Source organism: Paenibacillus sp. 2KB_22 (assembly GCF_052115745.1).
Classification (GTDB): Bacteria; Bacillota; Bacilli; order Paenibacillales; family Paenibacillaceae; genus Paenibacillus.
Genome location: NZ_JBFRHG010000002.1, coordinates 346,028 through 461,370, shown reverse-complemented (window position 1 = coordinate 461,370; position 115,343 = coordinate 346,028). Strand labels below are relative to the sequence as shown.

Here is a 115,343-nt window from a genome sequence, read left to right as displayed (position 1 = left end):
CACACTCAACACGGAAGAAACGCTGCTTTTCAATTTATTTAAGGGGAAATACACTGGGGGCACAATTGAGATTGCACAAAACACCAGTGTTCTGATTGACAACGCCAAAATAAAACATCAAGCTACTTGGAGTGAGCAGGGTCCAAAACTGTATACATTTATTAAACTGAATGTTTTCATTACGGAGAGTCCCGAAGGAAAATCAAATGCCACTATAGAGAAAGAACTGCAGGAGAAATTAGAAGAGCAATTTAATAAGACCGCTACAAAGATACAATCGTATGAATCAGATATTCTAAGCGTGGGCATGATTTATCGGCCTTACTTGTCAGAAAAACAGGTGAAAGGCTGGAAAACCACATGGTTCCCCAAACTGACACAACATATTAATGTTAAAGTTAATGTGTTGAATGAAATTTATTTTAAAGAGAATGTTACTGACAAGCATGAACAGGGGCACATGCTCAAGAAAGAAGCTTACTAGCAGAAGGAGTCAACGGATAGAAAAATCTAAATCTGTTGACTCAATTTTAGATGTACCAAAAGTAGAGACCCAGCGTATAAAAATCTACCTGTTACTTCACCTAAGTACCCGAGAGAAAGTTGAGACTGCAGGCACGCAACAATTAACCTAATGAAATACCGGCTAAAAGAAAGAATAGTGTGTATGCTGAATTTTTTTGCTTACATAGTGCTTAGTAGTGATCGAAGTACAAACACATTGGCACCCACAACCATTAGCTCCATTAGCAGAATACCTATAACAACTCCATACAGCGACATATAAGGGACTGAGATAGGCTCTATGGCAGCAGCAGATGCGGAAAGCGGCAGTAGCATCAAACAGCATGCATGCAGTAATAGCAAGACCTATCTTATTAATGTTTGTTATTACGCAATATCATTGTCACCTATCTTGTCACCTAATTAAGAGGAAGTTGAAGTCAATTCTCCTTCTAATAGAGGAGTAAACTATTATTGAAAATTGGAAGCAAAAATATTTAAATCAAGTTCCCTTAGAAATTCTGATAGTCACAGAATAGAAGTGAATACTAGCATTCACTCTATTAAAACGCCTAACAATTTTCAGATACTTTCAAATCAATGTTTCAATATTATGTTGATAGTTTCATATAGAAGAGGTATACTTTAATTGAATTTTGAACAATTTAATTTTAAATAATTAATTGGAGATGTTAATATGGATCAAGCAAAACAACTAGTGACAGAACAACGTACATTTTTTTATACAGGACAAACTAAAAATATCGAGTATCGGATTAATGCACTTCAACAGCTTAGAAAAGGAATTCAGAAGTATCAGCAACGGATACAAGATGCACTTCGTGCTGATCTGAACAAATCTGAGGCGGAAGCTTATGGTTCCGAGATTCGCATTGTTCTGGGCGAACTGGATTTTGCATTAGAACATCTGCAGGAATGGGCTGCACCAAAACAAGTCCCAACCAATTCAGCTATGCCGGATGGGGTGAGCACCATTTATCCTGAACCATACGGAGTGGCTCTTATTATTGCACCTTGGAATTATCCTTTCCAACTGGCCTTTGGTCCACTGATTGGAGCAATTGCAGCCGGTAACTGTGCAGTGATTAAGCCTTCTGAATTAACACCAGCCGTATCTCGTCTGACGTATGATCTGATTCAAGAGATCTTCCCTCAGGAGTATATTGCCGTTATGGAAGGGGAAGTCGAAGCCAGCACAGCATTGTTGAAAGAGAAGTTTGATTATATTTTCTTCACTGGTAGCACTGGTGTTGGTCGCATTGTGATGAAGGCAGCTGCGGAGCATCTGGCTCCTGTAACTCTTGAGTTGGGTGGTAAAAGCCCTGCTATTGTCCATAGTGATGCAGATTTGAAGCTGGCAGCACAACGTCTTGTACGTGGTAAGTTCCTGAATGCAGGGCAGACATGTGTTGCGCCGGATTACTTGCTTGTGCATGAACAAGTTCATGATGAATTGATTAATCTGATTGGCGCAGAGATCAAAGATAAATTTGGGGATGATGTGTTACAGAACGCTGATTTCCCGCATATTGTCAACGCCCGTAACTTTGATCGGTTGTCGAAATTTCTCACAGATGGCAAAACGCTGTTAGGTGGACGTTCTGTGCGTGAGCAGTTGCTGATTGAGCCGGCTGTACTTGGAGATGTGAACTGGGAATCACCTGTCATGCAAGAAGAGATCTTCGGTCCGATTCTTCCTGTATTTACGTACAGTGACTTGAACCCCATGCTGGATGAGATTGTTCGCCGACCAAAACCATTGGCGCTATATCTCTTCACACAGGATGAGCAACTGCAGGATCAGGTGCTGAATCAAGTATCCTTCGGTGGGGGATGTATTAATGACACACTTTCTCATATGACGTCGCATTATCTTCCGTTTGGTGGTGTAGGAGAGAGCGGTATGGGCTCATATCACGGACAACAGAGCTTTGATGTGTTCTCACACCACAAAAGTGTTTTGAAACGCAGTGAATAATTAGCCGATAAAACAATATAAAAATAAAAAGAGGTTGTCCTGTTCATCAGGGCAACCTCTTTTTGTATTTCAGTGCATTGCATCTAGTTTTGTTACTCAGGTTAGATATTAATGAATATCTCGGAAAAGGCCAATGACTTTACCCAAAATACTAACGTGTTTCAAACGTAAAGGTTCGAAGGTCGCATTCTCCGGTTGAAGGCGAATATGATCTTTCTCTTTATAGAACGTTTTCACTGTAGCTTCATCGTCTTCAGTCATTGCAACGACGATATCACCGTTATCAGCAGTTTGCTGTTGACGGACAATAACGTAATCTCCATTAACGATTCCAGCTTCCACCATACTATCTCCCACTACTGAAAGCATAAATACTTTCTGTTCGCCTACATAATGTGTAGGAAGAGGGAAGTAGTCTTCAATGTTCTCGGTTGCAGTGATTGGAACCCCAGCTGTAACCTTACCAACGACAGGAATACGTGCAACGCTATGAGCAAATTGATGAGAATGCTCAGATTCTTCCTGGCTCAGAAGCTCAATGGCTCTTGGCTTGGTAGGGTCGCGTCGGATCAAACCTTTTTTCTCCAAACGATCCAAATGTCCATGTACTGTTGAGCTGGAAGCCAGTCCAACCGCTTCACCAATTTCCCGTACGGAAGGAGGATACCCCTTCAACCGGACTTCATTTCGTATAAACTCCAGAATAGCCTGCTGCCTGCTGGATATCTTCGACATACCGTATCAACCCCATTTTAGTAACGTTTGGGAAAATTATAACATAGAACCTCCGTTCGTACAAACATAAGTTCTAAATAAAATAGCATTAAATCAGTGTTTTTTAACTTATAGAACAGAAATTGTCCAAAAGTCAGAGCATAATACTGCAAATGCTTTGCAAAAGAGCTTGAATTAAGATATTTCTCCTTCGAAAAACAAGCGAACAATTGTTCTAAAAATCTATTGAACAAAACAAGTGTTCGTGTTATATTGATTTCAACAGATAGGAACAAACGTTTGGAGGCGGGTATTTAATGAGATATTCAACTTATCAAAGTATTTATGAACCGATGAATTCGGAACTGGTGAAGTCTAACATAGGGAACTACAAGAAGGTTTTAGCGCGTTTCAAGATTTCTTCATGGATGTTAAAGATAGCCATTACCTCATTGATTATATTTATTGGATGCAGCACTGTTTTAACTGTATTTGCTGGCAATGAGAACGATGTTCTGCCTGGAGGAAAGATAGCTGTTTCACAAGGAGAAACATTATGGAGTATTTCTTTGGAACATAAACCGACGAATATGGATACACGTATATATATAGAAGCAATTAAGAAAGTGAATCAACTTCAAGCGACTTCCATCCAAGTGGGGCAAGTACTAACTCTACCGCAATTTGCAGAATAAAAGCACATCAATGAGTGTTAACGCGTGTCAGCTTGACAAGCTGCCTTTATCATGGCAAAGTTAATATGACTTTGTATTTTTGGAGGGGACAAGCTTGGATATAGATAGTCTGGTAGCACGCATTAACGAATTGGCTCGTAAGCAAAAGTCCACTGGATTGTCGGAGGAAGAACTTGCTGAACGTGCTGAGTTAAGAGAGATTTATTTGAGTAATATTCGTAGTAATTTCAGACAACAACTGGATACCATTGAGATTGTTGATGATGAGAATGACAAAGGCCACCAAGGCAAACTCAAACACTAACGAAACCTAATGATATCATTATGATATTTAGGTTTCTTCCTGTTATTTTGAGTGTGCAATTTATAGGGGGAAATGTTGGTTTACAGTTATGTAAGCCGATACAAAGACACATAAGGGGGATTCTCATGTCGCGTTCGTTCGAGAGAACGGTTAAGAAAAATTCCAAGCAGTTAAATCAGCAACGCAAAAAAAGTGGTCAACCAATCACAGGTACACCAGGTGAAGAAGTCTTTAAGGGACGCAGCCTTTTGTTCCCTATATTTTTGATCGGTCTCGCCTTTTTGTATCTGTTTATGAGCACGTTCCTTGTGCAAGCTCCGATGACAACCTGGGACTGGGTGACGATGTTGCTTTACGTATTTTTGGCAGTCATCTTCATGCTTCGTCGTCCATATATCAAGATTAGCAGTAATCGGATTATAACGACGAAGGGTAATCGTGAACGTTCAATCGGGGTTGAGGATATTGTCAAATTCAGAATTGAACCAGGCACAGTTGTTATCGAACATAAAAGTCGCGGGAAAAGATGGGTGTTCACCAAGTTATTGAACCGTTACGATACAGATGCGATTGCAGAACGTTTGCTGAAGTTTGCAAAAGCACACCAGATCACCGTGGAAACCGTCGAAAAGTAATTATTGCATAAAGGGGTAGATGATCGGAATGGCGTTAAAAGCGATTTTGTTCGACCTGGATGATACTTTATTGTGGGATGAGCGCAGTGTTCGAGAAGCATTTCATGAGACTTGTCTAATTGCAGCACAGGAGACTGGGGTCAAACCGGAAGATCTTGAAGAAGCTGTTCGTAACGAGGCACGTGCACTGTATGAATCTTATGAGACCTTTCCTTTTACCAAAATGATTGGAATCAATCCGTTTGAAGGCCTTTGGGCCAACTTTACTGGTGGGGACCAAGCTGAGTTCCGTCAGTTGGAACAACTAGCTCCAGTTTACCGTAAAGAATCCTGGCGTCGTGGCTTGTTGAAGTTGGGTATAGATCGGGAAGACCTTGCTGAACAACTGGCCGCGCAGTTTGGAGTAGAGCGGAGATCCAGACCTCATGTGTACGAAGAAACGATGGATACCTTGCGTCAGTTACAAGGGAAATACAAACTGTTGCTGTTAACGAACGGTTGTCCTGCTTTGCAACAAGAGAAGTTGGATGGTGTACCTGAATTGACTCCTTTCTTTGATGAGATTATTATCTCGGGTAACTTTGGAAAAGGAAAACCAGATCCCTCCATATTTGAGCATGCTTTGAGTAAACTGGGTGTTAAACCCGAAGAGAGCATGATGGTTGGGGACAAGTTGACTACTGATATTCGTGGTGCTCTTTCATCAGGCATCCAAGCCGTATGGATTAACCGTGAGCATAAGACCAACAATGAAACGTATGCGCCTGACCATGAAATAACGCATTTATCGGAATTAGATCAGCTTATTGCTAAGTTCTGAGCAGATCAGCTATAACATCTTTCCTCAGCACCCTGAAACATTGGAAGCTTCAATGAACGATGATATCGTTCTTGAAGTTACCAATGTTTTTTTATTTGAGCATATTGACTAAATAACCTTGTTAAATGAGATTTCCATATATTTTGCTAAAAGTTATTGAAATTAGGGGGAAGCTGGATTAGAATATAACTAACATACTAGTATGACTAGTATTTAGATTGTCCTAAGCAATTTCTTTTGACTTAATTCATTTGAATGGAAGCAGGAGTTGTTGCTAATTATTTTTGGTTTATTGTAAGCGCTTTATACACTTCGGAGACCTTCTTTCGATTTGGAGATCACACCAATTATCAAGTGCTAATTCATGAGGTGAAGCACCTTGGATTGTGTGGTTTTACATAACACATTAAAATGATATCGCTTACATTCAGCTGTTATCTATTTCGTAGTGGGGGTGAAGTTGAAGGATTGGTTGTCTTCTACAAAAAGAAGCGATGGGAATTGCCCATGAAACAGTCTATATCTATCAAGTTCTGGATTGGAGTGAAAACACATGGAGTCGGAAACCGCTAAAACAACGTTAACCATGACATCTTTACGTAAAGAAAGCAGATTACGAACGGCAGCAACCTTGTTCCGCAAAGACTGGCAGTTGTATTCACTATTAATCCTTCCCATCATCTATCTCCTTATTTTTAAATATGGGCCGATGATCGGTAATGTGATTGCGTTCAGACGCTTTGTTCCCGGGGGAAGTATATTTGGAGAAACGTGGGTTGGATTAAGATACTTCAAAATGTTCATTGAGGACCCTACCTTCTGGAGAGTATTCGGTAACACGCTGATGTTGGGCGGACTCGCGTTGCTCTTTACATTCCCGGTTCCAATCATTTTTGCCTTGATGCTTAACGAAGTGAAGAGTAAACGATTCAAAAAGTTTGTACAAACTGCGTCTTATCTGCCTCATTTTCTGTCCATCGTTATCGTAGCGGGTATGATCCTGCAGCTGACAGCAGTGAATGGTTCCATTAATGGACTTGTGGCATTCTTCACCGGAGACAATATTCCTTTTATGCAGCGGGCGGAGTGGTTCAGAACAATCTATATTACTTCCGAGGTATGGCAGGGTATGGGTTGGGGAGCGATTCTGTATCTGGCTGCACTCACTACTATTGATGATTCTTTGTATGAGGCTGCGCGTATTGATGGTGCCAATCGCTGGAAGCAAACGATTCATGTAACGATACCAGGGATCTTGCCAACGATTGTGACATTATTAATTTTGAACATGGGTAATTTCTTGGCTGTTGGATTTGAAAAGATCTTACTCTTGTACAACCCGCTGATCTATGAGACGTCTGATGTGATCTCCACTTACCTGTATCGGGTCGGACTGGAATCCAGTAACTTCAGTTATGCTACCGCAATTGGCTTGTTCGAATCGCTGATCGGTCTGATTCTGGTGTTCTCCGTTAATGCCATCTCACGCAGACTGACACAAAGAAGCTTATGGTAAAGGAGGAGCATCATGCAGGAATCCAGATCTTACAAGGTATTTAAAGTATTCAATGTTATCTTTCTGCTGTTCGTGGTATTTATAACGCTCTATCCATTCTTAAATGTCGTGGCACAATCCTTCAGTAGTGAGTCCTATATTAATTCGGGCAAGGTTAGTCTGTTCCCAAGAGGATTCAATGTGGAGACGTATAAGACCATCTCGCGTGACAGCATGTTCTGGACGAATTATAAAAATACGATTATCTACACCGTGGTAGGTACGTTAATCTCCATGTTCATGACGACTATTTTCGCATATGCCCTGTCCAAAAAGAGATTAATGGGTCGCAAGTTTCTGACAATGTTCGCCGTATTCACCATGTTCTTCAGTGGTGGATTGATTCCAAACTATGTGTTGATTAATTCCCTTGGGTTCAACAACACCATGTGGGCACTCGTTGTTCCTGGCGCAATTAGCATATACAACATGCTGATCATGAAATCATTTTTTGAAAATATGCCTGAAGAACTGGAGGAAGCTGCCTCCATTGATGGTTTGAACACCTACGGAATCTTGTTACGTATTATTTTGCCGCTGAGTAAAGCTGTTATGGCAACGATGGTACTGTTCTACGCAGTGGGCCATTGGAATTCCTGGTTCCCAGCCTTTCTGTATTTGGACAAAAAAGAACTGTTCCCGGTCACCATTTATCTGCGCAATATGATTGCAGGAGCGACAAGCGGGGCTACTGCCGGTGCAACCTCAGCTGATAACCTGACACAGATTGCTGCCAATATTAAGTCAGTAACGATGGTACTCACCATCTTGCCGATACTCACTATCTATCCATTTGTTCAAAGGTACTTTGTAACCGGTATCATGTTAGGGTCTGTTAAACAGTAATGCGCATCAGCTAGAGTGATTCACATGATTAACTTTTAGAGGTTGTTTAAAGTTTAAGGCAAGGTCAACCTAAACCAAATTCAGGGGGATAACCTAAATGAATCAAAAGCCACGTAAGTTTGTTGGTAAAATGGTGATGGCAACAATGATGAGCGTTGTTCTGGCAGCATGTAGCAGCGGTACTGGAGCTGGAGGTGACGTCACGGAAGTTCAAACCAAGGCAGCGATGGAGACGTACAATGTAGGTGACACATTCAAGGCAACTGAGCCGTTTAATCTATCCATACTATACAGTGATCATCCTATTTATCCTTATAAAAAAGACTGGTTACTTTTCGATAAAATTACCGAACTGACGGGTGTTACGCTTGAGCCAACGATTGTTCCCATGAGTGACTACTCTCAGAAGAGATCCCTTCTAATCAGTTCAGGCGATGCACCGCTGATTATTCCCAAAACCTATCCTGGTGAAGAATCTGCATTTGTATCTTCCGGTGCGGTCTTGCCCATTAGTGATTACATTGATTTGATGCCGAACTTCAAGGATAAAGTGGAAAAATGGGGTTTGGAAGATGAACTGGAAGGACTTCGGCAAGAAGATGGAAAGTACTATGTGCTCCCGGGTCTGCATGAAGAAGTATGGCCGGATTATACATTACTGGTAAGAACGGATGTTTTTGAAGAAAATAACATCGCCATCCCGACGACATGGGACGAATTGTATGATGCAGCCAAAAAGCTGAAAGAAATCTACCCGGATTCCATTCCATTTTCGGATGGATTTAAATTCAATAGTACATTGAACATCGCTGCTACCGGTTTTGGTACCAAGGCTGGATGGGGTTTTGGTAATGGATTGACGTATAAAGAAGATCAGGATGAATTCGTATACACGGCTACAACACCAGAATACAAAGAGCTGTTGACCTACTTTAACAAGTTGGTATCTGAAGGATTGCTGGACAAAGAAAGTTTTACACAGGATGACGATCAGGCAATACAGAAATTTGTATCCGGCAAATCTTTTATGATTAACGGCAATTCCCAAACGCTGGTGCTGCACCGAAATGATATGAACAAAACGTTGGGAGAGGGCAAATTCTCAGTTGAGAAGATTACAGTTCCTGGTGGACCAAAAGGCCAATTAATGTCAGGCTCCAGACTTGAAAACGGTGTCATGATATCCGGAAAAATTCAAAAAAGCGAAAACTTCAAAGCCATTATGCAATTTATTGATTGGTTATACTACAGTGATGAGGGTCAAGAGTTTGCCAAATGGGGTGTTGAAGGCGAAACATTTACCAAAGAGGGCGGAACACGTAAATTGGCAGAAGACGTGAACTACAATGGCTTGAATCCGAAAGGCACGAAGGATCTGCGTATTGACTTTGGCTTCTCAGGCGGTGTATTTGCCTACGGCGGTACCACAGATCTGCTGCAATCGATGTTTAGTGAAGAAGAGTTGAAATTCCAGCAAGACATGAAGGATATCAAGGAAGTGATCCCGGCAGAACCACCGATTCCTTACTCTTCAGAGGACCGTGAACGGGTGACTCTTCTGAGTACGCCATTGAAAGACTACTCTGATCAGAATACACTTAAATTTATCTTGGGTGAACGGAACTTGTCTGAATTCGATACTTTTGCCAAAGAACTTGACAGTCAGGGTCTATCCAATTATCTGAAGCTGGCAAATGACACGTACAAAGCGTACAAAGAAAATAAGCAATAACATAGTTAATGTTGGCCAGATTACCGTTTCACTCCGATATATAAGTGGAACGGTAATTTGTGCTAAGATAAATGAATACGGCTGATAGAAAGAGGTCTAGGCATGTCACTTAATCAAAAAATTAGAGGCTCGACCCGGGCATATTCATATAACCTGTTAAAAGAACGAATTCTCCATCTGGAACTTAAGCCAGGTACCAAGATTTCGGAGAAAGAGATTGCAGATGAACTGCAGGTGAGCAGAACCCCCGTGAGAGAAGCATTCATGAAGCTTGCTGAAGAAGAACTGCTGGACATTATTCCCCAGAGTGGAACGATCGTCTCTCATATTAATCTGGAGCATGTGGAAGAAGGCAGGTTTATGCGGGAGAAGATGGAGAAGGAAATCGTGACGTTGGCTTGTGTTTCTTTTCCTGAAGAGTTCAGATTTCGACTTGAAACCAACATTGCAATGCAGGAAGTTTGTATAGGAAAAAACAATTTCTATCGTCTTTTTGAGCTGGATGAAGAGTTTCATCAGATTTTGTTCCAGGGCACGGGTAAGCTGAGAACATGGAAAATGTTGCAACAACTGAATATTCCGTTTAATCGGTTGCGTTTGTTACGTCTAGCGGAGGACTCCAATCTGGAGGTCATTATCTCCCAACACAAAGATATATATCGGCTTATCACAGAGCGTAAAACGGAACAGGCTGTTCAGGTGATGGAAGCTCATCTTAGACTGGTTGTGATTGAACAGGAATCGATAAAAGCGAAATACCCGCATTATTTTATATAATGCACCGATGTTGTATAATACTCTCCATATGCATATGCGAAAACCCCTGTTCAATTGAACAGGGGTTTTGGTTAAGCAAGTTGTAACACGAGAGTGTTAGGCTTGTTTGATAAATGTAGGATCAGGGTACGGATCTGCAATCCAGCCATCTTTTTCGATGAACAGACGTACAGCGATAATTTGTTTGTTCTCCATTAAGGTGAAGAAGTGCGGTGTATTCTCAGGTACAGAGATGACGTCTCCAGGAGACAATTCTACATTAAAGTAACCTACATCATCCGTAGCTTTGATAACAAAGATTCCTTTACCAGCGACAATCGCACGGATCTCATCTTCAGCGTGGGTGTGGATCTCTTCGAACTTGGCCAGCTTTTCTTCGATATCTGGTGTTTGTTCGGACAACGTGATGACATCCCAGATTTGGTATCCGCGACGTGCAGCCAGATCTCTGATTTCATAATCGTATGTTTCCAAAACCTCGGTTTTCTGTTCATCTGTTAATCCAAAGTTATTTTGCAGATCAGTGTTCAGTTTGGAGGCGTCCCACTTCTCATATAATACTTCGTATTTGTTCAAAAAATTTCGAACATTTTCGTCACCAGTGATGCGTTCGTTCGTATTTCGGATAACAATTTCAGCCATGTTCTTTCCCTCTTTTCCACTTGGTTTAATTGAAGTATATCGGATTGCTCTGTTTTTGTCGATTCTCAAATTCCGTTCATATTCGTGCAAACCCGCCATCTTTCGGGAGCAAACCCGATCTTTCACATTAAGTTAGTTTCTGTTAAACTAAGATTTAACGTTTTGCGGGGGTGAAGATATTGGATAAGATTAGTCTACACGATGCATTAAAACAACGAATATTAATCCTCGACGGTGCAATGGGGACCATGATTCAACAAGTTGATCTGACTGGCGAAGATTTTGGCGGTGAAGATTTGGATGGATGTAATGAAATGTTAGTGCTTACTCGTCCAGAACTGATCCAGCGCATTCATGAAGAATATCTGGAGGCTGGCGCCGATTTAATTGAAACCAATACATTTGGTGCGACATCGGTCGTGCTTGCTGAATACGATATTCAGGATCGGGCACGCGAGATCAACCTGGAAGCAGCCAGAATTGCGAAAGCTGCGGTTGATCGTTTCTCTACACCGGAATCTCCACGTTATGTGGTAGGTGCGATGGGACCTACAACCAAAACACTGTCTGTAACTGGAGGAGTAACGTTCCAGGAACTTATCGACAGTTATTTGGAGCAAGCGCTTGCTTTAATAGAGGGAGGCGTTGATGCGCTACTGCTTGAAACCTCACAGGATACCCTCAATGTAAAAGCAGGCAGCATTGGAATTCAGCAGGCCTTCGAACAGAGTGGCGTTACACTGCCCCTGATGATATCAGGAACGATCGAACCGATGGGAACGACCCTTGCGGGTCAGAACATCGAATCCTTTTATATATCCTTAGAACACCTTAACCCAATTTCGGTAGGGCTAAACTGCGCTACGGGTCCGGAGTTCATGCGTGACCACATTCGTTCGCTTTCTGGAATGGCATCGGTTGCCGTTAGTTGTTACCCGAACGCGGGTCTTCCGGATGAGAACGGTAACTACCATGAGTCACCAGACTCGCTTGCTCAGAAAATTGGTGCTTTTGCCGAACAGGGCTGGTTGAATATTGCTGGTGGATGTTGCGGGACAACCCCTGCACATATTCGGGCTATGCGCGATACACTTGCCCAGTACCCCCCAAGAGAAATGAACGGAACACATCCACCAGCATTGTCAGGTATAGAACCGATTTACATCGAACAAGACAATCGCCCATATATGGTCGGAGAACGTACGAACGTGCTGGGATCACGGAAATTCAAACGACTCATTGTAGAAGGCAAATATGAAGAAGCTTCGGAAATTGCCCGTGCTCAAGTGAAAAATGGAGCCCACATTGTCGATGTGTGTGTACAAGACCCAGACCGTGAAGAGTCCGAAGACATGGTGAAGTTCCTTGAGCTGGTTGTAAAAAAAGTAAAGGTTCCGCTCATGATCGACACGACAGATGCTTCAGTAATCGATTTGGCTCTTCAGTACTCGCAAGGTAAAGCGATAATTAACTCCATTAACCTTGAGGATGGCGAAGAGAAATTTGAGCTGATCACGCCGTTGCTCCATAAATATGGTGGTGCGGTTGTTGTCGGAACGATTGATGAACGGGGGCAGGCGATTAGTCGGGAGGACAAGCTCGACGTAGCCAAGCGCTCTTATGATCTGCTGGTGAACAAATATGGACTCAAACCAGAAGACCTCATTTTCGATACGTTGGTGTTCCCGGTAGGTACAGGAGATGAACAGTACATCGGTTCAGCCAAAGAAACCATTGAAGGTATAAGAGTGATCAAGGAAGCGATGCCTGAATGTCATACGATACTCGGGATCAGTAACATTTCATTCGGACTGCCTGAAGCAGGCCGTGAAGTGCTGAACTCTGTATTCTTGTATGAATGTACCAAAGCAGGTCTCGATTATGCCATCGTGAACACAGAGAAACTGGAGCGTTATGCGTCCATTCCTGAAGAAGAACGCAGGCTCTCGGAAGAGCTTTTATATAACACGAACGATGATACACTGGCGGCATTCGTAGCGGCATTCCGTAACAAGAAGGTGGAGAAGAAGGAAAAAATCTCGAACCTTTCATTAGAAGAGCGTCTCGCTTCATATGTTGTCGAAGGAAGCAAAGAAGGATTACTGCCAGATCTCGAACAGGCACTGGCCAAATACACAGCACTTCAAGTGATTAACGGTCCACTTATGCGGGGGATGGAGGAAGTAGGTCGTCTCTTTAACAACAATGAGTTGATTGTAGCTGAGGTGTTGCAGAGTGCGGAGGTTATGAAGGCTTCTGTAGCATATCTGGAGCAATTCATGGAGAAGAATGAGACTTCGGTTAAAGGCAAGATCATTCTGGCTACAGTTAAGGGCGATGTGCATGACATCGGGAAGAACCTGGTAGAGATCATCCTGTCCAATAACGGTTACCGGATCATTAATTTGGGTATAAAAGTACCACCAGAACGTATCATTGAGGCTTACCGAGAAGAGAAAGTCGATGCAATCGGCCTCTCGGGGTTATTGGTAAAATCAGCCCAGCAGATGATTCTTACCGCTCAGGATTTACGAACAGCAGGTATTGATGTACCTATTATGGTTGGCGGAGCGGCGCTAACACGTAAATTCACCAAAAACCGTATCCGTCCTGAGTATAATGGAATGGTTGTATATGCCAAAGACGCGATGGATGGTCTGGATCTGGCGAACAAATTGATGAATCCCGTTACACGGGAAGCGATGCAACTGGAGATGGAAGCCGAGAAAGAAGCGGATGCTTCAGGTGCTGTAGCTGTTCAGGCACTTCCAGAGCTTACACGAGTGGAGCGTTCGGATATTGCTGTAGATAATCCGGTTCTTGTACCGCCGGATCTGGAGCGACATACGATGCGCAACTATCCGTTATCACATATTCTGCCATACGTGAACATGCAGATGCTGCTTGGACATCATTTAGGGTTGCGCGGTTCAGTTGAACAACTGCTTGCTTCAGGTGATAAAAAGGCTACCGACCTGAAAGCAGTCGTGGATGATATCATGCAAGAGGCTGTTCGTGACGGGATTATTCAGGCGCATGCCATGTATCGTTTCTTCCCGGCTCAGTCCAGTGGTAACAGCATCATTATTTATGATCCAAAGGACACGAGCAATATTTTGCATACATTTACGTTCCCACGTCAAAAAGTCGAGCCGTTCCTGTGCCTGTCCGACTTCCTGAAACCTGTTGAATCCGGTCAAATGGATTACGTTGGCTTTATGGTTGTTACTGCCGGACACGGTGTGCGTGAACTATCCACGGCGTGGAAAGATCAAGGGGATTATCTTCGCTCGCATGCTCTTCAATCCGTAGCGCTCGAAGTAGCAGAGGGATTAGCTGAGCGTGTGCATCATATGATGAGAGATATCTGGGGGTTCCCAGATTCTGCCCAGATGACCATGAAGCAGCGTCACGGTGCACGCTATCAAGGGATCAGGGTATCCTTTGGATATCCGGCTTGTCCGGATCTGGAAGACCAAGGACCGCTGTTCAAGTTGTTACAGCCTGAGGATATCGGTGTGGAATTGACGGAAGGTTTCATGATGGAACCTGAAGCATCCGTATCAGCGATGGTATTCAGCCATCCGCAAGCGAAGTATTTTAACGTAGAAAAGGCATAAATCAGTTGAGTGTCAGGCAAAGCCCTCCGCATTGTCGGAGGTTTTTTGCTGGCAACAGAAAGAGGTGCGATCCAGAATGGAACTATATTTCCTGGGAACTAATGCTGGTGTACCTACGCTTCAACGGAATGTAACTTCCATTGGGCTACGCATGTTGGATGAGCGCAGAGCTTTGTGGTTGTTTGACTGCGGGGAAGGAACGCAGCATCAGATTTTAAGTTCTCCGCTTAAACTAAGCAAATTGGAGAAAATATTCATTACTCACCTGCATGGTGATCATGTATTTGGACTTCCGGGACTGCTTTCGAGCAGAGCTTACCAAGGTGGCACAACACCATTAACGGTATATGGTCCTCCAGGTATGGAACGAATGATCAGTACAACCATGGAGCTTAGCCAATCACGGGTCAACTATGAGTTGAATATCGTGGAACATACGGGTGGCGTCCTGTTTGAAGATGACAGTTTTATCGTGGAAGCTGCTTTGCTTGAGCATCGGATTGACAGCTACGGATACCGGATTACGGAAAAAGATCGTCCAGGAAGCCTGGACCCAGCCAAACTGGCGGAATACGGTTTGAAACCAGGCCCATTGTTCGGGCGGCTGAAACGTGGAGAAACCATTACGCTGGATAACGGTGATTCGCTTCGTCCAGAAGATGTATTGGGCGCGCCAAAACGGGGCATGGTGATCACCATATTGGGTGATACACGTCCATGTGACAATGTACAGCCTCTTTCCATCAATGCAGATGTACTTGTGCATGAAGCTACATTCATGCATGATCTGGCCGATACAGCACATGAGTACTATCATAGTACTTCAAAACAAGCGGCAGAAGCGGCTAGAGCAGCCAATGTTGGGCAACTAATCATGACTCACTTTAGCTCACGTTACAAGGATGAGGATCAACTGCTGCCACTTTTGGAAGAGGCACAGTCCGTATTCCCGAATACTAGGCTTGCAAACGAACACCAGCTTATTCCTGTCGTGCATCGCAAGCAAGAATCTTAACCAGGAATGCGATTCAGTGCACGGCTAAACACGTCATATAAAGAACCGGGTAATTGCACGGGACTGAGGGAGAGGAACTCCCGCGGTCCCTTTTGCAATCTGGTCAGAAAGCGTGTAGGATGGGCAATATGAAGAGGGAAATGATTCAAATTATTTTCCGGGAAAGCGCAGGAAATGACAAGCTTGTACAGAAGACGCGCGAGTTAAACCGTCTGTGTTCGATTCGGTTCGACTTGTTACATGCACATGTCAGCAAGCCATTATTTTTTGCCTGAATACATAGGTTCGCGGTCAAGTTCAAGGTAAATGATTAAGGACATGAAACGTTAATGGAATAAAGAAAGGAAGTGCTGTGTGTGATTAAGGCCTATCTGATTGACTTGGATGGTACGCTCTATCATGGCAGACATCGTATCGAAGGAGCCGATCAGCTTATTCGAACACTGCAAGAGCTAGGAAAGCCGTATTTATTCGTAACCAATAATTCTTCTCGCACACCACAAGGTGTGGCAGATCATCTGAACGGGATGGGCATACCTGCCGATGCGTCTCAAGTGTGTACTTCTGCTGTGGCTGCTGCTGAATACGTTGCCGAAGAGTCCCCGGGTGCAAAAGTGGCATGTATTGGTGAAGCAGGACTGCTGCAAGCCATAGAAGAAGCTGGACTAAAGTTGACAGAAGATGCACCTGATTACGTGATACAGGGGATTGATCGTGAATTTTCCTATTCTAAACTGACCAAGGCGCTAAGGTGGATTAATGCGGGATCAAAATTCATCATGACCAACCCGGATCTGCAGCTTCCTTCCGATGATGGACTGACGCCTGGGGCGGGAACGATTGGAGCAGCAATTGAAGCCGCAACCGGAGTTCGTCCTACAGTTATAGGCAAGCCATCCAGTGTTATAATGAAGTCAGCTATTAGCCGGCTGAACCTGGCGTCTCATGAAGTGGCAGTGATCGGAGACAATATGCGAACCGATATTGCAGCTGGAGTTGCAGCAGGATGTGAGACGTTGCTGGTACTTACCGGTGTGACAACACGGGATAATATGGATGGACACATTCAAGCAGCCAAGGCTCGACCTGATCATGTGTTTGAAGATTTGCATAAATTGATGGAGTGGCTGTCGCAAGAGACAGACCAAACTTCCAAAAAGGGGTAATGTACGATGCCGGAACTGCCGGAAATGGAAAATTACCGGACCTTGTTGTCCGAGAAAATACTTGATCTACCGATTACAGGTGTTGTAATTAACCGCGATAAAACGATAAATACGGAGCCTGATGTGTTCTTCAATGAACTTACAGGCAATCGCATCATATTTGTTGAGCGCCGAGCGAAGCATTTGATTTTCCACCTGGCTAATGGCAAACGTCTGGTGCTGCACCTCATGTTGGGTGGTATGATTTTCTGGGGCACGGAAGAGGAACGCCCCGATCGTTCCACACAGGTGGAAATCCAGTTTGGAGATCACATTTTATTCTTTATTGGCCTGCGCTTGGGGTATTTACATCTACTTACTTCAAAAGAAACCGAAGCGGCAATGTCCGATCTAGGACCGGAACCTTTGGATCGACGGATGAACGTGGAACGTTTTGCTTCTCTGTTGAAAGGTCGTCGGGGTACACTCAAGACAACGTTGGTTAATCAGCATATCATAGCAGGGATTGGCAACTGTTATTCGGATGAGATTGCGTTTGCTGCGGGTCTGAGACCAAGCTCCAAAACGCAGAACATCGCAACTTCACCTGAACTGACGGAGCGCTTGTTCCATTCGATGCAGTCCGTGTTGCGCGAAGCAGCTTCTGAAGGTGGTTATATGGAAATGCCACTGATGCAAGGGGATACGAAGACCGGAAGCTTCGACGAGCAATGTCGAGTGTACGATCGGGAAGGCGAGACTTGTCCGCGCTGCGGGGGAACGATTGAACGAGTGGAAATTACGGGCAAGAAGGCATTCTTCTGTCCGAAATGTCAGCATGATGCCTAACACCGGAATCGGGGCACATGTCAGCACGAGAGGTGGATTTCTTCAGGCAGCCAAGAGAGCACATGCGATGGGGGCAACGGCGTTTCAGTATTTTCCGAAGAACCCGCGTAGTCTTGGTCTGAAGAGTCTGGATCTCAAGGATGCTGAACAGTGCAGGGATTGGTGTGAACAGCATGGACTGGCTTCGATTGCTCATTCACCCTATCCTACGAATCCGGCATTGGGCATGACCCGTGGAGAGGCGGGGTTTCATGCTGCAATAGCTTCTATTCGCAATGATCTTGAAATTTCGAATGCTTGCGGTTCTGTTGGGACGGTGGTCCATTTTGGACATATCAAAACAGACGATCCGCTGGAGGGTTATCAGAACCTCATTCATTGTCTGGATACCGCCTTGGAGAATTGGAGTGGTCATTCGAAGGTGCTGCTTGAGAATCAGGCAGGTGATCATGGCCCCATGGGCACGACAATGGAAGAAATGATACAGATTCGCAAATTGAGCCGATATCCGGAGCATATTGCATTTTGTTTTGACACATGCCATGCTTTTGCTTCAGGTATGTGGTCGTCAGGCAACGAATCAGAGATGCTCGATAAAGGCAGGGTGCTCGGATACTGGGATGATGTTGCTGCTGTACATTTTAATGATTCCAAATATGCGTCTGGTTCGTGTAAGGATAGACATGCGAGGATCGGACAGGGATATATCGGAAATGAATCACTGAAAACATTAATAAATGCGCCTGAATTCCAAAAGGCGGTTGTTGTGCTCGAGACAGAAACGGGCGAAGATGGAACGCACCGTGATGATATAGCGCTCATGCGTTCCTGGTTATAATGGGGAGAGGAGCGATTGTATGCATGTTTTTTTGGATGACTATCGGGCATGTCCGAAAGGATTTGTTCTGGCAACGAATGCAGAAGAGTGCCTGATGCTGCTAAGAGAAGGTGACGTGGACATTTTGTCTCTGGATTATGAGCTTGGTCCGGACTCGCCGAATGGCGGTGAGGTTGCGGCATCCATTGTTCGAGAAGGTTTATTTCCGCGTGAAATCTATTTGCATACGTCCAGTATGTTTGGGAAACGCCAGATGTACGAGATGTTATATAGCAATAAACCCGATTCGGTAACCATTCATAATGGTCCAATGACGGGCGAGGTTATGCTGCGTGTTGCTGCGGGAGAAGAAAGTTAATGAAGCCAATTACATCCAAAATGTTAATGCGCGGCGTATGGGAAGGCATGCCACAAGCTGTGTTTATATACACCCCTTTATGTGGGACATGTTCGGCTGCACGGCGTATGTTAGAGGTTGTTGAGCACATGCTGCCAGAAGGTATTTTATCCGAAATGAACATCCATGACATTCCTGAACTTGTACAACAATTTCAAATTTCAAGCGTACCAGCCGTGATGTTGTTTGACGGCCAGCAAGATGTTCCAAAGATGGTTTATCGGATGAGCTCTGTGGAGCATTTACTCTCGGAGATCCGGAAAGCGGTGCTTAAATGAGTATAATCTCAATGGAACATGTCTCACTTAGACGAGAAGAGAATCAAATTCTGGATAACGTGCATCTGCGCATTGAACAAAACGAACATTGGGTTATTCTGGGTCGGAATGGTTCTGGCAAAACAACGTTGCTGGAAATGATGAACGGATATATGTTTCCAAGCCAGGGACGCATTGAAGTACTCGGTAATCTGTATGGGCAATGTGACGTCAGGGAAGTACGTAAGGAAATCGGTTATATCAGCCAAACGTTGATTGAGAAACTCACACCCAGAGATCCGGTATGGGAAGTCGTGGCTACAGGAGCTTATGCTTTTTTGCGTTTTTATCAGACCATTCCTGATGAAGTAAAAGCAAAGGCAATGAGTTTGCTAGATGACATGGGCTTTGCCAACTTGGCCAACAACCCGCTTGGTACGTTATCCCAAGGGGAACGTAAAAAAGTCATGCTTGCTCGTTCATTAATGGCTGAACCAAAACTGCTGATTATGGATGAGCCTTGTGCCGGGCTAGACTTATATGAACGGGAGAAAATGCTGGCTGAGATTGATCGTCTGCGCCAGCGTAACATTACAGTGGTGTATGTAACACACCATGTTGAAGAGATCGTCCCTTTATTTACGCATGTGGCCTTGATCCGCGATGGACGCATTGCGGCGGCTGGCCCCAAGCATGAAGTTTTGACACAAGACACAATTAAGCATACGTACGATGTCCCGGTCGATATCCAGTGGGATGACGGTCGTCCGTGGATACGCGTACGTTCTGGAGGGTAACACAATTTGAGTACACAATCGTCTTGGGAAGAAGGCAACTTCTCCCGTTTTATCTGCACAGCCAATCATGGCTTTGCCCCTTATGCACAGGAAGAATTACGCCGTACGTTTGGTGCGGTTAAGAGCACAGTACTCGTACCGGGAGAAATTTTGCTTGCGGGTCTGCCTGTAGCGGAGGAAGAAGTTGCAGGTAAACTGCTGGAAGATTATCCAACGTTTTTACGTCATATCCAGCCTGTTCAGTTTCAGGAGAATACAGAAGATTCGGAGCAGTCTATTGAGAAATTGATTGCATTTGTGTTGAATCATAAAGAGCTGACGGGTGCTTCTGTCGTACTACAGGTGCGGAAGACAGAAGGGGCCTTTTGGCAAGAAAATGCAGCCTCATTGAAGCAATTGCTGACTGAAAAGCTGGATGAACTCGGATGTGAATGGGTTGTACGTGATGCTGAATATGTCATTTCCGTATTTGCTGCGAATGATATGTTGTATGCTGGCGTATCCAGACCTGAACAGAACCTGTCAGACTGGAGCGGGGGAGCCGTACGTTTCCAAAAAGAAGATGGACAGATTTCGCGTGCCAAGTTCAAATTGCTCGAAGCCGAGCAAACGTTTGGCATTGACTTTACTTCATTTCATAAAGCACTTGATATCGGTGCAGCACCAGGTGGATGGACCTCGTTCCTGCTTGAACGCGGGCTTGAAGTCACGGCAGTAGATCCGGCGAAGATGGATGCAACGCTGCTGGCATCACCAAAACTGACTTTCTTGAAGAAAAATGCTGGGGATGTACGCTTTCGCGAAGGAGAATTCGATCTGCTCGTATGTGATATGAGTTGGAGTCCCAAGCTGATGAGCCGACTTGTATCAGACCTTCTATATAGTCTTCAACCTGGGGGAACAGCGATTGTTACCGTGAAGTTATTGCATAAAAAACCGCTCGCACTCATTAAGGATGTTATCGATACGTTTGAGCGTTCACGGATGCAGATTCAACGTTCCAAGCAGTTGTTCCATAACCGTGAAGAGATTACACTCTATATGGTCAAATATTAAGAGATAAAATCAATTTCATAACTCACTAAAAATGGATTTATGTAACTAGATCTAGACATATTGAACCGTTTTGATCTAAATCTAGCCTTGATTAAGCAGCTAAAGGTATTATGAAATTGATTCGATTAAGCACATTAAATTTTGTGCTTTACAATCTATTCCTGCCTGTACTATAATGATACCAATATTAACCATAACAAACCTAAGGGAAAGCATCCCGAAGCGAACGAAACCGGATATCCGGTCTGTTCTTCTTCGGTGAAGTTTTCCCTTTTTTGTTGTGTATTGAAGGGGGAATTGGTATGAGACATCCGGCCAGGCTGGAACGCGGAAGCCTGCTGGGAGGTAGATATCGTATCGTATCCATTCTGGGAACAGGCGGAATGAGCCATGTATACGAGGCGGAGGATTTGAAGCTGCCGGGCAAGATATGGGCAATTAAAGAAAGCGTAACGGCTATGCCGTATGAAGGCAGCATGGAGACAGAGGCCGCTCTCCTGACATCACTCCGCCATCCAAGATTACCGCAAATTGTTGATTTTTTTGTCCCGGATGAAGATGGGTACACGTACTTGGTGATGGAATACATCGAAGGGTTAACGCTCAGTGAGTATTTCAAGCAGTGCCGCGGGAAAATTCCGATGGAGCAGTTAACGGAGCTGGTGCTTCAATTGCTGGATGTGTTGAGTTATCTGCATAGTCTGAATCCACCTGTCATCTATAGGGATCTGAAACCATCCAATATCATGATCACCCCCGAACATGAAGTAAGATTAATCGATTTTGGCATCGCCAGAAGTTACAAACCGCAAAGTGCCGAAGATACTGTCAAGTTGGGAACAGCTGGTTTCGCCGCTCCAGAACAGTATGGCTCGGGCCAGACCGATGCCCGTTCGGATCTATATGGACTCGGAGCATTGCTGCTATATCTTATGACTAGTGGGTCGTATACGGAATGGATTCAAGGTGTAGAAAGCTCTATTCGGAGTGATGTTCCGCGGACGTACATCCCTGTGGCGAGAAGACTGTTAAGGTATAATGCCGAGGAGCGTTTCCAATCTGCGGATGAGGTGAGGAAGGAACTGCTCCGCATACCCGGTGGAATAACGCCTGTTGGAGATGCGACCATGACCCTGAATGGCGGAACAAGAGTTATTGCCATAACTGGTGCTTCATCTGGTGTAGGGGTTACCCACACCGCTATAGCTATCAGTCATTATCTCGAAAGGCAAAACTTTAAAGTGGCTGTGATTGAAATGTCACCTCGCTCTCAATCCTTTGCAAGAATCCAACAAATCGCTCAAGCCGGTAAACCGGTGCCGGTAGGCAGACAGTTTGCAGTAGATGGTGTGCATTATTGGAAACAATCCGGGCGAGCAGATATTTTGTCTTTGCTTGGGGGGAGCTATCAATTCATCGTGATGGACCTCGGTAGTGGTCAGGACCAGAACCGGCTGGAAGAATTTCTGCGTGCAGATCTGCCGATTGTTATAGGCTCAGGTGCCGAATGGAGACAGGCGGAAATCGGCGCCTTTGTTCGATCACATCATCGGTATCCACAAGAGAAATGGATATATTGTCTGCCCCTAGCAGCAACTGAAGCAGTTCAGCGCATTCGTAAAACTCTGGATACATCGAGTGTATATGGTCTGCCGTTGCATATTGACCCTTTTGACAAGGACGCACAGATGGATAAAGTGTTTTCTCATATTTTAACGCATATGATGACACAGCAGCCCAAGAAACGTTCGTTCTTTTCAAGAAGGAAAGTTCATGATTAGACGAGATTACGAAAGGAGAGCCTCTTTTGTCTAAATTAAGAAAACAAAGCCGTAAACTGATCTATGCCGGGCTTATCGGAGCAGGCGCTGTAGGGTTGGTGTTCGGAGGATATGTTATTTATAATGTCAAAACGATGGGTGATGTCAGGTCAGCTGTAGAAGCCCGTTATCTATCGGCATTTGAGGAAAAGGAAGCTGAATTAAAGCAACAATGGGATTCTGGAGCACAAGGATGGGTCACGATTCGGGATATTGAAGCAGGTGAACCGATATTACCAGAGGATCTGAAGCTCATTTCTGTTCCGGATGCACAAGCACCGCGAAATCTCTGGTCCAGTACCAAGCAGATGGAAGGGCAAGTAGCCAAAATAGAGTTGAAAAAAGGAACAGCCATTACTACCGAGATGGTGTATGAGGATACACCGGCTCCGCCTGATTTAAGAAATCGAGAGCTGCAAGTTGTATTGCTGCCGTCCTCACTTGTTAAGGGAGATATTATTGATGTTCGTATCCAGTTCCCGACAGGGCAGGATTATGTTCTCTTATCGAAGAAAAAAGTGGAACGGCTCAATGCAGCTACCTTATGGATTACGATGACGGAGGAAGAAATTTTGTCACTCTCCAGTGCAATTGTAGATGCCTATTTACATAAAGCTTCAATCTATGCCTTAACCTATGTAGAACCACAGTTTCAGACACCTGCAATCGCGACGTATCCAGCCAATTCAGAAGTGTTAAAACTGCTGGAGAGTGATCCGAATATTGTTCGACGAGCGGAACAGGAATTATCCAGACAGGTACGAAGTTCGCTTGAAAGTTCACTAGCCGCCTCCGTGACAGCTCCATCAAAAGGTGTTGAACAGGATGTGGCACAATCTTCAGTTACCTATAACAGTCGTCCATCAGCAAATAATCCGGCTACATCGGATGCAGTGAAGTGGAATGATGGTTCAGGAAACGGAGCAGGAACTAATTCTGGAAGTGCTAATGATCCTGCTGAAGTTTTACAAACAGAACAGCAGAGCTTGCTAACGGGCGGAGAATAGAGACCAATACGAGTGTTCAGTTTAAGATAATTCAGATAACAAGGAGATTAAGAGAAAGAAGGGAGTTATAACATCTATGCATACATGGATCTTTGCGGGTTTATGTGAGAAGAATGATCTGATGCTATATCTTTGCAAGATATTGGCTTCGACAGGTAACAAGGTCTTGCTCGTAGATGGAACCTTACAACAGAAGTATGGCTACGGTGTAGGTGACAGTCAGCAGTCTTTGCGAATTACGGAATTTGAAGGATTTGATATTGCTTGTCATTTTGTCACTTCAGCAGCTGTAGAGAATCATCTTGAAGTAAATGGAGAGCGATTGGACAGTTATGACTATGTGTTATATGACATGGAGACCTCACATTTTGCTTCACGTAACCTTTGGCTAAGCGCTGATGTAAGAGTCTGGGTGAGTGATTATGAGCGTTACAATCTGGAACGTGGCAAGGGCTGGTTGAAGCGGTTGCTTGAAGAACAGTCGTTGCCTGGTGAGCTGTCATTTCAGAGGCTCTTAATTAACGGGGTTGACTGCAAGCTTGAAGCTCGTTATCTGTGGGCATATCTTGAGGGCAGTCCGTTTGTGTGGACAGGAGAATCCTTAGTGCTTCCGTGGGATGAGTTAACAGCGGCAGTTAAGCTTGAAAATGAGCATCATCGCCGAGTTCATCTTGGACCTTTGTCACGAAATTACAAAAAGTCGTTGTGTCGTGTGGTTGAGCAGTTAACAGGTTGGGAAAGTGTTCGTAGTCGTCGTGCAATGAAAGAAGCAGAGAGGATGAGAGCATGAGCACTATTACCTTTTGGAGCCCTTTTGCGGGAACAGGTTGCACTTCAAGCACATTAATTAGTGCCTATGCGATGGGACTTCACTACAGAACAAGGGTGTTACTTGTTAATGCAGGCCTTGCCGGAACTGGCACAGAAGCTGCTCTACCATCCAAAGATACGGATTCAGCAGATTGTATGTTCTCCTTCGAAGAGGGTGGCTGGGATGCGATTGAACGGCTGCATTCGAGCGGAAGTCTGAATAAACACAATCTCAGGGATTATACCAAGCCGCTTTTGAAGGAAAGACTTGATTTCCTAACTGGAAGAATTGATGAGATGGAACGTTCCCCGCAGGAACATGGTGAGACTGTGAAAAGGCTGCTGAACGTAGCTAACGAGTATTATGATCTGGTTCTTCTGGATGCGGATCATGCTGATGTCGATTTGCAGCTCAAGCTGCAACAAGCGGACTATGTTGTCATTAATCTCGATCAAAATATGCGAAATCTGGAGTTGTTCTTTGAAGAGATCCTGCCAGCACGTATGAACAATAAGAATATGCATGTTGTCATTAACAAATACGATTCGCATTCCCGTGCAACGCTTTCCAATATTCGGCGCCAGTTCAGATACAAAGGCACGATATCTGCGATACCGTACACAACCGGATATCTGGATGCAATGAATCGGCGAGATGTCGCAAGGTACTTACAATTGGAAAGTTTGACTGAGGATAAAGATATTCGTAAAGGGAGCTTTGCTGCAAGCATGAGTGAACTCGCTCGCCTGATTATGGACGGTGCAGGTATGCGCACTGTTCTGAAGAGGCTGGAAAGGGGAGCCTGAACCTCCGATGCTCTGGAATACCATATGGATAAGTTTAATTTTGATTCTGTGCCTGACTTATATCTGGTTCAAGTATAGAACGTTTCTTCGTGAAAAGAATGCTCGTGTTCCTGAACAGGAATCATTCACGATTGACATGTTGATTGAGAAGGTGAAGAACTCACTTCATGAGCTTAGTCATAGTCAGCTCGCGGATGCAGGTCTGCACGAAGAAGAATATCGTCGAAGAATCAATCAACGTGCCGAGATGAGAAAAGCGCTGAAGGGCTGTGTCTCAGGCAGTATCAGCGACAAAACATATGTCAAAAATCTGATAGGGGATCTTCTGACCCGAAGCATAGGACTGAACAAATCGAATGTAGATGAAGTTATTTTGTTTGCAGAACCAGATTTGTTGACGATCCAGGACCGATTCGAAATTGTGTTTTATCTGTACCGACAGCAATTCGGTGTGGATGCACTCTCGCGATTGATTGATACCTACGATCTGGGAAGGCTGAGAATGGAGGAAGGTACGGAGGACGGAGGGAGTTATTATATTTCCGAGGAAGACATTCACTATGTTTTCGAGTGCGAATATCGAGAGCTTGGATTCAGAGAAAAGATAGATATCATCGTGCAGCGTATCTACCAACATTACAAAGGATTTTCGGTTGTTGATGAGATAAGAGACCAACGTATTGACGGCGTTAGTGGTGGTGTCAGCGGTATGTTGGATACTGTTCATATTATTGGATTTCAGAAACCGGCATCATGGAATGATCTGTTGGAGCATGGACTTGAGGATGAAACACATGAAGAACCGCTAAGTGGGATGGAAAGTGTATGGGTATTCTATAAAGGTAAGTCCATACATCTGTCCTTTCTGTCATTCGGCAGCATCCGTGAACTGAAAAGGGTGTGCCAGAACATATACAAATACAATTATCCGGGACAGTTGTCTGAAGCAAGTGGATACAAGGTGAACGAGATGAAAGACGGTTCCCGTGTCGTGGTGGTTCGTCCTCCGTTTGCAGAATCATGGGCGTTCTTCGTTAGGAAGTTCGATATCCCGAATGCTTCACTTGAACAGTTGATTACGGGTAACAACGCAGATCTGCCAATTACATTACTTCAATATTTGATGAAAGGAAGTCGGATCACAGCTGTAACTGGAGCACAGGGTTCTGGTAAAACGACGCTGCTTATGGCTATGGTCAAACACATCTATGCATCGTACACCCTTCGGGTGCAGGAGATGGCGTTCGAACTTCAATTAAGACGGATCTATAGCCGACGTAATATTTTGAGTTTCCGAGAGACTGAACACATTTCAGGTCAACAAGGGCTTGATTTGCAGAAAAAAACGGATGGTACCGTCAATATTCTTGGTGAGGTTGCCAGTGATGAAGTGGCCGCATGGATGATTCAAATGTCTCAGGTTGCCAGTCTGTTCACCCTGTTTACCCACCATGCCAAAACGTTTCGTGATCTGGTCTTCTCTCTCCGTAATTCCTTGCTCAAGACAGGTATGTTCCAGCATGAGCATATTGCTGAGGAGCAAGTTGTGAGTGTCATCAATTTCGATGTTCATATGAAGAAAGATGCTGAGGGACGAAGATATATTGAGCGTATTACGGAATGTCTTCCTCGTGCGAATCAAGGTGACAGCGTGGAAGAGAGGGCTGGTTTTACATTTCGTAATGTTGTGGAGTACAGAAATGGAGAGTATGTTGCAACAGCTCCAATCTCTTCAGGATGCATGATGGATATGCGAGAACAGATGACATTACAGGATGCCGAGAAGTTTGAACAGTTTATGAAGCAACACTGGGGTGATCAGCATGACAATTAAATGGATTCTGCTCCTCGTATTAAGTATTTGTGCAGGAGGGTTGCTGATCACACTTCTGGTTTTAAGTATGTTACGTCACAGAGGAGGTGGTCCAACAAGTCAATCCGGCGGTATTCTAACTTCCGGGAGGAAGGGATTCAAGGGACTGGGATCAATCTTGTTGCAGTCCTACCGCTTTGGAATGAAAGTCCCACTGTTATCAGCCTATATTCTACAAGTACAGAAGCGTATTTCATTTCGACATGTAGGGGATGAGCCCTCACTTCGAAGACTGACGATGACAGTGGTTCTCGTTATCTTGGGAGGTTATGGAGGCATGAGTGTCATTCTGTTTTTTCTGCAGCCGGGTATCGCTTTTGTAATATTGTCCGTGCTCTGTGCTGTGGTGCTAAACAGTCTGGTATTGGATATGTGTCTCAGTCGTATGGAGAAAAGGTTGCTGGTTCAGATGTTGGATCTCTTTGCAGATGTAAGGCATCGGTATCATCAGCATGGCATGGTTGAAGAAGCGCTATATGAAGCCGCTGAAGCAGGTACAGGAGAAGCGGCAGAACAAGTAAGACTGATCTACGAAGCTCTAACTTCTCCAGATCCGAATGAAGCACTTGAACGTTATTATGAAGTGGCTCCCAACCGTTTTCTCAAAGGATTTGCCGGCGTTTCCTATATGGTCATGGAGTTTGGGGATAAGGACAGAGCACAAGGCTCTATTTATCTTAAAGGACTGAGTAACCTGACTCAGGAGATTCATCTGGAGATTTTGCGGCGTGATAAATTGGATTACCTGCTCAAAGGACTTAATATCATCGCGCTAGCTCCGGTATTGTTCACTGCTCCAATCGAACGGTGGGCAAGAGTCAGTTTCCCAACGATGGATGAATTTTATCGCAGCAAAATCGGTTTTGTTACCAAAATATCAATTTATGTCATCATCATTCTTGCTTATTTGCTTCTGCAAAGGCTCCAACAATACGATGAAACTCGATACCGGTCAGGACATAAGCATTCATGGTTGGATCAGTTTCTGTACAGGCAGACCTTCATACGAAAATTGGCGATGCTGTTTGCAGCGAAACCTGGCAGTGCACAGTATAGTCAAACGATACGGCTAATGAGGGAGAGCAGCTCAGAGTTGAAATACGAATGGCTTGCCATTCGTCGAGTGACGTTATTCGCAGGTTGTTTGGTCCTTACAATGGGTTGTATCTTGCTGTTGCACCAGGTTGAACGGAACCACATCTTGTATGATCCGATCCGGGATGATCGAATGTTTGGTGCAATGGCTGAAGCCGATCTCAGGAAAGCTGAGGAAAAAACAGCATTGGATCAATCCGTGCTGGAAAGTGTAGAAATGAACCGAGGAGCTACATACGAAGAAGTCTCCAACGTGTTACAGCAGTTATCTCCCGTTCAGTTGGACCATGATGCCCGGGCTGAGACGATCGCGCGCATTATGCAGAAACTAGAGGTATATAACAAACAATATGTACGCTGGTGGGAAATGATTATAGCAATTGTCATGGGTGTAGCAGGGTATTACATGCCCGTATGGCTCATGTTATTTCAGCGAAAAATGCGAAGGTTGGATATGCGACATGAAATCTATCAATTCCAGACAGTGATATCCATTCTGCGTGAGATGGACCGGATGTCAGTCGAGGAGATATTGGAATGGCTCAATCGATTTGCCGTCATTTTCAAGCGTCCGCTGCAAAAATGTTTGTTGCATTTTGAACACGGGCCAGAGCTTGCACTTGAACAATTAAAGGAAGAGGCGGGCTTGCCCGAGTTCCAGCGATTGGTTGATAAATTGCAGCTTGCTCTTGGCAAAATCTCAATATGTGAAGCCTTCGATGATCTTGAGAGCATGATGGCATTCTATTTTGAACAACGCAAGCAAGAGTACAGCAAGATGATTGATGTCAAAGCATCATGGGGGCGAACCATCGGATTTACACCCATGTATACCCTAATCTTTTTGTATCTGGTCATACCATTGGTTGGTATGAGCTTCTTGCAGATGAACATTTATTATGAACAAATTCAGAAACTGTAGCACAATTCATCTGTGTGACAGTCTGAAATATATTAATAACTTATAACTTGGGAGGATTTATCATGAACAATGCATCAAGCGCTTTAAAGGTGGCAGCAGGGATATTCTTGACGATCGCTCTGATCACAATTGTAGTTCTATTATTTATTTCGGCTCAAGAAGCAACCAAGACAGCCCAGAACAATTTTGCTGATATCCAGACCGAGTTGTCTCAGGCTGCATTTACCGTGTATGACGGAACAACCATCAGTGGATCACAGGTAACTAATGCGCTGCGTAAATATGCGGACAAGGATCAGTTCGGTATTCAAGTTATTACAGGTAAAAATAAAGCGGGTCAATGGTACGGCAACCAATTGAACATTTCACAGGATCTAAATAATGCGGACTACGGCTCGGTTATTGCTCCTGACGATAAAGTGGGGATTATTAACCAGACCATGAGTGAAAAGGACAATCAATATGTCAATCCAAGTGGTAAATTCAAAGCCATTATTGTTAAAGACCGTTCCAATGTGGTTAGAGGGCTGATCTTCCAGCAATCCTGACAGGAGTTGGTTTAACATGTCCCAGAATACCCAGCATCTTATGTTGTTTTGTACGGCGGTTGTCCTGTTTGTGACAGCCTGCCTGTACGGGCAACAGAATGTTAAGATTTTATCAGCTTCATTGAATGACAGAGTACGGACAACACCAGGTATGGAGGGGCGATTGACAATAACATTGCATACCACCAAACCATCTCAGTATAAGGGTGCGGAAGTGTTACATACCGTGAGACAGATGACAGGCACAGGCATTCCTGTGGAGGTAGATGGGACTTCGTATGTAATCGATCCACTTGTCAGCAAAACAGCAACTATTCCAGTCCAGCTCGATGCTACCTACATACCAGAGTTTATACGAAATGAAACTGGAGAACTGCTCAAGATTGTTTTTTGGAAGGAGGCCAGTGTGAATTGATAAATGCCGCATCCAAGCTGCTTGCCGTATTGCTCGCAGTTCTTCTGCTCTATGTATACCCAGCTGCTGAAACAGCCAATCGGCAGGATGATATAGCACGTATGACGGCTGTTCAGACTGTAACACGTTTTGTCGATGCTGTTCGCACGAAAGGTTATATTTCCCCTCGTATGTTGGCTGAGTTTGAGGAGCAACTGGCCCAGACGGGCAATGTGTATGAGGTGTCTATGGACCATTTACATAAGAAATATGTACCTCACTATACAGACCCGATGAACAATCAAAGTTTTACCGGGACCTACGAGGTAGTACAGGATGGATATTACTCAGCTCAGATTCGAGAAAGATTATTTCCGTCCGAAGGAGTGCTGCCTGCTGATGATCCTGGCCGAAGATATACGTTGACGACAGGGGATTTTTTCACCGTGACGCTCCAAAATACAAATCGTACACCTTCCATGCTCATTCGTGAATGGTTGAGTGGTACGGCTCAGGCTTCAGCGGTATTTGTAACCTACGGAGGTATGGTCCTCAATGAAGATTACTGAGCTATCCATAGTATTTGTGCTGATCTTCTTCCCGCTCTTCTGGATCATCTCACTCCATACCCAAGATGCCGAAGAGGCTATCTATCTTGGACATCGATACAGATCCGCACTTCAAACCGCGGTCATGGATGCAGGTGCAGTCATGGATCAAAATGAGAAACAAAATGATGAAGCAGGTTATGATTCAACCAAGTTTGTTAAAGCGGATAAGGAGCTTGCCTTGTTGACGTTTACTCAGACGATGGCTTTGAATATGGGAATTCAAGATGATCCTGCAGCTATTCGAAACATGTTTAATTACATTCCTGCTGTGGTTATTCTGGATTACGATGGCTATTATATGTTGTCCACAGAAACAGAGTTGACAGGTATTCGTGAAGATTCTTTCAGACAAGTATGGAGCCCTAAGAAACCTTATACATATTCAGATTCTTACGGTAACAGTATTAACTTTACACTGGACGATTACGTCTATGCCTACGACGCAAGCGCAGGGAGATGGATTGAGGGATTTCAAAAAGAACTGGCTTCAACCACACAGATTCCTTTACTTCAGAATACCAGCGTATTTGAACAAGTTCGACGAAGCCGGATTGTGAATACTGTACAGGATGATCTGGCTAATGTGATTAACCGCCATAATGAGTTTGCCAGAAAGAACGGTATTTCCTATACGTTTACGATGCCCCTGATTGCGCAGGAAGATTGGTACAACTCCATTAACGATACAGGGATTATGGCCTTTATCCAAGGTATAGGTGTGGGTGACCAAAAGATCAACAATTATGCGATCGGTGGAGGCAGACTTGTGAAGAAAACGGCCATCGTAGGTGGGGTAGATCCTTTAACGGGTATCAAGTACTACTATCCCTCCACATGTGGTAATGGTTACCGTGCTGAAGAGGTGTTTACAGACGCAAGACAAGCAGCTGCACAAGGCTATTTCGAATATAAATGCTCTAATCGTTAGGGTAGCCTGTATGAAAAAATCATGTAAGAGGTTCCTGAACTGTTTACATTACTTTCAGAAAAGACGGGACCTGTGCTAGAATAGGGTTTCGGAACAATAACAAAAGTAATGTCTAATAGATAGGAGCAACCTCATCTTATGAGTTTATTGTCAGTAGAGAACGTAAGTCACAATTTTGGAGATCGCACGTTATTTAAAAATGTATCGTTTCGGTTACTTGCCGGAGAGCGAGTAGGACTTGTTGGTGCCAATGGTGTGGGTAAATCCACATTAATGAACATCCTTACCGGTAAATTGCTTAAAGATAGTGGAAAAGTGGAATGGACACCTAAGGTCCGTTATGGATATCTGGATCAGCACACGAAGCTTACGCCAGGCAAAACCATTCGTGATGTCCTTAAGGATGCATTCCTTCCGTTGCTTGAATTGGAAAAAGAAATGATGAATATTACGGACCAGATGGCAGATGCAGATCCAGATAAGCTGGAGCAGTTGCTGGAAGAGATGGGCGATATTCAGGAACAACTGGAACAGGGCGACTTTTATCTGATTGACGTAAAAGTGGAAGAAATGGCCAATGGTCTTGGTTTGTCCGCAATTGGTCTTGATCGAGATGTCGCAGCTCTAAGTGGTGGACAACGTACCAAGGTGCTTCTAGCCAAGCTTTTGCTCGAGAAACCTACAGCTCTTTTGCTGGATGAGCCGACCAACTATTTGGATGTAGAACACATTGAATGGTTGTCACGTTACCTGAAGGACTACCCGCACGCGTTCCTCTTAATCTCCCATGACACGGAATTCATGAATGAAGTCGTAAATGTCATTTATCATTTGGAATTTGCCAAATTAACGAGATATGCAGCGAACTATAACAAGTTCCTGGAGATGGCTGATATGAATAAAGCCCAGCATATTGATGCATATGAGAAACAGCAAGAGTACATCAAGAAGCAGGAAGATTTCATTCAGCGTAACAAGGCGCGGGCTTCAACTTCAGGTCGTGCGAAGAGCCGGGAGAAACAGCTGGACAAGATTGAACGTATTGATCGTCCAGATGAAGCGGCTAAACCAACGTTCAAATTCAAGGATGCCCGCGCGAGCAGCAAAACGGTCTTTGAGGGCATTGATTTTGAAATTGGATACACGTATCCTTTGCTGCCCAAAATGACGATGACGATTGAACGCGGTGAGAAAATTGCCATCGTAGGCTGTAATGGTGTGGGTAAATCGACATTGCTGAAAACCATCCTGGGAAAAATATCTCCACTGAGTGGAAAAACCTTTTTGGGAGATTATCTCGAAACGGCCTATTTCGAGCAGGAGGTTCGTGCTGGAAATATCACGCCGATCGAGGATGTCTGGAATGAGTTTTCACATTTGACTCAGAATGAGGTTCGGGGTCATCTCGCTCGCTGCGGGTTGAAAAATGAGCACATTACTCGCCCGCTTAACATGCTGAGTGGTGGAGAACAAGCCAAGGTTCGTTTATGTAAACTCTTGATGCGTGAAAGCAACTGGATTTTATTCGATGAGCCGACAAACCATCTGGATGTCACAGCCAAAGCGGAGTTGCAGCGTGCCTTGCAAGAATTCAAGGGAACGGTGTTGCTGGTATCTCATGAACCTGATTTCTACGAGGGTTGGGTCACCAAAACATGGAATGTCGAAGAATGGTCTGAGAAAAACTAGACGATTTAAGACAATGTTTAACAGAAATGACGGTGACAAAAAAATCCGTCTATGGTAACATAGGCTACAACTTCATATGAACACTAGGGGGGCCGCACGATGTGGCTGAGATGGAAGAATGCGATTCCGGACCCTTTGCACCTGATCTGGATCATACCAGCGTAGGGAAGTGGCGAGCGCGTTTCAGTGAATGACGTGAGCAAACGGCAACTCAAAAAGATTTCAACCGTCTGCTTAGCGAATTGAAACATGCAGTTGCGTGTATAACGTTACGGCTATAGGTCTTTAGCTGTATTGCACGAAATGAACTGTATGCATCAGTCAGTCATCTGGATATATAATTAATACGCAGCCACTCCCCTACGGGAGTGGCTTTTTTTGTGTTTTCATAGTATTCACGCCTGGAAGGAAAGGGAGGGTACGGCAATTTTTCATGAACATGTTCACGAATCATTTGAATTGCATGTTGTATCTACGGGGGCAGGAGATCGATCATCTTTTGTAAAAGCAACCAAGGACGTTTGGCCATGGGTGGACTATATTCACATACGAGAGAAACAACTTACATGGCAAGACAAGATCGGTTGGGCTGAAAGTCTGCGTAACGTTGGTATTCCATCTTGTCGCATCGTTATCAATGGTTCAGAACTACCTTCACAGAATGATCTCTATGGCGGTGTTCATTGGGGGCAAGATGCGATACGTAAATACAACCCTGCTGTCATAAGTAAAATGCAGCGACTTCGTTTGGGTGTATCAGTTCATTCCATCGATGAGGCAAAAATCGCTGAAGAACAGGGAGCCGATTACCTTTTCTTCGGGCATATCTACTCAACCAACAGTAAGCCAGATCTTGAACCAAGAGGATTATATGCTCTTGATGAAGTATGCAGAGGTGTCTCCATTCCTGTCATGGCGATTGGGGGCATAGAGCCGGGAAACATTGACGCGATTCGCTCTGCAGGAGCACAAGGAGTCGCTGTGATCTCGAATGTATGGGCGAGCGATTCACCGGATCAGGCCGCTGCATCATTAAGGCAGGCTATCCTTGCTACAAGAAGTCTGAGCCGCTGAAAGGAGATGAGAGGATGAAAGAGATCGTAACGGGTCAGAACAGGAATCATTTCAGTCATCAACTGAAATCTGAAACGGAATCAAGAAGCAAAAGTGTAATTGATAATTCGGATAAGATTCATGCAGAAACGATTATTGTAGGCGGAGGCGTTGTTGGTTGTGCCATTGCATATGAGCTTGCTTCCCGTGGACAGGATGTACTGTTGCTTGAACGTTCGGCGATTGCGGGAGGCACTTCTTGCGCAGCTGCTGGAATGCTGGCGGCAGATAGTGAGGATTTTGCTCATCCATTAATGGCTAAGCTTGCCAGGCAGAGTAGGCAGTTACTTATTGAGCAACAAGGGCTAATGGAAACCCTCAGTGGGATAGAGGTTGGCCTGCAACGCCATGGATTCCTAACCCCGTTTCGATCATACAGTGAATTAAGCCGCTATAAGAACAATCGAAATTCCGGTTTGTCTGTTGATGAGGTATGGTGGGATCGTTCCACTTTGCAACAAGAGGCATCATGGCTTAACCGAGATACATATGGAGCCTACTACAGACCTTACGAGAGTGAAATCCTTCCTGTCCATCTAACTAGGGCATATGCGGATTCTGCTCAAGCCATGGGAGCGCGGTTTATGGAGGACATACAGGGTATACATGTGCGAGCAAACGAACACGGTGTGCAGGGGATCAGCACATCGATCGGTGAGATAACATGCAAACATGTCATTATAGCTGCTGGATTACAGAGTGAAGAATTGATGAGACATGTGAATCTGAGCTTACCTGTGTGGTCGGTAAAAGGAGAAATAGCTGCCGTTCAGTTCTCAGATGAACATGCAGGGTACAGACCTGACAGAACGGTTTATGCAGAGGATATCTATATTGTTCCCAAGGCCAATGGCGAAGTTTGGCTCGGGGCAACCAGTCTGCCAGGCAGAACGGATTTGAACGTTACTGTACAGGGTGTTCAGAAGCTGCTAACAGCGGCTACCCACTGGGTACCCGGACTGAAAGAAGCGCAATATATACGAGCGTGGGCAGGCGTAAGACCGGCAACGCCAGATGGACTGCCTTATATAGGTGCATGCAAGAGTATACCAGGGCTGTTCGCTGCCTTTGGGCATTACCGTAACGGTATCTTGCTTAGTGCGATAACAGGCAGGCTTATCGCGGAGTTGCTTGCTGGCAAAAGCTCAGAAGAACTCGGAATTGAGGCGCTGAGTCCTGAGCGATTGAACAGAAAGGGAGTAGTGCAATGAATATCATTGTTAATGGTCAACGGATGGAGATTGATGACGGATTGAATCGTGTGGATAAACTGCTCCAATCATTTGACCTGCAAGTCAAGACTGTAGTTGTTGAGCTGAACAGGCATATCTTAACGCGTGAGTATCATGAGTCAACGGCATTAAGAGAAGGCGATCGAATCGAGATTGTACATTTTGTAGGAGGCGGTTGATGATGTTGAACATTGGCAAATATACGTTTGAGTCCAGATTGTTGCTCGGAACAGGCAAGTTTTCGGATCTTGAAGTGCAAAGTCAGGCTGTGGATGCATCTGGAACGGAAGTTTTAACCTTTGCTGTTCGTCGTCTGAATCTGGAGGAACGTAACCAGAAGCATTTCCTAGATACATTGGATCTGGACCAATACACTCTTCTTCCGAATACGGCTGGGGCTTCCACAGCGGAAGAGGCGGTGCGGATCGCCGAGCTTGCGCGGGCTTCGGGACTTTGTGATATGATAAAAGTCGAAGTCATCGGAGATGGAATGACATTGCTCCCAGATCCGATTGAAACGTACAAGGCTTGCGAAATTTTGCTTGAAAAGGGCTTCACGGTATTGCCTTATATTTCAGATGATGTCATTCTGGCCAAAAGGCTGCAATTGCTTGGCGTACATGCTGTAATGCCTGGCGCTTCTCCCATCGGAGCAGGTAGAGGCATCATTAATCCGTATAACCTTGAGATTATCATTGAGCAGGCCGTTGTGCCTGTGATTGTGGATGCAGGGTTGCGCTCTCCAAAAGATGCTGCTTATGCCATGGAACTTGGGGCAGATGGTGTATTGTTGAATACAGCGGTATCCGGATCAGGAAATCCGGTCAATATGGCTAAAGCGATGCGAATGGGTGTGGAGGCAGGTAGACTGGCATATGAGGCAGGCATGATTCCTGTGAAGCGTTATGCAGCAGCCAGCAGTCCGGTGGAAGGAATGGTTCATACATGATAGATCAACAACAATCAATTTCCTCCGAGCAGGCCGACCGGTATTCCAGACAGGAAAGGTATGCGCCACTTGGCAAGGAAGGCCAGGACAGATTAAGCGACAGCAAAGTCTTAATTGTAGGCGCTGGTGCACTCGGAACAGGAATTGCCGAAACGTTAGTTCGTTCAGGCGTCGGGCACATAACGATCGTGGATCGTGATTATGTGGAGTGGAGTAATTTGCAGCGGCAACAATTATATGTAGAGCAGGACGCAATAGAGCGGATGCCGAAAGCGATGGCGGCGGAAAAACGTTTATCTGCCATTAATTCCACGGTTCATGTGGAAGGAAAAGTATTGGATGTCAGAGTAGAGGAACTAGAAGAACTCGTTCAGCACACAGACTTGATCATGGATGCAACGGATAATTTTGATACCCGACTACTCATGAATGATATGGCACAGAAGCACCGTATTCCCTGGATTTATGGTGGATGTGTGGGTAGTTACGGCATCACCTATACGTTTATGCCTGGAGATACGCCATGTTTAAATTGTTTGCTGGGTGAAGTCCCCCTGGGCGGAGATACCTGTGATACGTCTGGCATCATACCACAAGCGGTACAGATGGTAACGGCGAATCAGACAGCAGAAGCGATGAAGCTGCTTAGTGGCAATGCGAATGCATTGAGACGCAAGTTGTTGTCATTTGACGTGTGGAGGAACGAATACATATCCATCAATGTGGATGGTGCGAAAAAGCAAGACTGTCCTTCGTGCGGCCCTTCGGCAACGTATCCATATCTTTCTGCGTCCAATCTGGAAAAAACCGATGTGTTGTGTGGAAGGGATACCGTTCAGATCCGCCCTGCACGGCGCATGAATCTGAATCTTCAACAAACCGCGGATCGTTTGAATAGACTTCAAGAAGGAAAAGTGGAATCCAATCCGTTTTTGGTTTCTTTTACAACAGGAGCCCATAGAATGGTCGTATTCCAGGATGGACGTGTCCTCGTACACGGAACAAAAGATACAGCTGAAGCGCGTACGCTCGTTCATCGTTACTTTGGTTAAAGCAAGAAAGAAACAAAGTCTGTTCCCTTGAGGGAATGGACTTTTTCATTTTACGGCATGCTAACTGTACCAACCACTGCTACGAGCAGCGGGGATAGAGACAGGCCGGGTGAGAAACAGTGAAAACAGCCATTTTGCTGATTGGAGCAGGAGAGCAGGTCAGCCTTATTCACGACGTTTTATGTGCTGAAGGGTATGAGGTGCAACGAATGGAGTGGTCTGAACTAAACCAATCCGTCGAGCCATCGTCGCTGCATATTAGCCTGATCATCCTGGTAGACCGGGAAGAGGGGAATGCACATCGTGATCAGGATCAGAAATTAGAGTTGAAACGATGGATAGATACAGGTCAGGTTATACCTCTACTGGTTATCACTTCAAATGCATCTCCTCAGTTCATCGTGGAATGGCTGGATTACGGAGCTAATGACGTGATGGAGGAGCCCATCCACTTGACCGTGATGCTAGCCAGAATACGCAACTTATTACGTGTTTTTGCGAATGCAACACAAGAGGGTGAAGAAGTAATTGTAGTTCATGATCTCAAAGTGAATTTACGTTCAAGGCGGGTAAATCGTGCGGGTGAGTACCTGACATTAACGCCAAAAGAGTACGAATTGCTCGAATTTCTGGCGTTGCATGTGAATGAAGCATGTACCCGGAGTGATATTTTACGGGAAGTATGGGGGTATGAGTATGCCATGGATACCAACGTTGTGGACGTGTACATCAAACATCTGAGGGTTAAGGTGGATAAGGGAAGAAGTGTGAAACTGATTCATACTGTGCGTGGGATCGGTTATATGCTTCATGATAAAAATTAGATATTTCACCGCATTCCATGAATCTCCAGTTTAAAGTGTGACGAAAAAAGGGTAAAGAAAAAGACCGGAACATATCCTCCGGCCCTTACTCATTAACTATAAACGGTTCTAAAGTACACGACGAGCTTTAACGTAAGTTCTCTTCCAAGTACCGGAGTTCAGATCCGAGATCGTTACGCCTGGAGATCCATACGTATGCAGAATCTTTCCGTCACCTGCATATACGCCTACATGAGTAACGTTGGAGCCTGTAGAACGGCTACCGCTGGAGAAGAATACAAGATCGCCAACACGCAGATTAGCTTTGGACACAGCTTTACCTTCTTTGGATTGTTTCACGGAAGTACGCGGCAAGTCTACACCATACTTTTTGAAAATATATTTCATAAAGGAAGAGCAGTCAAAAACCCTGGTTGTTGATGTTGAAGCACCAAATTCATATGGAGTTCCAGTGAATTTTTTACCATAGTTAACAATTTGTTGACCTGTGGACACAGATGCAGTTGCTGCCTGTGCAACAGGGGCATTAGTCATTAATACAGCTCCAAAACCTAGTGTAGCGCACAACCCGACGGTTACGGCCTTTTGGACAAAGATGTTTGTTTTCATGTTAGTTAGTACCTCCAAAATTCGTTTTCGTTAAGTTGCTAGAGCGAGTATAACAGCTTTGTAACAGCCTAGAAATTGGATAAGGATGTGTAATCCCTTGCGCCACAGTGGTTTGGGTATGTTTATTAAAATATAATTAAAAATGTCAAAAAATTAATCATTGACGAATGATAAACAAAGATGAAATAGAAAAGACCCTTGAATCTCAAGGGTCTTTGTTGTGTATGAACCTATTTTCTTATTGAAATCACTGGTTACAAAAACGTAATAATTCAGATGACAATACGGATACATTTAGTCTTTGCTTTGAATAATCAGTAATAAACCGCTATCGATAGTGACTGTACCGGAAGCGCCTAAGAGTCGGTTGCTTACACCAAGAGATTGACCCATGCGAATGGTGGCTTGATCCAGCGGATACATGAAACCTTCCAGCGTTATTCCTGTAACTTCATGAGTTAAGGGGAGTAAAGAAACATATTTATAGTTACGATGTTCAACCACAGCTTTGGATGTTGTCAGTGTCATATAGTTGTGCTTGTCCTGGATTACACAAGAGATATGATGCTGCATCGCGCGAACCATTATATGTACATTAGCGAGTGTATGATCCATCCGAGTACCTATGGCACCTAACATAAGAATGTGAGAAGGTTCGTGATCTAACGCTGTTTCAAAAGCCATTTCCGTATCGGTAAGATCCTTATGAACAGGGTCGCATGTAATGAACTTGGTGCTATTGTTACTAACAATTATACGTTCCTCTTCGGAGATAGAGTCGAAATCTCCAACTGCAATATGAGGCTGAACGCCGTGTTCAATTAAAAATAATGCGCCCCGATCGGCCGCGATGATCATGTCATCTTCACGTATCTCCTGAAGTAATTCCGGAGATAGATTTCCGCCTGTAAAAATAACAATCCGTTTCACCGTCATTTTATTTCATCCTTCCTAATTCAGAGAAAATAGTTCGTTGTTCAAATATGTTGTTGGAACCTGTACAAATATATTCACCAAACCAGTATAATCCACAAAATGTGGTTGCACAATTTCAGTGCTCGCGGATACAATGGGTAGAGCGACATGGAGATGACTTGAAAAGTGAGGTTTGAACAGGTTGGACTTACACATTTTTGAAGTATTCAGTATTATAGGCACCATCGCATTTGCAATGTCCGGTGCCTTCGTGGCAATGGAAGAGGAGTATGACATTTTGGGTGTACTTGTGCTTGGACTAGTTACTGCATTCGGAGGCGGGATTATCCGGAATGTACTTATAGGTATACCCGTAACGACACTATGGAGTCAGGGATCACTTATTATGCTAGCCTTAGTATCTGTAGCGATTGCGTTTATATTACCTCTTAAGTGGATTAGTCACTGGAAGCGAACAGAGGCATTGTTTGATGCAATCGGCCTTGCAGCATTTGCAATTCAAGGGGCACTGTACGCGGCGAACATGGGACATCCTATTAGCGCAGTTATCGTAGCAGCAGTAATGACCGGTATTGGTGGAGGCGTTATTCGTGATGTGCTTGCTGGACGTAAACCGCTTGTATTGCGTGATGAAATCTATGCTGTATGGGCAATGACAGCCGGTTTTGTCATAGGTATGGGCTGGTTAACAACGAATGCCGGATTATTGCTATGTTTCGCGGCCGTTGTGTTTTTCCGAATGTGTTCAGTACATTATAAATGGAAACTGCCACGTCGTTCGTTGGTGCCATCTGAGACGCAGAAGGTCAGTCCTCAGCCGGAAAGCATTGTAACACAGCCAGCATCGTCGGTACTTCAAGGTACGTTAAGCAAGGGGGATTAATATGATTCACGTTTTATTTGTATGTCTGGGTAATATATGTAGATCACCAATGGCTGAAGCAGTCCTGCGTCACAAAGTCCTGGAAAAGGGGCTTGAACACCAGATTCGTGTGGACTCAGCGGGTACAGGGAACTGGCACGTTGGTAAACCTCCGCATGAAGGGACTCGAAAATTGCTGGATTCGTACCAGATTTCTTATGCCAACATGGCAGCGAGACAATTCGCCAGTGAAGACTTTAATCAATTTGATTATATTGTGTGTATGGATAATTCGAATGCAGATAATGTACGCAACGTTCCAGGTGGAGCTGATGCGGAGATCATCAAGTTTATGGACATGCTTCCGGAGGAAAAACTCAGGGAGGTACCTGACCCGTATTACACAGGAAACTTTGAAGAAGTATACGAGTTGGTTAACGCAGGCTGCGACGTTCTGTTGAGAAAGATTGAAGAGGAACATTCCATAGCCTAGTAACTAAAACTGATCTGATATTTAACTTGTAATCGGACAAAGAAGCAGGAGTGAGCAATTTACCCGGCAGGATTTCCTGCTTCTTTTTTAGATTATAATTGTAAGCGGTATCATTACTGTGTCAAACAAAAGCGGCATTTCGGCCGCCTGTTGGTGAGATCCAATTATCTTTCCTGAAGAAAATATAACAATGCATCTGGCAATTCATTCTGCCAAAAACCCCATTGGTGGTTCCCGTCTTTCTCCTGATAGGAGACGAGAGCGCCACGTTTTTCCAGCAAATCACGCGTATCCCGGTTTAATTGAACAAAATTATACGTACCGGTGTCTGCCTTGAAGGCAGTTTCCTGTAAACCAACGATCATCCAGATCGAGAGTGAGGATAGATCTTCGGCTGCGGCGTAGATTTCTTGAGAAGCAGAGTAGAAGGCACCGGACATGCTGATGACACGTGTGAACAGATCCGGATATAACAGAGCAAGATGAAGCGAAACACTGCCACCAAGCGAGTCTCCGGCAAGAATGCGTTCCTGCGGAGAACGGCGCACAGGATATTTCTCTTCTATATAGGGAATAATCTCTTCAGCGAAGCAAGCGGTATATGCCTTGAACCGATCTCCGAATGGAGCATATTCCTGCGTTCTCACAGACACATCGACCTGAACACCTACAATAATGAAAGGTTCAGCTCCTTCGTCCAAAATAATTCGGTTAGCTGTTGTGGCAATTCGACCGAAATTGAAAAACTCTTCGCCATCCTGACAATATACGACAGGGTAGCTAAGTAATTCGTTATAGCCCGGAGGAAGGTAAATACGGAGCGTTCGCTTCTCTCCGAGATAGCGACTTTCAATCTCTTCCTTCACAATCGTGCGTTTCAAATAGCGGGAATCCGTCATAAAACGTCACCTTTCTCGGTTAATTTTTTGCATTCGACCGCGCAATACGGTAAGATTACCCTTGTGCGGGGTTAGGTCAAACACGCAATCATGTATTATGCTGTTATACCAATATTAAGCCCCTGTTATACATACAATCCGGCAGGAAACATAAAAAAATTACGGATTTCTTTGACGTATGGAGTGAAACAGGTGTATAATAATATTATAACAGCGGAACTTGATATTCAAATTTTTTGTTGAGGTGAAGAAAAAAATGAGCAAGGTTCCTTATGAAGTGTATACAGAGGATGTAGAAGCTCTGTCCGTGCTGTCTCCTGACGGCGAAATTGTTAACAAAGACATGATGCCTACACTTTCCGATGATCAATTAAAAGAAATTATGTACCGCATGGTATTTACCCGTACTTGGGATGACCGTGCAGTAAACCTGGGCCGTCAAGGTCGTCTTGGTTTCTATGCTCCAGTATCTGGTCAAGAAGCTACAATGGTTGGTAGTGAATTTGCAATTGAAAAAGAAGACTTTGTATGTCCTGGCTATCGTGACATTCCGCAACTCGTATGGCATGGACTTCCTCTTTATCAAGCATTCTTGTACTCCCGTGGACACCAACATGGTGGACAAATTCCAGATGGCGTTAATGTATTGATGCCACAAATCATCATTGGTGCACAAATTCTGCATGCAATGGGTATCGCTATGGGTTACAAATTGAAGAAACAAAAACAAGTTGTTATCACGTACACAGGTGATGGCGGTTCTTCTGAAGGTGACTTCTATGAAGGTCTGAACTACGCTGGTGTATATAAACTGCCTGTTATCTTCTTCGTACAAAACAATGGTTATGCCATCACAACTCCTTTTGCTAAACAAACGGCAGCTCTGTCCATCGCTCACAAAGCGGTAGCAGCAGGTATCAAAGGTGTTAAAGTTGACGGTATGGACATCTTCGCTGTTATCAAAGCTGTTCAGGAAGCTGCTGAGCGCGGACGTAACGGAGAAGGCGCTACATTGATCGAAGCAGTAACATACCGTTTCCGTCCTCACTCCCTTTCGGATGATGCTTCCAAGTATCGTACAAAAGAAGAAGAGGCTGAATGGTCTGCTAAAGATCCTATCGCACGTTTCGCTAAATATCTGGAGAAAAAAGGTCTTTGGACTGAAGAAGATACAGCACGTGTGAAAGAAGAAGCAAAAGCTAAAGTAAATGAAGAAATCAAAAAAGCGGAAAAAACCGAGAAAATGACGATTTCAGGCTTGATCGACAGCATGTTCGAACAAACGCCTAAGCACTTGGAAGAGCAAAAAGCTGATTTCCAATAAGTTTTTTCCGATAAAGCATAAACATCCGCGACTTTAATGTCCCGGTATACATGTACGAATTCAAATGTGAACTGTCAATGTTTAAGGAGGAAATGAAGCAAATGGCACAAATGAACATGAAAGAAGCAATCCGTGATGCGCTTCGCGTGGAGTTGAAACGTGATCCTAACGTTCTGCTTTTCGGTGAAGACGTAGGTAATGTAGGCGGCGTTTTCCGTGTAACGGAAGGTCTGCAAAAAGAGTTTGGCGAAGAGCGTGTATTTGATACACCACTGGCTGAGTCCGCTATTGGCGGTTTGGCTGTAGGTCTGGGTGTTCAAGGCTTCCGTCCGGTTGCTGAGATCCAATTCGTTGGTTTTATCTTCGAAGCCCTTGACCAAATGGTAGTGCAAGCTGCTCGTATGCGTTTCCGCTCCGGTGGAAAATACAATTCTCCAATTGTATTCCGTACACCATTCGGTGGCGGTGTAAAAGCGGCAGAATTGCATACAGATTCTCTGGAAGGTCTGCTCACGCAAACACCAGGTATCAAAGTAGTTGTTCCTTCTAACCCATACGATGCAAAAGGTCTGATGATCGCTTCTATTCGCGATAACGACCCTGTATTCTTCATGGAGCACTTGAACCTGTACCATGCTTTCCGTGCAGAAGTGCCTGAAGAAGATTACGTTGTTGAATTGGGTAAAGCGAACGTTGTTCGTGAAGGTTCCGATGTAACAATCATTACTTACGGTATGATGGTTCATACTTCTGTGAAAGCAGCAGAGGAACTCGAAAAACAAGGAATCAACGTTGAAGTTATCGACCTTCGTACGGTTAGCCCGATCGACATCGATACTATCGTTGCTTCTATTAAGAAAACAAACCGTGCAATTGTTGTACAGGAAGCTCAGAAGAGCGCAGGTGTTGCAGCTGAAGTCATTGCCCAAATCAATGAAAAAGCAATCCTGCACTTGGAAGCACCGGTTCTGCGTGTAGCTGGTCCGGATACTGTATATCCTTTTGCACAAATCGAAGATTCTTGGCTGCCTAACCCAGCACGTATCGTTGCTGCGGTTAATAAAGTCGTAAATTTCTAATTTAATCATCTGACATGCCGCAAGGCGCAGTATGGTGATTCACACCGCAGCGCAAGCTGCACTGTAAACAGCCATTAGCCCCTTGAGTAACAGTTATTTGCATTAGCAGTAACAGTTGTTTCTTGGAGTTAAGGGTTGTTTTCAGGATTGAGCACATAATCAAGGAGGTTTTTCAGTTGGCTAAATTTGAATATAAATTCCCTGAATTGGGCGAAGGCCTACACGAAGGCGAAATCATCAAGATGCACATCAAAGTCGGTGACAAAGTAACTGACGATGACATCATCATGGAAGTACAAAATGACAAAGCGGTTGTAGAAGTACCTTGTCCGGTTAACGGAACAGTTACAGAAGTATTTGCTAAAGACGGTCAAGTCTGCCACGTTGGTGAAGTTGTAGCGATCATCGATGCAGAAGGCGAACTTCCTGAGCAAGAGGACGCTCCTGCTGGCGATCAAGGCGAGCAAGAGAAAGAAGCAGCTCAAGGCGGAGCTGACACAAGTGGTTCTTCTGCAGCAGCTTCCAGCTCGGATGCAGCTAAAGAAGGCGGCAACAACAGCGTTCCGGCAGTACCTGCCAAAGACGTTCTGGCAACACCAAGCGTGCGCAAATTTGCTCGCGAACAAGGTGTAGACATCGCTCAGGTTAACGGCACTGGCAACAACGGTAAAGTAACCAAAGAAGATGTTGAATCCTTCAAAAACGGTGGCGGTTCTTCCGCAGCGGCATCTTCCGCAGCTCCGGCTCAAGAAGAGAAAAAATCCGCAGCACCTGCAGCGGCTTCAGCTGATCAATACCTTGAAGAAGAGCGCGTACCATTCAAAGGTATCCGTAAAGCGATCTCTAACGCAATGGTTAAATCGGCTTACACAGCTCCTCACGTTACAATCATGGACGAAGTGGACGTAACTGAATTGGTTGCTTTCCGTACTCGCATGAAACCAATTGCAGAGAAAAAAGGAACAAAAGTTACTTATCTGCCATTCATCGTTAAAGCACTGGTTGCGGCTTCCCGCCAATTCCCGGCTCTGAACGCTATGATTGATGAAGAAGCTAACGAAATTGTTTACAAAAAATACTACAACATCGGTATCGCAACAGATACAGACAACGGCTTGATCGTTCCTGTTATCAAAGATGCTGATCGTAAATCCATCTGGATGATCGCTGATTCTATCCGTGATCTGGCAGCTCGTGGCCGTGACGGCAAATTGAGCGCGAATGAAATGAGAGGAAGCACAATCTCCATCAGTAACATCGGTTCTGCTGGCGGTATGTTCTTCACTCCAATCATCAACTTCCCTGAAGTTGCTATTCTCGGAACAGGACGCATCAGCGAAAAAGCAGTGATCAAAAACGGCGAAGTAGTTGCAGCACCTGTAATGGCTCTTTCCCTGAGCTTTGACCACCGTATCATCGATGGCGCAACAGCACAAAACTTTATGAATTACATTAAACAGCTGCTCGCTAACCCTGAGCTGCTTGTTATGGAGGTGTAAGATATGGTAGTAGGCGACGCTTCTCTCAATATCGACACATTAGTAATTGGTGCGGGTCCTGGTGGCTATGTAGCTGCCATCCGCGCTGCTCAACTTGGCCAAAGCGTATTGATCGTAGACAAATCCGAACTGGGCGGTGTTTGTTTGAACCGCGGATGTATTCCATCCAAAGCCCTGATCTCTGCTGCACACCAATATGAGTCTGCACTTCACGGTGAAGCTTTTGGTATCTCTGCTGAGAACGTAAAAGTGGACTTCAGCAAAACTCAAGAGTTCAAAAACGGCGTTGTTAAGAAAATGACTGGCGGCGTAGCTGGTTTGCTCAAAGGCAACAAAGTTGAAGTTTTCAACGGTGAGTGCATGTTCATCAATGAAAACGAAGCTCGTGTATTCAATGACCACGAGTCACCACGTTACAAATTTAAAAATGCAATTATTGCAACAGGTTCCCGTCCAATCGAACTGAAACCTTTCCCGTTTGGCGGACGCATTCTGTCTTCAACAGAAGCTCTGAACTTGCCTGAAGTACCAAAAAGCATGATCGTTATCGGTGGCGGATATATCGGTGCTGAGCTTGGTCAAATGTACTCCAAATTCGGTGCAAAAGTAACAATCATTGAAGGTTTGGATACAGTACTGCCAGGTTTCGATAAAGACATGACTAGCCTCGTTGCTAAAAACATGAAGAAAACAGGCATCGAAATCGTAACGGGTGCAAAAGCTGAAAGTGCTGAGCAAACAGATAAAGATGTAACTGTGAAGTATTCTGTAAATGGTGAGTCCAAAGAAGTAACTGCAGATTACCTGCTGGTAACTGTTGGACGTCGTCCAAACACGGATGGAGAACTTGGTCTCGACATGATCGGTGTTGACGTTGACGAGCGTGGATTTGTCAAAGTTGACCATCAAGGTCGTACTAGCATTCCTCATATCTTCGCTATCGGTGACATCGTATCTGGCCTGGCTCTGGCACACAAAGCTTCTTATGAAGGTAAAGTGGCAGCTGAAGCAATCGCAGGACAACCATCTGTAGTTGACTACAAATGTATGCCGGCTGTTGTGTTCACAGATCCAGAGTGTTCCAGCGTAGGTTACACGGAGAAAGAAGCTAAAGAAAAAGGTTACAAAGTAAAAGCAGGTAAATTCCCTTATGCGGGTAACGGCCGTGCTGTATCTTTGAACCACGCTGAAGGCTTCGTGAAAATCGTAGCTGACGAAGAAAGCGGCCTTGTATTGGGTTGCCAAATCGTAGGTCTGGAAGCTTCCAACTTGATTGCTGAGCTTGGTTTGGCAATTGAAATGGGCGCTACTTTGGAAGATCTGGCTCTCACAATTCACGCTCACCCAACTTTGGGCGAAATCGTGATGGAAGCTGCGGAATTGGTTATGGGTCACCCGATCCACATCATCTCCCGTTAAGATCATCTAAGCTTCGGATCCGTCCGGCATTATATGTATATCAGAGGAGACGAATGACGCTAACGCGTTGTTCGTCTCTTTTTTGTGAGAATTATTAAGGGTGGATTCATGCAGGTTGTAATTGGGTTCGTACCGCTAATTACGATTACAACCACCACTCATTTTGTGGTACACTGTAATAATGATCAGAGTAGGATGTGGCTATATATGAAATTAAGAGCAATCGGAAGATTGCTTGTACGTCGAGCCAATTCTATCCTGGAGTTATAACAGTGAGGGGATATCAACATGAAAAACTATCTCGATTTATTACAGGATATTCTGAACAACGGCGTGCATAAAGGAGACCGTACAGGAACAGGAACACAATCTGTATTCGGCAGACAACTCCGTTATGATCTCTCCGAAGGATTTCCGCTGGTAACAACCAAACGAATTCATCTCAAATCGGTTATTCATGAACTGTTATGGTTTTTGAGTGGCGATACCAATATATCTTATTTAAAAGAAAACGGTGTGAAGATCTGGGACGACTGGGCGGACGAAAATGGAGATCTGGGACCGGTATATGGCTCGCAGTGGCGCACATGGGAAGCACCAAACGGAGAAAAAATTGATCAGATCTCCGCAGTCATTGATTCGATCAAAAATAATCCGGATTCACGACGTCATCTTGTCAGCGCATGGAATGTGGCAGAGATCAATAATATGAAGCTTCCACCTTGTCACTTTGCGTTTCAATTTTACGTTGCAGAGGGTAAATTATCATGTATGCTTACGATGCGTTCTGTTGATACGTTCCTCGGGTTACCGTTCAACATCGCGAGTTATGCGCTCTTGACTCATATGATCGCGCAGCAATGTGATCTTGAGGTCGGTGATTTCATCTGGTCTGGAGGGGATGTTCACATCTATTCCAACCATGTTGATCAGGTTAAAACTCAGCTGGAGCGTGAACCTTATTCTTTACCTAAGCTGGTGATCAAGCGTAAGCCAGATTCTATTTTTGATTATAAGTTTGAAGATTTCGAGTTTGAGAATTATCAGCATCATCCGGGCATTAAAGCTCCAATTGCTGTCTAATTAAGTGTTCAATCTCGATAAGAGACTTGGATTGAAGGAGTGTATTACCCTTGAGTATTGAATTGGTATGGGCAATGGGGGAGAACGGTGTAATTGGATTGAATAACTCGATTCCATGGCGTTTACCCAAGGATATGGCCTTTTTCAAACAACGTACGTTACACAAAACGATTATCATGGGGCGTAACACGTGGGAATCTTTTGGCGGTAAGCCTCTTCCTCAGCGCCGTAATATCGTAGTGACAAGAGATCTGAATTACAAGGTGGAACAGGCTGAAATCGTACATACGATTGAAGAAGGGCTGAGCGTAACCAAAGGTGAGGAACTATGCGTAATTGGAGGTTCCCAAGTGTATCGCGAGTTCCTGCCCCTTGCAGATCGTCTTGTGGTGACCAAAATTCATGAGAATTTTGAGGGAGATACGTTTTTCCCCGAAGTGGATTGGTTCGAATGGGAACTGATTGAACAGATTGAAGGCGAACAGGATGAAAAAAATGTTTACGCATATACGTTTGAATTTTATGAACGTAAACAGTAAATATGGCATATAACAATCCTGACTTCGTTCGTATTTGTATGATGAGAGGCGCTGATTGCGAAATATTCGTGAACAGCGTCTTTTCGTTCTAAAAAAATGAGCCATTTTTTTAGAACGGAATTCATATTACATTAATATAACATGAGTGATTGATATTTATGTATATTATACATACGATTTAGCATTAAACAGTAAAAAAGTGTAAAAGATTTGGGGATTTAACGTTGTGAAGCCCTAAAATAGGTCTGGAATACGGAAATAAGAACTATTTCTAGCAAAATATGTTGAATTCCATGACAAATTATCTGACATTTATATAACGTTTCGACTTTTTATCTCTTTATCACACACCAGATTTCGGAGTTCAAAAGCACATTTAACACCAAAATAAGGGTATTGACCATAGGTAGACTTGAAAGATATGATGTATAAAATACAAATAATTATGCGGATAATCCATTTAATATTCAACACAGTAAATGCTACTATAATTGAAATATCTTCGAGAAGATTTTGTGATACAATAGACAAAAACTCAAGTAATGAGTAATCCATTTCATATAGAACCATGCACATGAAGGGATTAAGACAAGAACGGATGGGGGAAAACGTAAGATGTCTACACCTACTGGATTTATGGAATACAAACGTCAACTGCCAGCGGATCGTGAGCCAGCGGAGCGGATCAAGGATTGGGAAGAGTTTCATAAACATATGGCAGAAGAAGAACTCAGAACACAAGGTGCGCGATGCATGGATTGTGGTACCCCGTATTGTCATACAGGTATAGATATGGTTGGCGGCACGTCAGGTTGCCCCGTGCATAACCTGATTCCAGAATGGAATAATCTTGTATATCGCGGACTGTGGAGAGAAGCACTTGAGCGCCTTCACAAAACGAATAATTTCCCGGAATTTACAGGTCGCGTCTGTCCAGCTCCTTGCGAAGGATCATGTACAGTTGGCTTAATCGGTCAGCCTGTAACCATCAAAACTATTGAAGAAGCAATTATTGAAAAAGGTTTCGAAGAAGGATGGGTCGTTCCCCAGCCTCCTGAAAAACGTACGGGTAAACGTGTAGCTGTGGTAGGCTCAGGTCCAGCTGGATTGGCTACTGCGGCTCAGTTGAATAAAGCAGGACATTTGGTAACGGTATATGAGCGTTCGGATCGTGTTGGCGGATTGCTGATGTACGGTATCCCGACGATGAAATTGGATAAAAAGGTCGTTCAACGTCGTGTTGATCTGCTTGAAGCAGAAGGTATCCAATTCATTACAAACACCGAGATCGGTAAAGACATTGCAGCACAACAACTGGTGGATGAATATGACGCTGTTGTATTGTGCGGTGGTGCAACGAAGCCGCGTGAATTCAATATTGAAGGCAGCGACTTGAAAGGCGTTCATTACGCCATGGATTTCCTGAATGGCAGCATCAAGAGCTATCTGGACTCCAATCTGGAAGATGGTCAATATCTGTCCGCTAAGGATAAAGATATTATCGTCATTGGTGGCGGTGATACAGGATCTGACTGTGTTGCTACATCGCTGCGTCATGGTTGTCGTACTATCACTCAATTCGGTACGCATACACAAGCGCCTATGGAGCGTGATCGCATTAACAACCCTTGGCCGCAATTCCCGAACGTATACACACTTGATTATGCACAAGAGGAAGCCAAAGCGTTGTTTGGTCAAGATCCGCGTGAATTCTCCATCATGACAACGAAATTTGTCGGAGACGATGAGGGGAACCTCAAAGAATTGCATACAGTACAGATCGAGCGTATTGTGGATGAAACTGGCCGCAAGATTTATCAGCCGATTCCAGGTACAGAGCGTGTATTCCCGGCTCAGATGGCGATGATTGCCATTGGTTTTGATGGACCGGAACAAACGTTGGTAGAGCAACTGGGTCTTGCAACAGATCGTCGCACTAACGTTAAGGCACGTTACGGCAAATACAATACCAATGTGGATAAAGTATTCGCAGCAGGTGATATGCGTCGTGGTCAAAGCTTGGTTGTATGGGCGATTAATGAAGGCCGTGAGGCTGCTCGTGAAGTGGACAAATACTTGATGGGTGCTTCGGTTCTGGTGTAAAAAAATAGAACGAGATATTAATGACAACCTTCGCGATCAGCGAGGGTTGTTTGCTGTTATTTTAACCAATTTGACTACATATTTCATGCAAGTGTGAGTAATAGCATTGCTTTTTAAGTGATAAAGATTTATTATTATATTATAATCATTATAAATAAGAATTAACTGAAACCATGAATCCGTACGAAAAAATAAATTTTAATGAATATAAACCGGAGGTGAGACCTGCTATGGCAAGTAACCGGGACAAGTCCATTTCAGAACAGATCTTTCACATTAAAAATCAATTGGTTGAAAAAGGATATAAGTTAACACAACAACGGGAAGTTACTGTACGTGTATTACTTGAACATGAAAAGGATCACTTTAGTGCAGAGGAAGTTTTCCTCCTGGTTAAAGAGCAGTTCCCTGAGATTGGATTGGCTACCGTATACCGAACTCTCGAACTTCTGAGTGATCTTCAGGTCGTTGAAAAGATTAACTTTGGCGATGGTGCTGCACGTTTCGACCTGCGAAGCACGGATGGCTCCCATCATCACCATCACTTAATTTGCACAGAATGTGGTAAAGTAGAAGAGATTATGGAAGATGGTCTGCTTCGTTTGGAACAACAGATAGAGCGTCAGTATGGCTTTGCTGTTACGGATCATCGTCTGGATTTCCAAGGTGTATGCAAAGAGTGCAGACAAAAACATGTACTGAAAGAACAGGCAGCAGGTTAATTCATTTCGGGAGGGTGCTCCCGAATCTAAAATCTGATATAATAAGTATCAGAAGCAAGGGGCTTCCGTCGGCGGAAGGCCCCTTTTTGCCGTCATGCGGACGGTGAAGGAGGAGAGATGGACGGATGAAGACACTGGTTATAGCGGAAAAACCCGACATGGGTCGAACCATTGCCGCCGTCATAGAACCAAAGGCCAAGAACAATCGCACGTATCTGGAGGGTGAGCATTACATCATCACATGGGCGATAGGGCATTTGCTTGGACTGGCTGAACCGGATGCCTATGATACGAAGTACAAGCGCTGGAATATAGCGGATCTGCCGATCATACCCGATCAGTTCAAGATTGTCCCCAATCCGAGAACGAAAGATCAGCTCAAAATGATTGGAGAACTGGCGAAACGGGCTTCAGCGATCGTTAATGCTTGCGATGCAGGGAGAGAAGGACAGTACATCTTCGCTCTTATACAACAGCAATTGAAGCTGCGTCAGCCTGTAAAGCGTTTATGGATATCGGATTTGACGGCAGAGAGCATTAGACGTGGTTTTGATGGTCTCAAGGATGCCTCTGAATTTGAAAATTTGACCCATGCTGCTCGCGCCAGAAGTGAAGCCGATTGGCTGATTGGCATGAATGCGTCACGGGCATTTACAACCCGCCATAATGCATTGTTGTCTGTAGGTCGTGTGCAGACGCCGGTACTCGCGCTAATCTACGATCGGGAAATAGAGATTGAAGCATTCCAGTCACAGACCTTTTATGAAGTGGCCGCCTGGTTTCGGCAGGAAGGTGTCGAGTACCGGGGACTGCGTCAGGGAGATAAGTTGACCGATGCGGAGGCAGCAGAGGCTATTGCAACCAGTGTGAAGGGCAAGACAGGGCAGATTACCATATATGAAGCGAAGCAGACGAAGGAGTATCCGTATCGTTTGTATGACCTGACCCTTTTACAGCGTGAAGCCAATGCCAAGTTCGGATATGGTGCCAAAAAAACACTGGATATCGCGCAGGCCTTGTATGAAAAACACAAGGTGATCTCGTATCCGCGGACGAACTCCAACTATGTTACAGAACAGAATATTGAAGGTATGCACAAAACTTTAAACCTGCTTAAAAATGGTACCTATAGTGAGCTTGCGCAAGGGGCCAAGCCAGAGCTTGTTCATAAGAACAATAAAGGGGTATGTAATCCGAGCAGGCTTGAAGATCACCATGCGATCTTACCTACTTTGAAGCGACCAGGTACCTTATCCAAGGATGAACAGAACATCTATGATTTGATTGTAAGGCGTTTCTTGTCTCACTTTTATCCTCCAGCGGAGTATAAGCAACATACAGTGCTCACCGAAGTGGAGAAACATCAGTTTAAGACATCTGTTAAAGAGCTGCTGTCCCTTGGATGGAAAGTGGTTCTCGGTTCCGGAGATCAGGAACAGGGCGGTGCAGGCAAGAAGAAGACCAAGAAAAACAGCAATGAAGAAGAGGAAGCCGAAGAGTGGACGGACAAGGCTTTTAGTGTACAACCTGAATTGCCTGTTCAATGTACGAAGAGTGAGTTCAAAGAGAAGGCGACCCAGCCTCCCAAAAGTTATACCGAGGGAACATTGCTGAAAGCGATGGAAAGTGCAGGCAAGCAGATTGAGAATGAAGAGCTGCGAGATGCGATGAAAGACAGTGGTTTGGGTACTCCGGCTACACGTGCTGCTACGATTGAGCGCCTCAAAAACGTAGGTTACATTACGATGCAGGGGAAAAAAATGCAGTTAACGCTCAAAGGAAGAACGGCTATCGAATTGATTCGCCGAGCGGGCGTAGATCTGTTAACCTCACCCGAGATGACAGGCCAATGGGAAAGAAGGTTATATCAGATTTCCAAAGGTGAGGCGGGGCAGGACAAGTTCATGGAGAACGTTAAGAAATTCACATTGTCCATCATTGAGAAAGTGCGTGTGCAAGCGCCGGCGCCGGCAGATGCTTTTGGAGAAGATTCGCGTGCAGGCAGGGGGAAAGGCAAGGGAGCCAGAACCCAGGCCAGCAATACGAGGGCATCTGCCAAGCCAGCTAGTAGCGGTTCGGCTGTAAAAACGTCCCGTCAGACTTCGGCATCTTCATCGAGAGCTGGCAATGGGAAAAGCACGATTACCAAGGCGCCGTCCTCAAGTGGTAGCCCATCGGGAGTGAGAGAGTTACTGGCACCTTGTCCTTCTCCCGGCTGCACGGGTCAGATTATAGAGGGCAAGAAGGGCTACGGATGCTCACGATTCAAGGAAGGCTGTTCGTTTGTGGTATGGAAAGAGTATGCTGGCAAGAAAATCACCAGTACGATGTTAAAATCGTTGATTGAGAAAGGGAGTACCCAAGTCCTGTCTTTCAAACGAAAAGACGGGAGTACGGTGAAGGCACGTATTATTCTCCAGGATGTGGTAACAGGCAAGTTATCTGGCGAGAAGCAGGATGCTTGATCCTAGTCATCATAAAGTAAAAAGGACCCTTATCCAAGGGTCCTTTTTTGTTGCTGCTGTTGTATATTTTCGTGTATGACTTTGGGTACCTCTTCCAGAGCAGTGATGGTATACATCGACGTTTCCGGATTAGGCTGAAGTTCTACGATGTTGTATTGCCATTCGTTTGGCTGTTTAATGTATATGCTGTGAATTCCGGCTTTTACCGCGGGCATAATATCTGTCCGCAGTGAGTTGCCAATCATCCATGTTGCACGACGATCAAACGGACCGTTAGATAGAATGCCTTCCAGTGCCTCAATGTTTTTGTGTTGTCGGATATAGATCCGATCATCAAAATAAGCCGAGAGCTTCATTTGATCAATCTTACGCTGCTGGATCACAGTTTCGCCGCCAGTATATAAGTAGAGGGAATGTCCAGCACCTTTGAGGTTCTCAAGCGTTTCAACCATATGAGGATAGGGTTCAACCTCCTGATCGTACACACTCATACCCAACTTGCTCAGATAAGATTCTTCTCTGAGAGAAGTTGATCGGGCAAACTTCTTAGAAAAGTAACGATAGGTATCAATCAGGGATTGCGGGAAATGATGACTCGCAAAGCCAAGCTTGTTCACTCCGGTTACATCGATCTCCAGCTGTTTCTCACGGATCTCTTGCGTTGTCAATGAATGTCCATCAAACCACTCCTGCATATTCTCAAAGAATTCTCCCAAAATCAGGTTGAAATATTTGTTGCAGTATACGAGTGTATCATCAAGGTCAAACAAAATATGTTGTTTCAGTAATTTCATGATCTAACTCACTCCTTGTAGCCAGCAACTCCACAATGGTTCATATGAATTATATGCGAATGTAAGATTCCAGAAACATATTCAATTCAGATACGCCATCTGGGCGAATACTGTATTTCTCTTTACGGTTACTTCCGAGCAGATGAGTTCGCAGCAGACCTGCGATGCGCAGCGCCATCACCTGATCTTTGACCGTATCTTCGTCTTTACCCAATTCTTCACACATCTCAGCGAGAGACTTGGGTTCATCCGATACGTAACGAAGCAGGCGAAGTCTTTCGGGATCAGCCAGTGCATGGGTGAATCGTAAAAGGCATGTTGGCGGCTGGTCTTCATTTTCTTCAGGTGCATCTACGGGATACTGCATAATCATCATTCCCTCATAGAAGCAGTACATATTAATAGGGCGATTGTGCACCGTTGGAAACAGGATGACTTCGTTCAGTCCAGGCATCGGTTCAACAAGAACGCCGGCTGTAGCATATTCAATAAGCAGTTCAGAGCCCATTTTATCAAGCAAAATGCGTTTTTCCTCTGCATCTTCTTCCAGCCATACACGCTGATCCTCGCTCATATTCTGGCAGTAGTGTTCATCCCATAGTCGCAATAATGGGACATAACTGTTCCGAATGCGCGTAGATTCTTCTATTGTAAGTGCGGGCAGAAGAGGAGACACACGTGCATATAGGTCTTCCGCTGTCATTCCGGCAAGCATGTCCAGGAAATCACGATTCTCCGATGTATCATTTTGATATGCTGCCCATGCAAACAAAACATCAAAATCATCAAAAGGCCAAGTGGCAGCAGGTGCGAGCGCAGCTCGTACATTGGAACTTAGTTTGCCTTCCACTTCCAGAATCCATTCAGGACCAATATCCAGATGCTGAATCCATTTTTTCGTGACATAAACCAAAAAGCTGTTAAGCATTTCATATATCGGTGAAACATCAATTTTCACATGATAGGCCATAATGTTGCAGAATCCTCCCGTCACATCTAAATGTACGCAGCGACTTAAGTACTATTATGGCTTGTTTTGCAGGGCGTTGTCCACTATAATGTTCAAGTCCGGGGCAAAGCCCTGATCCATGAATAGCAATTTAAAACCATATGTATAACATACGAAAGTCGTCAGCGATGGCGATTTTTCTTTGTGTGCTCGCAGGAGGAATGAATTCGTGTCATCGATTACTCGTCCCAAACTATCACACTCGACAGCCAATTATCTGATTCTGATTACGGTTATTGTGGTGGCGGGCATAAGCCAGGGGCTGTTGCTTCCTGTGCTTTCAATTTTTTTGGAGCAAAAAGGGGTTTCACCAGGTTTAAACGGATTAAACGCCGCCGCGTTGTACATTGGTTCATTTGCCATGACGCTAGTGGCGGAGCGACTACTAGGTGCATTGGGGTTCAAAAAGCTGATTGTAGGCGGCCTGTTATTGGTCATGGTTCCTTTGATCTTGTTTCCTTATTTACCGGATATTAAAATATGGTTCATTTTACGTCTGGTCGTTGGAATAGGAGATAGTGCACTACATTATGCTGCCCAGCTCTGGGTGCTGCTTGTTACTGCACCTGAAAAGCGTGGACGTTACATATCGTTATATGGCATGTCCTATGGTCTTGGATTCAGTATTGGTCCTCTGGGAATAAAGCTGCTTGGCTTCGGTGATGCTGTCCCTTTCTGGATATTGTTCATCTGCATTGCAGCAGTACTTATCCTTGTATTAATGAAGCTTCCGGATACCAAACCTGAAAAAGCAGAGCATGGCCAACTGCCGGAACGTCGCTTCCGTCGCAGTTTGGCATGGGCCTGGTATGCACTGTTACCAGCACTCTTATACGGGTATATGGAGGCCGGTATGAATAGCAACTTCCCGGTGTATGGCCTGCGTATTGGATTCGATACCAATCAGATTTCATCGTTGCTTCCATTTATCGGTATTGGAGGTTTGTTCCTTCAATTGCCTCTGGGGATGTTGAGTGACCGATACGGGCGTAAAAAGATATTGATGTTTGCGGGCATCAGTGGGGGAATCATCTTCATGCTGGTTCCAGTCGCAGGTACGCATTTCTGGTGGACACTTGTCTTGTTAACAATCGCAGGTGGCCTGGTCGGTTCCTTTTTCTCACTGGGTCTGGCTTATGCCGCAGACATCTTGCCTAAAGTGTTGTTGCCTGCAGCCAACGTGGTGGCATCCTTTCATTTCACGATTGGAAGTATTATCGGACCGAATCTGGGTGGTCAGATGATCAACTGGATCTCACCCGGAAGCATGTTCACCCTGCTTGGAATCATGTACCTTCTTTTTGGTGTGGCAGGTATATTATTTCGTCGTAAACCTGAGTTCGAATCTGTGTTAAAATAGAAGCTGGTGTTCGCATGGAAATTGATGTCCATTTCCGAGTACACTAGTGGTAGGGAAAAACATGGACAAGAGGAGACATCGCGATGATCAGAGTAGAGAATTTGAGTAAATCCGTTGGCGTGGACCGCGTTCCCGTTCTACGGGATATTCGATTTGATATGCAACAAGGTGAGATGATTGCTGTCGTTGGTTCAAGCGGTAGCGGTAAAAGCATGTTGCTTAAATGTTTGGCCATGATGGAAAAATGGGATTCTGGCCGATTTACGGTGGATGGTGCCGAGATCTTGAAAGAAGGCTGGTCTGGAAAACGGAAAATCAAACGGGAATGGGCATACTTGGAGCAGAATCCTGAGTTATTCCCCAGACGTACAGCTCTTAAAAATGTATTAATCGGACGTTCGGGTCAGACTCCCGTATGGAGAATGGTAACCGGTATGGTACGTTCCGATGATTATATGGGTGCTATGGATTATCTCGAAGGATTGGGATTACTCGATAAAGCACATCAAATAGCAGAGAAGCTTAGTGGTGGCGAGAAGCAGCGTGTTGCCATTGCAAGAGCACTTGCTCATGGTGCCAAAGTGGTTCTGGCCGACGAACCTGTGATTGGTCTTGACCCTCATACAGCAGATTCGGTGCTGGAAACGTTGCGCAAGTTATGTGAGGAAGAACGTGCAACAGTCATTGCAGTACTGCCTATTGAACTTGCTGAGAAACATGCCACACGGATCTGGGGATTGGCTGAAGGCAAGATTGCTTTTGATATTCGTGGACGAAGACTGACACAGCAAGAAAAAAACCAGATTTAAACTATTGAAAAGAGTGATGAGATTGTTTAATTCACGGTGGGGACGCTTCATTGCAGCAGGAACTATGGCAATTATGCTTGGTTCTGTTCTGAGCGGATGCACAGTCATAAGTGACCCCAAGGGTTTGATGAGAAAACCAATGATGTCCACCGATAAGGAGAAACTGTACAACGTGGTTCAGGTTAAATTGCCGCCAGAGAGTACATTGATTCGTCCCAAGGACATGAATAATACCAGTATGATTCGAGTGGAAGACCTGAATGGGGATGGGACTCGGGAAGCGATTGTTTTTTATGAGACGCCGAATGAAAATGTGCGAATCCATGGCATGATTTTGGAAGAGCAGGGGGGCGCATGGGTTAAAAAGCTTACATTTGATGTGCCCGGAAATGAGCTGCAATCCTTTAAAGTATTGGATATTACGAATGATGGTAATCCCGATATTATACTTGGGGTTAGTTTACAGGAGCAAAAAGCTTTGACTGCCTATTCGTACAAGGGCGGGGCACTGGAACAGGTTCTAGGTGGAGTCCCGTATAATCAATATATCATTGATGATGCGCAGGGAAATACGCTGGATTTGAGTGGAGATGGCAAGAGTGATTTTGTTATCATTTCGCTGAACAATAGCGGCTTTGCAACGATTGCTTTATACCAGTACGAAGATGGAAGCTTCAAGGAAGTTGATCGGGTGCAGACCGATTATACCGTTAAAGAAGTTTATAATGCTCTAGGCGGAGAGATCGCAGAAGGACAAATGGGCATTGTACTGGATGCAGAGCTTGATGATCGGAGTTCTTTCTCACAAATTATGTATGTTAAGGATAACAAGTTAGTCAATGCTTTCAAGTCACCGGATCAAACGTATAGAGATGACAAAATTTTAAGCGGTGATGTTGATAATGATGGTATTATTGAGTTTGGACTTAAAGAGACTCCAAAAGGCTGGGAGCATTACGTTTTTGACTCCAGGTTGTGGTTCTATACTTATTACCAATGGGATGGCAAAGAAGGCAAGAAATTTGTCTCGTTCCAATTTCGGGATGATGCTGATTTATTTCATCTAAATCTCAAGCCAGAGTGGTACGGCAAGATCACTATTGACACCAAATCGGAAAAGGAAAAATATATTCGATTTAAAATGATTGATACGGACGAAACCGTGGCAGAGATCAAATATTTCACCCTTTCCAAGTGGGAACAGGAGAAGGGTAAAAGCTGGAAGGAAATTACGCGCACCAAAGATCGGGTTATTGCTTCACGGGTAGCACAATCAGAGGCGGGTAAAGATGCACTGAGCAATACTTCTCAGCTGAATAGAAAGGGAGAACTTAATGAGTAAAGTACTTATTCTTGAGGATGAAGAATCCATCCGCAGTTTTATAGTGATTAATTTAAAGAGAAACGGATTCGAAGTGCTTGAAGCGGGTGACGGGCATGAAGCGCTTCGCATACTGCAGACGGTACCGGATATTGATCTGGCTCTGCTGGATGTCATGGTACCAGGTATTGATGGATTCGAGGTGTGTCGACGGATCCGTGAAACCAATGAACGTCTGGGCATCATCTTTTTGACCGCGAAAGTTCAGGAACAGGATAAAGTATACGCACTCTCCGTTGGTGCAGATGATCACGTTAGCAAGCCTTTCAGCCCAACAGAGTTGATTGCACGTATTCAGTCATTGTTGCGTCGTGTGAACGTGCATCGGGAAACTGCGGCTAAGGTTACGTTCCAGTCTGGGCCATTTTCACTGGACCTGATCTCGAAGCAATTCAAGAAACAAAATGAAGCTATTGAGTTAACTCCAACGGAGTTTTCCTTGATTCAATTTTTCCTGGAAAAAGAAAATACACCGCTCAGCCGCGATGTATTGTTAGATCATGTATGGGGAAAAGAGTACATGGGTGATCCAAAGATTGTGGATGTCAACATTCGTCGTCTACGTCAGAAAATTGAGAACAATCCTTCCGAGCCCGAATACCTGCAGACAGTATGGGGTCACGGGTACAAATGGAAGGGCCGGGAGCAATGATTAAAAAAGGCATTACACGGCAGATCGTACTACATTATTTCTTTGTAGTTTTTCTTGCTCTGCTGTTGGTCGAATTCGTATTTATGTTGGCAGTGCAAAGGTACTATTATGAAAGTATCTACAATACGATTAGTACCCACATTTCCAATTCAAAGGACTTTTTCGAGCCGATCGCTCGTGAGAATAACACGGAAGACGGCAATAATCTGTCCAGATTGATTGTGAATTTGGCATTGTCCAATACTGAACTGGAAATTTTGGATCTGAACGGGCGCGTATTGGCGAGTTCAACTGCTTTTGAATCTGACCGTGCTGTGCTGCAAACCAGTGATATTATGCAGGCTCTGAATGGGGATATGGGACGTTGGATTGGAAGACAACCAGGTACTGGAGAATCCGTCATGGCCGTTTCACACAAGTTTGATCTGGGCGGCGAAAATACTTATGTTATTCGATATCTGACTTCACTCGAAGATGTGAATTCTAAACTACTGAATATGGGAATGCTTGCAATTGCGGTCGGTATTGGCGTGCTTGCTATAGTTTTGATCATTAGTATTGGGATGGCGAATTCCATTGTACGTCCAATCAACAACATCACCGCAGTATCTGCCCAAATGGCCAGAGGACGGCTGGATGTCAGGGTTAAGGGGAATTACAAGCACGAACTGGGCGAATTGGCATCAACACTTAATTTCATGGCACATGAGATTGTGCGCAGTAATCAGATCAAGGATGATTTTATCTCTTCGATCTCACATGAATTAAGAACACCTCTGACCAGTATTAAGGGTTGGAGCGAGACACTGGACTCAGGCGGCTATGATCCGGAAGAAACCCGTATCGGCATGGGCATCATTTCCAAAGAAACCGAACGTCTAATTGGACTTGTGGAAGAGATGCTGGATTTCTCCAAATTGCAGCAGAATCAGATGAAGCTGGTCAAAGGAACGGTCAACATACGTGAAATTGTGCAGGAAACGATGTTGAATGTCTGGGCCAAAGCGGAACAAAAACAGGTTCATCTGAAGTTGGAAACCGACGAGACTCGAGCTTATAATGTCCATGGAGACGGCAATCGACTGAAACAAGTCTTCTTAAACATTGTGGACAATGCGATCAAATTTTCACATGAGAATTCCTGGATCTTCTTGTCTGTCAAAGAGGAGAATGGTCAGATTATTGCAGCTGTTCAAGACACCGGTATCGGAATTAGTGAAGAGCACCTGATCAAAGTACGGGATCGTTTCTTCCAGGTCAATCATCAAAATGGGGGAACGGGACTGGGGCTTGCGATTACGCAAGAACTGGTAGAACTGCATGAGGGAACGATTACGATGCAGAGTGAACTTGGATCAGGTACAATAGTTACGGTTACGTTACCGGCTGTGGCTGAGGAGACGGGTACAGAAGATTCTATAACGCAGTCTGGTGATACTGCATTCCCTGAAGAACGATCAGCAAGTGATGTAAAATTGGATCAGGAAAAGTCATAAGTTTGAATCAATTTGCTGTGATCGAATAGTTCTGCTTCAATAATTTTCATATCAACACCAAAAAAGGCGAGCCATCCAAGGCTCGCCTTTTTTGTATAATGTCTATTTCATTACGAAGAAAGTTCACCAGCGCGCAAGCGCCCACTTTTCTCATATACTTCTTTCAACATACGAACGGGTTGCGTACGGACAGCCGGTTTGGCAGAGACGACCTCGTTAGGTCCAACGACAACAATTTCATCCGCTGTACCCTTCACAATTGCACCGTCTTTGATAATCGCACCTTCACCAATGATGGCGCGTTCGATGTGAACCCCACGGCCTATACGTGCGTTAGGCATAACGACACTGTCTTTAACCTCAGAACCTTTACCTACTTCAGCACCGCAGAAAATAACTGAACGTTCTGCACGACCTTCGATGGCACAAGAGTCGTGAATCATGGAAGTTACCTGTTCAATCTTCGCATTTCTGGCTTTGTAAGCACTTGGCTTGGAGCGCCAGCCGCGAGTAAACATCGGCCAGTTTTCTTTTTGCAGACTCCAGTCTTCCTCGTTATAGAGCAAATCCATATGTGCATCCCACAGACTTTTAACTGTACCTACATCTTTCCAATACCCATTAAAGTTATAGACAAAGAGGGGATTGTTTTCGTTCAACATCTGAGGAATAACATCTTTACCGAAGTCATGGCTGGACTCAGGGTTAGCAGCATCTTCCAAGAGATGGCGTTTCAAGTACTCCCATTTGAACATGTAAATGCCCATTGAAGCCAGATTACTTTTCGGTTCAGCTGGTTTCTCTGCAAACTCCGTTACACGCAGATCAGCATCGGCAGCCATAATCCCAAAGCGATGGGCTTCGTCCCATGGAACTTCCATAACTGAAATCGTTGCTGCGGCATTTTTGGCCTGATGAGCCTCCAACATATCACGATAATTCATATGATAAATATGGTCACCCGACAAAATTAGAACATTTTCGGGGTTTTGTTGATCAATATAGTCGATATTTTTATAAATAGCATCCGCCGTTCCCAAGTATTCGTCATTTCCTGTATGATAAGATGGAAGTAAGGAAATTCCTGCCTCACTTGAGTTGCCATGTCCCCATGGTTCTCCTCCACCGATATGATCGTGTAACGATTCCGCTTGGTACTGCGTCAATACTCCTACAGTATCGATTCCTGAGTTTACGCAGTTACTGAGAGGAAAATCGATGATCCGGTAGTGCCCGCCAAACGGTACAGCGGGTTTTGCGATACTCGAGGTTAAAGGGGCTAATCGCTTCCCTTCTCCTCCCGCCAACAGCATAGCGATGCAATCTTTATTAAACATAATCGTTTCCCTCCCAAAATATTGTGCATTGTAGTACATCATTAACGCAAAGTAGAGCAATTGAAACTATTGTTACTGTAAAAATTCAGAAAAAATACAACATTTTCTAAACCACGGCATTTTTCTTTTCAACTTGGCTAGAATGGGGTAATGGTAACTGTTATATCTATTTTCTTGAGAAGAAGGTGATCTCTTGGCCATTCAACCGTTAGCACACCCGGACATATTGCCGGAGCATATTTATTTATTTCATGAAGGTAACCTTCATCACAGTTATCGAATGTTGGGCGCGCAGCCTGAGACTTGCGATGGCCGTCAGGGATATCGCTTTACCGTATGGGCACCAAATGCCGCAGAAGTAGGACTGGCTCTGGACCGCAATGAATGGAAAGGCGAAAAGGAACCTTTATATAAGATACCCGAATCAGGATTTTGGAGTCGTTTTTTTCCGGAAATCAGCGAAGGAACTTTATACAAGTTCCGTATACTAACGGAAGATGGCACAGAATTGCTCAAAGCGGACCCTTATGCGTTTCAAGCAGAGGTTCGACCTCAGACAGCTTCTGTCACCAGTTCAATCGAAGGGTATAAATGGAATGATGGAGCCTGGAGACGCAAACAACGTGCCATGTATAACAAACCTCTACATATTTACGAAATGCACATGGGAACCTGGAGGCGCAAAGAAGACGGGAGCCTCTATAGTTATCGCGAGATGGCTGATTTGCTCGTTCCTTACTTATTAGAAATGAAATATACACATGTTGAGATGATGCCCCTCAGTGAGCACCCATATGACCTTTCGTGGGGATACCAAAACACAGGCTTTTATGCGCCAACCAGTCGTTATGGGCATCCGAAAGATCTGATGTACCTGGTGGATACACTACATCAGGCTGGGATTGGCGTATTGCTGGATTGGGTTCCTGCACATTTTGCCAAAGACGCTCATGGGCTGCGTATGTTTGATGGTACGCCTTTGTATGAGTATGCAGATCCGATGTTAGCAGAGAAGCCGGGATGGGGCACACTCAGCTTTGACTACTCGAAACCTGAAATTCGTTCATTTCTGATCTCCAATGCATTATATTGGATGGAGATGTATCATTTTGACGGACTCCGTGTTGATGCGGTTACGAGTATGCTTCGGCTTGATTTTGAGAAGCAGCCAGGACAATATCGTACCAATGATGAAGGTGGTCTTGAAAACAAGGAAGCTGTAGCTTTTTTGCAGCAGCTGAATGAGACGGTGTTCAAGTATTTCCCTTATGCATTGATGATGGCTGAAGAATCAAGTGCATGGCCAATGGTGACTTTACCAGTACATGAAGGTGGTCTGGGCTTTAACTACAAATGGAACATGGGCTGGATGAATGATACGCTTGATTACATGGAATCTGATTTTCATGAACGTCCTTCCAAACATCATTTGCTGACTTTTCCGGTCGTATACTCCTTTGCTGAAAATTATGTGCTACCTCTGTCTCATGACGAGGTTGTTCATGGCAAAAAGTCGCTCCTCGACAAGATGCCAGGAACCTATGAGCAGAAATTTGCTGGCATGCGTGCTTTTCTGGGCTATTTTATGACTTTCCCAGGGAAAAAGCTGTTGTTTATGGGTGGAGAATTTGGCCAGTTTATCGAATGGAAAGATGAGGATCAACTGGACTGGTTCTTGCTGGATTATGACAGTCACCGCAATTTACATCAGTTTGAGCGTGAGCTGTCTAACCTGTACTTGAGCGAAAAAGCTTTGTGGGAGCTTGATCATTCCTTGGACGGATATGAATGGATCACTCCGGATGATCAGGACCAGAGTGTCATTTCATATGTACGCAAAGGAAAAAAACCTGCGGATACACTCCTTGTGCTCATTAACTTTCAGCCGGTCAAGCGGGAGCGTTACCGGATTGGTGTCATGCGTCCCGGTATGTATACCGAAGTTCTGAACAGTGACCATTCCGTTTACGGCGGTTCAGGCATTACTAATGATATGCAGCTGCCTACCGAAAAGATTCCTTTTCATGGGCATCCGTATAGTCTTGAATTAGTTTTGCCTCCGCTGAGCATCGTGATTCTAAAAAAGAATACACGTCGGAAAACGGATGAATCACCTGCGAGTATTACTTCCGTCAGTTCAAAAACGAAAAATAAGAAAGAAAACAACACGCTGAAACCGAAGAGGAGGACAAAGGCATGAATATTCTATTTGCTGCTGCTGAAGTACATCCATTTATCAAAACAGGAGGCCTTGCTGACGTAATCGGTGCTCTCCCGTTTGCATTAAAGAAGAGCGGGGCAGACGTGCGGGTGATTATGCCTAAATACAAAGGGATTCCTGATGAGTACAAAGACGCGTTGAAACCAGTCATTACAACAGATGTGCCTCTTGGTTGGCGCAGACCCTATTGTGGGATAGAAATGCTGGTTCATGATGGAATTCCAGTATATTTTGTGGATAATGAGTATTATTTTGGACGTGATGGAGTGTACGGGTATATGGATGATGGCGAGCGTTTCGCCTTCTTCAACCGCGCAGTTCTCGAAGTGTTGCCACAGATTGAGTTCAAACCTGACGTGCTGCACAGTCATGACTGGCATGCAGGAATGATTCCTTTGGTGCTCGAAGCCCATTACAGACATGATTCATTCTACAGTGATATTCGTACGGTATTCACCATACATAACTTGTTGTACCAAGGGGTATTCCCGCATGAGTTATTCAGTGAAATCCTTGAACTGGACGATCGATATTTCACCGTGGATGGAGCCGAATATTACGGTAATGTCAATTTCTTGAAAGCAGGAATTGTGTATGCTGACCATGTGACAACCGTAAGCCCAACATATGCACAGGAGGTGCAAACCTCTTATTATGGATACGGATTGGACGGACTGCTAAGCTCACTAGGGGATCGTTTCAGCGGGATTGTGAACGGGATTGATACCAAGAGTTACAACCCGGCAACGGACACCAAAATTCCAGTGAAGTACAGAACAAGTCTGTCCAAGAAAACGGAGAACAAAATTGAGCTACAAAAGGAACTTGGACTTCCTGTTCGTCCCGATGTACCTCTCATGGTGATGGTGACAAGGCTGGTGGACTCTAAGGGGCTTGATCTGGTCTGCCGTATCCTAGATGAATTGTTGTACTATGATGACATTCAATTCGCTGTACTGGGAACTGGAGAGCCGATGTATGAACACTGGTTCCGTGAAGCCGCTAATCGTTATCCGCTCAAAATGTCTGCCCAGATCACGTTTAACGATGGGTTATCCCGCCGCTTCTACGCAGGCAGTGATATCTTCCTGATGCCATCGAGATTCGAACCATGTGGTATTAGTCAGCTACTGGCTCTGAGGTACGGTAGTGTGCCTCTCGTAAGGGAAACAGGCGGTCTGAACGATACTGTGCAGGCATACAATGAGTATACTGGAGAAGGGAATGGTTTCTCATTCACAAGCTTTAATGCACATGACATGATGAATACCATTCGACGTGCCGAGGAGATCTACAAACAGCCAGAACATTGGAAGAAGATTGTGAAAAATGCAATGAGCGGGGAATACAGCTGGAACGTCTCAGCTGAAGAATATATGGATATTTATCGCCGGATCACGCATGAGCCTGTAAACTGATGTAATCCTGAATGAGTCGCAGCATATCATGCTGTGGCTTTTTTAATCAAATAAACAAAAACACTTCCAAAGTTCAGAATGAAAGTCAACATCTGAGACGGTGGAAGTGTTTTCTTTTTTCTTTTAAATAACTGTGTGAATTTAAACTTTAGGATGTTGGATGGTCGCCGGATCAAGCTGTCTATACAAAATGCGGTACCCATATGGGTCAAGTTTAATATTCATCATTCCATCGGTTGGAAACACAGGCTCTTCAGTCAATGCATCCTTCCAGTCTTTCGTTTCCATGGGATGAGAAAGCGTTCGATCTTGAGGTGTATTATTCATCCATACGGTAAAGTGAAGGTTGTCATCCACACGTTCGTAAACAATACAGGGATCATTGTGATCAGCCTTAAGGAATCGGAAGCGTCCTTTGCGCAGGGCTTCATTGCTTTTGCGTAAATCGATCATCAGACGATAGAAATCATACAGTTCTCTGTCTTGCTTGGCGGGGTCCCATTCCATACATTTTCGACAATCCGGGTCAGCATCACCACTAATTCCTACCTCATCGCCGTAGAAAATACAGGGTGTACCGATATAAGTGAAAAGAAATACAACCGACAACTTTAATCGGCGTTTGTCTTCTCCTAAGCGGGTCAGCAGTCGTGGGGTATCATGGCTGCACAGCATATTGAAGATTACTTCGTTGGTTTGTTGTGGATAGCGCATAATCAGTGAACCCATCTCATTGGCAAAGTTATAACCATCCATTGAACCACAGAAGAACTGAAGCATTTTGTCGGCAAATGGATAATTCATAACGGAATCAAATTGATCACCCATAAGCCAGGTTAAGGAGTCGCTCCATACTTCACCAACAATATAGGCTTCCGGATTCGCTGCCTTAACAACCTTGCGAAAATCACGCCAGAAATGGTTGTCCACTTCATTCGCTACATCCAGACGCCAGCCATCCAGCTTGATTTCCTTAATCCAGTACTCTGCTACATCAAGTAGATATGCCTTAACCTCAGCGTTGGCAGTATTGAACTTGGGCATGTTGCCATAGAAACCAAATGTATCGTAGGTAGGTATACCGTCTTTGATCTGAACCGGATATTCATTGATGTGGAACCAATCGGCATACTTTGAGTTTTTTCCATTCTGGAGAACGTCTTGAAAAGGAGGGAAGTCTTCACTGCAATGGTTAAACACAGCGTCAAGCATCACTCGGATACCCAGGCGATGGCATTCTTCTGTCAATTGTTTGAGCAGGGCATTGTCACCGAAATGGGGGTCGACTTTTTTATAGTCTATCGTGTCGTATTTGTGGTAGGAATTGGCTTGGAATAGCGGGGTAAAGTAAATGGCGTTCACGCCAAGTTCGGTCAGGTCATGCAAATGATCCAGTACACCTTGCAGATCTCCACCAAAATAATTGTCCAACTCCGGTTTGCCACCCCATTCATGGGTTTCTTGTGGGTTCAGTTTGGGATCTCCATTAGCAAACCGTTCAGTCATGATCTGATAAAAGACGGCTTCTTTGGCCCACTCGGGTACCTTAAACACATCAATTTCATGTATATAGGAGAACTCATAATATCCTCCAGTTGGATAGGGGGGCTCATAATGAATGCCGTTATCGGCAAGAAAAACATCTTCCGAACCGGCGGTTATCCGAAATATATAGGTGAGACGTTTGAATTGTGGCTTGACGGCAGCCTCCCAATAATCAAACATGCTATCCGCAGCAGCCTTCTCCAGTTGTATTTCCTTATACGTTCCGTTCCAATTGTACTTATCTCCGGTCAGTGCAGTCACGTATTGCACATCATTTCGTTTGGTTCGTACGCGCAGATGTATGGTAGACGAATTATAGGCATAAGCCCACTTGTCACGAGGAACATGATACATGGCTTCTAGCAGCATGACAGCACCTCCTGAATATAGGATAAGTTATGAAAACCGATCTTTTAGAACACGCACTTATAGTTATATTTAACCAAGTTAGCCAGCAAATGAACCACATTTACTGTAATAAAATGAATTATTTTCATCGTTTTCAAAGGTTTCTTTCACAGCATCTCCAGCTTCTTGCTGAATATACGTACAGCTAATTAAGAAAAAGGCACCCTGAACAGCTTGGAGTTCAAGTCTGTTTAGGGTGCCTATATAACATGTTAATTAGATTCTTAGCGAGTAGCTTGCTCGAACTCCGCTCGGATGGTTTGAAGCAGCTCTGGCTGACTGAGTACGTCATAGGCTGTTGTAGCAAGTGCTTTTGCTCCCAGAATCATGCCATCCAGCGCGCGATCCTGAAGGGCAAGATCACGGAAGGCAATGGAGTGCAGGGTATGAACCTCATCCACAACACGGATGTAGGGGTGGATTGCAGGACATTTCAGGGAAACGTTACCGATGTCCATGGAGCCATGATCGTTACCACTCACAATCTCTTCTTGCGGGATGCCGAGTTCCATCAGATTTTGACTAAATGCAGCTGAGAATGCTTCATTGGTGACCATCTCGTCATAGGATGTCTCATAGTTGGATGTCACCAGCTTGCAACCTGTCTGCAGAGCAGAGCCTTCAGCGATCTGAATCACACGTTCTGTGAGGATATTCAGTTCTTTGCGGGTTGCAGCACGCACATAAAATTGTGCAGAAGCGTAGTCAGGAATGATGTTTGCTGCCTGACCTCCGTTATTGATCACACCATGAATCCGAACGGTGCTTTTCACTTGTTGCCGGAATGCATTGATTCCGTTGAACGTTTGAATGACGGCATCAAGTGCATTAATTCCTTCGTGCGGACTTGCAGCAGCATGTGAAGATCGGCCATGGAATTCAAATTGTACAGCGTCAATCGCCAGCGAGCTGCCTGACTTTTCGTAGGCATAGTATGGATGCGCCATAAGGGCAACATCGCAGTCATCGAACAAGCCTGCTTCCGCCATTGGAACTTTGGCACCACGAGTCTCTTCAGCGGGTGTGCCAAACACTTTAATTGTTCCACCTACTTCATCCAGAATGGATTTCAGCCCAACAGCAGCCCCAAGACTCATCATGCAGATCAGATGGTGACCACAAGCGTGACCGATCTCCGGCAGGGCGTCATATTCGCACAATAATGCAATGGTAGGGCCAGGTCTGGCAGCTGTATACGTTCCGATAAAGGCTGTCTCCAGTCCGAGGATTGGAGCCTCTACAGTGAAACCGTGATAGAGCAGTTCTTCTTTCAAACGGGCAGAAGCGAGATACTCTTCATTTCCCAGTTCCGGGTTCGCACCGATATATGATGAAATGGCTTTAAAACGGGAAGCATATTGATCAATAACCGTCAGAATTTGTGATTTGTTAGATGTCATTAGTGAACTCCTTATGCATTATTGAAAATAATTTATTGATTATATCATGTTTGCTTTATTTTTTCAGAAACAAGTCAAGATTTGTATTGTCAAAATGCATTGCATAATCATGCATTGTACTTTATAATGACTCAGTCATCAACATGAGAAGCATACAATGTATTGTAAGGGGAGAGAAAAGGTTGAAATTGATAAGTCGTTACACCATGATGCTGTTGACCTTTGTCGTTCTGCTGACGACTGCCGTTCCTGTGGCACTTGCAAGTGGAACTACAGATAATTCAAGCAGTAAAAAGCTGGTGCTCGGTACAAGTGCCGATTTTGCACCATATGAATTCCATAAAGTGATTAATGGCAAAGATGAAATCGTTGGTTTCGATATTGAGATCGCCAAAGAGATTGCTAAAGATCTTGGCGCTGAGCTTGTGATTGAAGATATGGGGTTCGACGGTCTTCTGCCTGCATTGCAGAGCGGGCGTGTCGATCTGGTCGTTTCAGGTATGACGCCGACCGATGAACGGAAGAAAAGTATTGATTTTTCCGACACCTATTATAAATCAAAACAAGTGATTATGGTTCGCAATGTGGATAAAGACAATTATCCGACCATGGCAGAACTTGAAAATGCAAAGATTGGCGTGCAGAAAGGCTCCATTCAGGAAACGATTGGACAGAGTATTCCAGGAGCGAAGCTTACTGCGCTTGATAAAATCTCCGATATCGTGCTTCAACTGCAAACCAAACGCATTGACGCGGCAATCGTTGAAGACACCGTTGCTGCAGGTTATCTGGACGATATCATTGGACTTGCTGCTGCTGTCCCGGACGAAGAGCAAGCAGAAGCTGCAATTGGGATTCGTAAAGGAAATACCGAGCTGCTAGCTGCAGTAAATGGAACACTTGAGCGATTGAAAAGTGAAGATAAAATCAATCAGATGGTGACGGACGCCAGCCTCTTGATGGCGGATAAAGCAAACAAATCACAAAATATTTTCCAAGTATTCTGGCAGTACAAAAGTTTCTATGCTACAGGTGTAGGATATACACTTCTGTTGTCTGCACTTGGGGTTATCTTCGGGGTAATTATTGGATTGATCATCTGTTTGTTCCGTTTGCATGACGCTGCAATCTTGCGCTGGATCGGTACAGCTTACGTTGAAGTGATCCGTGGCACACCGATGCTGGTACAATTGATGATTATTTACTATGGTTTTTCCCTGAGCTTTGGCATTAACTTCACGGCACTTCAGGCAGGTATCATTACACTTTCAATCAATAGTGGTGCCTATCTGGCTGAGATTTTCCGTGCAGGTATCCAAGGTGTGGATCGTGGTCAGTTGGAGGCAGCGCGTTCATTAGGGATGGGAAGAGGCGCCGCGATGAGATATATCATATTGCCACAAGCCTTCAAAGCTGTATTACCAGCGATCGGTAATGAATTCATAACTATCATCAAAGAATCCTCCATTATCTCGGTTATCGGTATGGTGGATATTATGTATCAGGCAAGTGTGGTCAAAAACATTACGTACCAAGGCTTGAGTCCATTTTTGATTGCAGCAGCCATCTACTTTGTAATGACGTTCATTTTGTCCAAGCTGCTGGGACGACTGGAAAGGAAGTTGAGTGCAAGTGATAGACGTTAGACAATTACACAAATCTTATGGAAATAACGATGTGCTTAAAGGTATCAACGTGACGATTGGCAAAGGTGAGGTTGTAGTGGTCATCGGTCCTTCCGGTTCAGGTAAAAGTACATTCTTACGTTGTTTGAACCTGCTGGAACAGCCTACCTCGGGAGAGATTGATTTTGAAGGCGTGTCAATCACGGACCCCAAGCACAACATTAACGCAACTCGGGAGAAAATGGGTATGGTGTTTCAGCATTTCAACCTGTTCCCACACAAAACGGTAGAGCAAAACATCACGATCGCTCCGATTAAAGTGAAGAAACAATCCACTCTGGAAGCGGAAAAAATTGCTGCTGATCTGCTTAACACCGTGGGTTTGTATGATAAAAAAGATACATTCCCGAATCAGCTGTCCGGTGGACAGAAGCAGCGGATCGCCATTGCTAGAGCATTGGCCATGCAGCCTCATGTCATGCTGTTTGACGAGCCTACGTCGGCATTGGACCCCGAGATGGTCGGTGAGGTACTGGATGTCATGAAACGTCTTGCAGAAGGCGGTATGACTATGGTCATCGTAACACATGAGATGGGTTTTGCACGTGAAGTGGGAGATCGAATCCTGTTCATGGATGGCGGGGTTATTGTGGAAGAGGGAACACCTGATGAGGTGTTTGGAGCACCGAAAAATTCACGTACACGTGATTTTCTTGCGAAAGTACTCTAAATGAAGTGATTAAATAGCGTTACTGACCTCGAGTCGGTGACGCTATTTTTTGTTTGAAAATAATTATATATGGAATTCAAAAAAGTAACTATTCTGTTACCAAATATATAGGGAATATCTCGCCAGACACTTTTAGAGCATACAGTATTCTTACACGTGCTTACACATGTTAAAACCATTTGGTAAGAATTACTACAAGTTCAGGTTACAAAATTGTGATATATTGAACTCTGCCGAAACTTCCGGACAGGGAGTGCGGGGGATGTAACGATGCAGATTGTGCAGGGGGAAGATCTACAGCACACTGCTTGGGGTGAATTAGGGGTACATATCGTTTCAAATGTAATGATGAACCTATAGGGTGGGCTCCTCATCCGAATCCGACAACTAACTTCGCAGGCACAATGAGGGAGGAAGACCATGATTAACAAGAAACGTATAGCCAAAACAGCAGTAGCATTAATGACAACAGCAATGCTCATTCAAGCCGTTCCGGCTCACGCCGATTCAGTTCATGTGGCCAAAGAGGGGGATACCTTCTACACCTTATCGAAACAATACGGAGTAGCAATTAACACGTTAGTTAAAGCAAACAACGACATTTCGCCTTACAACATTTATGGTGGTTTGAAAATTACGATTCCCGGTAAGGCAAACAATGTAGCTGCCGCGGCGACGGAGAGCAAGACCCAAGCCAAAACGGTTACCGCAGCAAGCTTGGATGTTAACACAGATAACAAAGTGGTTCAAGCCTGGGGGAAAACATTCGATTACAGTAAAGCTGTGAACGTGAAAGCAACGGCATACTCTGCAGATCCGTCTGAAAATGGAGGATGGGGTGCGGTCGATTATTTCGGGAATGACCTTGAACTGGGTACGATTGCAGTTGATCCAAGTGTGATTCCACTTGGAACCAAAGTACTGGTAACGGGTCACAGCCATCCAGGATTGCCAAAACAGGCTTTTGTAGCCACAGCACGTGACGTGGGCAGTGCAATCAAGGGTCACAGAATTGATATCTTCATCCCTGGTAGCAAGCAGTCGGTAAGCACATTTGGTTTTCAGGACATCGAGTTGTACATTCTGAAGTAGAGCGTAAATTACATCTAAAATGAATTCAAACAGGGTGTCTGCCAGTCGCTAACTTGCGATTGAACAGCACCCTTTTAATATGTTCATAATTTCCTGAGACGGTTATTCTATTCTTTGGCCTTCGGTAATCCCAGCATTTCGTCCAAGGTAACCAGTTCATACCCCCGGTTACGCAGTTCCTCAATAATTTCAGGCAAAGCCTCAATCGTGCCATTCAGATTGGATCCTACACCGCCTCCTGCATGTTGCAGAACGATGGAGCCAGGTTTTACGGCAGATAAAATGTTATCTTTCACCTTTTCCTTGGGAAGACCTTTCCAGTCCAGGGAGTCAACGTTCCAGTTCACAATACTATAATGTTGTCTGGCAGCCCATTTCAGCTGTTCTTCATTAATGTCTCCATACGGAGGTCGGATCATCTTGGGCGTATATCCCGCTATATGGCGAATGATATCCCCGGTATGTAAAATTTGTTTGCGGAAGGCATTCATCGACAGCTTACTGAACTCTGGATGATTGTAGCTGTGATTGCCAACAATGTGCCCTTCCTTAACAATCCTTTTTACCAAATCGGGGTGCTTCTCAGCACGACTACCAACGATGAAAAATGTAGCTCTGACTTTATACTTTTTCAGCAAATCCAACACTTGTGGAGTAAACCGTGGATCGGGCACATCATCAAATGTCAGCGCAACCTGTTTCGTTGAAGGACCATTGGTTTTGAACGTATCGGCATATTTTTGACGTAACTGTCCCAGTGTCAGTTGTTCTTCTTCCACGGAATCAGAACTGGATACCGATTCACTTGGCGGTTCTGAAGCATCCCGTGATGAAACTGGTGGAGCTTGATATCCTCCGAGAAAAATAACGATAACCATCAGCATAATGAGGCGTACGGGCACAATAACAGCCTCCTTTTCCAAAATGACGTTCTCTTTGGTATGCCCGGGGGTTTGAAAAAATATGCGCAGTGTGAGAAGTTTCATTGCTGATTTAATTCATGACAGCCATAATTCCTCCATATATAACATATAGAAAAGGATTGGTGGAATAACTATGAGTACATATGATCTGAAATCCATTCGTTTACAGGTGATTGAAGCAGGAGAGGATAAGGTTTTTCTCGTTACCGGAGGAAAGGCTCATATTGGCGCTGTAGCCACGTTCTATGTGGAAGATGAGCGAGTCAGCGGCACGACGGTCCATATTCCGGGACATAAGGAACAAGAACTGTGTGAGCGGCTTGCCCGAAAGGCTGCCCAACAATTGGGAATGACCGTTACGGTAATTATGGGAATCCATTTTGATTCCATTACACGGATGCAGATCGACGAAATCGTGCAGACTGCAGAGAGGCTAATGGAGGATCATCTCAATAAGGAAATGTGATCTTCCTAAACAATCGCTTGTTTTGATTTTATTTTATTTGCTAAAATTGAAACGAGTTGTAGATTGTTACGTATGTATGTTTATATACGATGTAATATCGACTAGGAGGAATAACATAATGTCCATTTTCAAACGTTTGCGTGATTTAACCATGTCTAACATCAACGCCATTATTGACAAGGCGGAAGACCCAATCAAAATGACGGACCAATATATCCGTGACATGCAAGAGGATCTGGAAGATGCGGAGAAAGCAGTAGCTCAACAGATCGCCATTGAGAAGAAATTCAAGCAGCTATTCGAAGAGCAGGAAGCTCTGGTGAAGAAACGTGAAGAGCAGGCGCATACGGCGGCACGTGCTCAAAACTTGGATCTGGCCCGCAGGGCTTTGGAAGAGAAAAAAGCGGCTGAAGAGAAGATGGTTGAGTACAAAACCAGCTATGATCAAAACAAGGCTTCTGCCGATAACCTGCGTGGCAAGCTGGACGAGATGCGTAAGCAACTGACTCAAATGAAGAACAAACGTGAAACACTGGTAGCCCGCTACAATGCAGCAAAAGCACAAACAGAAATCAACAAAGCGTTGAATGGGTTTGGCTCCGATACTGCAAGTGCTGGTATGAAGCGCATGGAAGAGAAAATGATGCAGATGGAAGCACAGGCAGAAGCAAGCAACGAGATGTCTTCCAAAGGCAAATCGCTTGATGAGGAGTTCGAGAAGTTGGGTAAAGATCAGGCTGTTGAAGACGAACTCGCAGCATTGATGAAACAGTACGATAATAAAAACTAATACCTTGGTTGTCAGCAGGGTTAACCGGCGGAGGAGAAGAGCGTTTCTCCTTCGCTTTTAAATGCGGTTCATGTTGAGATGTGGGGGCTGTGTAAATGGATTTGAACATTTTGGCGATGCTGGTCTGGACAGTATCTGGTTCGGTTTTGCTGTTTGTCTTGATGTATGTTGATTCACTGTTCACTAAATATAAGGATTTTGCTGAAGTTAAGGCTGGCAACATGGCAGTTACCACTCGTATGGTGATGAAATTATTTGCACAAGGCTATGTACTTGCTACGTCTATTTCTACGGCTGGTCATCTAGGAGAAGCGTTGTTGGTCTCTGTGGTATCCTTTATCATTTTGTTGATTCTGGAGAGTGTCGTTCACTTTATGATTCGCAGATGGGCCAATCTTGATCTGGATACGGGAATTCAGCAAGGGAAAACAGGATACGGGTTGTTCTCTGGCGCTTTACATATCGTGGGCGCACTGATTATTGCAGCTTGTTTATAAGATAAGGAACAGGAGTAATTCTCATGAGTGTATGGAAACGAATTAAAGGAATACTAACGAAACCTGAACCACCGCAGGCAGAGAAAACGATGCTTCAGCTTGCACCTGGTGATATCTGTGAGGTTTCTCTCGTCACTTATGAAGTCGTTGGTCGGGTACAAAATCGCGCTCGAAATGCAGTTGTGCTCACGCTTCAGGATGGTACCGCATTTCGATATTTGCATATCGAAGAGCGGGAACTCACACGTTACGCCCTATATACACCCATTGATGGCAGGCTTGATGCGCCTGATGAAGTGCCTACATTGCTGGATCTGGATGGACGCGCATATCATCTGGAGGAAGAGTATGGAGGAATGGTATCTACGGCAGGCAGAACGCCGTATGGCCAGGCTGGAGAACAATTGGTATGGCAGTATCAGTCCGATGATAATATGCTTCTTCGCGTGGAGTGGCAAGACAGAAGATTTACACTGTATGAGGGTGAGTCCATTCTTCCTGCGGATATCAAAGTGATTCGTTCGAGCTAGGAGAGGTTCCCAATGAAAAAACGCTTGGCACATGGATTAAAATTAATGCTGGTCCTCAGCCTTGTGATGTCTCTGTTGTCCGCGTGCGGAGCACCTTCTGTTCAGGACACATATCCGCTTGAATCGGTTAACGGTAGTGGTAACTCAACGTCTTATGTGTACCGGGCTTCGGACCGCACCGTTCCCGAAGTGGCTCAGGAATTGTCTGACCAAAGGCAACCGGATCAGATCTCGGCAGAGAACACAGAGCGTATGTTCCTCGTGTATCAGGACGAGTATTATCACCTGCAACAAGACCCGAACAAGCCGGAGGATACCTTGGTTGAGGTGGACTCCAAAGAATATGTTCGGCAGAACTACGATTCATCTTTTCTACAAGGCTACCTGACCGCTACATTAATTGGTAATCTTTTTGATTCTTTTGGCGGGCGAGGTTATGGTAACTATCGGGGATATACCAATAAAGATACGTATAAACCGAGTGCAGGATCTTACCGTACGCCAACAAGTAATGACAAGAAGCTTGCTCCACCTATTACTGTCGATCGGAAAGGTACGATTACAAGGCGCGGAAGCGATAAAGATTCAAGCGTGGGATCTGGCGGAGGATTATTCAACCGCAACAAGGATCAAAGCAAGGGAACCATTGATCGCAACAAAAGCAGTGGTGGTCTGGGCGGATTGTTTGATTCACCAAAAAAATCCTACAAAAAACCGAAAACCAGGGTGGGCGGCGGCCGCATTATGAGGCGTAGATAATAATCTAATGCTAAGCGTGGTTGCCAACCATCAAATAGTCCAATTCATAAGAACAGTGAAAAGGTAAGGCGGATTCATCTCTGCCGGCACATTTACCTTGGAGCTGTTCTTTTTGGTTTACGATTTGCGAACATGGTTGGATTTACGTACACGGGGAATGGTTGAAGCAGGTTGTTTGCGAATCCAGCGGATAAATGGAACCATTCGTTCATCCTGTTTTAAGGACTGCAGGTCCGTAAGACCAAGCGTTACAATATCGCGATTGGTATATAACGAATGGATCTGTTTGTGACAAGGGATGCACAAGTTGGCCGTAGGCAGAAAGGTTCCTCCCATTTCTTTGGGTGTCAGATGATGAACGGTCGTGTCCACAGGTTCTCTTCCGCATAGTTCACATTGGTCACTCATGATGATTACCTCCCTTTGTAAATTATATTATGGGCAGACAAGAGTCCTTTCATGTTAATTATAAGGTCAAGGAATGTTACACCTGTATGAAAATAAGATTTTGTCACAGCATTCAATAAGTGATGTGCTTGTTATCTTACCGCATTCGGGCTACACTTTCTTAAAAGATGATATGTCACTAGGAGGTAAGAAAACTTTTGAAACTGAACTCACATTCACATGATATGACCACTGCCAAGTTCAACCGTACAGCTGTACAGGTCCCGGATGCCCAAGCCAAAGTAGCAGCACGAGTTACTTCAGGCTCTATAGAGAAAGTTCACCTTGAGTCTGCCCATGGACGTACACTTGCAGAGAGCATTCAGGCACCGCATCCGTATCCATTCTTCCGGAGATCGGGTATGGATGGATTCGCGATTATAAGTACAGATACCATAGATGCATCGAGTGATCATCAAGTTTGGTTTCGTGTAATTGATGAAATTCCTTGCGGCTACACCTCGGACCACACCATTGTTTCAGGTACGACGGCTCGCATTATGACGGGTGCACAGGTTCCGGAAGGTGCAGATGCGGTAGTCATGATGGAGATGACGGAGAGCAAGGTAGAGAACGGAGAACAGTGGATTGCATTGAAACGGCACATATTGTCGGGTGCTAACATCACACCAATCGGACTGGAAGTCCAAGAGGGGCAGCAATTGCTTGAAGCAGGCACGATCATCAGAGCAGGAGAGCAGTCCGTGTTAGCTACTTTTGGCATAGCAGAAGTTCCTGTATTTCAACGTCCAAAGGTGGCGATATTCGCAACAGGCACGGAGTTGCTTGATGTGGATGAGCCATTACAACCAGGTCGGATTCGCAACAGTAACAGTTACATGCTGCGCTCTCTGGTCGTTGAAGCAGGTGGAGAGCCTGTGATGTACGGTTCAATTGCGGATGATGTGAATACAGCCAGGGCCAAATTGGAAGAAGCCATTCAAGATAATGATATCGTAGTGACCACAGGTGGTGTATCTGTCGGGGATTATGATATTATGGGCGAACTTGTGCTGGAAGAACATGTGGAGATGTTGTTTAACAAAGTGACGATGCGACCAGGAAGTGTAACCACAGCTGCTGTATATAAAGATAAATTACTTTTTGCACTTTCGGGTAATCCGGGGGCTTGTTTTGTGGGTTTTTGTCTCTTTGTACATCCAACTATTCGGTCCATGCAGGCGGATGCTCATCCTTATTTGGAAGAATGGACTGCAATTTTGGAAGAAGAATACACGAAAGTGAACAATTTTACACGGTTCGTACGTGGACGCACAGAGATCCGCAACGGAATGGTGTACGCGATACCGGCTGCTGCCCGTGTAGATGAATCCAGTGTGATGATTACCATTAAGGACAGTGATTGCCTGATTGTTGTTCCTCCTGAGAAAAAAGGTATTCCTGCGGGTGAGCAGGTACGTATTCTCAAACTGCCCACAGGTCATGTGAGGTAGTTGATAGATGACTACAATGAGTGATACCAAGCCACATATCATACAGATTGTCGGATACAAAAACACGGGCAAGACAACCCTGACAGCCTCGTTGATCGGGCACTTTTCTTCCATGGGACTTAAGGTAGCGGCGATTAAGCATGATGGACACGATCATTTTGAGATGGACCAACAAGGAACGGATTCGTATCAATTTGGGGAGGCAGGGGCCGCGGCTGTGGTTGTCATGTCGGCGAAACGTACTGCAATTATGGAACGAAAAGCAACCAGGTTGGAGGATATGTTAAGTCATCTGTCCGGGTATGATTGGATTGTGATTGAAGGATTCAAGGATGCTTCTTATCCCAAATTCGTGATGGTTCGAGAAGAGAAGCATCTAACCTTGGTTGATCAGCTTGAAGGGGTAGTGGGTATAATCTCATGGTTATCTTCAGAGCAATTTAAGGAGCGGAGCATCGTAAGCAGAGATATGGCTTGGTACTCCGTTCATGAAACGCAGGAGATAGCCAAATCGTTGTTAGAGATGGTGCAAAGCGAATGAGTAGGCTACGTGGGTAAGGTAAGAGAGATTTTGAAACGTAATATTTATTATGTAAACCTAAATTGTTTATAGTGTTACATCGGATCTAGATTATTTTTATATTAGCAGGAGAATCCATCAAAAAAGCAGCAGACCTTTCTCGGATCAAAATCCTTGATGCGGTGTGCTGCTTTATGTTGTTTAAGATGTTACATTCCGTCGTCAGTACGACGTTCGATGGCTTCGGACATCGTTTTGTCGGTAAGGTGAGCATAGATCTCGGTTGTTTCCGTAGAAGCATGTCCAAGCTGCTCCTTGGTTTTGTAGATATCATTTTGCAAATAATAGTCGGTTGCGAATGAATGTCGTAATTTGTGCACGGTCAAGTATGGTTTGCCAAAACGTTTGGCATATTTCATAATCATGGCCTGAATCGCTCTTTTGGTCATTCGGCTTCCTTCTGAATCTCCGTTACGCAAAGCAATGAACAGGCCTTTCTCGCGCTTGGGCGTACGGTAACGTGATTGCCGCAAGTTCATATAGGTTGCGAGTTCGTCCTTGGCCTGTTCCCTGAAATAAACGGGTGTTTTGTACGTCTCATCATTATTACCTTTGCGATAAACATACAGGAGTTTGTTGTTCAGATCGAGGTCATCGACGTTCAGGTTCACAACTTCCGATACCCGTAAACCTGAATTGAGTATCAGGCTGGCGATGCAGGCGTCCCGTTCTTTGTTCAGCTCATGGGAATACAGTGCCTGCTTGTTCTTCTCCATATCGACAGCATAGCCTTCAAGGATATATCCGATAAATTCCAGCAGTTCCTCTTCCTCCAGAATTTTACCTTTGAGTTTGGCAGCGGTGTCCTTGGGTTTATGGGTACGTTTGATCTCGATTTTGGCCATAATGTTCCGCTTCAGCAAAGGGTAAAAGTCTTCATCTTCCGCAATCTGGCTCAAGTAATGAAACAGGGAGCGAAGGGAAGAGAGTTTGCGAGAGACGGTAATTCTGGAATTGGTTCCCTCCCGTTTGGTTGTGAGAAATAACCGATAGGCGGTAACCGAATCCATGCGCAGGACTTCCAGTTCATTCAACGTTACTTCTTTATTAGAGCTTGCCTCGGACAGCCCTTCTGCTCGCAACCAACCGAAGAAAGCTTCATAATCTCTCAGATATTCGAGCAGAGTAGAGGGGGACAAGTCAGGTAGCTTGTAGTCCATGAATTGCTGAACGAACCAAGGCATGGAAGGTAGTTTGTCATCCAGCTTGCGTCGATCAATCTCTTTTTGCACATTGGTCAAGTTCGACACCTCCATGTGAAAAACATATAAAATTAATAATCAATCTAATCCTATTCTATGCTCTAGTGTACCATAATTTACATGCTCACAGCTTGTTCACCGAAGTAGTCAGTATATAGATGGGATGCTTCCTTGCCCTTCGGCACGTAAACCTTTAAAGTAATCAGTATACGTAGAGCAGAGGAGGTGAACCGGATGAATATGAAAATAGAGCTGGTTCCCCGCGAACGCAGTCAGGTGATTCGGCATTTAATGCAATTTTATCTATATGATTTTACCAAATATCTGAATATTGATGTGGACAGTAACGGCATTTTTCCTGAATATCCCGGCCTAGAGGCATTCTGGACAGAAGAAGACCGCAAGTTTCCTTTTTTGATTACAAGTGATGGGGCACCTGCAGGGTTTGCTCTGGTGGAGAAATTGGAACCTGGAAGTAAGGATAACGACTACTATTTGACTGAGTTTTTTGTGATGCAAAAATATCGGCGCAGTGGTGTGGGTACTCGGGCAGCCTATGAATTGTTTAAACGTTTCCCAGGGAGATGGAAAGTGACCCAGGTTCGTAACAATGTCATTGCGCAGGCGTTCTGGCGTAAAATTATAGGAGATTATACGGGAGGCCGTTTTCGAGAGAAATTCCATCCGGAACTGGGCAATCCAAGCCAGTATTTTGTAACCTGATCCCAATCGGGATTTACTTACATATAAAGCATTCTGCTTAAATGAAGAATTTAATGAAGGAGTGAGTCACATGAACGTACCCACATTCCATCTCGATGGACAGACAGCACTGGTGACAGGTGCAGGGAGAGGGATCGGAAAAGCAATTGCGATTGGACTTGCCCAGTCAGGCAGTGACGTTGTACTTGTATCCCGAACAATGAAAGAAATTGAGGAGACAGCTGCTTACATTTATGAACAGACAGGGCGTAAAGCGCTCGCTCTAACTGCAGATGTGACTTCAAGAGAACAAATGGAAGAGACGTTTCAAGAGGCGATCTCGGAGATGGGTAGTCTGGACATTCTGGTGAATAACGCAGGTATGAACATACGGACACCAGCACTTGAAGTTACGGACGAGCAGTGGGAGACTATCATGCAGACAAACTTAAAATCGGCTTTCTTTGCTTCGCAATTGGCGGGTCAGCATATGAAGGAGCGCGAGGGTGGGAAGATCATCAATATCTCTTCGGTAGGCGGCCACACGGCTCTTCGAACAGGGGTCGTATATGGCGCGACCAAAGCTGCATTAATTCATATGACCAAAGTTCTCGCATTGGAATGGGGAAAGTATGGAATCCGTGTCAATTCAGTAGGACCATGGTATTTCCGAACACCGCTGACCGAAAAACTGCTGGATGATCCCCAGTATTTGCAGGAGATTGTAAGTCGTACACCGCTACAGCGAGTGGGAGAACTGGAAGAAGTGGTAGGGCCGGTTGTGTTCCTGGCATCAGATGCAGCGGGATATATAACGGGTCAAACGTTGTTGGTTGACGGTGGAATGTCCATTTATGGTTTCTAAATAAATGAAGTTGGGTGCAGTCTGGAAAAGTGGGTGGCATAACCAACTCATGGGTAATAACATATGGGAAGTTATCTGTATTTCTATTTATCTGTACCCAATTCACTGAACTTGGAGGACGATAACCATGGAACTACGTAATTACGGAAACACGGGCATGAAGGTAAGTACACTTGGATTTGGCGGAGCGGAAATAGGCAAAAATGTATCCAAAACGGATGTAGCGACATTGTTGAATAGTGCCCTCGATGCCGGATTAAACGTGATTGACACGGCTGAATGCTACGGTGACAGCGAGGAATTAATCGGTGAGGTGCTGTCACATCGGCGTGATGACTACTATTTGTTCACCAAATGTGGACATGCTGCCGGGATCGAAGGTCCGGATTGGGATGCCAAAGTACTGGCGCAAACGATTGACCGTAGTTTGAAAAGGTTGAAAACGGACTATGTGGATGTTATCCATTTGCATAGCTGTTCTGAAGAAGTACTTCGACAAGGAGCAGTAATCGAAGTACTGCAACGTGCCAAGGAAGCAGGAAAGACCAGGTTTATCGGATATAGTGGGGATACAACAGATGCGCTGTATGCGATTCAGACCGGAGTATTTGATAGCCTGGAGACTTCATTAAATATCGCAGATCAGGAAGCGATTGAACTTACGTTGCCTGAGGCAAGAAAAAGAAACATGGGGGTAATCGCAAAAAGACCTATTGCCAATGCGGCTTGGACGTATGAAACACTTTCGGAAGAGGCTTATCCATTCATATACTGGAAGCGCTTAAGTGAACTTAACTATGGTTTTCTGGGTGAAGATGCTCAGGCAGCGGTAGAAACAGCACTGCGTTTTACGCTAAGTACCAAAGGCGTAGATACGGCTATTGTAGGAACAGCCAAGCCCAATCGCTGGCAGCAAAATGCTGACCTTGTGGCTAAAGGGCCACTACCACAGGAATTATATGATGAGATTAGAGCACGATGGAAAGAAATCGCCGGAGCAGATTGGACTGGCCGGACTTAAATCAGAAATATTAGCGAAGCCGCCATATGGCGGCTTTTTTTGTGACCAACATTAAATATTTTCATCATATGAAAAATTCACAACAGAATTCGGAACAGAGGCTGCGAAAAATTTTAAGGGATAATGCAATACGTCAGCCTAGTCCGGAAACGGGTAGAAAAGGATGAAAGAGGAAAAATTCCAGTAAGTGGCCCTTCTTATAAACGACTAAATTTATAAAAAACGACGAACCTATTGAGAAAATACGAAAAAGAGGCAGTCTACGTTCAATTTAAAAGAGAAATAACGACTTATATTATAATATTTCAACATATGAAAAATTCATAATAGTAAGATCATTTTCTCACCTTAGTTACCATCTCTCATACAGCCACATTGACGCACCACTAAGTTTAAAAGGAAAAACATTCTAAACGATTGAAGTCAACCACTTTTTTTGCGGATTTAAATAGAATTGAAAATATATCTTTATTCTGATGCTTAAAAAGCACACAGATTAAATTTATCCTCAGAATGAATTAAACATAATAATTATTATGTAAACTAATAATAATTCTTTTGGTAATACGGACATAAAACCTCCATGACCTGTAAATCGTAAGGGGAACAGGTTGAAGGAGGAGCTTCATGAAAAGTCAGCAACACCGTAAAAACGACGACGAAAAACTAAGTTGGGTCAGCCTGTCTTTATTTGGCGCGGGTTGCACACTGGGAACTGGATTTTTTCTAGGAACCAGTCTCGCAATTCATTGGGCCGGCATATCCGTGCTTATATTGTTGGTGCTGGCGGCGGCAGGTACTTACTTTGTATTTGGTGCGCTGGCACAGATGACAGCAGATGATCCAAAGGAAGGTGCTTTTCGAACCTATGCGGGCGAGGCATTCGGACGTTGGGCTGGTTTTGGTAGTGGATGGATGTACTGGTTTTCTGAAATGCTCATCATGGGTAGCTCTTTAACAGCACTGGGTCTCTTTTCTCAATTCTGGTTTCCCAAGTTTCCGCTATGGGCATTTGTTGCGGTCTATGCCGCTATAGGTCTGTTCATTGCTGCACTGGGAGCGAAAGGATTAACCAAAACGGAGAATATTCTTGCTGTAATTAAACTTGCTGCAACGGTTGCATTTATAGCTATAGCAGGAGCAGCTTGTCTGGGTTGGTTACCTGTAAAAGTGACGCCAGAACAATTGAAGAATGAATGGTTCCCGCATGGGGGTAAAGGCGTATGGACCGGTTTCATCTATGCATTCTTTGCTTTTGCCGGGATCGAGGTTATGGGCTTGATGGCAGCTAACCTGAAAGAACCAAAAGATGCAGTGAAATCAGGTCGAGTAATGTTATTATCGGTGAGTACACTCTATGTGATTGCCATTGCATTGATCTTATTTCTTGTGCCTTCAGCTCAATTGACCCCGGATGAAAGTCCTTTGGTCAAAGCGATGTCAACCATTGGATTAACCGTTGTGGTCCACATTCTCAATGGAATTCTGATTATAGCGGGATTCTCGACGATGGTGGCTTCGCTATATGCCATTACGTCCATGTTGGTGAAACTCGCAGAAGATGGAGATGCACCAAAGCTGTTCACGAAGACCTGGGGAAAAAAGGATATGCCACTTCAGGCATTGTGCTGCACAGCGGCTGGATTAGTCCTGTCTACGTTGATGGCATTATGGATGCCCAAGAGTTTGTTTGAATATGTGACGACAGCAGGGAGTCTGGTATTAATGTATACGTGGCTGCTCATCTGCATCACGTACATTAAAAAAATGAAGCCAGTGAAGTGGAATCGCATCAAAGTATGGATTGCCATAGTATTAATTGTGGCTGCTGTGTCTGGGACAGCGATGGAAAAAGCCAGCAGAACGGGTCTGCTGGCAAGTGTGGGACTTGTGGTGTTTCTTGGGATCATCACATATATTGTTCACAAAGTACGTGGCTCCAAATCTCCACAGTCTTCACCATCCAGACCTTAGGCAACTTTCACGGAGGTTACCCAACATATGAAGAGTACGTAATAAGTGCTTAGGATTATTTCGTCAACTTGCCTAGGGCTTGCTTCATCCGCATGAATGGACATTTGGAAGGTGTCTGCTCATCATCAGGCAAGAAATACTGTTTCCATTCCAGATTATCCTGCTGACCATACCACATCAGTGAAGGGTGAGCAGGTACAGCATCATACGCAGCGAGACGTTTGCGGATCAATGTTTTCATTTTACGGCCTAGAGGCGTGTTGTCGTTAATGGATTCGAATACCCACCGTGGTTGAAAAGCAAACATGAGATAAGGAAAATGTCGGCTGGCTCGGAGTTCATGTGCGGGAGTTGCACAGAAACAAAAATAAGGCTCTCCTCCAAAGCAAAATTCCCATGATGAATCATGCGGATCGGTTGAAATATGTTCCGGCCACGGCTCGGTATCGTGTGAACTTACCCGATTAAGCATTTGCCAAAATAAGGTCTGATATTGCTCCACCGTTGTATGATCTTTCAGATCACTTGGCGTCTCACAGATCACGACCATGGAAGCATAATGACCGGTGTCTCTGGAGACAGGACCATATTGTCTAAGCAAATCGGCCATATCTTCAGCAGCATGTTCTGATCGGGGGTCACACGTAAAGCCATATCTCAAATGTCCTGAGAGAAATCCCATTCGTCCTGGTACACATGGATACGTATTATTTTCATCGGCAATCATATCTGCAAATTGCGAATAAGCGTCCTGCTGCCAAGATGGAAGACGCTCAAACAAGGTGTTAATTTCGTCGGCACTATACAGCTCCGCCATTGATTCCCAACTCCATTCCACATGATACCGTTACAGTATTAATGTGGGGGAAGTTGGGTGACTGTCCGGCCTGATTTTATTGTCAGAAAAAAATGGAACGCACAGCTTCGTACCCGAAAAATAAACCAAATCCGATCAGGCAGATTCCCGAAATGATGGAGATCCAGCGCAATACATTCTCATTACTATGTTTGTGGAATCGGCTGGCCATTCCAGCCATAATGACATCCCACACCAGGATACCGATGAATATGCCTGAACTGTAGAGCAGCAAATGAGCCGTGTCTGTATGCTTCACAGTCGTCGCGAGAATAGATCCATAAATCCCAAGCCAGAACAGAATATTAAGTGGATTGGACAGGGCCATCAAAAAGCCGGATATAAAAGATTTTCGAACAGTGGCATCCGCAGTAGATGTACCTTGAATCCCCTGTTTCAGCTTCGAGAGCGTTTCCACTCCCGTGTAAATCAGAATAAAACTGCCAAATGACCAGAGAAAAGAGCGCATGAACGGCGTGTCCAGAAAATGGGCAACTCCAAAATAAATCAGCAGCATATACACCAAGTCTGCAAACATAGCTCCGAGTCCTAGAATCCAGGCATGCATGAATCCATGTCGGGCTCCACGGTCCAGTTGAGCAGCATTAATCGGACCGATTGGAGCGGACAATGATATTCCCAGAATAATATAACTGAACAGTACAGACATAAACACGTTCACTCCTTAACGGGTTCGATGAATTGTACCAGTCGTCACAGAAAATGGGTACAAGTCATCGTATTCCCGCAAGGAGTGAATTAGAACAAGCTACTTTTTATCATAGTGCGTCAAGGCTTGTTATTCTGTTAAAGTTCCACATCCAATTGGATTGGGGTGCAGTTGTAGCCGTTGCATGAGCTTTCTTCACAAGGACAAGCGGAGAGCCCAATCGTGAGATCCATTAATGCCTCCATCTCGATATAATCCCCCGCACGAGAATCGGGAGCTACAACATCAATCTTACCTTCACCATCAACAACGGACTTCATAAACAGATTAAAGGGATAGTGTTGATCTGGTGGTAAGATCCCAAAGGGTTCCAGTGCCGTGTTCAGATTGTGGTAACAACTGGCGTGATCCTTTTTATCGTATAACACCTCATACATCTCTGGACGACAAGCGGAGTTGAAGAAATCATGTACCCCAACGGTGTCACGGACAATCTTGAGTATTGGTTGATATTGATTGGAATACACAAACTGTCCCGGTTTAATTCGGTAAGTACGCAATACGTCCATGGTCACACCGGGGTCCAAGCGATGGTTAGCATCTGTAGCATCGTACGCCACAAAATCAATAACTTGCTGTCCCTCCAGATCCGTTATGCGTAGTAAGGAACCTTTGCTTACTTTCAGAGCATATCCCGTTTTGGCAGGGATACGATAAGACTGTTTATGGCGCTGATTCGTATTCATCCGTCACATTCCTCCGCTACTTTTTGTTTTCAGTATGCGGAGCAGATGAAGTTTTCATGCTGGAAAAAGTGGATTACCTTTCATCCCGATCCAGAGGTCTGATTGTTCAAGCTGTGCAGCCAGATGTAGTAACCAATCTTCACGTCCCTTGGTTGCCATCACTTGAACACCCATGGGCAAACCCTCAGGTGTGAGATGCAGAGGTACACTTATCGCAGGCTGGCCGGTCAGATTCGCAAGCTGGGTGAAAGGTGTATACGTAAGACTGGGCTCGAACATTTCATAGATGAGTTGTTGTTGCTGAGCCTTGTCCAACTCACTAATCCGCATCAAGTTACGGATCTGTTCGTCATGAGGTGTTAATTCTCCAATCTTAGGCGCAGAAAAAGCATTCACAGGTGTGACGTAGAAGTCATAACGCTCAAACAATGTGGACATCTGAGCTGCGGCTACATCCCATTCAGCTAAGCTATGTACAAATTCCGCGGCGGACACCTTTTTGCCAGCTTCAGCCAGAACCCAGGATTCAATCTCCATATCATCAGAGGTCAGAGCCCGGCCCATGGAGCGTTCCATGGAAGAGATCATCGCGGCCATCTCACCACTGTTCATCATATAATAGTTCTCCATCAATCTGACTCCGTTGACTGGACTCAGCTTTTCTTCAACATGATGACCTTGTTCTTCCAACCAGCGAACGAGCTTGAATACAGATTCTTTGGCTTCTGCACTGACGGGTGTACCTACAGGCGAATCCGTTGTGTATGCAATTTTCAGTTTGCGTTGATGTGGATAGCTCATATCTGCCAAGTAACTGCCTGGAAAGAGTGGCGCATGAAATGCAGCTTCAGGCTGTATGACTTGTAAGGTATCAAGCAATGCAGCACTGTCCCGAACCGAGCGAGAGAGGGCAAAATCAATCGATGCGCCTTGCCATTGGCGGCCAACTCCCGGTCCTACAGGAGTGCGCCCACGGGTTGGCTTCAATCCAAACAATCCGCTAAAGGAAGCCGGGATACGAATCGAACCGCCTCCGTCACTGGCTCCAGCCAGAGGAACAATACCCGAAGCTACAGCGGCGGCGGCACCACCGCTTGATCCACCTGGAGAGTGATTGATATTCCAGGGATTGCGACTTGGACCATAGAGGCGGGGCTCCGTAATGTTTTTCAAGCCAAACTCGGGCGTATTTGTATGTCCTATGATGATAAAACCCGCATCACGGAGTCGAGTGACAAAATTGGAATTGCGTAATGCGCGATGCTCGCTGAACAGACGGGAGCCTGAAGTCAGAAATTCACCTTCCAAGGATTGCGAGATGTCTTTCAGAAGCAGGGGCACACCGGCAAAAGGTTGTTCTCCAGGGCGAACTAAACTGGCTTCCTCCCGTGCGCGATTTTCATATGTACGAATAACTGCATTAAGTTGCGGATTCACTTCTTCAAGGCGTGCAAACGCCGCTTCCAGCAATTCAACCGGGGATACTTCCCGGGATCGGATCAGTTCAGCCAAACCTACGGCGTCGTGGGAGGTATATGAGAATGAAGACATTATGATCGTTCCTCTCTGAATATAATTCATCTGTTTATTCCATATGTCATCGTACCACCGGATTAGACAAAAGACAAAACATAGAAGAGACGTAGTGCGATAATTCGGATATTCGATATGAGGTTGAAGGGAAAAGAGGGAGGAGTTGGGATATCAAAATAAAGCAGAGGGTTAATAGCTCATATTACTCCTTGAGAAAATGATCGAGTGATATCAATGGAATGGAAATGAAAAAACCATTGCTCATCTAATACGATGTACAATGGCTTTATTTTAATATTTGATGATTATTGATTTATATGTGATGCTAGGATATTACCTTACTCTGTTCGCAGCTTTGGTGCCGCATCCGCCGCAGTTGATGATCGTTCCTGCTGTTTGGAAATGGCAAAGAGGGCAATCCAGATCAAAATAAAACCAAGCAACTGCTCCCATGTAATCAGCGTACGGAAAGCAATCCAGTTTACCAACACACCTGCCATCGGGAAGCTAAGCTCCGCGAGAGTTGCAACAGAAGCTTTGGTTGAGGACAGACCTTTGTAGTACAACAGAAGACTGAGTAGACCTGGCAACAACGCCTGACCGAGAATGTTGAGGATGACAGCAGTCTGTTCTCCTGTCCCGGATGGGAGTGTCCAGGCAGCACCTTCGTTCCACGTCATAAAGATCAGGAGTGGAAGCGCAACGACGAAGCGAAGGGAGGTGACCGTTTCGTAACGCGCCTGTCCCAGCATCAATCGTCCCATAACGGTTGAACCTCCCCATAAGGCAGCAGCCCCAAGGGATAACAAGCTTCCGGCATGAATCCAGTTGTCCCAGTTACCTAATGGCAATGTGAAGCCAAATGTAAGCAGGTACGTTCCTGCTAATGCGATGAAGAACAATCCACCAAAGCGACGTGGTAACGTTTCTTTCAATAACAGTTTAGCCAGCACGATAGCGAAGAGTGGTTGCATTTTTTGTAATAAAAGAACTGTATTCGGATCATTATGAGTAAGTGCCATGGTGAACAACACCGTTGCAAGTGCTGAACCTCCCCATGAGATAAAGATCACGGCAATCCAGTGGCGAGCGCGCAGGTTTTTCAGATCAGCCCGAAATTTCCACAGCACAGGAATGGCAATCAGACTCACGATGATATGCTCCACCAGTACAATCTGCGTGGATGTCATCGTATTTAGCAAGATAATGCGGAAGAGTGGGTCGACACCCCATAAAGCGGCGCCGAGAACTACAAGCCAGAATCCGGTATTACTTCGTTCCTTGCGGTAAACAGGTGATGCTGCTGATGTCTTTTCCATATTCAGGACTCCTTCGTCAGAACACGGAATCTTCAGTTGGCAAAATCGACAAAAGCCCCCGTTTCGGTATATACCAAATAAACGGGGGCTCATCCAAGGACATGCGTCAGGAAAGAGGCCTTCCCGTGAACGGCATGTCAATGTGTTGATCTTCTCTCATCCGGACTGTACCGTCGGCCTTGGATTCACACCAAGTCAGTCGCTAAATGTCCTTAGTTAAGTACAAATAGCGAGTCGCGGGCTGGTTCCGAAGAACATCACCGCCGGTTGGGAATTGCACCCTACCCCGAAGATCCTATTCAATTATATTGTGTGTTGAACAAGCTGTAACATTAATAAGTTCATCTTATTCCTGTAAGCGCTAGCAGTTCAAGTGTTTTTTTTAGAAAACGATATTCCAGCTTCCTTGCTGTCTGCGAAGGAGCACGATCTGACCTGCGTGATACGCATCGTGAAGTATCCAGCGGGCAAGTTCGTGTGCCCATTTCTCTTTGGAGTCCATATAAGCAGCTTCAAGCTCTGACTCTTCAAGTGCAGCCAATTGATCTCGCAACTGTTGGGCTAATCGAGTTGTACTCTTCATCATTGTATTCCATCCGGCTTCATCCGTTGCATCTCCAGGATTGCCAAACGTGTATTCATTGGAGTCTACAGCAGGAAGAGTAGGCTCTTTACCTTGAATACGGCATAATAAGCGATGATTGTAATAATACATATGGTTAACCAACTGCCAGATGCTTAATCCTCCTGAGGGTGGAATCCAGGCTGCTTGTTCTGCTGTAAGACCTTCCAAAGACTTCGACAAAGGTACAATCCAATTGCATTGATCCCATGTATCATCCTTTTGAATCAGTAACACATCTAATGCTGTTGTTTTCGTCATTGCCGTTCCTCCTTGAGTATTATTGTGATGTATGACGTAACTAGCTAAAACTGATTAATGAGGTTACACTTAATATAACACATCAAAGACAGAGTGTAACCACCTTTATTGAATTAAGATAGTTACACTAAACGGAGGTAGACATGGACAGACTTTGGACCGATTTTGTAAACAGCGATTATCACGATTGGCGTGGGGGAGATCGATCGGAGGACAGGCTCGGGAAGGCGAACTGGCAGCAAGAATTTCTGGATCGATGGCAACTTCACGCTTCTGTCCCTGCATCTCCAGAAGATGAGTTGTCGATGAGAAACTTCAGGAATGATTTGTTGGCTCTTGGAGCCCGCTTGTCTTCTGGAGCATCATTAATGGATGAAGAAAAACAGTGGTTGAATGGTGTTATGGAAGCAGGGCATGTAAAAAGAACATTGACTACAATTGATCAGGGACTGAAACTCCAACTAATAGCTGTAGAAGCTCATTGGCAACAGGTTATGGCTGAGGTAGCTGCTGACTTTGCAATAACTTTGGTGGAGGGAGAAGGGGGCAGGATTCGGATCTGTGATAATTCGGATTGCCGCTGGATGTTCTATGATGATACCCGAAGCAGAACACAGAAGTATTGTGATGATAAGATGTGCGGCAACCTGATGAAAGTCAGAAGATTTCGTGCCAAACGGAAAACCCAAAATTGAAAAATATTAACAACAGCTATATAATGTATATATACTAGCGAAATAATAGTCAGAAGCAGTACGGGTTCGTATGCAAGATGTGATCGTCTTTCAAACCAAAATAGATGGGAGATGTGTCTTGTGAAGACAAGTTATCTGTTGAAAAATGGCTGCGTGTTGTCGATGGATGCACGGATTGGACAGTATAAAAGGGCTGACGTTCTGATTCAGGATTCATTAATCATGGCGATTCAACCCGATCTGGATATTCCGGATGTGGAGGTCATCGATGCTTCATCCATGATTATTATGCCTGGGCTGGTGGATACACATCGGCATATGTGGGAATCATTGGTCAAAACAGCGGGAACCAATTGGTCATTGCCTGTTTATTTGCAGAATCTCTATTATGGTGCGATGGGAAGCAAGCTCCGACCACAGGATAGTTATATTGCTAACCTGCTCGGTTCCTTGGAAGCGCTTAATGCAGGTGTTACGACAGTGTTGGATTGGAGCATGCCGTATTCCTCAGACCATACGGATGAACTGATTCGTGGTCTTCAGGATGCGGGGATTCGGGCAGTATTTGCTCACGGAGTTCCTGGTGAGACGAACTACTGGAACCGGGATAGTCAACTGACATATTCAAACGATGTGCGAAGAGTCAAAGAACGTTATTTTTCATCACGGGATCAATTGCTTACTTATGGGCTTGCCATTCGTGGTCCGGAGTTCAGTCATTGGGATACAACGGTAAAAGAGATCGAGCTGGCCCAAGAACTGGATGCCATCTGTTCCATGCACGCTGGATTTGGCAGCTGGGGATCGGTAGATCGCTCGATTAGTCACATGTATGAAGCGGGGTTGTTAAGTCCTCGAGTAAATATTGTTCATGGTAACACCATGGGTATGGACGAATATAAAATGTTGGCGGATAGCGGTGCTTCCCTGTCGGTCACACCTGAGGTCGAAATGATGATGGGGCATGGATACCCGGCCACCGGCTATTTTCTTGAACATGGGGGAACCCCTACACTTGGTGTAGATGTTGTAACGTCCACAGGCGGAGATATGTTCTCGCAGATGAAGTTTGCACTTCAGGCAGAACGATCCAGAGCCAACGAACAACTTTTGCAGCAGGGTGAGATGCCAGGTGAATTGAACTTGCAGTCCAGCCAAGTACTGAGATTTGCAACTTCGGCTGGTGCACAAGCATTGGGATTAGAGCAGAAGGTCGGTACGTTAACCCCAGGAAAGGAAGCAGATCTGATCATGATTCGTACTACGGATCTGAATCTGTTCCCCGTCCATGATCCAATCGGCGCTGTCGTTCAGTTCGCTAATCCATCCAATGTGGATACCGTTTTTGTGGCAGGTCGCCTTGTGAAGCGAGAGGGTAAGCTGTTGCATGTTGATTTGGACGCCATTCGTCATACAGCGATGCAGAGCCAAGAATATTTGTTATCCCAATACCGGATGTCGGACGCGGAGAGAATTGCTTTTTCCTAATTCGCTTTTTCATAAAAGCCAAGAAATAGTTACTTCGTATTTTCATATACACCTCTAGCTGTATAAAGAGGAAAGGAAGAGCCATATCATGCGATGTGGCTCTTTTACATGCTTGCATATCGTCGAATTAGACAGGATAACGGAGGAAGGGACAGCGGAAAAAGACGAAAAAAGCTCTCATTCTCTTTACTTCATATAACAGAGAGTTATAGATGATTTCCTTAGAAAATAAGGCTCTTAAAAACTGCGCATAATATAAATTATACGCAGTTTTGTTTTAAATCGATTTTCATATTCAACCCCGTGCAACAGTTCATGATAATTTTCGCGAAAAAAGAACAAAATAAGAGATCCTTAAAAATAAATTTAACCAAGCAACGCGATAACGTGTAGAATTCGATAGGTTTTTATAGGTGATCGATAAGATAGAACAAATGACTTTTTCATAGAACAGATGGGAAACCATTTAATCTCTGCTACATCCATAGCACATTCAAGATTCATGACGAGAGGAACATGACTATGCGTGAGAACGAACATCGATCTTCATTATTTCGTAAAAAACCAATTGCCTCGGAGGGCGATAACAGCAGTGCATTAAAACGGGCGCTCGGTCCCTTGGATTTAACCACACTTGGGGTGGGTGCCATTATTGGTACCGGGATTTTTGTGCTGACCGGTGTAGCTGCCGCAACGTATGCTGGCCCGGGTCTTGTACTGTCATTCTTGCTGGCAGGTATCATATGCGCCTTTGCTGCATTGTGTTACTCGGAGTTTGCTTCAAGCATACCGGCATCAGGTAGTGCGTACACGTATAGTTATACGGCTTTTGGTGAAGTGATTGCCTGGATTCTGGGATGGGATCTGATATTGGAATATGGATTCGCGAGTGCGGCCGTAGCCAGCGGATGGTCTGGATATTTCCAAACGTTATTGTCCGGATTCGGATTGGAGTTACCACATGCACTGACAAGTGCGTTCAGCCCGGAAAAAGGAACCTATTTTGACATCACGGCTGCAGTCATTACGTTAATTATCACCTTCCTGCTAACCCGAGGGGTAAAAGAGGCGGCTCGTGCGAACGGCATCATGGTTGGGATTAAAATTATCGTGGTGTTAATCTTTATTGGTGTGGGTGTCTTCTATGTAGAGCCAGCCAACTGGCAGCCATTCTTGCCCTTTGGAATCTCAGGCGTAACAGCGGGAGCAGCAACCGTATTCTTTGCTTATATCGGATTTGATGCGGTCTCCACAGCTGCAGAAGAGGTTAAGCGGCCTCAACGGGATTTGCCGATTGGAATTATTGCGTCACTGGCGATCTGTACCGTTCTCTACATTGTTGTATCATTGATTCTCACAGGGATCGTGCCTTATAACATGTTAAATGTAAGTGATCCGGTTGCGTTTGCATTTGAATTTGTTCAATTAAAGGGATTGTCCTGGATTGTGTCCCTTGGAGCGATTACGGGGATTACGACGGTATTGCTGGTCATGATGTATGGCCAAACACGTCTGCTCTATTCCATGTCTCGTGACGGACTGCTGTCACCAGTCTTCTCCAAGGTTAGTGGCAAGAGTCAGACACCAGCCGTAGGGACTTGGGTTGCGGGCATTATCGTGGCTCTGTTCTCCGGGTTCATTTCGTTAGGACATTTGGCGGAGCTCACGAATATCGGAACGTTGTTTGCTTTTGCAGTCGTAAGTCTGGGCATTATCGTGTTGCGTAAAAATAACCCTGATCTCAAACGCGGCTTCCGCGTTCCACTTGTGCCACTCATTCCGATTCTGAGTGCCTTGGGTTGTGTGTACTTGATGACACGCCTTGCAGCGCTGACATGGATTACGTTCTTTGCGTGGTTAATCATCGGATTGATTATCTACTTTGCGTATGGACGCCATCACAGTCATCTGAATCCTGCACGCCGAATCGCCAGTGCTTTCAGATCTAAGGATAAGTAGACAAGCCGAGAACATCTTCAATTCTCCTCATTTCGTATTCGCCAAGGCGAAGCGGGATGGGGATTTTTTTAAATAGTAAGATTATAGTTGATAACAGCAGGGAAAGGTTGGTATTTTCTTCATATATGGGTAAGTAATAAGGGGCGTGACGAACTTAATCAAGGGGCCGGGGTTGCGGCTAAGCCAAATATGAAATATATTTGGGGATGTGACATGCCATCAGACAGAAGAGAGGGGATGTATCATGAACACACCATTACATACGAATTCAGAGCATCAAAATGTAGCCTTTGGATTTGCGCTGGCTGACTCAACCGTACTTGCGGAGGCTCAGTTGCTTGTCTCAGATTCAGGGAATTCACAAAGCTTGCAGTTGGATATAGATCCACAGCGCCTTTTGAAGGATGGACGTAAAGTATCTGTCATTGCACAACCGTTGGAATCACCCGTCAATCGTCAAGATGCCCATATCATTTATGGTCAGGAGCTCGCATATGTGCAATATGCTGTTAACCTGAAAGCAGATAACACGATCTCCATTGCTTCTATTGAAGGCGTTGAACACCCTGTTAATCTGGGTTGGTCAGCATTTACAGAAGGGGAATACGAACTTCGAATCTCCCTGCATCTGAAAACACCTCGTATTGCTGAAGGAGCGCTCGAACCTGAGCAGATTGCCATGGTTAAGTACGCGCAGGTGATTACCGTATTTATATCACTTTTCCCAGCAGAAGCAGCGTCGTTGAATTCACCATCTCAAGCTGTGTGGAGCAGAAACCATTATGTATTTGACTCCTACGGCAGAGGAGGATTCATTCTTGCTGACCTGCCTCGGCTCGCTACGCGTGTAGAAGAACTGATTGGACAGGGTAACCATAATCTGATTGAACAATTTGCGGGAGGGGATCTGTCAGATACCTTAATGGAAGAAGGGCTGATGGCGATGGTCTGGGGTATAACTCCCTGGTGTTATTCACTCTATTCTGCACCAGACAAGCAGTCCGCTCGAATGATTGCTATAGACAAGCTGGGCGATGAACCTGAACGGCAAGGGATCTACCATCTTGACCCGTCCATTCAGCAATTAAGTATCGTGCCCGCGAATGAACTGGCTTACTGGCCTGCATGTGTTCAAAAAGATTGGCCTGTTATAGATGTGGAAGGTGAAGGTGAGACGTTGCATATGGATCTGTATACTCAGATCTGTGAATCCGTGAATGGGCTGCATGAGAATCCATTGCCATCGTTTGTACTTACGCGCAGTCAAGGCAAACCCGAAGCGATCCTTCCGCTGATTGACGTTGTCATTGTAGATGAAGTATAGAAGCCCTACTTTATAATAAATATATAAATTGAACTAATCATTTACACGAAAACGGAGAGGACAGAAAGAACCTGAAAAAGCGAAGCGTTCGCTTAAAAGCTTTCTGAAAGAAAGCTGCATCGGAAGCATACGCTATACACGGATTTTCCCCTTGAGAAAAGGGAATCAGAAAAATCTGGGGATAACAGCGATTGGAAGGTTGTTCTGTCATCGTAGTATCGGTGTAAATAATCTTATTCAATTTTAACCGAATCGAGGTGACTTAGACAGATGCTGACTGAGGAGATCCAGGAGCAATATGCGGACGAGCTAGAAGCTTTTCATATATGGATGAAGGACGCCGGATATACAGGCCATACGTTAAAATCATACACGGGTGACGTGGTAGAATTCCTGATCTCCATTCAAGGAAAGTCACTGGAGCAGGTCAAAAAGCTGCATGTGCTGTCTTTTCTGTCCCGTGCCCGGGAGCGTGGGGTTAGTGATGCCACGAGAAATCGCAAACATGCGGCGGTGAACTGTTTTTATAAGTCCCTCATTGAACTCGAATTGTTAACGAATAATCCGGCTTTTGGTATTAAGAAATCCAAAACCGAGAAAAACCGTGCGCCCGTTTTCCTTGATGAAAGTGGTTTGACACGTTTCCTGGAGTCGGTAGAAGGCAAGTATCGCACACGCAATCTGGCTGTTTTTCTGCTGATGGGGTATATGGGATTACGGGTTGGAGAAGTGCATGCTTTGGATTGCAAAGACTATAATGCGGAGCGGCGTACATTGGATGTATTTGGTAAAGGTCGTAAATGGCGCTCGCTACCTGTACCGGAGACCGTGGCAAACGTATTGTCTCAAGCTATGGCTGAGCGTTTGGAACCTTGGCGACCGAAAGAGGAAGCACTGTTTGTCTCGCAAAAAGGAAAGAGACTGTCGATTCGCAGCATTCAGCTCATATCAACGGAAACCTTTGAACGTTTCCAGCAGGAATCACCAGCCAATCAACGTCAAAACTACTCCAGTCATAAGTTGCGTCACTCTTTCGCGACCATGATGTTACGGCGTGGAGCCGACTTGCGTACGGTGCAGGAGCTGCTCGGTCATGCATCGATTCAAACGACAACTGTCTATACACATGTCACCAGTAGGGAGAAAGAAGAGGCTATGGCTCTGCTGGACGTTAAACTTCCGACATATTAAGAAATAAATAACGCTTATTTAATCTGAAGAGAAGTCTGTCCTAGGGACAGGCTTTTATTTGTTTTCATGTGGAGGGTGAAGTTTTTAACATAATATATATTATGTAAACTTAAATGTTGAACAATCATAGTTATAATCAAAATCAAACCAAAGGGGACCATCTGAATCTTCTCTCTGGAAGACACCAATGGTCCCTTTGGGTATGACAGATATGTTAATTCACAACGGTTAACATGCTTAATCGTTCACGATATGAATGATTACGTGGTCGGATTACTCCAATCCAGCGATTTGTTCTTTTAATTTGTTAGCAGATGCCTGGAAAGCCACTTTCTCGGTTTCATTCAACGGAAGAGGCAGAATCTCGCGCACACCGTTGCGATCTACAACGCATGGAACGCCCAGATAAACATCCGATACGCCATTGTAATCTTCAAGCAACGTGGACACGTTCAGAACAGAGCCTTCGTTGCCGAGAATTGCAGCTACAATGCGGTCCAGAGCAAGGGCGATTGCATAGGAAGTTGCCCCTTTGGCATTAATAATCTCATACGCTGCATTTTTGGTACGGTCGAAGATATCCTGCTGTGTTTCTTCATCCAATTCCAGATCAGTTCCTGCAACGTTAGCCAGGCTCCATACTGGTACTTCGGAATCACCATGCTCACCAATAATGTGGGCGTGAATACTACGTGGGTCGATCCCTTTATTCTTACCAATGAGGTAACGGAAACGTGCGCTATCGAGCAATGTACCTGAACCGATGACGCGGGAAGCAGGCCATCCGCTTTGTTTCCATGAAGTATAGGACAAAATATCTACAGGATTGGTTGCAATAAGCAAAATACCATGAGAATTCACTTCAGTAATACGCTCAATAATATCTTTGAAAATGCTTGCATTTTTCTTCAGCAGATCAATCCGGGTTTCGCCCGGTTTCTGGGAGGCACCTGCTGTAATAATAATGATATCTGCATCTTTGCAGTCGGAATAATCGCCAGCCCATACTTTCACGCCTCCCGTAAACGGAAGACCGTGGTTCATATCCAGCATTTCGCCGGTTGCCTTATCATGATTCACATCCACAAATACCAACTCGGACGAACGCTGTCTCAACATTAGCGTGTATCCCGTTGTTGTTCCCACCGCACCCATGCCTACAATCACGACACGACTTGGTTTCAGAGCTGCACTATTTGTCATGTTCATATCCTCTCCTTTTTGGGTTATACTCCCATCCATATTAAGGGATTAGAGAATAGAAAGCGAGTGCTGTCTATAAAATAGTTCACATTTCATGTCTTTTTACCAATTATTCCGTCGAAAAACAGTTTAGGATGAAATTAATGGTAATAAATGTGCAACACCTAGCCCAGAGCTTCAGTTGGAAAAAGGGAGTGGGCAGCCCAAGAGTGGGCAATGAGCCTTTTACACAAGGTTTGTGGTAGAATAGGAGCAGTGGATTCTGATGAATCGTAAATAAAATGCCATAGGACAGGCATGCGCGCCTGTATATTGGATGAGAGAGGTGGAACCCACTTGCGTTTGCAATGGATCAAAATCGCGCAGACAGCTTTGCTGTCTATTGGCATAGCAGCCTTATTGGCTGCATGCACCGACTCAGATCAACCTCCGGAAGCAGAACCTCCGCAGCAGCAGGAGGACGCCGGGAATACAGGGCAGACATTAACTGTCGTTCCCCCTGTGAACAGTACTGAATCTGCAGATATGGCCAAGTACCAAATACAGACCCGTTTGACCGATTTTCAGTTGCTCAATGACAACGGAGGATTGGCGTGGGGGGTGACGCGGAATGCGTTGCGTTTGTACTATACTCAGGATGAGGGAAAGACCTGGACCAATGTATCACCCTCGGAAAATGTACAATTTCCAGCTAATCCTAAATATGGACAAAGCATTTATTTTGTAGATCGTACACATGGTTGGATTGTTCGTGAAGGTATGGGTGGAACCGATACTATGGTGCTTCGCACCAACAATGGGGGCGTAACTTGGAGTCTGTCTTCTCTGTCCAAGACGGATAAAGTGACAGCGATCTCCTTTGTATCTCCTGAAAAAGGCTGGATACTTACCACGGTGGATACCGCTATTGGTAAACAGGATAAGAAACTGTACTTCACCGAGGACGGTGGAATTACCTGGGATCGGATGTCATCCAGTGATGAAGATGGTAAACAGGAAGCAGAAGAGATCTCCAGACGTGGTTACACCACAGGTATGACTTTCTCGGATCCGATGCATGGTTTCCTGACAGCGATTGAATTCGGTACACCTAAGTTGTATGTGACCTCAGACGGCGGAGAGAACTGGAATGCTGGACCATCTTTCTTTGATCGAAACAAATTCAACGGGTGTGGTAATTTCAGTATCAGTCCACCACAATTTTTTGGACGTGAAGCACAGTCAGCCTGGATGTCAATGTCCTGCTCTCAAGGAGAGAGCACGAAATTTAATGGTTTTTTCACCACAGATGGTGGAAAGAGCTGGAAGGTGTCTAATTTCACTTTGAACAAACAAACGGGTGCAAATCGTAACCTTTCACCAGTATTTCTGAACGCATTAGAAGGTTGGGCTGTGCAAAAGGGCATAACCTACCACACCAAGGATGCGGGCAAAACATGGAACGCTCTTCCTGCAAGCAGTGTACTGGAGAAAATTTTCGAAGACTATCCTGAGATTGTGAAGATTCAGATGGTTACCTCCAAGCTAGGCTGGATATTAGTTGAAAATACGGATGCAAAAAGATCGTTATTACTGCAAACGGTGGACGGCGGTGTACACTGGAAAGTGCTTTAAATGTAGAGTGGTATCGATGTGAATAGATAGGGAAAGTGAGGAGCCGTAAGGTTTCTTTCTTTTTGATTGAGATTGTGAAATAAATCACAATTATAACATCTAAAAGATGATATATTTAACTCAACAAGAGAAGGAGTGATGGAGATGAGAACCAACGGTCAAACTCAATTCACGCAGGCGGAAGAATTAACTAGATATATGCTTCAATTATGCTACACATGTGACGATGCCAATCGTTGTACAACAGAGGAAGCGGTGAAGGCTTGCATGGCAGAACATGCACAGGCAGACCAGCCCGAACCAGCTGAAGGTGGAGATGTAACCCGTGGGTTTATGGATCTAATGTACGCTTAGTAATCGAAACTGATCAAAAAATCTGATATATCAACGTTTTGCCCCCAACAGGGGGCTTTCTTATTTAAAAAAACCACTAAAAAAACCACATTTTTTAAAGCACAATTATATTTTTTAACACTTAACAGTACTATGCTCGAGTAGAAAACTTAGTTTACGTACTTTCCATAATCCGGTACGGCAATGCGATCAAATTCATTAACCAGTTTTCTCAGGCTTGTTGTTAGTAATTCACCAGACATCGGTAGCCCATGGCCAGTTACAGCAACCAATGGCTTTAAACTCTCAAGTTTGACAACAGATTGCTTTGCAGCTTCCCAATCTGTTGTTAAATAGCGAGGGGGTCCACTTATCTCCAATTCCTGATTCAATACTTTATACATATACTCTTGTTTTACAGTAGCGAAAGCATCACCTGCGATTAACGCTCCGTCACTTCCCCTAAACAACGAAACATGACCGGGAGAATGTCCTGGGGTATGAATCCATCTAAATCCTGGCATATGGGGTACACTTCCGTTTGGAGGTAACGTTTGTACATGACTTCCAAGGTTTATTGGTTCATTGGGAAAAGATGGGGAGATTTTCGCTACCAAACCACCTTCAACCGTAGGGTCTGGTTCCGGATAGTTTTTTACCCCTGTGAGGAAGGGGAGCTCCAACGGATGTGCATAAACCGGAACTCCCCAGTGTTCGACAAGTTCGATCACCCCTCCTACATGATCAAAGTGTCCATGGGTCAAAATTATTGCTTTGGGGCGGCTGTTTGCACCGAAACGTTCCTCAATGACAGAGATTATTTCATTTGCTGACTTTGGCATCCCAGCATCTACTAGGACGAACTCGTCAGATTTCGGGTTACCCACTAAACAAATATTTACAATTTGGATCGTGTAGCAAAATAAATCAGGTAGTATTTCAGTCCCCACACCACTTCCCACTGAAGTTACAGGAATAAACTTATAATCTGTACCGTAATTCAATTCTTCTTCCATCAACTCATCCTCCTCAACGTTGTTAAATTGACTTGCTGTAGTATACCCAGAAATTTAAAAAAATCCGATTTCCGTACCCTCCGCAGGCGGATTAGCAAACAATTAATGGACAAAACTAGCGCATCTTAGATGCATGTCGCTGTGCAAAAAAATGAATCCATTATACCATCGGTAATTTTTTACTTATGAATATGTATCTCATGAACATGGAACTATACTTCTGGTGGTAAATTAAAATTTGAAGGAGCTGTTATGATGGGAATATTAAGTGGTAATCCAAAAAATGAACCTATGCATTACGGTGAAATCTTCAGCGTATGGCAATGTTCAACGGTCGCGAAGGGGGCACTTTCCTTTTACCAAGCATTTTCTAATCATGCAGGAGATAAAGAATTGAAAAAAATATTGGAGGCACTAATTGATCAAGCTAAACTTGAGATCAAAGAGTGTGATACTCTCCTAATTGATAACGGAATTGCTACAACACCAGTTTTACCAGAAAGACCTCCAGTAAAACTGGAAGACATTCCTGTGGGTGCAAGGATTACAGATCCTGAGATAGCAGCAAGTATTGCTTCTGATACTTCAATGGGATTGGTTGCTTGCAGTCAAGTTATGGGCCAATCCATTAGAGAAGATATCGGAGCTTTATTTGCGAAATATCATGTTACTAAAACGGCTTTAGGCCTTCGTATTCTCCAAATGAGTAAAGAAAAAGGTTGGCTTATTCCCCCGCCTCTTCAAGTGAAAAGACCGGAAGCTGTCGGGGTTTAAAAATTTATAAAAATCCCTGCTGACGATAAAAGTTAGCAGGGATTTTTATATTTTAAAATAAATTATGGTGCTGGATTAATAAGTAACCACTTATTGTTGAGGATTAGAAACTCAGATAGGAAGCAATAAATCAGCTTGTACAACTACAAACGTATGTCAGCGAAAAGCATAGTAAGATGGAGCTGATATACGCTTAGCCTATATTCACGGAGAACGCTCCTGCGGAGGGTTCTTTTTGATTTGGAGTGAAATGTATGCGCTTTTAAATGTACTTCGCAAATATTGCAGCATAGGTTATTATAGAAATAATTAAGGTAATTTTCTCAAAATGTGGAATTGATTTAAGCCACCACTATCGGACTGTAAACTATCAACCTATGTGAATGCGTTGGGTAAAGCGGGATTTGTCATTGAGCAATTCATTGAGGAATCAGATGATGAATTGATGCAATTGCAAAACGATGATTTTGCCAATAAATTAAAGATGCTCCCTGTAACCTTTGTGATAAAGACATGAAAACTATAGTAGATAATAAGGGGGTAGCCAATGAAGATTAATCAAAAATATTACTATGTTAATAAAGCAATTACTTGTTTTCTGTCACTCGCTTTAATCATTATGACATGTGCGGTACCTGCGCACGCTGAGGTAGAGAATGTGGAGACTACGCCCTCCAGGATTGCATTGTCTTCGCTAGAGGAAACGATAGATTCATATGTGGCTACGAATCAGAAGAACACCGCTGCCGTTTCAGTTGTGGCTATTAAGAACGGTGAGACTATTGTGAATAAGGCCTATGGTTACGCAGATTTTGAGCAACAGAATAAGGCAGACACCTCTACTGTATTTGAATGGGGTTCAACTTCTAAACTGTTGGTCTGGACGAGTGTTATGCAACTTGTAGAGCAGGGGAAGCTTGATTTGGATACCGATATTCATGAATATTTACCAGAAGGGTTTCTAAAGAAGCTTGAATACGATACCCCCATTACCCTAATGAACCTTATGCATCATAACGCAGGTTGGGAGGATATATTGATCGATTTATGGTATTCATCCGAGAGTGATATTGTGGAATTAGGTGAAGCTTTACAAAAATTTGAGCCGAGGCAGATCGATAAACCTGGGAGTGTCGTTGCTTATTCAAACTATGGTACGGCTATGGCTGCTTACATCGTTGAAGTGCAAAGCGGACAACCCTTTTACAAATATGTCAGTGAACATATATTTAACCCCTTGAATATGAAAGACACTTCGATTCACCCGTCACAGTATGATAATCTAAACGTCTTGAAAAGGAGAAATGAGATTCAAGGGTACACGACGAGTCTGAAACTCATCCCTAAGAACAGAGCATACATAAGCTTATACCCTGCGGGGGGCGCCATTGGCACAGCAGAGGATGCAGCTAAATTTCTCGCAGCCTTAATGCCGGTGGATCATAGCAATTTATTATTCGCGAACAAGGAAACGTTAGACGAGATGCTATCACCAAGTCTATATTATGATGGAACTTCTAATCCTCGAATTGCACATGGCTTCTTTGAAGTGGAGTACTGGGTGCCTGCACTGGAACACGCTGGAAGTACGGCGGGATTTACAAGTAAATTTGTTATTGACCCGGAGTCTAATTTTGGGTTAGTGGTCATGACAAACCAGTCAAATGAAATGGCTTATACAGTTGGTCTTGTCCAGAAGGTGTTTGGAAGTAGCTTCAGTACAAATTCGGTTACATCTGAGAGTGGAGGATATTATCTGCCTGCGCGACGGGTCGTTTCCGGTTTTACGAAGGCATATTCGATGTTAAGTCTGCAGAAGTATACAACATTTGACCTTAGTAACTTTGCAAATGTTGTTGAGCGTAACGGGACTATTGAGAAGGTCTCCATTCCTTATAATGACTTTTTGCCCGTATCCAACTTGACGATAAACTTGATCAAAGCATCTTTTATTGCGCTTGCAGTAGCCATCCTACTCAGTTTGAGAGCGATAATTGGCTATATTATTCGGTTATCCAAATACAAATTAAAAAACTGGGAAAGACCCGGTACAGGCTTTGATAAGTATCATACTGCTATTAATATTGCCAGTGTAGCATTGATTTTAAATACAATCCTATTGTTCATGCGCGCCTTAGGCTTTTCCCCCTATTCTTCATTACGCATCCATCTCATCTTCAACTTGGTTTATGTGCTTTTAGCAGCGGCGTACCTTGTCTTGTTGTTCTACAAATTGCTGAAGAGAAATTACAGTAAAAAGCAAACGGTAGTTTACATCATGTCTGGCATGTCGGCTTTCCTGTTTGCTGCTTTTATTATGGGATGGGATTTGTACTTTTAGAGCGGTAATGACGACATAGCAGAAAGGATGAAACCATGAATATTCAGGATCTCCCCATTGAAATAAAAGAACATATAGGGAAAGTTCAGAAAATCACTTTTCCGAAGCAAGGTCATACTTCTACTGTAGCTATTCTGGATACGTTCGACCAAAAGTACATCATCAAGAAGACAGAAAACGATCTATATAATGAATGGTTATCCGATGAATATAAGATGCTTCGATACCTTCATCATTCGGGACTCCCTGTTCCAAAGGTATATTCATTTCATACTGAGGAGACATCGAGATGGCTTCTGATGGATTATATTAACGGAATAACTTTAAGAGAATTCCTCTCTAAGATGCCTGACCTCCAAAGTAAAGAAAAAACGATTTTTAACTTTGGGCTTAGTTTAAAGAAAATACATGAAAGCTCTTGTCCCATTGAATTACTCAACAATGACAGTGCCTGGTTAGATACAATGCTTAACAAAGCAGAATATAATCTAAATCACTTTGCTGTAGACGGGTCAGCAGCACAACTTCAGCAGTTGAAAGAAGCAAGACCAAGACCAATAGATAACACTTTCATTCATGGAGATTTTACTATAGATAATGTGCTAGTTAATGAGTGTAATATTGTTGGAGTTATTGACTGGGCAGGAGCAGCTTATGGCGATCCAAGATATGATGTAGCATTAGCCATTAGACCAAAACCTAATGCGTTTGATAATGAAAGAGATAGAGAAATATTTTATAACGGGTATGGAAAGTTCAGAATAACGGATGAAGAATACAATTATTTTGAAGACGGGATATATAACTTCTTTTAGAATGTTTTTATACTACGTTCTTCAAATGCATATCCAATCTCTTTAGAAGGAGTAAAACAAATGATCCCTCCAAAACACATCTTATCTGCCGCTGCAATCGTGATAAACGACAAAAATGAATTATTACTTATTAGAGGACCGCGAAGAGGATGGGAAATGCCAGGTGGTCAAGTGGAAGAAGGAGAATCTCTAAGTCAGGCTGCAATCCGAGAAACAAAAGAGGAGTCCGGAATCGACATTGAGATCATCAAATTCTGTGGAATATTTCAAAATATTGAAAACTCAATATGTAACACATTATTTTTAGCCAAACCAATAGGAGGAGAATTAACGACATCATCGGAGAGTTTAGACTCTGGTTTCTTCCCGATCGAAGAAGCAATTCTAAAAGTCGAATGGAAAAACTTCAGAGAAAGAATAGAGTATTGCTTGAACCCTGAGATGCAACCTTTTTGCATTGAGTTCAGTGATAAGAATAATATTTAATGTTTCCGGAAAGGAAGTTCAATCAATGAAACGAGTCGATGTAGTATATACACTACTAACCAATCCATCCAAATCTAAAGTGCTTGCAGTAAGAAATGTAGGACGTTCAAGCTGGTCGCTGCCTGGTGGAGCTGTTGAAGCTGATGAATCATGGGAACAAGCAGCAATCCGGGAAGCCTATGAAGAAACAGGACTTGATGTTAACGTCCACGGTATTGTAGCAATCAACGAGTGTAAATTTGAAGAAATGAAGGAACATGCTATTTTTATCACATTCAGAGCGGAAATCGTCGGAGGGAGAGAAGAGATATCAAGACCAGATGAAATCTCTAAGATTGCATGGTTGGATATAACACAGGCAGATGAACTGATGCCTTACTACAAGAACGGCTTTACAAGCTTACTTAATGGAAATGAGATTACATATTTTAACGAGGGTAACAAGTGATGTTCTGGACGTAGCGTATAAAGGAGGCTAAGGAGGCTAACAGATGAACAAGAACAGTGTTTATGAAACAAACAGCTTCTATTGGGATACAAGAGGGAATGACTTTTTGAGAGCAATCGTGCTTCCACATTATGGAGCATTCATATCAGAAGAAAAACACCAACTATTTGGGGATGTCTCAGGATTAAAGATGTTGGAGGTGGGCTGTGGAGATGGTCAATCCTTGCGGTATCATGGGGATCACAACGCTGGTGAGCTGTGGGGTATGGATATATCACAGAAACAGATAGAAAAGACACAACAACACTTGAGGACACACGGTATTTCGGCAACATTGACATGTTCACCCATGGAAGAGGAATGTGGTATTCCTACTAATTATTTTGACGCTGTATATTCAATTTATGCCATCGGTTGGACCACTGATCTTCCAGGTACTTTCAGTCGAATCGCTTCTTATTTAAAGAAAGATGGCATTTTTATTTTCAGCTGGTCTCATCCAATTCATAGATGTATCGTTGAAGAAAACGATAGATTTGTTCTTAATAAGCCATATTCTGATGAATCGTGGTATGCGGTATCTCCTGATTCTTGTCAGGGCGAATTAACTTTAGCGGATCGGCAAATATCAACCTATGTCAATGCGTTGGCGAAAGCGGGATTTGTCATTGAACAAATGATCGAGGAATCCGATGAGGATATCATGAAATTACATGATAATAGCGATAATCTCCTTAAAAGAGCGAAGATGTTACCTATAACTTTTGTGATTAAAGCAAGAAAACGATAATTAAACAGAATTATTTATGGCTTGAAAGCAGATCAATGGAGAACATGATTAATCAAAATTTATTTATCTAAAGGAGCAAGTTATGAGAAGATTACCGCTATTTATAGTGACAGGCACAAGTGGAACAGGAAAAACAACGATCTCTTCGCTTGTTCGCAAGCAGCTTCCCGAATTTGACGTCTTTGATATGGATATCATCGATAATGTCGATTGGCAGATTGCCAAAGAGAATTGGTTGCGGATTGCGTATAGCATATCCCTAAGTGGACGAGGGACTGTTTTATGTGGAACGATGGTGCCGGAAAACATTGCATCGTCCGATTACATCGATCGATTTGATCGAATTCTATATATGAATTTGCATTGTGACGACGTTACTCGCGAGACGCGTTTAAGAGCTCGTGGGTGGGATGAGAACCTGGTTGAAGATCACAAGAATTTTGCAAATTGGCTACTCCAGAATTCGGAAACTGCATTTGACCCGCCAATGCAAAAAATCGAAACGGCAGAACTTACAGCAGAGGAAGTAGCTGAACAGATTAAAGAATGGGTTCTAAAAAACTGGTGCGAGGAATGAACACCTAAAATGGTGAATGGGATACTCAAAGGGTAGTGTGTATCATCTGATGAAGCGTAGGAGGTCAAGTATTGTTTCTCGATGTATTACTTTGGTTGATTATCCTCTGGGTGATCTCTATTTATTTCAGTTTTCCTAAGAAAGATCGCATGAACACAGTCAATGCGCCACGCACATATTACATTCAATCTTCCAATCGACTGGATATTCAAAAGAATTATGAATGTGCTGCATTTTCCAGTGCGTTCGTCTTGAGACATTTTGGTTTGGAGTCCACCGGAACTAAGCTTTATGAAACTTATCCTCGTAAATTACTGGATGGAACCGTATATCCCAAAGCGGTCGTTGTTTTTTTCAGGAAGCTAGGATATCAGGCAATGTACTTACGTGGAAATGTGAATACGTTGAAGAAACAGATCAGCCAAGGGGTTCCTGTTATTTTATTTATTAGAGTACATGCCAAACAACGTTATTTGCATTTTGTTCCCGTCGTTGGTTATGATGAAACGCATTTTTATTTGGCAGAATCGTTAGATCACAAGATTAATTGTGATGAAGAGTATTACAATCGAAAAATCAGCATAAGTGAACTCAACACGTTATGGGGGTCATGGTTACCCTTTTGTCAAAACTCATATATCGTCATACATCCAACGCAGATTTAAGACGGCCCTCCTTCAAGGGACATGATATATTTGCTTTTAACGAACTAATCGGCATTATGCGGAACGATTGCGTGGTTAAATCATGAAACTCATGCCCAACTGGGCATGAGTTTTTTGGTGAACAAATCTACTCACGTAAACCATGCTGCTTCAATGGATGATTATGAACAAAATAGTTCAAACGTATAGGAAGTTGCTGCTAATTTTATTGTTTTACCTGGTAATCAGCGGAGTATTTTAATTAAATTGGTTGTTCGTCCACGCATCTATTCATCTACATACGTACGTTAAACTATGTCTATAGGGAGGTGTCCACACGGTGAGTCATTCAGAAGTGAAGAAACGAATGAAGAGAAAAAAGGCAAGCTTACATCCATGTAAAATTAAAAGAAAAGACCGCCGATTGAAAGTGGTTAAAAAGTTCGTTCAAGTAAAATGTCCCCCTCCAGAAGTGAACATCTCTACCCCTACTGTCGTTGGCCCAACAGGACCACAAGGTATACAAGGCGTACAGGGCGTACAGGGTATTCCAGGTAAACAAGGGGTAGAAGGGCCACCTGGAGTTCAAGGCCCAGCGGGAGGACCACCTGGACCACAAGGACCTCAGGGACAGCCTGGTCCTGCTGGAGCAATAGGCTCTCAAGGTCCGGTCGGACCTGCTGGACCCATGGGAGCTCAAGGGATTCCGGGAGAAGCAGGGGCTGTAGGGCCACAAGGTCCGCAAGGTAATCCCGGGCCTGCCGGAGCAATTGGACCTCAAGGTTTTCCTGGCCCCGCTGGAGCAGTTGGCCCGACGGGTGCGACAGGAGCAGCAGGTCCGGCAGGAACAGCCGGTGCAGTAGGAGCGGTAGGCCCCGCTGGAGCAGTAGGCCCGGCAGGACCCGCCGGTGCAACAGGAGCGGTAGGCGCCGCTGGAGCAGTAGGTCCAGCAGGACCCGCCGGTGCAACAGGAGCGGTAGGCCCCGCTGGGGCAGTAGGCCCGACAGGAGCGACAGGAGCAGCCGGAAGCGTGCTGGGATTCGCTGACTTTTTCGCACTGATGCCACCTGATAATGCAGCAACGGTTGCTCCCGGTACGGATGTAAGCTTTCCTCAGGATGGGCCAACAAGTGGAACAACTATCGCCCGCACAGGGCCTAGTTCATTCAATCTGGCAGCCATTGGTACGTATCAGATTTTGTTCCAAGTGAGCATCAATGAAGCGGGTCAATTAATCTTAACCCTCAATGGGGCAGATTTGGCCCCTACAGTAGTTGGGCGAGCTACGGGAACGTCTCAGATTGTGGGTATGTCTTTGGTACAGACAACCGTGATTAATTCTATTCTGACCGTTCGGAACCCGGCTGGTAATTCTACTGCGTTAACAATTACGCCACTTGCGGGTGGAACAAGACCTGTATCGGCACATCTTGTGATCACACAATTAGCATGAGTCCGTTAACAGCCTTGGCTAATTGTCCTTTGCTTGATTAAATATGCATGCACAATGGTAACATTGGTTTGCTTGAACTGAGATAACAGTGCTTGACTCAAGGCTGTTATCTCAGTTGGAGCTGATGTTGTACATAATCTAATTAGATATGATGACCAAAAATAATATCGGCCATGTTTCGGTAGCGGGGTAGTGGACCAGAATCATTCAATGAAGCGTATCATATTCATTCACTCCTTCTTTGATTTAATTGCTCAAATATTTAATCGGGTTAACAAGTTCCGTGTCCGTCCGCATATACATTACAGGAGACGGGTCAAGACTCCGGCTGTCCTAAGTTGTAAGAACGGAGGGAGAGACATGGGCATTGAATCATCCTGGATGTTTGATTTGTTTGGAACCGTCTTTCCGGTTGTATTTGTTCTGATTATAGGTATAGTCCTTCTGTCGATGGGAAAAGAGGTATGGAGGTGGGGACGCAACAACTCGGAGCCGCTGTTGACCGTGCCTTCACGAATCACCAGCAGACGGATGAAGATGAGTCAGTCGCAATCTGAACCAGGCAGTACAGCGCGAACGTTATACTACGTCACCTTTGAAGTAGAGAGTGGAGATCGGCTCGAATTCAAAGTCAATGGCGAAGAGTATGGTTTGTGCGCTGAGGGGGACGAAGGACGGCTCTCATTCAAAGGAACGCGTTATGTAGGCTTCGAGCGATATAATCGCGTGTATTCCGAACGCCTACGTGGTTAAACCGAGCAGCTTGCGCCAGAATGGCGTGAGCCTTTTTTGATTATTTGCTGGACAAGCGTTTCTTAATGGCCCTGACGTGTATTTATATAAGAAGAGGCATAATGAGATTATGATCAAAGGATCATTACCATAGAGGAGGCAATGAATATGTCATTTACAGATCAGGTCGTTGTTGTAACCGGTGCCGCTCAGGGAATAGGACGGAGTGTGGCTGAGGCTTATGCGGTTGCCGGGGCCAAAGTTGTACTTGCTGACTATAAGGAAGCGGAGGGTGCGGCAGCCGCAGCTTCCATTCGTAATGAAGGTGGAGAAGCCATCTTTGTCCAATGTGATGTTCGGAGCGAGCGGGACATTACGAACCTTTTTCGTACGACCGTAGATGAATTCAAACAAATTAATGTTTTGGTGAATAATGCAGGACTCGCCAAATGGAAATCACCCTATGAGCTAACGCTGGAAGAATGGGACGATGTACTCAATACCAATGTGAGAAGTTGCTTTTTGGCGAGTCGGGAAGCGGCCAAACATATGAAAAGCAATGAACACGGGGGTGCCATTATCAACATGGCTTCTACACGTGCACTGATGTCTGAGCCTGATACCGAAGCTTATGCCGCATCCAAAGGAGCGATTGTAGCTCTGACGCATGCGCTGGCGGTCTCACTGGGCAAAGACCAAATTCGGGTCAATTGTATCAGTCCGGGATGGATTGAGACAGGTGACGTGGAGAAATTGAAAAAGGAGGATCATGAGCAGCATCCATCCGGTCGTGTGGGTGTTCCTTCGGATATCTCCCGTGCTTGTCTATATTTATCTGATCCAAGCAATACCTTTGTCACAGGGACCAACCTCGTTATTGATGGAGGCATGACCCGAAAAATGATATATGAGGACTAGAACCGGGATCGATCCGGGATCGATCCGGGCAAGCCCTCCGCTATACCAACTTAAGAGTAATAAGCCCAAGTTAAGCACTTGGGCTTATTTGTTTTTAATAACTCGGTTGCTATAATAAATGTGATTTTACAACAGTAGAGGAATGGAGGGAGTATATGTTCGGGAAACAATCCCGGAAGGTATTTTGGCTGTTACTGCTGATCGGAGGGATGATAATGATAGGGAATGAGTCACCTGCTGAAGCTGACGGCGCGGATATACGGGCGGCCTGGGTATGGCAGGCACAGTCTGTTAGCAACGGAGATGAGCTGTTGGCCAATGCAGCTAAACATAAGATAAACAGGCTGTACGTGAATGTAGACATGACACTGTCCAAGGAGGTATACCAGACGTTTATAGCCAAAGCCAGCCGTGCAGGTATTGCGGTTGAAGCGCTGGGAGGCGATCCATCCTGGGCGGTCAGTGGCCGTGAAGGCCCCATGCTCAGATTAGCGTCATGGGTAAGTGACTACAATCAGGCTGCTGAGCCCAACGAGCAATTTGATGCCATACATCTGGATATCAAGCCCTATGTATTACCAACTTGGCAAGAAGATGCCAAGCCACTGGTACAATCCTGGGTGGCCAATATGAATCTGTTATTTGAGCAAGTGAGACAGGATGGCGCAGTTGCAGTGAATATTGACCTGCCATTTTGGCTCGATTCCTATACCGTCACAGGGAATAGAGTTTCTGAGGATGCAGATAACGAACCATTGTCACGTTGGTTCATTGAACGAGTGGATCATGTTACTTTACTCGTTTACCGTGATAACGCGCAAGGGAACAATGGTATCATACGTTTAATTGAACAGGAAATGAACTGGGCCGATGCCAGCAATGTGAGCGTCACCGTTGGGTTGAACACCAAGCCAATGCCTGGCGAGGAATTCACGACTTTTGCCGGTAAAGGTGCAGCCCAGCTGGAAAGCGTAATTGAAGAAGTTGCCTCCGCATTCAGTGAGCATACTTCTTACGCCGGTTCTGCTGTACATGACATCGTATACTGGGGACAACTGGAGCCGTCAGAGCTGCCCTCACCGGAGATCCCATCCAATCAGCCAGAGATTCGTGGAACGTATATCTGGGAAGCCTCTCAGGTGACGAATGACGGGGGAGAGCACATACTAGAGTTTGCGAGAGAGCAGAATGTTAACTGGTTGTATGTTCGGTTAGATCTGGATCAACCCTATTCCAGTTACCGCAGTTTTGTGAAACGGGCAAAAGCGCAGGGCATCGAGATCCATGCGATGGGTGGACACCCCATCTGGGGCAAGAAGGAGAACCGTCCACGCATTAAGCGCTTAATTGATTATGTGAAAAACTATAATGCGGAATCCGAGCCGGATGAACGATTTGAAGGCATCCATCTGGATATTGAGCCTTACACCTTGCCGGATTGGGAGAATAGTCGGGACACCCTGCTGACCGAATGGGCTGCCAACATTACATTTTTCCAGGAAGAAACGAAGAAGGACAGTGATCTCGAAACAAGTGCAGACCTTGCTGTATGGCTGGATACCTTCCCGTTGCCGGGAAAAGACATGTCTGTGACAGAGTTCATGATTGATACACTTGATCATGTGTCGATGATGGCATTCCGTAATCAGGCAGAAGGATCCAATGGCATTGCTGCTGTTGTGAGTCAGGAGATGGAGATTGCAGATCGTCTGGGCAAAAGGTTGATGATTTCGGTTGAGATGAAGCAGAATCATGAAGGTCCGCATATTTCTTTTTATGAGAAAGGGGCAGCGGAGATGGAACTTCAGCTTGCCAAGCTTCCGGATCTGCTGGCCGAACATCTGGCTTACCAGGGCAATATTGTACATGCCTATGATTATTGGATTGAAGCCAAGCCTTGAACAGGTGAGTATTATAAGAAATAACTTGCTTCGGAACTTCACCTTGGGTGAGGTTCCGGGCTTTTTTTTATGGAAAAAAGATGGAATCGTGTCACCGAATGGGCTCCTGCACAATACGATGTACGGTGATGAACAGCTGAAACAAAGGAGGAAACAGACTATGGCTGTTATTAAAGCCAACTCAGAAGACGTCAAGCTGCTCGCTAGACTGCTGAGGGCGGAGGCTGAAGGTGACGGCGAACAA

110 protein-coding genes, 1 pseudogene and 3 riboswitches (2 of these 114 running past the window's edge) are annotated in these 115,343 nt (G+C 44.5%); of the genes and pseudogenes, 90 read left to right on the top strand and 21 right to left on the bottom strand.

What is annotated here, in order from left to right; genetic code table 11:
- Window positions 1-484: the final stretch of a Ger(x)C family spore germination protein gene (locus AB4111_RS12975; protein ID WP_442031940.1), read on the top strand. 620 nt of this gene lie to the left of the window's left edge; 484 of the gene's 1,104 nt are visible here — the last part of the coding sequence; its start codon lies off the left edge, out of view; its stop codon occupies window positions 482-484.
- 717 nt (window positions 485-1,201) lie between these two features.
- Window positions 1,202-2,503 (top strand): aldehyde dehydrogenase, encoded by a 1,302-nt coding sequence (locus tag AB4111_RS12970; protein ID WP_442031939.1) that lies wholly within the window; start codon window positions 1,202-1,204, stop codon window positions 2,501-2,503.
- Between the two features lie 108 nt (window positions 2,504-2,611).
- On the opposite strand, the gene lexA is transcribed toward AB4111_RS12970, so the two are convergent.
- Entirely contained in the window at window positions 2,612-3,238 is a 627-nt protein-coding gene (gene lexA / locus AB4111_RS12965) for a transcriptional repressor LexA (RefSeq protein ID WP_017688034.1), read from the bottom strand.
- A gap of 296 nt (window positions 3,239-3,534) precedes the next feature.
- Here lexA and AB4111_RS12960 point away from each other — a divergent pair, with 296 nt between their 5' ends.
- The 8 genes from AB4111_RS12960 (at window position 3,535) to AB4111_RS12925 (ending at window position 10,581) form a co-directional block, all read left to right on the top strand.
- Window positions 3,535-3,912, top strand: a complete 378-nt coding sequence (locus AB4111_RS12960; protein WP_442031938.1) for a LysM peptidoglycan-binding domain-containing protein — start codon at window positions 3,535-3,537, stop codon at window positions 3,910-3,912.
- Between the two features lie 94 nt (window positions 3,913-4,006).
- The gene (locus AB4111_RS12955; RefSeq protein WP_017688036.1) at window positions 4,007-4,216 is read left to right on the top strand and encodes a DUF896 domain-containing protein; all 210 of its coding nucleotides are present in this window, start codon (window positions 4,007-4,009) and stop codon (window positions 4,214-4,216) included.
- Window positions 4,217-4,341: 125 nt separating this feature from the next.
- Window positions 4,342-4,851: a hypothetical protein gene (locus AB4111_RS12950; protein ID WP_253437254.1), complete on the top strand. Its 510-nt coding sequence runs from the start codon at window positions 4,342-4,344 to the stop codon at window positions 4,849-4,851.
- A gap of 28 nt (window positions 4,852-4,879) precedes the next feature.
- Window positions 4,880-5,671, top strand: coding sequence for an HAD family hydrolase (locus AB4111_RS12945; RefSeq protein ID WP_442031937.1), 792 nt, complete (start codon window positions 4,880-4,882; stop codon window positions 5,669-5,671).
- A gap of 586 nt (window positions 5,672-6,257) precedes the next feature.
- On the top strand, window positions 6,258-7,187 hold the full coding sequence (locus AB4111_RS12940) for an ABC transporter permease (protein WP_371129062.1): 930 nt from the start codon (window positions 6,258-6,260) through the stop codon (window positions 7,185-7,187).
- 12 nt (window positions 7,188-7,199) lie between these two features.
- On the top strand, window positions 7,200-8,072 hold the full coding sequence (locus AB4111_RS12935; protein WP_091020710.1) for a carbohydrate ABC transporter permease: 873 nt from the start codon (window positions 7,200-7,202) through the stop codon (window positions 8,070-8,072).
- Window positions 8,073-8,169: 97 nt separating this feature from the next.
- Window positions 8,170-9,804: an ABC transporter substrate-binding protein gene (locus AB4111_RS12930; protein WP_442031936.1), complete on the top strand. Its 1,635-nt coding sequence runs from the start codon at window positions 8,170-8,172 to the stop codon at window positions 9,802-9,804.
- Window positions 9,805-9,906: 102 nt separating this feature from the next.
- A complete protein-coding gene (locus tag AB4111_RS12925; RefSeq protein WP_442031935.1) occupies window positions 9,907-10,581 on the top strand; it encodes a GntR family transcriptional regulator in 675 nt (224 codons plus the stop codon).
- 96 nt (window positions 10,582-10,677) lie between these two features.
- On the opposite strand, the gene AB4111_RS12920 is transcribed toward AB4111_RS12925, so the two are convergent.
- The gene (locus AB4111_RS12920; protein ID WP_047843398.1) at window positions 10,678-11,223 is read right to left on the bottom strand and encodes a cupin domain-containing protein; all 546 of its coding nucleotides are present in this window, start codon (window positions 11,221-11,223) and stop codon (window positions 10,678-10,680) included.
- Window positions 11,224-11,402: 179 nt separating this feature from the next.
- Here AB4111_RS12920 and metH point away from each other — a divergent pair, with 179 nt between their 5' ends.
- The 27 genes from metH to AB4111_RS12785 all read left to right on the top strand — a co-directional run bounded on the left by metH (window position 11,403) and on the right by AB4111_RS12785 (window position 38,871).
- Complete coding sequence (metH, locus tag AB4111_RS12915; protein WP_253437241.1) at window positions 11,403-14,843, top strand: methionine synthase; 3,441 nt, start codon at window positions 11,403-11,405, stop codon at window positions 14,841-14,843.
- Between the two features lie 76 nt (window positions 14,844-14,919).
- Window positions 14,920-15,858, top strand: coding sequence for a ribonuclease Z (gene rnz, locus AB4111_RS12910; protein ID WP_442031934.1), 939 nt, complete (start codon window positions 14,920-14,922; stop codon window positions 15,856-15,858).
- Between the two features lie 128 nt (window positions 15,859-15,986).
- On the top strand, window positions 15,987-16,133 hold the full coding sequence (locus AB4111_RS12905) for a hypothetical protein (protein WP_442031933.1): 147 nt from the start codon (window positions 15,987-15,989) through the stop codon (window positions 16,131-16,133).
- An 81-nt stretch (window positions 16,134-16,214) separates the two neighbouring features.
- A complete protein-coding gene (locus AB4111_RS12900; protein WP_442031932.1) occupies window positions 16,215-17,024 on the top strand; it encodes a TIGR01457 family HAD-type hydrolase in 810 nt (269 codons plus the stop codon).
- Between the two features lie 6 nt (window positions 17,025-17,030).
- Window positions 17,031-17,852, top strand: coding sequence for an Fpg/Nei family DNA glycosylase (locus tag AB4111_RS12895; protein ID WP_442031931.1), 822 nt, complete (start codon window positions 17,031-17,033; stop codon window positions 17,850-17,852).
- On the top strand, window positions 17,842-18,690 hold the full coding sequence (locus AB4111_RS12890; RefSeq protein ID WP_442032762.1) for a deoxyribonuclease IV: 849 nt from the start codon (window positions 17,842-17,844) through the stop codon (window positions 18,688-18,690). Before AB4111_RS12895 ends, AB4111_RS12890 begins: the two co-directional genes overlap by 11 nt.
- A gap of 19 nt (window positions 18,691-18,709) precedes the next feature.
- Window positions 18,710-19,048: a cyclic-phosphate processing receiver domain-containing protein gene (locus AB4111_RS12885; protein WP_017688046.1), complete on the top strand. Its 339-nt coding sequence runs from the start codon at window positions 18,710-18,712 to the stop codon at window positions 19,046-19,048.
- On the top strand, window positions 19,048-19,365 hold the full coding sequence (locus AB4111_RS12880; protein ID WP_253437230.1) for a thioredoxin family protein: 318 nt from the start codon (window positions 19,048-19,050) through the stop codon (window positions 19,363-19,365). The genes AB4111_RS12885 and AB4111_RS12880 overlap by 1 nt, the downstream gene beginning before the upstream one ends.
- A gap of 2 nt (window positions 19,366-19,367) precedes the next feature.
- Entirely contained in the window at window positions 19,368-20,141 is a 774-nt protein-coding gene (locus AB4111_RS12875) for an ABC transporter ATP-binding protein (RefSeq protein WP_253442638.1), read from the top strand.
- Between the two features lie 6 nt (window positions 20,142-20,147).
- Window positions 20,148-21,197, top strand: coding sequence for an SAM-dependent methyltransferase (locus AB4111_RS12870; protein ID WP_442031930.1), 1,050 nt, complete (start codon window positions 20,148-20,150; stop codon window positions 21,195-21,197).
- A gap of 302 nt (window positions 21,198-21,499) precedes the next feature.
- Complete coding sequence (locus tag AB4111_RS12865) at window positions 21,500-22,978, top strand: serine/threonine protein kinase (RefSeq protein ID WP_442031929.1); 1,479 nt, start codon at window positions 21,500-21,502, stop codon at window positions 22,976-22,978.
- A 26-nt stretch (window positions 22,979-23,004) separates the two neighbouring features.
- On the top strand, window positions 23,005-24,024 hold the full coding sequence (locus AB4111_RS12860; protein ID WP_442031928.1) for an SAF domain-containing protein: 1,020 nt from the start codon (window positions 23,005-23,007) through the stop codon (window positions 24,022-24,024).
- 76 nt (window positions 24,025-24,100) lie between these two features.
- Window positions 24,101-24,814, top strand: a complete 714-nt coding sequence (locus tag AB4111_RS12855; protein ID WP_442031927.1) for a hypothetical protein — start codon at window positions 24,101-24,103, stop codon at window positions 24,812-24,814.
- Window positions 24,811-25,641, top strand: coding sequence for a hypothetical protein (locus AB4111_RS12850; RefSeq protein WP_442031926.1), 831 nt, complete (start codon window positions 24,811-24,813; stop codon window positions 25,639-25,641). The genes AB4111_RS12855 and AB4111_RS12850 overlap by 4 nt, the downstream gene beginning before the upstream one ends.
- Window positions 25,642-25,648: 7 nt before the next feature.
- A complete protein-coding gene (locus AB4111_RS12845; protein WP_442031925.1) occupies window positions 25,649-27,475 on the top strand; it encodes a pilus assembly protein CpaF in 1,827 nt (608 codons plus the stop codon).
- Window positions 27,465-29,531 carry a hypothetical protein gene (locus tag AB4111_RS12840; protein ID WP_442031924.1) on the top strand — a complete coding sequence of 689 codons (2,067 nt, stop codon included), beginning with the start codon at window positions 27,465-27,467 and terminating at the stop codon, window positions 29,529-29,531. Before AB4111_RS12845 ends, AB4111_RS12840 begins: the two co-directional genes overlap by 11 nt.
- A 62-nt stretch (window positions 29,532-29,593) precedes the next feature.
- Complete coding sequence (locus AB4111_RS12835) at window positions 29,594-30,079, top strand: hypothetical protein (RefSeq protein ID WP_062834890.1); 486 nt, start codon at window positions 29,594-29,596, stop codon at window positions 30,077-30,079.
- A 16-nt stretch (window positions 30,080-30,095) separates the two neighbouring features.
- Complete coding sequence (locus AB4111_RS12830; RefSeq protein ID WP_442031923.1) at window positions 30,096-30,494, top strand: hypothetical protein; 399 nt, start codon at window positions 30,096-30,098, stop codon at window positions 30,492-30,494.
- Window positions 30,491-31,042, top strand: coding sequence for a hypothetical protein (locus AB4111_RS12825; protein WP_442031922.1), 552 nt, complete (start codon window positions 30,491-30,493; stop codon window positions 31,040-31,042). Before AB4111_RS12830 ends, AB4111_RS12825 begins: the two co-directional genes overlap by 4 nt.
- Window positions 31,029-32,012: a hypothetical protein gene (locus AB4111_RS12820; RefSeq protein WP_442031921.1), complete on the top strand. Its 984-nt coding sequence runs from the start codon at window positions 31,029-31,031 to the stop codon at window positions 32,010-32,012. Before AB4111_RS12825 ends, AB4111_RS12820 begins: the two co-directional genes overlap by 14 nt.
- A gap of 138 nt (window positions 32,013-32,150) precedes the next feature.
- Window positions 32,151-33,701: an ABC-F family ATP-binding cassette domain-containing protein gene (locus AB4111_RS12815; protein ID WP_062834886.1), complete on the top strand. Its 1,551-nt coding sequence runs from the start codon at window positions 32,151-32,153 to the stop codon at window positions 33,699-33,701.
- A gap of 75 nt (window positions 33,702-33,776) precedes the next feature.
- A riboswitch (TPP riboswitch) is annotated at window positions 33,777-33,886 on the top strand.
- Window positions 33,887-34,079: 193 nt separating this feature from the next.
- Window positions 34,080-34,775 (top strand): thiamine phosphate synthase, encoded by a 696-nt coding sequence (locus AB4111_RS12810; RefSeq protein ID WP_442031920.1) that lies wholly within the window; start codon window positions 34,080-34,082, stop codon window positions 34,773-34,775.
- Between the two features lie 14 nt (window positions 34,776-34,789).
- Complete coding sequence (gene thiO / locus AB4111_RS12805; protein WP_442031919.1) at window positions 34,790-36,025, top strand: glycine oxidase ThiO; 1,236 nt, start codon at window positions 34,790-34,792, stop codon at window positions 36,023-36,025.
- A complete protein-coding gene (gene thiS / locus AB4111_RS12800) occupies window positions 36,022-36,225 on the top strand; it encodes a sulfur carrier protein ThiS (protein WP_442031918.1) in 204 nt (67 codons plus the stop codon). Before thiO ends, thiS begins: the two co-directional genes overlap by 4 nt.
- A gap of 2 nt (window positions 36,226-36,227) precedes the next feature.
- A complete protein-coding gene (locus tag AB4111_RS12795; RefSeq protein WP_442032761.1) occupies window positions 36,228-36,995 on the top strand; it encodes a thiazole synthase in 768 nt (255 codons plus the stop codon).
- Window positions 36,992-38,047 (top strand): ThiF family adenylyltransferase, encoded by a 1,056-nt coding sequence (locus AB4111_RS12790; protein WP_442031917.1) that lies wholly within the window; start codon window positions 36,992-36,994, stop codon window positions 38,045-38,047. Before AB4111_RS12795 ends, AB4111_RS12790 begins: the two co-directional genes overlap by 4 nt.
- A gap of 119 nt (window positions 38,048-38,166) precedes the next feature.
- On the top strand, window positions 38,167-38,871 hold the full coding sequence (locus AB4111_RS12785; RefSeq protein ID WP_442031916.1) for a winged helix-turn-helix domain-containing protein: 705 nt from the start codon (window positions 38,167-38,169) through the stop codon (window positions 38,869-38,871).
- A 108-nt stretch (window positions 38,872-38,979) separates the two neighbouring features.
- Here the strand turns inward: AB4111_RS12785 and AB4111_RS12780 are convergent, their stop codons facing one another.
- Together AB4111_RS12780 and AB4111_RS12775 are read right to left on the bottom strand one after the other, a co-directional pair.
- Window positions 38,980-39,480, bottom strand: a complete 501-nt coding sequence (locus AB4111_RS12780) for a C40 family peptidase (protein WP_442031915.1) — start codon at window positions 39,478-39,480, stop codon at window positions 38,980-38,982.
- Between the two features lie 294 nt (window positions 39,481-39,774).
- The gene (locus AB4111_RS12775) at window positions 39,775-40,416 is read right to left on the bottom strand and encodes a thiamine diphosphokinase (RefSeq protein ID WP_442031914.1); all 642 of its coding nucleotides are present in this window, start codon (window positions 40,414-40,416) and stop codon (window positions 39,775-39,777) included.
- Window positions 40,417-40,597: 181 nt separating this feature from the next.
- Between AB4111_RS12775 and AB4111_RS12770 the strand changes: the two genes are divergently transcribed.
- Window positions 40,598-41,299 (top strand): trimeric intracellular cation channel family protein, encoded by a 702-nt coding sequence (locus tag AB4111_RS12770; protein ID WP_442031913.1) that lies wholly within the window; start codon window positions 40,598-40,600, stop codon window positions 41,297-41,299.
- Between the two features lies 1 nt (window position 41,300).
- The gene (locus AB4111_RS12765; protein ID WP_253437167.1) at window positions 41,301-41,771 is read left to right on the top strand and encodes a low molecular weight protein-tyrosine-phosphatase; all 471 of its coding nucleotides are present in this window, start codon (window positions 41,301-41,303) and stop codon (window positions 41,769-41,771) included.
- Between the two features lie 164 nt (window positions 41,772-41,935).
- Here the strand turns inward: AB4111_RS12765 and AB4111_RS12760 are convergent, their stop codons facing one another.
- A complete protein-coding gene (locus tag AB4111_RS12760; RefSeq protein WP_442031912.1) occupies window positions 41,936-42,670 on the bottom strand; it encodes an alpha/beta hydrolase in 735 nt (244 codons plus the stop codon).
- Window positions 42,671-42,926: 256 nt separating this feature from the next.
- On the opposite strand from AB4111_RS12760, the gene pdhA reads away from it, so the two are divergent.
- The 9 genes from pdhA to AB4111_RS12715 all read left to right on the top strand — a co-directional run bounded on the left by pdhA (window position 42,927) and on the right by AB4111_RS12715 (window position 54,903).
- Window positions 42,927-43,994 carry a pyruvate dehydrogenase (acetyl-transferring) E1 component subunit alpha gene (gene pdhA, locus AB4111_RS12755; protein ID WP_017688072.1) on the top strand — a complete coding sequence of 356 codons (1,068 nt, stop codon included), beginning with the start codon at window positions 42,927-42,929 and terminating at the stop codon, window positions 43,992-43,994.
- 101 nt (window positions 43,995-44,095) lie between these two features.
- Window positions 44,096-45,073 carry an alpha-ketoacid dehydrogenase subunit beta gene (locus AB4111_RS12750; protein ID WP_124115259.1) on the top strand — a complete coding sequence of 326 codons (978 nt, stop codon included), beginning with the start codon at window positions 44,096-44,098 and terminating at the stop codon, window positions 45,071-45,073.
- Window positions 45,074-45,249: 176 nt separating this feature from the next.
- On the top strand, window positions 45,250-46,572 hold the full coding sequence (locus tag AB4111_RS12745) for a dihydrolipoamide acetyltransferase family protein (RefSeq protein WP_124115258.1): 1,323 nt from the start codon (window positions 45,250-45,252) through the stop codon (window positions 46,570-46,572).
- Window positions 46,573-46,575: 3 nt separating this feature from the next.
- Window positions 46,576-47,991, top strand: a complete 1,416-nt coding sequence (gene lpdA, locus AB4111_RS12740; protein WP_036613658.1) for a dihydrolipoyl dehydrogenase — start codon at window positions 46,576-46,578, stop codon at window positions 47,989-47,991.
- A 288-nt stretch (window positions 47,992-48,279) separates the two neighbouring features.
- Window positions 48,280-49,074, top strand: coding sequence for a thymidylate synthase (gene thyA, locus AB4111_RS12735; protein ID WP_442031911.1), 795 nt, complete (start codon window positions 48,280-48,282; stop codon window positions 49,072-49,074).
- 50 nt (window positions 49,075-49,124) lie between these two features.
- On the top strand, window positions 49,125-49,613 hold the full coding sequence (locus tag AB4111_RS12730) for a dihydrofolate reductase (protein WP_442031910.1): 489 nt from the start codon (window positions 49,125-49,127) through the stop codon (window positions 49,611-49,613).
- 615 nt (window positions 49,614-50,228) lie between these two features.
- On the top strand, window positions 50,229-51,716 hold the full coding sequence (locus tag AB4111_RS12725; RefSeq protein WP_442031909.1) for a glutamate synthase subunit beta: 1,488 nt from the start codon (window positions 50,229-50,231) through the stop codon (window positions 51,714-51,716).
- Between the two features lie 230 nt (window positions 51,717-51,946).
- Entirely contained in the window at window positions 51,947-52,438 is a 492-nt protein-coding gene (gene fur, locus AB4111_RS12720; RefSeq protein ID WP_036613667.1) for a ferric iron uptake transcriptional regulator, read from the top strand.
- Window positions 52,439-52,563: 125 nt separating this feature from the next.
- Window positions 52,564-54,903 (top strand): DNA topoisomerase 3, encoded by a 2,340-nt coding sequence (locus AB4111_RS12715; RefSeq protein WP_442031908.1) that lies wholly within the window; start codon window positions 52,564-52,566, stop codon window positions 54,901-54,903.
- 29 nt (window positions 54,904-54,932) lie between these two features.
- Here AB4111_RS12715 and AB4111_RS12710 read toward each other — a convergent pair whose 3' ends face one another.
- Both AB4111_RS12710 and AB4111_RS12705 read right to left on the bottom strand, forming a co-directional pair.
- Window positions 54,933-55,697, bottom strand: a complete 765-nt coding sequence (locus tag AB4111_RS12710) for an HAD family hydrolase (RefSeq protein ID WP_442031907.1) — start codon at window positions 55,695-55,697, stop codon at window positions 54,933-54,935.
- A 49-nt stretch (window positions 55,698-55,746) separates the two neighbouring features.
- Entirely contained in the window at window positions 55,747-56,667 is a 921-nt protein-coding gene (locus AB4111_RS12705) for an ArsR/SmtB family transcription factor (protein WP_315935822.1), read from the bottom strand.
- Between the two features lie 208 nt (window positions 56,668-56,875).
- On the opposite strand from AB4111_RS12705, the gene AB4111_RS12700 reads away from it, so the two are divergent.
- The 5 genes from AB4111_RS12700 (at window position 56,876) to AB4111_RS12680 (ending at window position 62,404) form a co-directional block, all read left to right on the top strand.
- Window positions 56,876-58,066 (top strand): MFS transporter, encoded by a 1,191-nt coding sequence (locus tag AB4111_RS12700; RefSeq protein ID WP_442031906.1) that lies wholly within the window; start codon window positions 56,876-56,878, stop codon window positions 58,064-58,066.
- 83 nt (window positions 58,067-58,149) lie between these two features.
- Window positions 58,150-58,875 carry a phosphonate ABC transporter ATP-binding protein gene (locus AB4111_RS12695; RefSeq protein WP_036613671.1) on the top strand — a complete coding sequence of 242 codons (726 nt, stop codon included), beginning with the start codon at window positions 58,150-58,152 and terminating at the stop codon, window positions 58,873-58,875.
- A gap of 22 nt (window positions 58,876-58,897) precedes the next feature.
- The gene (locus tag AB4111_RS12690) at window positions 58,898-60,217 is read left to right on the top strand and encodes a hypothetical protein (RefSeq protein ID WP_442031905.1); all 1,320 of its coding nucleotides are present in this window, start codon (window positions 58,898-58,900) and stop codon (window positions 60,215-60,217) included.
- The gene (locus AB4111_RS12685) at window positions 60,210-60,908 is read left to right on the top strand and encodes a response regulator transcription factor (protein ID WP_017688086.1); all 699 of its coding nucleotides are present in this window, start codon (window positions 60,210-60,212) and stop codon (window positions 60,906-60,908) included. The genes AB4111_RS12690 and AB4111_RS12685 overlap by 8 nt, the downstream gene beginning before the upstream one ends.
- A complete protein-coding gene (locus AB4111_RS12680; RefSeq protein ID WP_442031904.1) occupies window positions 60,905-62,404 on the top strand; it encodes an ATP-binding protein in 1,500 nt (499 codons plus the stop codon). The genes AB4111_RS12685 and AB4111_RS12680 overlap by 4 nt, the downstream gene beginning before the upstream one ends.
- A 110-nt stretch (window positions 62,405-62,514) precedes the next feature.
- Here AB4111_RS12680 and AB4111_RS12675 read toward each other — a convergent pair whose 3' ends face one another.
- A complete protein-coding gene (locus AB4111_RS12675) occupies window positions 62,515-63,741 on the bottom strand; it encodes a glucose-1-phosphate adenylyltransferase (protein WP_442031903.1) in 1,227 nt (408 codons plus the stop codon).
- A gap of 193 nt (window positions 63,742-63,934) precedes the next feature.
- Here AB4111_RS12675 and glgB point away from each other — a divergent pair, with 193 nt between their 5' ends.
- Together glgB and glgA are read left to right on the top strand one after the other, a co-directional pair.
- Entirely contained in the window at window positions 63,935-65,941 is a 2,007-nt protein-coding gene (glgB, locus tag AB4111_RS12670) for a 1,4-alpha-glucan branching protein GlgB (protein ID WP_442031902.1), read from the top strand.
- Window positions 65,938-67,380 carry a glycogen synthase GlgA gene (gene glgA, locus AB4111_RS12665; RefSeq protein ID WP_253437136.1) on the top strand — a complete coding sequence of 481 codons (1,443 nt, stop codon included), beginning with the start codon at window positions 65,938-65,940 and terminating at the stop codon, window positions 67,378-67,380. The genes glgB and glgA overlap by 4 nt, the downstream gene beginning before the upstream one ends.
- A 141-nt stretch (window positions 67,381-67,521) precedes the next feature.
- Here the strand turns inward: glgA and AB4111_RS12660 are convergent, their stop codons facing one another.
- Both AB4111_RS12660 and AB4111_RS12655 read right to left on the bottom strand, forming a co-directional pair.
- Window positions 67,522-69,294 (bottom strand): alpha-glycosidase, encoded by a 1,773-nt coding sequence (locus AB4111_RS12660; RefSeq protein WP_442031901.1) that lies wholly within the window; start codon window positions 69,292-69,294, stop codon window positions 67,522-67,524.
- A gap of 263 nt (window positions 69,295-69,557) precedes the next feature.
- Window positions 69,558-70,733 (bottom strand): M20 family metallopeptidase, encoded by a 1,176-nt coding sequence (locus AB4111_RS12655; RefSeq protein WP_442031900.1) that lies wholly within the window; start codon window positions 70,731-70,733, stop codon window positions 69,558-69,560.
- Window positions 70,734-70,942: 209 nt separating this feature from the next.
- Here AB4111_RS12655 and AB4111_RS12650 point away from each other — a divergent pair, with 209 nt between their 5' ends.
- From AB4111_RS12650 to AB4111_RS12640, 3 genes are all read left to right on the top strand, one after another.
- Window positions 70,943-72,379 (top strand): ABC transporter substrate-binding protein/permease, encoded by a 1,437-nt coding sequence (locus AB4111_RS12650; RefSeq protein ID WP_442032760.1) that lies wholly within the window; start codon window positions 70,943-70,945, stop codon window positions 72,377-72,379.
- Entirely contained in the window at window positions 72,366-73,088 is a 723-nt protein-coding gene (locus AB4111_RS12645) for an amino acid ABC transporter ATP-binding protein (protein ID WP_105599097.1), read from the top strand. Before AB4111_RS12650 ends, AB4111_RS12645 begins: the two co-directional genes overlap by 14 nt.
- A gap of 221 nt (window positions 73,089-73,309) precedes the next feature.
- Window positions 73,310-73,506, top strand: a riboswitch (cyclic di-AMP (ydaO/yuaA leader).
- A gap of 2 nt (window positions 73,507-73,508) precedes the next feature.
- Entirely contained in the window at window positions 73,509-74,180 is a 672-nt protein-coding gene (locus AB4111_RS12640) for a 3D domain-containing protein (protein WP_442031899.1), read from the top strand.
- 107 nt (window positions 74,181-74,287) lie between these two features.
- Here AB4111_RS12640 and AB4111_RS12635 read toward each other — a convergent pair whose 3' ends face one another.
- Complete coding sequence (locus tag AB4111_RS12635; RefSeq protein WP_442031898.1) at window positions 74,288-75,082, bottom strand: polysaccharide deacetylase family protein; 795 nt, start codon at window positions 75,080-75,082, stop codon at window positions 74,288-74,290.
- Between the two features lie 154 nt (window positions 75,083-75,236).
- Here AB4111_RS12635 and AB4111_RS12630 point away from each other — a divergent pair, with 154 nt between their 5' ends.
- The 5 genes from AB4111_RS12630 (at window position 75,237) to AB4111_RS12610 (ending at window position 78,145) form a co-directional block, all read left to right on the top strand.
- Window positions 75,237-75,569: a hypothetical protein gene (locus AB4111_RS12630; protein ID WP_442031897.1), complete on the top strand. Its 333-nt coding sequence runs from the start codon at window positions 75,237-75,239 to the stop codon at window positions 75,567-75,569.
- A gap of 118 nt (window positions 75,570-75,687) precedes the next feature.
- Complete coding sequence (locus AB4111_RS12625) at window positions 75,688-76,359, top strand: PspA/IM30 family protein (RefSeq protein WP_091020758.1); 672 nt, start codon at window positions 75,688-75,690, stop codon at window positions 76,357-76,359.
- A 95-nt stretch (window positions 76,360-76,454) separates the two neighbouring features.
- Window positions 76,455-76,856, top strand: a complete 402-nt coding sequence (locus AB4111_RS12620) for a DUF350 domain-containing protein (RefSeq protein ID WP_017688100.1) — start codon at window positions 76,455-76,457, stop codon at window positions 76,854-76,856.
- Between the two features lie 23 nt (window positions 76,857-76,879).
- The gene (locus tag AB4111_RS12615; protein ID WP_076317633.1) at window positions 76,880-77,386 is read left to right on the top strand and encodes a DUF4178 domain-containing protein; all 507 of its coding nucleotides are present in this window, start codon (window positions 76,880-76,882) and stop codon (window positions 77,384-77,386) included.
- 12 nt (window positions 77,387-77,398) lie between these two features.
- A complete protein-coding gene (locus AB4111_RS12610; protein ID WP_442031896.1) occupies window positions 77,399-78,145 on the top strand; it encodes a DUF4247 domain-containing protein in 747 nt (248 codons plus the stop codon).
- A 117-nt stretch (window positions 78,146-78,262) separates the two neighbouring features.
- Here AB4111_RS12610 and AB4111_RS12605 read toward each other — a convergent pair whose 3' ends face one another.
- The gene (locus AB4111_RS12605) at window positions 78,263-78,553 is read right to left on the bottom strand and encodes an HNH endonuclease (protein WP_442031895.1); all 291 of its coding nucleotides are present in this window, start codon (window positions 78,551-78,553) and stop codon (window positions 78,263-78,265) included.
- 224 nt (window positions 78,554-78,777) lie between these two features.
- Between AB4111_RS12605 and AB4111_RS12600 the strand changes: the two genes are divergently transcribed.
- The gene (locus tag AB4111_RS12600) at window positions 78,778-80,046 is read left to right on the top strand and encodes a molybdopterin molybdotransferase MoeA (protein WP_253442631.1); all 1,269 of its coding nucleotides are present in this window, start codon (window positions 78,778-78,780) and stop codon (window positions 80,044-80,046) included.
- Window positions 80,047-80,053: 7 nt separating this feature from the next.
- Window positions 80,054-80,587: a molybdopterin-guanine dinucleotide biosynthesis protein B gene (gene mobB, locus AB4111_RS12595; protein ID WP_442031894.1), complete on the top strand. Its 534-nt coding sequence runs from the start codon at window positions 80,054-80,056 to the stop codon at window positions 80,585-80,587.
- 188 nt (window positions 80,588-80,775) lie between these two features.
- Here mobB and xerS read toward each other — a convergent pair whose 3' ends face one another.
- Entirely contained in the window at window positions 80,776-81,882 is a 1,107-nt protein-coding gene (xerS, locus tag AB4111_RS12590; protein WP_091029427.1) for a tyrosine recombinase XerS, read from the bottom strand.
- A gap of 180 nt (window positions 81,883-82,062) precedes the next feature.
- Here xerS and AB4111_RS12585 point away from each other — a divergent pair, with 180 nt between their 5' ends.
- The 4 genes from AB4111_RS12585 to AB4111_RS12570 all read left to right on the top strand — a co-directional run bounded on the left by AB4111_RS12585 (window position 82,063) and on the right by AB4111_RS12570 (window position 86,390).
- Window positions 82,063-82,551, top strand: a complete 489-nt coding sequence (locus AB4111_RS12585; protein ID WP_017688107.1) for a GNAT family N-acetyltransferase — start codon at window positions 82,063-82,065, stop codon at window positions 82,549-82,551.
- A 70-nt stretch (window positions 82,552-82,621) separates the two neighbouring features.
- Window positions 82,622-83,395 carry an SDR family NAD(P)-dependent oxidoreductase gene (locus AB4111_RS12580; protein WP_253437089.1) on the top strand — a complete coding sequence of 258 codons (774 nt, stop codon included), beginning with the start codon at window positions 82,622-82,624 and terminating at the stop codon, window positions 83,393-83,395.
- 127 nt (window positions 83,396-83,522) lie between these two features.
- Window positions 83,523-84,416: an aldo/keto reductase gene (locus AB4111_RS12575; RefSeq protein ID WP_442031893.1), complete on the top strand. Its 894-nt coding sequence runs from the start codon at window positions 83,523-83,525 to the stop codon at window positions 84,414-84,416.
- Window positions 84,417-85,043: 627 nt separating this feature from the next.
- The gene (locus tag AB4111_RS12570) at window positions 85,044-86,390 is read left to right on the top strand and encodes an amino acid permease (RefSeq protein ID WP_442031892.1); all 1,347 of its coding nucleotides are present in this window, start codon (window positions 85,044-85,046) and stop codon (window positions 86,388-86,390) included.
- Window positions 86,391-86,445: 55 nt separating this feature from the next.
- Here the strand turns inward: AB4111_RS12570 and AB4111_RS12565 are convergent, their stop codons facing one another.
- The 6 genes from AB4111_RS12565 to AB4111_RS12540 all read right to left on the bottom strand — a co-directional run bounded on the left by AB4111_RS12565 (window position 86,446) and on the right by AB4111_RS12540 (window position 92,397).
- Window positions 86,446-87,207, bottom strand: a complete 762-nt coding sequence (locus AB4111_RS12565; protein WP_047843355.1) for a YqcI/YcgG family protein — start codon at window positions 87,205-87,207, stop codon at window positions 86,446-86,448.
- Between the two features lie 82 nt (window positions 87,208-87,289).
- Window positions 87,290-87,916 (bottom strand): LysE family transporter, encoded by a 627-nt coding sequence (locus AB4111_RS12560; protein WP_442031891.1) that lies wholly within the window; start codon window positions 87,914-87,916, stop codon window positions 87,290-87,292.
- 137 nt (window positions 87,917-88,053) lie between these two features.
- Window positions 88,054-88,662: a DUF1989 domain-containing protein gene (locus AB4111_RS12555; protein ID WP_442031890.1), complete on the bottom strand. Its 609-nt coding sequence runs from the start codon at window positions 88,660-88,662 to the stop codon at window positions 88,054-88,056.
- Window positions 88,663-88,716: 54 nt separating this feature from the next.
- The gene (locus tag AB4111_RS12550) at window positions 88,717-90,213 is read right to left on the bottom strand and encodes an amidase (RefSeq protein WP_442031889.1); all 1,497 of its coding nucleotides are present in this window, start codon (window positions 90,211-90,213) and stop codon (window positions 88,717-88,719) included.
- Window positions 90,214-90,533: 320 nt separating this feature from the next.
- Entirely contained in the window at window positions 90,534-91,514 is a 981-nt protein-coding gene (locus tag AB4111_RS12545; protein ID WP_442031888.1) for a DMT family transporter, read from the bottom strand.
- A 144-nt stretch (window positions 91,515-91,658) separates the two neighbouring features.
- Window positions 91,659-91,812: riboswitch (FMN riboswitch) on the bottom strand.
- A gap of 84 nt (window positions 91,813-91,896) precedes the next feature.
- The gene (locus AB4111_RS12540; RefSeq protein WP_442031887.1) at window positions 91,897-92,397 is read right to left on the bottom strand and encodes a DinB family protein; all 501 of its coding nucleotides are present in this window, start codon (window positions 92,395-92,397) and stop codon (window positions 91,897-91,899) included.
- A 143-nt stretch (window positions 92,398-92,540) separates the two neighbouring features.
- Here AB4111_RS12540 and AB4111_RS12535 point away from each other — a divergent pair, with 143 nt between their 5' ends.
- The 5 genes from AB4111_RS12535 to AB4111_RS12515 all read left to right on the top strand — a co-directional run bounded on the left by AB4111_RS12535 (window position 92,541) and on the right by AB4111_RS12515 (window position 99,054).
- Window positions 92,541-93,092 carry a CGNR zinc finger domain-containing protein gene (locus AB4111_RS12535; RefSeq protein WP_442031886.1) on the top strand — a complete coding sequence of 184 codons (552 nt, stop codon included), beginning with the start codon at window positions 92,541-92,543 and terminating at the stop codon, window positions 93,090-93,092.
- A gap of 120 nt (window positions 93,093-93,212) precedes the next feature.
- Window positions 93,213-94,580 carry an amidohydrolase family protein gene (locus tag AB4111_RS12530; protein ID WP_442031885.1) on the top strand — a complete coding sequence of 456 codons (1,368 nt, stop codon included), beginning with the start codon at window positions 93,213-93,215 and terminating at the stop codon, window positions 94,578-94,580.
- A 522-nt stretch (window positions 94,581-95,102) separates the two neighbouring features.
- Window positions 95,103-96,539 (top strand): amino acid permease, encoded by a 1,437-nt coding sequence (locus AB4111_RS12525; RefSeq protein WP_442031884.1) that lies wholly within the window; start codon window positions 95,103-95,105, stop codon window positions 96,537-96,539.
- A gap of 244 nt (window positions 96,540-96,783) precedes the next feature.
- Entirely contained in the window at window positions 96,784-97,863 is a 1,080-nt protein-coding gene (locus AB4111_RS12520) for a hypothetical protein (RefSeq protein WP_442031883.1), read from the top strand.
- Between the two features lie 270 nt (window positions 97,864-98,133).
- Window positions 98,134-99,054, top strand: coding sequence for a tyrosine-type recombinase/integrase (locus AB4111_RS12515; protein ID WP_442031882.1), 921 nt, complete (start codon window positions 98,134-98,136; stop codon window positions 99,052-99,054).
- A 273-nt stretch (window positions 99,055-99,327) separates the two neighbouring features.
- On the opposite strand, the gene AB4111_RS12510 is transcribed toward AB4111_RS12515, so the two are convergent.
- Entirely contained in the window at window positions 99,328-100,257 is a 930-nt protein-coding gene (locus AB4111_RS12510) for an L-lactate dehydrogenase (RefSeq protein ID WP_091029459.1), read from the bottom strand.
- A 336-nt stretch (window positions 100,258-100,593) separates the two neighbouring features.
- Here AB4111_RS12510 and AB4111_RS12505 point away from each other — a divergent pair, with 336 nt between their 5' ends.
- Window positions 100,594-101,871: a YCF48-related protein gene (locus tag AB4111_RS12505; protein ID WP_442031881.1), complete on the top strand. Its 1,278-nt coding sequence runs from the start codon at window positions 100,594-100,596 to the stop codon at window positions 101,869-101,871.
- 144 nt (window positions 101,872-102,015) lie between these two features.
- The gene (locus AB4111_RS12500; protein WP_253437047.1) at window positions 102,016-102,225 is read left to right on the top strand and encodes a hypothetical protein; all 210 of its coding nucleotides are present in this window, start codon (window positions 102,016-102,018) and stop codon (window positions 102,223-102,225) included.
- Window positions 102,226-102,374: 149 nt separating this feature from the next.
- Here the strand turns inward: AB4111_RS12500 and AB4111_RS12495 are convergent, their stop codons facing one another.
- A complete protein-coding gene (locus AB4111_RS12495; RefSeq protein ID WP_442031880.1) occupies window positions 102,375-103,220 on the bottom strand; it encodes an MBL fold metallo-hydrolase in 846 nt (281 codons plus the stop codon).
- A gap of 255 nt (window positions 103,221-103,475) precedes the next feature.
- On the opposite strand from AB4111_RS12495, the gene AB4111_RS12490 reads away from it, so the two are divergent.
- The 14 genes and pseudogenes from AB4111_RS12490 to AB4111_RS12425 form a co-directional block, all read left to right on the top strand.
- Window positions 103,476-103,994, top strand: a complete 519-nt coding sequence (locus tag AB4111_RS12490) for a DUF3231 family protein (protein WP_442032759.1) — start codon at window positions 103,476-103,478, stop codon at window positions 103,992-103,994.
- A gap of 352 nt (window positions 103,995-104,346) precedes the next feature.
- A pseudogene (locus AB4111_RS12485) lies at window positions 104,347-104,511 on the top strand (class I SAM-dependent methyltransferase); the annotation flags it as partial.
- Between the two features lie 30 nt (window positions 104,512-104,541).
- The gene (locus AB4111_RS12480; RefSeq protein WP_442031879.1) at window positions 104,542-106,335 is read left to right on the top strand and encodes a serine hydrolase domain-containing protein; all 1,794 of its coding nucleotides are present in this window, start codon (window positions 104,542-104,544) and stop codon (window positions 106,333-106,335) included.
- A 35-nt stretch (window positions 106,336-106,370) separates the two neighbouring features.
- Entirely contained in the window at window positions 106,371-107,150 is a 780-nt protein-coding gene (locus AB4111_RS12475; protein WP_442031878.1) for a phosphotransferase, read from the top strand.
- A 60-nt stretch (window positions 107,151-107,210) separates the two neighbouring features.
- Entirely contained in the window at window positions 107,211-107,636 is a 426-nt protein-coding gene (locus AB4111_RS12470) for an NUDIX hydrolase (protein WP_442031877.1), read from the top strand.
- A gap of 25 nt (window positions 107,637-107,661) precedes the next feature.
- Window positions 107,662-108,084 carry an NUDIX hydrolase gene (locus tag AB4111_RS12465; protein ID WP_442031876.1) on the top strand — a complete coding sequence of 141 codons (423 nt, stop codon included), beginning with the start codon at window positions 107,662-107,664 and terminating at the stop codon, window positions 108,082-108,084.
- A 43-nt stretch (window positions 108,085-108,127) separates the two neighbouring features.
- On the top strand, window positions 108,128-108,874 hold the full coding sequence (locus tag AB4111_RS12460) for a class I SAM-dependent methyltransferase (RefSeq protein WP_442031875.1): 747 nt from the start codon (window positions 108,128-108,130) through the stop codon (window positions 108,872-108,874).
- An 82-nt stretch (window positions 108,875-108,956) separates the two neighbouring features.
- Window positions 108,957-109,451 (top strand): AAA family ATPase, encoded by a 495-nt coding sequence (locus AB4111_RS12455; protein ID WP_442031874.1) that lies wholly within the window; start codon window positions 108,957-108,959, stop codon window positions 109,449-109,451.
- Window positions 109,452-109,522: 71 nt separating this feature from the next.
- On the top strand, window positions 109,523-110,116 hold the full coding sequence (locus AB4111_RS12450) for a C39 family peptidase (RefSeq protein ID WP_442031873.1): 594 nt from the start codon (window positions 109,523-109,525) through the stop codon (window positions 110,114-110,116).
- 319 nt (window positions 110,117-110,435) lie between these two features.
- A complete protein-coding gene (locus AB4111_RS12445; RefSeq protein WP_442031872.1) occupies window positions 110,436-111,548 on the top strand; it encodes a collagen-like protein in 1,113 nt (370 codons plus the stop codon).
- A 360-nt stretch (window positions 111,549-111,908) separates the two neighbouring features.
- A complete protein-coding gene (locus AB4111_RS12440) occupies window positions 111,909-112,301 on the top strand; it encodes a DUF2500 domain-containing protein (protein ID WP_017688132.1) in 393 nt (130 codons plus the stop codon).
- A gap of 147 nt (window positions 112,302-112,448) precedes the next feature.
- Window positions 112,449-113,198, top strand: a complete 750-nt coding sequence (locus AB4111_RS12435) for a glucose 1-dehydrogenase (RefSeq protein ID WP_442031871.1) — start codon at window positions 112,449-112,451, stop codon at window positions 113,196-113,198.
- 215 nt (window positions 113,199-113,413) lie between these two features.
- On the top strand, window positions 113,414-115,099 hold the full coding sequence (locus AB4111_RS12430) for a hypothetical protein (protein WP_442031870.1): 1,686 nt from the start codon (window positions 113,414-113,416) through the stop codon (window positions 115,097-115,099).
- Window positions 115,100-115,259: 160 nt separating this feature from the next.
- On the top strand, window positions 115,260-115,343 hold the 5' portion of the coding sequence (locus AB4111_RS12425) for a cell wall hydrolase (RefSeq protein ID WP_442031869.1). It continues 339 nt past the right edge of the window; only the first 84 of its 423 coding nucleotides appear in the window; its start codon is at window positions 115,260-115,262; its stop codon lies off the right edge, out of view.

What these genes read in the sequence shown, in the direction of transcription:
- AB4111_RS12535 (WP_442031886.1), top strand. Translation starts at nt 92,541, where the DNA reads ATGGACAGACTTTGGACCGATTTTGTAAACAGCGATTATCACGATTGG.
- AB4111_RS12950 (WP_253437254.1), top strand. Translation starts at nt 4,342, where the DNA reads ATGTCGCGTTCGTTCGAGAGAACGGTTAAGAAAAATTCCAAGCAGTTA.
- AB4111_RS12660 (WP_442031901.1), bottom strand. Translation starts at nt 69,294, where the DNA reads ATGCTGCTAGAAGCCATGTATCATGTTCCTCGTGACAAGTGGGCTTAT.
- AB4111_RS12790 (WP_442031917.1), top strand. Translation starts at nt 36,992, where the DNA reads ATGATAGATCAACAACAATCAATTTCCTCCGAGCAGGCCGACCGGTAT.
- AB4111_RS12470 (WP_442031877.1), top strand. Translation starts at nt 107,211, where the DNA reads ATGATCCCTCCAAAACACATCTTATCTGCCGCTGCAATCGTGATAAAC.
- AB4111_RS12540 (WP_442031887.1), bottom strand. Translation starts at nt 92,397, where the DNA reads ATGACGAAAACAACAGCATTAGATGTGTTACTGATTCAAAAGGATGAT.
- AB4111_RS12520 (WP_442031883.1), top strand. Translation starts at nt 96,784, where the DNA reads ATGAACACACCATTACATACGAATTCAGAGCATCAAAATGTAGCCTTT.
- lpdA (WP_036613658.1), top strand. Translation starts at nt 46,576, where the DNA reads ATGGTAGTAGGCGACGCTTCTCTCAATATCGACACATTAGTAATTGGT.
- AB4111_RS12565 (WP_047843355.1), bottom strand. Translation starts at nt 87,207, where the DNA reads ATGGCGGAGCTGTATAGTGCCGACGAAATTAACACCTTGTTTGAGCGT.
- AB4111_RS12510 (WP_091029459.1), bottom strand. Translation starts at nt 100,257, where the DNA reads ATGACAAATAGTGCAGCTCTGAAACCAAGTCGTGTCGTGATTGTAGGC.
- AB4111_RS12760 (WP_442031912.1), bottom strand. Translation starts at nt 42,670, where the DNA reads ATGACGGATTCCCGCTATTTGAAACGCACGATTGTGAAGGAAGAGATT.
- thyA (WP_442031911.1), top strand. Translation starts at nt 48,280, where the DNA reads ATGAAAAACTATCTCGATTTATTACAGGATATTCTGAACAACGGCGTG.
- AB4111_RS12550 (WP_442031889.1), bottom strand. Translation starts at nt 90,213, where the DNA reads ATGTCTTCATTCTCATATACCTCCCACGACGCCGTAGGTTTGGCTGAA.
- AB4111_RS12640 (WP_442031899.1), top strand. Translation starts at nt 73,509, where the DNA reads ATGATTAACAAGAAACGTATAGCCAAAACAGCAGTAGCATTAATGACA.
- AB4111_RS12850 (WP_442031926.1), top strand. Translation starts at nt 24,811, where the DNA reads ATGAGCACTATTACCTTTTGGAGCCCTTTTGCGGGAACAGGTTGCACT.
- AB4111_RS12940 (WP_371129062.1), top strand. Translation starts at nt 6,258, where the DNA reads ATGACATCTTTACGTAAAGAAAGCAGATTACGAACGGCAGCAACCTTG.
- AB4111_RS12780 (WP_442031915.1), bottom strand. Translation starts at nt 39,480, where the DNA reads ATGAAAACAAACATCTTTGTCCAAAAGGCCGTAACCGTCGGGTTGTGC.
- rnz (WP_442031934.1), top strand. Translation starts at nt 14,920, where the DNA reads ATGGAACTATATTTCCTGGGAACTAATGCTGGTGTACCTACGCTTCAA.
- AB4111_RS12525 (WP_442031884.1), top strand. Translation starts at nt 95,103, where the DNA reads ATGCGTGAGAACGAACATCGATCTTCATTATTTCGTAAAAAACCAATT.
- AB4111_RS12555 (WP_442031890.1), bottom strand. Translation starts at nt 88,662, where the DNA reads ATGAATACGAATCAGCGCCATAAACAGTCTTATCGTATCCCTGCCAAA.
- AB4111_RS12545 (WP_442031888.1), bottom strand. Translation starts at nt 91,514, where the DNA reads ATGGAAAAGACATCAGCAGCATCACCTGTTTACCGCAAGGAACGAAGT.
- AB4111_RS12905 (WP_442031933.1), top strand. Translation starts at nt 15,987, where the DNA reads ATGAAGAGGGAAATGATTCAAATTATTTTCCGGGAAAGCGCAGGAAAT.
- AB4111_RS12775 (WP_442031914.1), bottom strand. Translation starts at nt 40,416, where the DNA reads ATGACGGTGAAACGGATTGTTATTTTTACAGGCGGAAATCTATCTCCG.
- AB4111_RS12845 (WP_442031925.1), top strand. Translation starts at nt 25,649, where the DNA reads ATGCTCTGGAATACCATATGGATAAGTTTAATTTTGATTCTGTGCCTG.
- pdhA (WP_017688072.1), top strand. Translation starts at nt 42,927, where the DNA reads ATGAGCAAGGTTCCTTATGAAGTGTATACAGAGGATGTAGAAGCTCTG.
- AB4111_RS12695 (WP_036613671.1), top strand. Translation starts at nt 58,150, where the DNA reads ATGATCAGAGTAGAGAATTTGAGTAAATCCGTTGGCGTGGACCGCGTT.
- AB4111_RS12570 (WP_442031892.1), top strand. Translation starts at nt 85,044, where the DNA reads ATGAAAAGTCAGCAACACCGTAAAAACGACGACGAAAAACTAAGTTGG.
- AB4111_RS12765 (WP_253437167.1), top strand. Translation starts at nt 41,301, where the DNA reads ATGATTCACGTTTTATTTGTATGTCTGGGTAATATATGTAGATCACCA.
- AB4111_RS12830 (WP_442031923.1), top strand. Translation starts at nt 30,096, where the DNA reads ATGTCCCAGAATACCCAGCATCTTATGTTGTTTTGTACGGCGGTTGTC.
- AB4111_RS12680 (WP_442031904.1), top strand. Translation starts at nt 60,905, where the DNA reads ATGATTAAAAAAGGCATTACACGGCAGATCGTACTACATTATTTCTTT.
- AB4111_RS12895 (WP_442031931.1), top strand. Translation starts at nt 17,031, where the DNA reads ATGCCGGAACTGCCGGAAATGGAAAATTACCGGACCTTGTTGTCCGAG.
- AB4111_RS12625 (WP_091020758.1), top strand. Translation starts at nt 75,688, where the DNA reads ATGTCCATTTTCAAACGTTTGCGTGATTTAACCATGTCTAACATCAAC.
- AB4111_RS12610 (WP_442031896.1), top strand. Translation starts at nt 77,399, where the DNA reads ATGAAAAAACGCTTGGCACATGGATTAAAATTAATGCTGGTCCTCAGC.
- thiS (WP_442031918.1), top strand. Translation starts at nt 36,022, where the DNA reads ATGAATATCATTGTTAATGGTCAACGGATGGAGATTGATGACGGATTG.
- AB4111_RS12435 (WP_442031871.1), top strand. Translation starts at nt 112,449, where the DNA reads ATGTCATTTACAGATCAGGTCGTTGTTGTAACCGGTGCCGCTCAGGGA.
- AB4111_RS12710 (WP_442031907.1), bottom strand. Translation starts at nt 55,697, where the DNA reads ATGAAATTACTGAAACAACATATTTTGTTTGACCTTGATGATACACTC.
- AB4111_RS12675 (WP_442031903.1), bottom strand. Translation starts at nt 63,741, where the DNA reads ATGTTTAATAAAGATTGCATCGCTATGCTGTTGGCGGGAGGAGAAGGG.
- AB4111_RS12585 (WP_017688107.1), top strand. Translation starts at nt 82,063, where the DNA reads ATGAATATGAAAATAGAGCTGGTTCCCCGCGAACGCAGTCAGGTGATT.
- AB4111_RS12750 (WP_124115259.1), top strand. Translation starts at nt 44,096, where the DNA reads ATGGCACAAATGAACATGAAAGAAGCAATCCGTGATGCGCTTCGCGTG.
- AB4111_RS12970 (WP_442031939.1), top strand. Translation starts at nt 1,202, where the DNA reads ATGGATCAAGCAAAACAACTAGTGACAGAACAACGTACATTTTTTTAT.
- AB4111_RS12855 (WP_442031927.1), top strand. Translation starts at nt 24,101, where the DNA reads ATGCATACATGGATCTTTGCGGGTTTATGTGAGAAGAATGATCTGATG.
- AB4111_RS12600 (WP_253442631.1), top strand. Translation starts at nt 78,778, where the DNA reads ATGACCACTGCCAAGTTCAACCGTACAGCTGTACAGGTCCCGGATGCC.
- AB4111_RS12430 (WP_442031870.1), top strand. Translation starts at nt 113,414, where the DNA reads ATGATAGGGAATGAGTCACCTGCTGAAGCTGACGGCGCGGATATACGG.
- AB4111_RS12615 (WP_076317633.1), top strand. Translation starts at nt 76,880, where the DNA reads ATGAGTGTATGGAAACGAATTAAAGGAATACTAACGAAACCTGAACCA.
- thiO (WP_442031919.1), top strand. Translation starts at nt 34,790, where the DNA reads ATGAAAGAGATCGTAACGGGTCAGAACAGGAATCATTTCAGTCATCAA.
- mobB (WP_442031894.1), top strand. Translation starts at nt 80,054, where the DNA reads ATGACTACAATGAGTGATACCAAGCCACATATCATACAGATTGTCGGA.
- xerS (WP_091029427.1), bottom strand. Translation starts at nt 81,882, where the DNA reads ATGGAGGTGTCGAACTTGACCAATGTGCAAAAAGAGATTGATCGACGC.
- AB4111_RS12465 (WP_442031876.1), top strand. Translation starts at nt 107,662, where the DNA reads ATGAAACGAGTCGATGTAGTATATACACTACTAACCAATCCATCCAAA.
- AB4111_RS12815 (WP_062834886.1), top strand. Translation starts at nt 32,151, where the DNA reads ATGAGTTTATTGTCAGTAGAGAACGTAAGTCACAATTTTGGAGATCGC.
- AB4111_RS12460 (WP_442031875.1), top strand. Translation starts at nt 108,128, where the DNA reads ATGAACAAGAACAGTGTTTATGAAACAAACAGCTTCTATTGGGATACA.
- AB4111_RS12865 (WP_442031929.1), top strand. Translation starts at nt 21,500, where the DNA reads ATGAGACATCCGGCCAGGCTGGAACGCGGAAGCCTGCTGGGAGGTAGA.
- AB4111_RS12495 (WP_442031880.1), bottom strand. Translation starts at nt 103,220, where the DNA reads ATGGAAGAAGAATTGAATTACGGTACAGATTATAAGTTTATTCCTGTA.
- AB4111_RS12920 (WP_047843398.1), bottom strand. Translation starts at nt 11,223, where the DNA reads ATGGCTGAAATTGTTATCCGAAATACGAACGAACGCATCACTGGTGAC.
- AB4111_RS12935 (WP_091020710.1), top strand. Translation starts at nt 7,200, where the DNA reads ATGCAGGAATCCAGATCTTACAAGGTATTTAAAGTATTCAATGTTATC.
- AB4111_RS12880 (WP_253437230.1), top strand. Translation starts at nt 19,048, where the DNA reads ATGAAGCCAATTACATCCAAAATGTTAATGCGCGGCGTATGGGAAGGC.
- AB4111_RS12840 (WP_442031924.1), top strand. Translation starts at nt 27,465, where the DNA reads ATGACAATTAAATGGATTCTGCTCCTCGTATTAAGTATTTGTGCAGGA.
- AB4111_RS12605 (WP_442031895.1), bottom strand. Translation starts at nt 78,553, where the DNA reads ATGAGTGACCAATGTGAACTATGCGGAAGAGAACCTGTGGACACGACC.
- AB4111_RS12685 (WP_017688086.1), top strand. Translation starts at nt 60,210, where the DNA reads ATGAGTAAAGTACTTATTCTTGAGGATGAAGAATCCATCCGCAGTTTT.
- AB4111_RS12795 (WP_442032761.1), top strand. Translation starts at nt 36,228, where the DNA reads ATGTTGAACATTGGCAAATATACGTTTGAGTCCAGATTGTTGCTCGGA.
- AB4111_RS12930 (WP_442031936.1), top strand. Translation starts at nt 8,170, where the DNA reads ATGAATCAAAAGCCACGTAAGTTTGTTGGTAAAATGGTGATGGCAACA.
- AB4111_RS12890 (WP_442032762.1), top strand. Translation starts at nt 17,842, where the DNA reads ATGATGCCTAACACCGGAATCGGGGCACATGTCAGCACGAGAGGTGGA.
- AB4111_RS12475 (WP_442031878.1), top strand. Translation starts at nt 106,371, where the DNA reads ATGAATATTCAGGATCTCCCCATTGAAATAAAAGAACATATAGGGAAA.
- AB4111_RS12560 (WP_442031891.1), bottom strand. Translation starts at nt 87,916, where the DNA reads ATGTCTGTACTGTTCAGTTATATTATTCTGGGAATATCATTGTCCGCT.
- AB4111_RS12580 (WP_253437089.1), top strand. Translation starts at nt 82,622, where the DNA reads ATGAACGTACCCACATTCCATCTCGATGGACAGACAGCACTGGTGACA.
- AB4111_RS12515 (WP_442031882.1), top strand. Translation starts at nt 98,134, where the DNA reads ATGCTGACTGAGGAGATCCAGGAGCAATATGCGGACGAGCTAGAAGCT.
- AB4111_RS12575 (WP_442031893.1), top strand. Translation starts at nt 83,523, where the DNA reads ATGGAACTACGTAATTACGGAAACACGGGCATGAAGGTAAGTACACTT.
- AB4111_RS12885 (WP_017688046.1), top strand. Translation starts at nt 18,710, where the DNA reads ATGCATGTTTTTTTGGATGACTATCGGGCATGTCCGAAAGGATTTGTT.
- AB4111_RS12650 (WP_442032760.1), top strand. Translation starts at nt 70,943, where the DNA reads ATGCTGTTGACCTTTGTCGTTCTGCTGACGACTGCCGTTCCTGTGGCA.
- AB4111_RS12945 (WP_442031937.1), top strand. Translation starts at nt 4,880, where the DNA reads ATGGCGTTAAAAGCGATTTTGTTCGACCTGGATGATACTTTATTGTGG.
- AB4111_RS12440 (WP_017688132.1), top strand. Translation starts at nt 111,909, where the DNA reads ATGGGCATTGAATCATCCTGGATGTTTGATTTGTTTGGAACCGTCTTT.
- AB4111_RS12620 (WP_017688100.1), top strand. Translation starts at nt 76,455, where the DNA reads ATGGATTTGAACATTTTGGCGATGCTGGTCTGGACAGTATCTGGTTCG.
- AB4111_RS12655 (WP_442031900.1), bottom strand. Translation starts at nt 70,733, where the DNA reads ATGACATCTAACAAATCACAAATTCTGACGGTTATTGATCAATATGCT.
- AB4111_RS12835 (WP_062834890.1), top strand. Translation starts at nt 29,594, where the DNA reads ATGAACAATGCATCAAGCGCTTTAAAGGTGGCAGCAGGGATATTCTTG.
- AB4111_RS12715 (WP_442031908.1), top strand. Translation starts at nt 52,564, where the DNA reads ATGAAGACACTGGTTATAGCGGAAAAACCCGACATGGGTCGAACCATT.
- AB4111_RS12960 (WP_442031938.1), top strand. Translation starts at nt 3,535, where the DNA reads ATGAGATATTCAACTTATCAAAGTATTTATGAACCGATGAATTCGGAA.
- AB4111_RS12500 (WP_253437047.1), top strand. Translation starts at nt 102,016, where the DNA reads ATGAGAACCAACGGTCAAACTCAATTCACGCAGGCGGAAGAATTAACT.
- AB4111_RS12725 (WP_442031909.1), top strand. Translation starts at nt 50,229, where the DNA reads ATGTCTACACCTACTGGATTTATGGAATACAAACGTCAACTGCCAGCG.
- lexA (WP_017688034.1), bottom strand. Translation starts at nt 3,238, where the DNA reads ATGTCGAAGATATCCAGCAGGCAGCAGGCTATTCTGGAGTTTATACGA.
- AB4111_RS12480 (WP_442031879.1), top strand. Translation starts at nt 104,542, where the DNA reads ATGAAGATTAATCAAAAATATTACTATGTTAATAAAGCAATTACTTGT.
- AB4111_RS12705 (WP_315935822.1), bottom strand. Translation starts at nt 56,667, where the DNA reads ATGGCCTATCATGTGAAAATTGATGTTTCACCGATATATGAAATGCTT.
- AB4111_RS12455 (WP_442031874.1), top strand. Translation starts at nt 108,957, where the DNA reads ATGAGAAGATTACCGCTATTTATAGTGACAGGCACAAGTGGAACAGGA.
- AB4111_RS12820 (WP_442031921.1), top strand. Translation starts at nt 31,029, where the DNA reads ATGAAGATTACTGAGCTATCCATAGTATTTGTGCTGATCTTCTTCCCG.
- AB4111_RS12490 (WP_442032759.1), top strand. Translation starts at nt 103,476, where the DNA reads ATGGGAATATTAAGTGGTAATCCAAAAAATGAACCTATGCATTACGGT.
- AB4111_RS12630 (WP_442031897.1), top strand. Translation starts at nt 75,237, where the DNA reads ATGAGTACATATGATCTGAAATCCATTCGTTTACAGGTGATTGAAGCA.
- AB4111_RS12925 (WP_442031935.1), top strand. Translation starts at nt 9,907, where the DNA reads ATGTCACTTAATCAAAAAATTAGAGGCTCGACCCGGGCATATTCATAT.
- fur (WP_036613667.1), top strand. Translation starts at nt 51,947, where the DNA reads ATGGCAAGTAACCGGGACAAGTCCATTTCAGAACAGATCTTTCACATT.
- glgA (WP_253437136.1), top strand. Translation starts at nt 65,938, where the DNA reads ATGAATATTCTATTTGCTGCTGCTGAAGTACATCCATTTATCAAAACA.